The sequence below is a fragment of the Actinoplanes italicus genome (assembly GCF_003001815.1).
GTDB lineage: Bacteria > Actinomycetota > Actinomycetes > Mycobacteriales > Micromonosporaceae > Actinoplanes > Actinoplanes italicus.
Map to the genome: position 1 here is coordinate 173,015 of NZ_PVMZ01000011.1, position 115,343 is coordinate 288,357.

General features: G+C 70.2%; 94 protein-coding genes and 1 pseudogene (1 of these 95 cut by a window edge). 44 read left to right on the forward strand and 51 right to left on the reverse strand.

All coding sequences use genetic code 11. The features are described 5' to 3' along the window. The first annotated feature begins 137 nt into the window (after positions 1 to 137). Positions 138 to 995, forward strand: a complete 858-nt coding sequence (locus tag CLV67_RS26390) for a hypothetical protein (RefSeq protein WP_106322958.1) — start codon at positions 138 to 140, stop codon at positions 993 to 995. 17 nt (positions 996 to 1,012) lie between these two features. On the opposite strand, the gene CLV67_RS52060 is transcribed toward CLV67_RS26390, so the two are convergent. Together CLV67_RS52060 and CLV67_RS26395 are read right to left on the reverse strand one after the other, a co-directional pair. Then, positions 1,013 to 1,159, reverse strand: coding sequence for a hypothetical protein (locus CLV67_RS52060; protein ID WP_170154001.1), 147 nt, complete (start codon positions 1,157 to 1,159; stop codon positions 1,013 to 1,015). 77 nt (positions 1,160 to 1,236) lie between these two features. Next, a complete protein-coding gene (locus tag CLV67_RS26395; protein ID WP_106323216.1) occupies positions 1,237 to 2,127 on the reverse strand; it encodes an AurF N-oxygenase family protein in 891 nt (296 codons plus the stop codon). 72 nt (positions 2,128 to 2,199) lie between these two features. Between CLV67_RS26395 and CLV67_RS26400 the strand changes: the two genes are divergently transcribed. From CLV67_RS26400 to CLV67_RS26420, 5 genes are read left to right on the forward strand one after another with little or no spacing between them, the layout of a single operon-like run. Further along, positions 2,200 to 2,898 (forward strand): TetR/AcrR family transcriptional regulator, encoded by a 699-nt coding sequence (locus CLV67_RS26400; RefSeq protein ID WP_106322959.1) that lies wholly within the window; start codon positions 2,200 to 2,202, stop codon positions 2,896 to 2,898. After that, positions 2,885 to 3,193 (forward strand): DUF4873 domain-containing protein, encoded by a 309-nt coding sequence (locus tag CLV67_RS26405; RefSeq protein ID WP_106322960.1) that lies wholly within the window; start codon positions 2,885 to 2,887, stop codon positions 3,191 to 3,193. The genes CLV67_RS26400 and CLV67_RS26405 overlap by 14 nt, the downstream gene beginning before the upstream one ends. Next, entirely contained in the window at positions 3,186 to 4,646 is a 1,461-nt protein-coding gene (locus tag CLV67_RS26410; RefSeq protein WP_106322961.1) for a flavin-containing monooxygenase, read from the forward strand. The genes CLV67_RS26405 and CLV67_RS26410 overlap by 8 nt, the downstream gene beginning before the upstream one ends. Beyond that, positions 4,647 to 5,522 carry an SDR family NAD(P)-dependent oxidoreductase gene (locus CLV67_RS26415; RefSeq protein WP_106322962.1) on the forward strand — a complete coding sequence of 292 codons (876 nt, stop codon included), beginning with the start codon at positions 4,647 to 4,649 and terminating at the stop codon, positions 5,520 to 5,522. Then, the gene (locus tag CLV67_RS26420) at positions 5,519 to 6,358 is read left to right on the forward strand and encodes an alpha/beta fold hydrolase (protein ID WP_106322963.1); all 840 of its coding nucleotides are present in this window, start codon (positions 5,519 to 5,521) and stop codon (positions 6,356 to 6,358) included. The genes CLV67_RS26415 and CLV67_RS26420 overlap by 4 nt, the downstream gene beginning before the upstream one ends. A gap of 66 nt (positions 6,359 to 6,424) precedes the next feature. Here the strand turns inward: CLV67_RS26420 and CLV67_RS26425 are convergent, their stop codons facing one another. Together CLV67_RS26425 and CLV67_RS26430 are read right to left on the reverse strand one after the other, a co-directional pair. Then, the gene (locus tag CLV67_RS26425) at positions 6,425 to 7,504 is read right to left on the reverse strand and encodes a hypothetical protein (protein WP_106322964.1); all 1,080 of its coding nucleotides are present in this window, start codon (positions 7,502 to 7,504) and stop codon (positions 6,425 to 6,427) included. Between the two features lie 265 nt (positions 7,505 to 7,769). Beyond that, positions 7,770 to 8,954, reverse strand: coding sequence for a citrate synthase 2 (locus CLV67_RS26430; protein ID WP_106322965.1), 1,185 nt, complete (start codon positions 8,952 to 8,954; stop codon positions 7,770 to 7,772). A 67-nt stretch (positions 8,955 to 9,021) separates the two neighbouring features. On the opposite strand from CLV67_RS26430, the gene CLV67_RS26435 reads away from it, so the two are divergent. Further along, positions 9,022 to 10,239 (forward strand): citrate synthase, encoded by a 1,218-nt coding sequence (locus tag CLV67_RS26435; RefSeq protein ID WP_106322966.1) that lies wholly within the window; start codon positions 9,022 to 9,024, stop codon positions 10,237 to 10,239. A gap of 68 nt (positions 10,240 to 10,307) precedes the next feature. On the opposite strand, the gene CLV67_RS26440 is transcribed toward CLV67_RS26435, so the two are convergent. From CLV67_RS26440 to CLV67_RS26460, 5 genes are read right to left on the reverse strand one after another with little or no spacing between them, the layout of a single operon-like run. Continuing rightward, positions 10,308 to 11,432 (reverse strand): branched-chain amino acid ABC transporter permease, encoded by a 1,125-nt coding sequence (locus tag CLV67_RS26440; RefSeq protein WP_106322967.1) that lies wholly within the window; start codon positions 11,430 to 11,432, stop codon positions 10,308 to 10,310. Then, a complete protein-coding gene (locus tag CLV67_RS26445) occupies positions 11,429 to 12,295 on the reverse strand; it encodes a branched-chain amino acid ABC transporter permease (RefSeq protein ID WP_106322968.1) in 867 nt (288 codons plus the stop codon). The genes CLV67_RS26440 and CLV67_RS26445 overlap by 4 nt, the downstream gene beginning before the upstream one ends. A 1-nt stretch (position 12,296) precedes the next feature. Next, positions 12,297 to 13,001 carry an ABC transporter ATP-binding protein gene (locus CLV67_RS26450; RefSeq protein ID WP_106322969.1) on the reverse strand — a complete coding sequence of 235 codons (705 nt, stop codon included), beginning with the start codon at positions 12,999 to 13,001 and terminating at the stop codon, positions 12,297 to 12,299. After that, on the reverse strand, positions 12,998 to 13,744 hold the full coding sequence (locus tag CLV67_RS26455) for an ABC transporter ATP-binding protein (RefSeq protein WP_106322970.1): 747 nt from the start codon (positions 13,742 to 13,744) through the stop codon (positions 12,998 to 13,000). Before CLV67_RS26455 ends, CLV67_RS26450 begins: the two co-directional genes overlap by 4 nt. Positions 13,745 to 13,749: 5 nt before the next feature. Further along, positions 13,750 to 14,907 carry a substrate-binding domain-containing protein gene (locus tag CLV67_RS26460; protein WP_106322971.1) on the reverse strand — a complete coding sequence of 386 codons (1,158 nt, stop codon included), beginning with the start codon at positions 14,905 to 14,907 and terminating at the stop codon, positions 13,750 to 13,752. Between the two features lie 122 nt (positions 14,908 to 15,029). Here CLV67_RS26460 and CLV67_RS26465 point away from each other — a divergent pair, with 122 nt between their 5' ends. The 3 genes from CLV67_RS26465 to CLV67_RS26475 are packed head-to-tail and all read left to right on the forward strand — an operon-like array spanning position 15,030 to position 17,234. After that, entirely contained in the window at positions 15,030 to 15,797 is a 768-nt protein-coding gene (locus CLV67_RS26465; RefSeq protein ID WP_106322972.1) for a 3-hydroxybutyrate dehydrogenase, read from the forward strand. Between the two features lie 4 nt (positions 15,798 to 15,801). Next, the gene (locus tag CLV67_RS26470; protein ID WP_106323218.1) at positions 15,802 to 16,608 is read left to right on the forward strand and encodes an alpha/beta fold hydrolase; all 807 of its coding nucleotides are present in this window, start codon (positions 15,802 to 15,804) and stop codon (positions 16,606 to 16,608) included. Next, positions 16,605 to 17,234: a nitroreductase family protein gene (locus CLV67_RS26475; protein WP_106322973.1), complete on the forward strand. Its 630-nt coding sequence runs from the start codon at positions 16,605 to 16,607 to the stop codon at positions 17,232 to 17,234. Before CLV67_RS26470 ends, CLV67_RS26475 begins: the two co-directional genes overlap by 4 nt. A 468-nt stretch (positions 17,235 to 17,702) precedes the next feature. On the opposite strand, the pseudogene CLV67_RS54580 reads toward CLV67_RS26475, so the two are convergent. After that, a pseudogene (locus tag CLV67_RS54580) lies at positions 17,703 to 18,269 on the reverse strand (hypothetical protein); the annotation flags it as partial. 383 nt (positions 18,270 to 18,652) lie between these two features. On the opposite strand from CLV67_RS54580, the gene CLV67_RS26485 reads away from it, so the two are divergent. Continuing rightward, a complete protein-coding gene (locus tag CLV67_RS26485; protein ID WP_106322974.1) occupies positions 18,653 to 19,690 on the forward strand; it encodes a hypothetical protein in 1,038 nt (345 codons plus the stop codon). A gap of 414 nt (positions 19,691 to 20,104) precedes the next feature. Here CLV67_RS26485 and CLV67_RS26490 read toward each other — a convergent pair whose 3' ends face one another. Continuing rightward, entirely contained in the window at positions 20,105 to 21,859 is a 1,755-nt protein-coding gene (locus tag CLV67_RS26490) for an ABC transporter ATP-binding protein (protein ID WP_203737280.1), read from the reverse strand. Positions 21,860 to 22,020: 161 nt separating this feature from the next. On the opposite strand from CLV67_RS26490, the gene CLV67_RS26495 reads away from it, so the two are divergent. Beyond that, positions 22,021 to 22,431, forward strand: coding sequence for a MarR family winged helix-turn-helix transcriptional regulator (locus tag CLV67_RS26495; protein ID WP_373873168.1), 411 nt, complete (start codon positions 22,021 to 22,023; stop codon positions 22,429 to 22,431). 86 nt (positions 22,432 to 22,517) lie between these two features. Here the strand turns inward: CLV67_RS26495 and CLV67_RS26500 are convergent, their stop codons facing one another. Further along, on the reverse strand, positions 22,518 to 23,360 hold the full coding sequence (locus tag CLV67_RS26500; protein WP_106322978.1) for a tetratricopeptide repeat protein: 843 nt from the start codon (positions 23,358 to 23,360) through the stop codon (positions 22,518 to 22,520). A 76-nt stretch (positions 23,361 to 23,436) separates the two neighbouring features. After that, positions 23,437 to 23,922 (reverse strand): MarR family winged helix-turn-helix transcriptional regulator, encoded by a 486-nt coding sequence (locus CLV67_RS26505; protein ID WP_106322980.1) that lies wholly within the window; start codon positions 23,920 to 23,922, stop codon positions 23,437 to 23,439. A gap of 92 nt (positions 23,923 to 24,014) precedes the next feature. Here CLV67_RS26505 and CLV67_RS26510 point away from each other — a divergent pair, with 92 nt between their 5' ends. Beyond that, positions 24,015 to 26,081 (forward strand): MMPL family transporter, encoded by a 2,067-nt coding sequence (locus CLV67_RS26510; protein WP_106322982.1) that lies wholly within the window; start codon positions 24,015 to 24,017, stop codon positions 26,079 to 26,081. A 108-nt stretch (positions 26,082 to 26,189) separates the two neighbouring features. Here CLV67_RS26510 and CLV67_RS26515 read toward each other — a convergent pair whose 3' ends face one another. Next, positions 26,190 to 27,305, reverse strand: a complete 1,116-nt coding sequence (locus CLV67_RS26515) for an LLM class flavin-dependent oxidoreductase (RefSeq protein WP_106322984.1) — start codon at positions 27,303 to 27,305, stop codon at positions 26,190 to 26,192. A 50-nt stretch (positions 27,306 to 27,355) separates the two neighbouring features. On the opposite strand from CLV67_RS26515, the gene CLV67_RS26520 reads away from it, so the two are divergent. The 3 genes from CLV67_RS26520 (at position 27,356) to CLV67_RS26530 (ending at position 31,381) form a co-directional block, all read left to right on the forward strand. Further along, positions 27,356 to 28,564, forward strand: coding sequence for a sulfite oxidase (locus CLV67_RS26520; RefSeq protein ID WP_106322986.1), 1,209 nt, complete (start codon positions 27,356 to 27,358; stop codon positions 28,562 to 28,564). Between the two features lie 23 nt (positions 28,565 to 28,587). After that, positions 28,588 to 29,619 carry a LacI family DNA-binding transcriptional regulator gene (locus CLV67_RS26525; protein WP_106322988.1) on the forward strand — a complete coding sequence of 344 codons (1,032 nt, stop codon included), beginning with the start codon at positions 28,588 to 28,590 and terminating at the stop codon, positions 29,617 to 29,619. Between the two features lie 82 nt (positions 29,620 to 29,701). Further along, the gene (locus tag CLV67_RS26530; protein ID WP_106322990.1) at positions 29,702 to 31,381 is read left to right on the forward strand and encodes a glycoside hydrolase family 13 protein; all 1,680 of its coding nucleotides are present in this window, start codon (positions 29,702 to 29,704) and stop codon (positions 31,379 to 31,381) included. Positions 31,382 to 31,446: 65 nt separating this feature from the next. On the opposite strand, the gene CLV67_RS26535 is transcribed toward CLV67_RS26530, so the two are convergent. Both CLV67_RS26535 and CLV67_RS26540 read right to left on the reverse strand, forming a co-directional pair. Beyond that, on the reverse strand, positions 31,447 to 32,124 hold the full coding sequence (locus tag CLV67_RS26535; RefSeq protein ID WP_106322992.1) for a hypothetical protein: 678 nt from the start codon (positions 32,122 to 32,124) through the stop codon (positions 31,447 to 31,449). Positions 32,125 to 32,237: 113 nt separating this feature from the next. Continuing rightward, entirely contained in the window at positions 32,238 to 32,654 is a 417-nt protein-coding gene (locus CLV67_RS26540; protein WP_106322994.1) for a hypothetical protein, read from the reverse strand. Positions 32,655 to 32,905: 251 nt separating this feature from the next. On the opposite strand from CLV67_RS26540, the gene CLV67_RS26545 reads away from it, so the two are divergent. Beyond that, complete coding sequence (locus CLV67_RS26545; RefSeq protein ID WP_170154002.1) at positions 32,906 to 37,705, forward strand: diguanylate cyclase; 4,800 nt, start codon at positions 32,906 to 32,908, stop codon at positions 37,703 to 37,705. Further along, entirely contained in the window at positions 37,702 to 39,618 is a 1,917-nt protein-coding gene (locus CLV67_RS26550) for a putative bifunctional diguanylate cyclase/phosphodiesterase (protein ID WP_106322998.1), read from the forward strand. Before CLV67_RS26545 ends, CLV67_RS26550 begins: the two co-directional genes overlap by 4 nt. 69 nt (positions 39,619 to 39,687) lie before the next feature. Here the strand turns inward: CLV67_RS26550 and CLV67_RS26555 are convergent, their stop codons facing one another. Further along, complete coding sequence (locus CLV67_RS26555; RefSeq protein ID WP_106323000.1) at positions 39,688 to 40,491, reverse strand: SAM-dependent methyltransferase; 804 nt, start codon at positions 40,489 to 40,491, stop codon at positions 39,688 to 39,690. A 132-nt stretch (positions 40,492 to 40,623) separates the two neighbouring features. Between CLV67_RS26555 and CLV67_RS26560 the strand changes: the two genes are divergently transcribed. Both CLV67_RS26560 and CLV67_RS26565 read left to right on the forward strand, forming a co-directional pair. After that, positions 40,624 to 41,361, forward strand: a complete 738-nt coding sequence (locus CLV67_RS26560; protein ID WP_106323002.1) for a hypothetical protein — start codon at positions 40,624 to 40,626, stop codon at positions 41,359 to 41,361. 78 nt (positions 41,362 to 41,439) lie between these two features. Continuing rightward, entirely contained in the window at positions 41,440 to 42,510 is a 1,071-nt protein-coding gene (locus tag CLV67_RS26565) for a hypothetical protein (protein WP_106323003.1), read from the forward strand. Between the two features lie 240 nt (positions 42,511 to 42,750). On the opposite strand, the gene CLV67_RS26570 is transcribed toward CLV67_RS26565, so the two are convergent. From CLV67_RS26570 to CLV67_RS26580, 3 genes are read right to left on the reverse strand one after another with little or no spacing between them, the layout of a single operon-like run. Beyond that, entirely contained in the window at positions 42,751 to 43,509 is a 759-nt protein-coding gene (locus tag CLV67_RS26570; RefSeq protein ID WP_106323005.1) for an ABC transporter ATP-binding protein, read from the reverse strand. Beyond that, positions 43,496 to 44,527, reverse strand: a complete 1,032-nt coding sequence (locus CLV67_RS26575) for a taurine ABC transporter substrate-binding protein (protein WP_106323007.1) — start codon at positions 44,525 to 44,527, stop codon at positions 43,496 to 43,498. The genes CLV67_RS26570 and CLV67_RS26575 overlap by 14 nt, the downstream gene beginning before the upstream one ends. Before the next feature lie 16 nt (positions 44,528 to 44,543). Continuing rightward, on the reverse strand, positions 44,544 to 45,395 hold the full coding sequence (locus tag CLV67_RS26580; RefSeq protein ID WP_203737278.1) for an ABC transporter permease: 852 nt from the start codon (positions 45,393 to 45,395) through the stop codon (positions 44,544 to 44,546). A 124-nt stretch (positions 45,396 to 45,519) separates the two neighbouring features. Here CLV67_RS26580 and CLV67_RS26585 point away from each other — a divergent pair, with 124 nt between their 5' ends. The 4 genes from CLV67_RS26585 to CLV67_RS26600 are packed head-to-tail and all read left to right on the forward strand — an operon-like array spanning position 45,520 to position 48,913. Then, a complete protein-coding gene (locus tag CLV67_RS26585) occupies positions 45,520 to 46,431 on the forward strand; it encodes an amino acid ABC transporter permease (protein WP_106323009.1) in 912 nt (303 codons plus the stop codon). Continuing rightward, a complete protein-coding gene (locus tag CLV67_RS26590; protein WP_106323011.1) occupies positions 46,428 to 47,183 on the forward strand; it encodes an amino acid ABC transporter ATP-binding protein in 756 nt (251 codons plus the stop codon). Before CLV67_RS26585 ends, CLV67_RS26590 begins: the two co-directional genes overlap by 4 nt. 54 nt (positions 47,184 to 47,237) lie before the next feature. After that, positions 47,238 to 48,221: an ABC transporter substrate-binding protein gene (locus CLV67_RS26595; RefSeq protein ID WP_106323013.1), complete on the forward strand. Its 984-nt coding sequence runs from the start codon at positions 47,238 to 47,240 to the stop codon at positions 48,219 to 48,221. Next, a complete protein-coding gene (locus CLV67_RS26600; protein WP_106323015.1) occupies positions 48,218 to 48,913 on the forward strand; it encodes a GNAT family N-acetyltransferase in 696 nt (231 codons plus the stop codon). Before CLV67_RS26595 ends, CLV67_RS26600 begins: the two co-directional genes overlap by 4 nt. Here the strand turns inward: CLV67_RS26600 and CLV67_RS26605 are convergent. The 11 genes from CLV67_RS26605 to CLV67_RS26665 all read right to left on the reverse strand — a co-directional run bounded on the left by CLV67_RS26605 (position 48,891) and on the right by CLV67_RS26665 (position 64,264). Continuing rightward, on the reverse strand, positions 48,891 to 49,925 hold the full coding sequence (locus tag CLV67_RS26605) for a LysR family transcriptional regulator (protein ID WP_203737276.1): 1,035 nt from the start codon (positions 49,923 to 49,925) through the stop codon (positions 48,891 to 48,893). The two genes, CLV67_RS26600 and CLV67_RS26605, sit on opposite strands and share 23 nt — an antisense overlap. A gap of 2,278 nt (positions 49,926 to 52,203) precedes the next feature. Beyond that, positions 52,204 to 53,190: an SMP-30/gluconolactonase/LRE family protein gene (locus CLV67_RS26620; protein ID WP_106323020.1), complete on the reverse strand. Its 987-nt coding sequence runs from the start codon at positions 53,188 to 53,190 to the stop codon at positions 52,204 to 52,206. 515 nt (positions 53,191 to 53,705) lie between these two features. After that, a complete protein-coding gene (locus tag CLV67_RS26625) occupies positions 53,706 to 54,938 on the reverse strand; it encodes an MFS transporter (RefSeq protein ID WP_106323022.1) in 1,233 nt (410 codons plus the stop codon). Between the two features lie 57 nt (positions 54,939 to 54,995). After that, on the reverse strand, positions 54,996 to 56,111 hold the full coding sequence (locus CLV67_RS26630; RefSeq protein WP_106323024.1) for an LLM class flavin-dependent oxidoreductase: 1,116 nt from the start codon (positions 56,109 to 56,111) through the stop codon (positions 54,996 to 54,998). 2 nt (positions 56,112 to 56,113) lie between these two features. Continuing rightward, complete coding sequence (locus tag CLV67_RS26635) at positions 56,114 to 57,127, reverse strand: LLM class flavin-dependent oxidoreductase (RefSeq protein WP_106323026.1); 1,014 nt, start codon at positions 57,125 to 57,127, stop codon at positions 56,114 to 56,116. After that, a complete protein-coding gene (locus tag CLV67_RS26640; RefSeq protein ID WP_106323028.1) occupies positions 57,124 to 58,392 on the reverse strand; it encodes an LLM class flavin-dependent oxidoreductase in 1,269 nt (422 codons plus the stop codon). Before CLV67_RS26640 ends, CLV67_RS26635 begins: the two co-directional genes overlap by 4 nt. Next, positions 58,385 to 59,335, reverse strand: a complete 951-nt coding sequence (locus CLV67_RS26645; RefSeq protein WP_106323030.1) for an LLM class flavin-dependent oxidoreductase — start codon at positions 59,333 to 59,335, stop codon at positions 58,385 to 58,387. Before CLV67_RS26645 ends, CLV67_RS26640 begins: the two co-directional genes overlap by 8 nt. Next, positions 59,332 to 60,861 (reverse strand): nickel ABC transporter ATP-binding protein NikE, encoded by a 1,530-nt coding sequence (gene nikE, locus CLV67_RS26650; RefSeq protein WP_106323032.1) that lies wholly within the window; start codon positions 60,859 to 60,861, stop codon positions 59,332 to 59,334. Before nikE ends, CLV67_RS26645 begins: the two co-directional genes overlap by 4 nt. Then, on the reverse strand, positions 60,858 to 61,706 hold the full coding sequence (locus CLV67_RS26655; protein ID WP_106323034.1) for an ABC transporter permease: 849 nt from the start codon (positions 61,704 to 61,706) through the stop codon (positions 60,858 to 60,860). Before CLV67_RS26655 ends, nikE begins: the two co-directional genes overlap by 4 nt. 3 nt (positions 61,707 to 61,709) lie before the next feature. Then, positions 61,710 to 62,636, reverse strand: coding sequence for an ABC transporter permease (locus CLV67_RS26660; RefSeq protein ID WP_239166526.1), 927 nt, complete (start codon positions 62,634 to 62,636; stop codon positions 61,710 to 61,712). Continuing rightward, the gene (locus CLV67_RS26665) at positions 62,621 to 64,264 is read right to left on the reverse strand and encodes an ABC transporter substrate-binding protein (RefSeq protein ID WP_106323036.1); all 1,644 of its coding nucleotides are present in this window, start codon (positions 64,262 to 64,264) and stop codon (positions 62,621 to 62,623) included. The genes CLV67_RS26660 and CLV67_RS26665 overlap by 16 nt, the downstream gene beginning before the upstream one ends. 127 nt (positions 64,265 to 64,391) lie before the next feature. Between CLV67_RS26665 and CLV67_RS26670 the strand changes: the two genes are divergently transcribed. Beyond that, positions 64,392 to 66,194, forward strand: coding sequence for a sulfatase-like hydrolase/transferase (locus CLV67_RS26670; protein WP_239166525.1), 1,803 nt, complete (start codon positions 64,392 to 64,394; stop codon positions 66,192 to 66,194). 57 nt (positions 66,195 to 66,251) lie between these two features. On the opposite strand, the gene CLV67_RS26675 is transcribed toward CLV67_RS26670, so the two are convergent. Then, entirely contained in the window at positions 66,252 to 68,135 is a 1,884-nt protein-coding gene (locus tag CLV67_RS26675) for a propionyl-CoA synthetase (protein WP_106323226.1), read from the reverse strand. Between the two features lie 153 nt (positions 68,136 to 68,288). Then, entirely contained in the window at positions 68,289 to 68,894 is a 606-nt protein-coding gene (locus CLV67_RS26680; protein WP_106323038.1) for a TetR/AcrR family transcriptional regulator, read from the reverse strand. Between the two features lie 140 nt (positions 68,895 to 69,034). Here CLV67_RS26680 and CLV67_RS26685 point away from each other — a divergent pair, with 140 nt between their 5' ends. Continuing rightward, on the forward strand, positions 69,035 to 70,198 hold the full coding sequence (locus CLV67_RS26685; RefSeq protein WP_106323040.1) for an acyl-CoA dehydrogenase family protein: 1,164 nt from the start codon (positions 69,035 to 69,037) through the stop codon (positions 70,196 to 70,198). Then, a complete protein-coding gene (locus CLV67_RS26690) occupies positions 70,188 to 71,312 on the forward strand; it encodes a CaiB/BaiF CoA transferase family protein (RefSeq protein WP_239166524.1) in 1,125 nt (374 codons plus the stop codon). Before CLV67_RS26685 ends, CLV67_RS26690 begins: the two co-directional genes overlap by 11 nt. A 76-nt stretch (positions 71,313 to 71,388) precedes the next feature. On the opposite strand, the gene CLV67_RS26695 is transcribed toward CLV67_RS26690, so the two are convergent. The 7 genes from CLV67_RS26695 to CLV67_RS26725 form a co-directional block, all read right to left on the reverse strand. After that, the gene (locus tag CLV67_RS26695) at positions 71,389 to 74,727 is read right to left on the reverse strand and encodes an NACHT domain-containing protein (RefSeq protein ID WP_146169295.1); all 3,339 of its coding nucleotides are present in this window, start codon (positions 74,725 to 74,727) and stop codon (positions 71,389 to 71,391) included. Between the two features lie 389 nt (positions 74,728 to 75,116). Beyond that, positions 75,117 to 76,472, reverse strand: a complete 1,356-nt coding sequence (locus CLV67_RS26700; protein WP_106323044.1) for a cellulase family glycosylhydrolase — start codon at positions 76,470 to 76,472, stop codon at positions 75,117 to 75,119. A 129-nt stretch (positions 76,473 to 76,601) separates the two neighbouring features. Then, positions 76,602 to 77,654: a GGDEF domain-containing protein gene (locus tag CLV67_RS26705; RefSeq protein ID WP_106323046.1), complete on the reverse strand. Its 1,053-nt coding sequence runs from the start codon at positions 77,652 to 77,654 to the stop codon at positions 76,602 to 76,604. Continuing rightward, on the reverse strand, positions 77,638 to 78,693 hold the full coding sequence (locus tag CLV67_RS26710) for a sensor domain-containing diguanylate cyclase (protein WP_170154003.1): 1,056 nt from the start codon (positions 78,691 to 78,693) through the stop codon (positions 77,638 to 77,640). Before CLV67_RS26710 ends, CLV67_RS26705 begins: the two co-directional genes overlap by 17 nt. A 92-nt stretch (positions 78,694 to 78,785) precedes the next feature. After that, positions 78,786 to 80,345, reverse strand: coding sequence for a methyl-accepting chemotaxis protein (locus CLV67_RS26715; protein ID WP_106323050.1), 1,560 nt, complete (start codon positions 80,343 to 80,345; stop codon positions 78,786 to 78,788). A gap of 89 nt (positions 80,346 to 80,434) precedes the next feature. Beyond that, positions 80,435 to 80,785 carry a UBP-type zinc finger domain-containing protein gene (locus tag CLV67_RS26720; RefSeq protein ID WP_106323052.1) on the reverse strand — a complete coding sequence of 117 codons (351 nt, stop codon included), beginning with the start codon at positions 80,783 to 80,785 and terminating at the stop codon, positions 80,435 to 80,437. A gap of 12 nt (positions 80,786 to 80,797) precedes the next feature. After that, positions 80,798 to 81,166 (reverse strand): winged helix-turn-helix transcriptional regulator, encoded by a 369-nt coding sequence (locus CLV67_RS26725; protein ID WP_239166523.1) that lies wholly within the window; start codon positions 81,164 to 81,166, stop codon positions 80,798 to 80,800. A gap of 229 nt (positions 81,167 to 81,395) precedes the next feature. On the opposite strand from CLV67_RS26725, the gene CLV67_RS26730 reads away from it, so the two are divergent. After that, entirely contained in the window at positions 81,396 to 82,250 is an 855-nt protein-coding gene (locus CLV67_RS26730; protein ID WP_106323057.1) for an SDR family oxidoreductase, read from the forward strand. A gap of 3 nt (positions 82,251 to 82,253) precedes the next feature. Here the strand turns inward: CLV67_RS26730 and CLV67_RS26735 are convergent, their stop codons facing one another. Then, positions 82,254 to 82,685, reverse strand: a complete 432-nt coding sequence (locus CLV67_RS26735) for an aminoacyl-tRNA deacylase (protein WP_106323230.1) — start codon at positions 82,683 to 82,685, stop codon at positions 82,254 to 82,256. A 46-nt stretch (positions 82,686 to 82,731) separates the two neighbouring features. Here CLV67_RS26735 and CLV67_RS26740 point away from each other — a divergent pair, with 46 nt between their 5' ends. Further along, the gene (locus tag CLV67_RS26740) at positions 82,732 to 83,106 is read left to right on the forward strand and encodes a DUF427 domain-containing protein (protein ID WP_106323059.1); all 375 of its coding nucleotides are present in this window, start codon (positions 82,732 to 82,734) and stop codon (positions 83,104 to 83,106) included. On the opposite strand, the gene CLV67_RS26745 is transcribed toward CLV67_RS26740, so the two are convergent. Continuing rightward, entirely contained in the window at positions 83,055 to 84,074 is a 1,020-nt protein-coding gene (locus CLV67_RS26745) for a TIGR03617 family F420-dependent LLM class oxidoreductase (protein ID WP_106323061.1), read from the reverse strand. The genes CLV67_RS26740 and CLV67_RS26745 overlap by 52 nt on opposite strands. 109 nt (positions 84,075 to 84,183) lie before the next feature. Further along, positions 84,184 to 85,041, reverse strand: a complete 858-nt coding sequence (locus CLV67_RS26750; RefSeq protein ID WP_106323063.1) for a P1 family peptidase — start codon at positions 85,039 to 85,041, stop codon at positions 84,184 to 84,186. Between the two features lie 97 nt (positions 85,042 to 85,138). Between CLV67_RS26750 and CLV67_RS26755 the strand changes: the two genes are divergently transcribed. Both CLV67_RS26755 and CLV67_RS26760 read left to right on the forward strand, forming a co-directional pair. After that, positions 85,139 to 87,187, forward strand: coding sequence for a catalase (locus tag CLV67_RS26755; RefSeq protein ID WP_106323065.1), 2,049 nt, complete (start codon positions 85,139 to 85,141; stop codon positions 87,185 to 87,187). Between the two features lie 1,022 nt (positions 87,188 to 88,209). Next, positions 88,210 to 89,523, forward strand: coding sequence for a DegT/DnrJ/EryC1/StrS aminotransferase family protein (locus tag CLV67_RS26760; RefSeq protein WP_106323067.1), 1,314 nt, complete (start codon positions 88,210 to 88,212; stop codon positions 89,521 to 89,523). A gap of 270 nt (positions 89,524 to 89,793) precedes the next feature. Here CLV67_RS26760 and CLV67_RS26765 read toward each other — a convergent pair whose 3' ends face one another. Continuing rightward, complete coding sequence (locus CLV67_RS26765) at positions 89,794 to 90,780, reverse strand: ParB/RepB/Spo0J family partition protein (protein WP_203737272.1); 987 nt, start codon at positions 90,778 to 90,780, stop codon at positions 89,794 to 89,796. Positions 90,781 to 91,530: 750 nt separating this feature from the next. Here CLV67_RS26765 and CLV67_RS26775 point away from each other — a divergent pair. The 3 genes from CLV67_RS26775 to CLV67_RS26785 all read left to right on the forward strand — a co-directional run bounded on the left by CLV67_RS26775 (position 91,531) and on the right by CLV67_RS26785 (position 95,696). Beyond that, positions 91,531 to 92,934, forward strand: a complete 1,404-nt coding sequence (locus CLV67_RS26775) for an aldehyde dehydrogenase family protein (RefSeq protein ID WP_239166522.1) — start codon at positions 91,531 to 91,533, stop codon at positions 92,932 to 92,934. A gap of 146 nt (positions 92,935 to 93,080) precedes the next feature. After that, the gene (locus tag CLV67_RS26780) at positions 93,081 to 94,208 is read left to right on the forward strand and encodes a 3-dehydroquinate synthase family protein (protein ID WP_146169296.1); all 1,128 of its coding nucleotides are present in this window, start codon (positions 93,081 to 93,083) and stop codon (positions 94,206 to 94,208) included. A 36-nt stretch (positions 94,209 to 94,244) separates the two neighbouring features. Then, positions 94,245 to 95,696: a condensation domain-containing protein gene (locus tag CLV67_RS26785; RefSeq protein WP_106323073.1), complete on the forward strand. Its 1,452-nt coding sequence runs from the start codon at positions 94,245 to 94,247 to the stop codon at positions 95,694 to 95,696. A 116-nt stretch (positions 95,697 to 95,812) separates the two neighbouring features. Here CLV67_RS26785 and CLV67_RS26790 read toward each other — a convergent pair whose 3' ends face one another. Continuing rightward, positions 95,813 to 96,784, reverse strand: coding sequence for a 3-oxoacyl-[acyl-carrier-protein] synthase III C-terminal domain-containing protein (locus CLV67_RS26790; protein ID WP_106323075.1), 972 nt, complete (start codon positions 96,782 to 96,784; stop codon positions 95,813 to 95,815). Positions 96,785 to 97,024: 240 nt separating this feature from the next. Between CLV67_RS26790 and CLV67_RS26795 the strand changes: the two genes are divergently transcribed. The 10 genes from CLV67_RS26795 (at position 97,025) to CLV67_RS26840 (ending at position 107,852) form a co-directional block, all read left to right on the forward strand. Then, a complete protein-coding gene (locus CLV67_RS26795) occupies positions 97,025 to 98,314 on the forward strand; it encodes a type III PLP-dependent enzyme (protein WP_106323077.1) in 1,290 nt (429 codons plus the stop codon). Further along, entirely contained in the window at positions 98,314 to 98,574 is a 261-nt protein-coding gene (locus CLV67_RS26800) for an acyl carrier protein (RefSeq protein WP_106323079.1), read from the forward strand. The genes CLV67_RS26795 and CLV67_RS26800 overlap by 1 nt, the downstream gene beginning before the upstream one ends. A 23-nt stretch (positions 98,575 to 98,597) precedes the next feature. Further along, positions 98,598 to 98,975, forward strand: coding sequence for a holo-ACP synthase (gene acpS / locus CLV67_RS26805; RefSeq protein ID WP_106323081.1), 378 nt, complete (start codon positions 98,598 to 98,600; stop codon positions 98,973 to 98,975). A 42-nt stretch (positions 98,976 to 99,017) separates the two neighbouring features. Continuing rightward, on the forward strand, positions 99,018 to 99,851 hold the full coding sequence (locus tag CLV67_RS26810; protein ID WP_239166528.1) for a cupin-like domain-containing protein: 834 nt from the start codon (positions 99,018 to 99,020) through the stop codon (positions 99,849 to 99,851). Then, complete coding sequence (locus CLV67_RS26815) at positions 99,848 to 102,055, forward strand: beta-ketoacyl synthase N-terminal-like domain-containing protein (RefSeq protein WP_106323085.1); 2,208 nt, start codon at positions 99,848 to 99,850, stop codon at positions 102,053 to 102,055. The genes CLV67_RS26810 and CLV67_RS26815 overlap by 4 nt, the downstream gene beginning before the upstream one ends. An 11-nt stretch (positions 102,056 to 102,066) precedes the next feature. Then, on the forward strand, positions 102,067 to 103,536 hold the full coding sequence (locus CLV67_RS26820) for a class I adenylate-forming enzyme family protein (protein ID WP_146169297.1): 1,470 nt from the start codon (positions 102,067 to 102,069) through the stop codon (positions 103,534 to 103,536). Beyond that, positions 103,533 to 104,609, forward strand: coding sequence for a glycosyltransferase family 4 protein (locus tag CLV67_RS26825; RefSeq protein ID WP_106323089.1), 1,077 nt, complete (start codon positions 103,533 to 103,535; stop codon positions 104,607 to 104,609). The genes CLV67_RS26820 and CLV67_RS26825 overlap by 4 nt, the downstream gene beginning before the upstream one ends. Then, entirely contained in the window at positions 104,606 to 105,544 is a 939-nt protein-coding gene (locus CLV67_RS26830) for a 3-oxoacyl-[acyl-carrier-protein] synthase III C-terminal domain-containing protein (RefSeq protein WP_106323091.1), read from the forward strand. Before CLV67_RS26825 ends, CLV67_RS26830 begins: the two co-directional genes overlap by 4 nt. Positions 105,545 to 105,564: 20 nt before the next feature. After that, positions 105,565 to 106,413 (forward strand): hypothetical protein, encoded by an 849-nt coding sequence (locus CLV67_RS26835; RefSeq protein WP_106323093.1) that lies wholly within the window; start codon positions 105,565 to 105,567, stop codon positions 106,411 to 106,413. Between the two features lie 101 nt (positions 106,414 to 106,514). Beyond that, a complete protein-coding gene (locus CLV67_RS26840; RefSeq protein ID WP_170154004.1) occupies positions 106,515 to 107,852 on the forward strand; it encodes an MATE family efflux transporter in 1,338 nt (445 codons plus the stop codon). Positions 107,853 to 108,361: 509 nt separating this feature from the next. Here CLV67_RS26840 and CLV67_RS26845 read toward each other — a convergent pair. The 6 genes in view from CLV67_RS26845 to CLV67_RS26870 are tightly spaced (at most 5 nt apart) and all read right to left on the reverse strand, a layout consistent with a single transcriptional unit that may run on beyond the window. Further along, entirely contained in the window at positions 108,362 to 109,399 is a 1,038-nt protein-coding gene (locus CLV67_RS26845; protein ID WP_170154005.1) for an alcohol dehydrogenase catalytic domain-containing protein, read from the reverse strand. Continuing rightward, complete coding sequence (locus tag CLV67_RS26850; protein ID WP_146169299.1) at positions 109,396 to 111,240, reverse strand: cellulase family glycosylhydrolase; 1,845 nt, start codon at positions 111,238 to 111,240, stop codon at positions 109,396 to 109,398. The genes CLV67_RS26845 and CLV67_RS26850 overlap by 4 nt, the downstream gene beginning before the upstream one ends. A gap of 5 nt (positions 111,241 to 111,245) precedes the next feature. Continuing rightward, positions 111,246 to 112,421, reverse strand: a complete 1,176-nt coding sequence (locus CLV67_RS26855; protein ID WP_106323100.1) for a DegT/DnrJ/EryC1/StrS family aminotransferase — start codon at positions 112,419 to 112,421, stop codon at positions 111,246 to 111,248. Continuing rightward, positions 112,408 to 113,406, reverse strand: coding sequence for an NAD-dependent epimerase/dehydratase family protein (locus CLV67_RS26860; protein WP_106323101.1), 999 nt, complete (start codon positions 113,404 to 113,406; stop codon positions 112,408 to 112,410). The genes CLV67_RS26855 and CLV67_RS26860 overlap by 14 nt, the downstream gene beginning before the upstream one ends. Further along, positions 113,399 to 114,706, reverse strand: coding sequence for a nucleotide sugar dehydrogenase (locus CLV67_RS26865; protein ID WP_239166521.1), 1,308 nt, complete (start codon positions 114,704 to 114,706; stop codon positions 113,399 to 113,401). Before CLV67_RS26865 ends, CLV67_RS26860 begins: the two co-directional genes overlap by 8 nt. Next, positions 114,706 to 115,343 carry the 3' portion of a sugar phosphate nucleotidyltransferase gene (locus CLV67_RS26870; RefSeq protein WP_106323103.1) on the reverse strand. It continues 154 nt past the right edge of the window, so the window shows 638 of its 792 coding nt (coding positions 155–792); the start codon falls outside the window, past its right edge; its stop codon occupies positions 114,706 to 114,708. Before CLV67_RS26870 ends, CLV67_RS26865 begins: the two co-directional genes overlap by 1 nt.

Sequence of the window (115,343 nt, forward strand, 5' to 3'; positions counted from 1 at the left end):
AACCTCGCCGAAACCGTTCCGCACCCGGTGCGACATGCGTCACCGCAGCTCACCGCGGTTACAGTGCGCGTCGCGGCGATCACGCGGGGATTCCGAACGGGCCACGTCCGCGCCCTCGCGGGACCGATACTCAGCGGGTGGCCGACGACATCGACCGTCTCCGCACGGCACTGCGCGGAACCCCGCTCGCGGACCTGCCGATCCGGGCGATCCCGGACGGTCGTCTGGTGATGAGCAGGGTGAGTCCGCAGGACTACCTGACGGCATGGCGGGCCGCCCGCGCGGTCCTGCCGGTCACCGGGCGCCGGCCGGTGATCGTCGAGAGCGACTCCTCTCTGCTGGAGGACGAGCCGTGGGGCACGCCGGACGAGGACGACGGCCCCGGCCCCGCCTGGATCGCCGGCCTGGACGAGGCCGCCCGCACGATCGACCCGTGGCAGGCACGCGACACGTCCTGGCTGGATGAGGTCTGCGATGACGAAGACCTGCGGTTCCACGTCCCGGATCTGCCGGGCGTCGAACTGCGCGCCGAGATACGCCAGGACCTCGCGGCGCCGACGATCCGGAGCGTCAACCGATACGTGTACGACCGGGTCCGCGCCGATCCGCTGCTCATGGACGCCACCGAGTCCCTGGCCGATCAGGTGTTCAGCCCGCACCGATGGTGGAGACCCCGCTCGGTCGAGTTGATGCTGGTGCCGAGGCCGGAGGCGCACATGGTGGCGGCCTGGACCGAGTTCCACAGCGTGCTCGGCATGAACGACGTCCTGGCCGCCGCACTGTGGCGGTGGCATCGGGCTTGCGAGGCCGAGATGGTCGCGTGCTGGGAGACGATGCTGCTGCTCACAGCCGGCCGGCGACCCGCGCCGGGCGACGAGGCGTGGGAGCTGGCGGTGCAGCTCAAGGGCTTCGCCACCAACCTGGAACCCAACCCGTGGGAGATCGCGCTGGCGGTCACCCGCGGAGACGAGTGGTTCCTGCACGACCGCCCCTGATCACCGGCCACCCCTGATCACCGGCCACCCCTGATCACCGGCCGCGCCCCGTCCCGCGTCGCGCGCCGGCCGCCGGTGAACAGCCCGGCCAGGAAGGCCTCCAGCGACTCGGTCGGGACGGCGGTCCCTCCCCGGGCGATGCGCGGCTCGCCGCGGTCGGACATCACGCTGCCCCTGGCGCCTGGCCGGGCGGTGTGGACGAGGACCGGGCCGCCCTGCTGCTCAACGCCTGAGAGCGCGCCTATGCCGTACGCGGGAGAAGGCCCGAGGCGTGCCAGAGGGCCGTGCCCGGACCGCCGATCAGGTCGAGGTCGGTGAGGAACGTGACCACCCGCTCCCCCGCCCAGCGCATCGTCTCGCGGTGGTGCGGGTTGGCACGGGCCGCCCGGCGGCCCTCCTCCGGGTCGATGCCGACGGCCCGGTAGACGCGCGGGTCGATCAGGCGGGTTCCGGTGAGGTACGCGGCGCGGCCGATCACCACCTTGTCGAAGGCGAGCCGCCCGCGACCGGCGGCGCGGATCTGCCGGGCCAGTTCCTCGCGGGCGTAGCGGACGTGCCGGGCCTCCTCGACGACGTGGATGCGCGACACCATCCGTACCAGGGGCTGCACGTTCTCGTCGTTCATCGCCTCGCGCTGCAGGGTGTCGAGGATCTCCTCGGCGATCAGGATGGCCGCGTACATGCGCGGGCCGACTCCGGTGTGGGCGATCCACTTGCCGAGCCACTGGTTGACGCCGGTGGGCTGGTAGAGCGGGGCGCCGAGACGGGCGATCATGCGGCCGAACATGACGGAGTGGCGGCACTCGTCGGCGATCTCGGTGAGCGCGTACTGGGCGTGCGGTGCGGTCGGGTCCTGTTTGAAGTATTCGCGGATGAGCAGCTGCATGAGGATCGTCTCGAACCAGACGCCCAGACCCGCGATGCTGGCGACCTCGTGCTTGGTGAGTTCGATGCGCTGCTCCTCGGTCATCCGCTCCCACAGGGGTGTGCCGTAGAGGCTGGAGCGGTGCGGCGGCACGAAGTACTTGCCGGGGACGAACGGCGCGTCCCAGTCGATCTCCACCTCGGGGTCGTACGAGTGCTCGGCCGACGAGCGCAGAAGCCGGGTGGCGGTGCGGTCCCGATCAGTCATCAGTACCTCCAAAGACATCTGGACCTCCGGGAAGCCTTGACGTTACCGGCGGTAACAGTTACTTCTAGTACTATGAACTCCGCCACCCCACCCGTCAATCCCGGCAAGGACGGCCGCCGCGGCCGCTGGGACGGTCATCGAGAACAGCGCCGGGCGGAGTTGACCACCGCGGCGATCGAGGCGATCCGGCTGCACGGGCCGGACGTCGGCATGGAAGCCATCGCCGCGCACGCCGGCGTCAGCAAGCCGGTCCTGTACCGCTACTTCGCCGACAAGTCCGAGCTGTGGCTCGCCGTCGGCCAGCAGGCGGGCGCCACCCTGCTCGAGGCGATGGTCCCGGCGGTCGCGAACGTCCGGGAGGAACGTGCCGTCGTCGCCGCCGCCATCGACGTCTACCTGGCGCACATCGAGGCCGACCTCAACCTGTACCGGTTCGTCGTGCACCAGCCGGACATCGCCCGGCACCGCAACGTGGTCGCCGACGTGATGGACACCGTGGCCAGCGGCCTGGCCCGGATCTTCGGCGACCGGCTGCGGGCCCGCGGGCTCGACTCCGGCGCGGCACTGCCGTGGGCGTACGGCGTGGTCGGTTATGTCCAGTCGGTCGGTGACTGGTGGCTGCGCCAGCAGCAGCCGATCAGCCGGGAGGCGCTCGGCGACTACCTGACGACGTTTCTCTGGAGCGGCATCTCCGGCATGCGCCGCGCCGCCGACATCCCGGGCGGACTCGCGGCACACGAAGGGTGGGGAGAGACCAGTGAGCACCGATGAGGAGGAGTATCGGGGCCCGGCCACGTTGCAGCTCGACGACGGCCCGGTCCCGGTCGAGATCCGGATGTCCGCGCGCTTCGAGCCGATCGAGGGCCGGTTCCGCTGGGCCGGCCGCACCGGACCGCACGACATGCTGCGCGAACGCGTGGGCGCGGGCCTGCGGAAGGCGACGATCGTCGTGCCCGGCTCGCCGGAGACCACGGTCAAGCTGAGCGATCCGGACCCGTGGGGCGGCATCCGCATCTCCGGGACGGGCACCCCTCCCTGGTTCGCCGAAGGAGTCACCGGTGAGTGAGCAGCACTTCGACGTACTGATCATCGGCGCCGGACTGTCCGGGATCGGTGCCGCCTGGCGACTGCGGAAGCAGCGCCCGCGGGACACCTACGCCGTCCTCGAGGCGCGCGACGCCATCGGTGGCACCTGGGACCTGTTCCGCTACCCGGGTGTCCGCTCCGACTCGGACATGTTCACACTGAGCTACCCGTTCCGGCCGTGGCGTGAGCCCGAGGCGCTCGCCTCCGGGGACAAGATCCGCCGGTACATCGAGGAGACCGCGGCCGAGGCCGGCATCACCCGGCACATCCGCTTCGGCACCCGCGTGGTGAGCGCCGACTGGTCCTCCGAGGACGCCCGGTGGACCGTCCACACCGCCGACGGCACAACGCTGACCTGCTCCTTCCTCTACGGGTGCTCGGGCTACTACCGTTACGACGAGGGCCACCGGCCGGACTTCGCCGGGCTCGGCGACTTCACCGGGCGGCTCGTCCACCCGCAGTTCTGGCCGGACGATCTGGACTGGACCGGCAAGCGCGTCGTCGTCATCGGCAGTGGCGCCACCGCTGTCACGCTGGTCCCGGCCATGGCCGCCGGCGCGGCACACGTCACGATGCTGCAGCGCTCCCCCACGTACGTCACTCCCCTGCCGGATCGCGACCTGATCGCCGACGTCGCCCGCCGCGTCCTCCCGCCGAAGGCGGCGAACCGGGTGGCCCGGGCCAAGAACATCCTGCTCACCCAGGGCTTCTATCAGCTGGCGAAACGTCGCCCTAAGCTGGTCCGCCGGGCGCTGCGCGGCGTCGCCGTTCACTTCCTCAAGAATCCGGCGTACGTGGACGAGCACTTCAATCCACGCTACGACCCCTGGGACCAGCGGCTCTGCGTCATCCCGTCCGGGGATCTGTACAGGGTCATCACCGACGGCCGCGCCTCGGTCGTCACCGACCACATCGACACGTTCGTGCGAGAGGGCATCCGCCTGAGGTCGGGCACCGTCCTCGACGCCGACGTGGTCGTCTCGGCGACCGGCCTGTCCCTGCTGCCGCTCGGCGGCGTGCATCTGAGCGTCGACGGCGAGCGGGTCGACGTCGGCCGGTCGGCGTCCTACCGCGGCCTGATGCTCGGCGGCGTGCCGAACTTCGCGTACTGCATCGGTTACGTCAACGCGTCGTGGACGCTGCGCGCCGACCTGTCCCACCGCTACGTGCTGAGACTGCTCGACCACATGGAACGTCACGGATACGCGTCCGCGGCGCCGACGGGTCCCACCGGCACCGGGCGCCCGCTGCTCGACCTCTCGTCCGGATACGTGCAGCGCGCGCTCGACATCTTCCCGCGTCAGGGCGACCGCGACCCGTGGATCGTCCGGCAGAACTACCTGCGCGACGTGCTCACCACACCGCGCGCCGACGTCACCCGCGACATGGAGTTCACCCGCCGTCCCGCCCTTCGCAGCACAGAGGTGGTCTGAATGACCCGACTTCCCGAGTACCGGTTCGCCGGCCGCACCGCCGTCCTCACCGGCGCGGCCAGCGGCATCGGCGAGCACGTCGCCTACGGCCTGGCCCACCTCGGCAGCGACCTGGTCCTGGTCGACGTCGACTCCGAGCGCCTCGAAACGGTCGGCCGGCGCATCCGTACCGCCCATCCCGGTCTGACCGTGCAGACCCTCGTCGCCGACCTGTCCGACCGCTCCGCCGTGGAGGACGTCGCCGCACGGGTGCTGGCCGGGCACCCGGCGATCGGCCTGCTCGTCAACAACGCCGGCATCGCGCTCGGCGGGCGGTTCGACCAGGTGTCGATCGACCAGTTCGAGCGGGTCATGAACGTGAACTTCCGCGCGCCGATGCTGCTCACCCACGCCCTGCTGCCGGCGCTGACCGCCACGCCGGGCGGGCACCTGGTCAACGTGTCGAGCCTGTTCGGTCTGATCGCGCCGCCGGGGCAGAGCGCCTACTGTGCCAGCAAGTTCGCTCTGCGCGGGCTCAGCGAGTCGCTGCGCGGCGAGCTGATCGACAACGGCGTCGGCGTGACCACGGTGCACCCGGGCGGCATCAAGACCCGGATCGCCGAGTCCGCGCTGGTCGGCGTACACGTACCGGAAGAGGAGATCGAACCCAGCCGCAGACTCTTCGCCGCGCTGCTCAGCTATCCCCCGCAGAAGGCAGCGGCTCAGATCCTGCGGGCCGTCGCGAAGCGAAAGGCCCGGCTGCTCATCGCGACCAGCGCCAAGGCGCCCGACCTTCTGGCCCGGCTCCTGCCGGTGGGCCACGCCGGAATCGTCCGCGCGGCCACCGTCGCCACCACCCGCGGCGGCGCGCGTCCGGCTGAGGCGGAGATCAGATGACCTTCCTTGATGTACGGGGTACGCGCGTCCGTTTCCACGAAAGCGGCGATCCGGACGCCCCGCCGGTGCTGCTGCTGCACGGCATCGGCCGCAGCCTGGAGGACTGGGCGCTGCAGCACCCGCTGCTCGACGGCGACTACCGGGTGATCAGCGTCGACATGCCCGGCTTCGGGCTGTCCCGGCGGATGCCGGCGCCCACCACGCTGGCCGTACTCGCCGACGGGGTGTGGGCGACGCTCGACGCGATCGGCGAGACCCGGCCCGTGCACCTGATGGGCAACTCGCTCGGCGGCGCCGTGGCGATGACGATGCTCGCCGCCGCGCCCGACCGGGTGTCCACGTTGACGCTCGCCAACAGCGCGGGCTTCGGCAAGGAGGTGACGATCGCGTTGCGGCTGCTGGCCGTACCCGGTCTCGGCCGCCAGATGCTGCGCCGCGTCGACAGGATCACCGCGCCCCGGATGGAGCGGATGATCTTCGCCGACCGTGCCCTGGTCACTCCCGAGCGCATCGAGATGGCCATCAGGATCGCCCGGCAGCCCGACTTCGCGCCCGTCTACCTGGAGATCGCCAAGCAGCTCGGCGGGCTCCGCGGTGTCGCCGCCGCCTGGCGGACCGAGCTCCTGGCCGGTCTGGCCGCCTCCACCAAGCCCACCATGCTCGTCTGGGGCGACCGCGACCTCATCCTGCCCAGCAAGCACCTCGCCGCGGCGCGGGCCGCGTTCCCGCACGCGCAGTCGCACCTGTTCGCCCGTACCGGCCACATGCCACAGATCGAACGACCGGACGAGTTCGCCGGGCTGGTGCGCCCGATGCTGGCCCAGGTGTCCGTCTGAAAACGTCACCGAGGGGGCACGGTCCGGGCGGCGTCTGTCAGACACCGCCCGGACCGCTCCGCGGCCTTACGCGGCGGCCCGGCGGATGGTGACCTCGCTGCGGGCGACGTACGTGGGCAGGCTGTCCCGCGTCGCCCCGGCGTGCAGGGTCGCGGCGGTCGCGGAGTCGACGACGACGGTCGTGAACTCGAACGTGTCGTCACCCCCGCCGGCCAGGCCGGCCGAGCCGCAGACGAATGCCCGCTGGCCACGGCAGGCACCCTCGACCTGGTAGGAGCCGGTGGCGCCCTGCCGCGAGAGCAGCCACACCTGGTACCCCTCGGGCATGTCGACGGTTCCGCTGACACTGACGGGACCGCTGACGGTCGCGCCGCCGCCGGGCTCGCCGATACTGATCGACGCCGCCTTCTCCGTCAGTCCGCTCCGAGCCCGAGTCCCGGCGCCCGTCCGGGTGGCGGTGCGGGCCGTGGCACGTTTCGCGGGCCGGGCGCTCTGGCCGGGCAGTACGCGTGTGCGGCGGGCGGTCGCGGACGGTTCCGGAGCCGCCGATCCGTTCCGGCCGGCCCGCACCGGCATACGGGTGTCCGGCACCAGGCGCGGTCCGGCCACGCTCGCCCGCGCGTACGGGGCGAGGCCGCCCTGCTTCGCGGCCGCTGACGGCCCGGCGGCGGACGCCTGGGCCGGGACGGCCGGCGGCGAGCGGAACTCAGCGGACCCCGAGGACTGGCCGGTCGTCGAGACCACGACCACTCCGAGGCCGGCCGCCGCGACGGCCAGCCCCAGGAACAGCGCTTTCCGGCGTGGACGGCTGGAGCCGACCGGTGACCGGGTCGCCGTCACCACCCGGATCGCCGTGGACGCCGTGCGCAGGCCCGCGGCGGTGATCCGGTGCCGCGAGGTCGTGGCCCGGAGGTCCAGCAGGGCGGCTTTGACGTCCAGGGCCGCGGGGTCGGGAAGTCTGCCGCGCAGCCCTGACCGGCCCGGTTTACCGGGAAGCCCTGACCGGCCCGGCTTGCCGGGCAGCCGCGCCTGGTCCGGTTTGCCGGGCAGGTCCCCACGCGGCCGTGTCCCCCGCTCCGGCCGGACCGTACCGGCCGGCCTCTTGTGGGGGCTGTCGGGTTCGGATCCCCGGGTCGTGACAACCATCGAACGCCTTCCGCATGATCGACAGGCCGCGGGTCTTCCGCCGGCCGGGGCGCCGTGCTCGGCGCGCATCCGACCCGATAACCCGGCGAGCTCCGATTTGGATGCGGTTGTCCGTAGTGTCCGAATGTGGCATGCCTCTCGCCGCACCCGAGCCGATCTTGCATGGGACAGCGGATCATGTACTCCCGCGGCCGGCCGGCGTACCGGCACTACGGACGATGCGGCCCCCGGCCGGGAGGCAGCGGGTCCGTTTCGCCACCCGCGATCAGGCAGACCGCGGTGCGCGATCGCGGATCCCGGCCCAGCCGGGAACCTCGTGCGCGTCACGGGCGGGCGGGCCCACGTAGTCTGCGGACGGGCGGATGATCTTGCCGAGACGCTTCTGCTCCAGGATGTGGGCGCTCCAGCCGGCCGTCCGCGCACAGGTGAACATGGAGGCGAACATCTCCGCGGGAACACCCGCGAAGTCCAGGATCACCGCCGCCCAGAACTCGACGTTGGTCTCCAGAACCCGGTCCGGCTTACGTTCCCGCAGTTCGGCGAGGGCGGCGAGCTCCAGTTCGCGGGCCACCTCGTAGCGGGGAGCGCCCAGCTCGCGGGCGGCATCGCGCAGAATCCGGGCCCGCGGGTCCTCGGCACGGTAGACAGCGTGCCCGAAGCCCATGAGCCGCTGCCCGCTGTCGAGCACCTGCCGTACGTAACGCCGGGCCTCGATCCCGGTCTCGACCGCCTCGATCATGCCGAGCGCCCGGGCCGGCGCCCCGCCGTGCAACGGCCCCGACAGCGCCGCGATCGCCGCCGACATGCAGGCCGGAGCGTCGGCGCCGGTGCTGGCGACGACCCGGCCGGTGAACGTGGAGGCGTTCATACCGTGCTCGGCCGCGCAGATCCAGTAGCGGTCGATGGCGGCGACATGCCGGGGGTCGGGCTCACCCTGCCAGGCGATCATGAACCGCTCGGTCGCCGTCCGTCCCGCGTCGATCAACCGCTGCGGGACGGCGGCGGGCCCCGCCCCGGGTGCCGCCACGGGGGCGCCCGGCCCGATCACCAGCGAGTACCGGGATGCCGGCGGGAAGGCGCCGCGAGCAGCCGCGGCGACGTACGACAGGACCGCGGCCGACGTCCGTGCCAGGTCGTCGCGGGCCTGGGCGTCCGGGATGTCGATCAGCTGGCCGAGTCCCCAGCGCGGTGCCAGCAACGCGACCGCGGCCTGTACGTCGGCGCGGATGTCGCCGGAACCGTCCACCGGCGGCAGCGCCTCGGCCGGCGGCAGCCCACGGGTGACGTCGCCGTCGACGAGCAGCCCCCACACGTCGCCGAACGACGCCGTCCCGGCAAGCGAATCGATGTCGACGCCGCGATAGCGCAGCGCCCCGCCGTCCCGGTCGGGCTCGGCGATCTCGGTGTCGAATGCGACGACACCGGCAAGGCCTGGATTGACTGTCAACATGCTCTCAATGTGGATAGCGGACATGTTGATGTCAATGTTGATCCAGTCAACATGAGAGGATGCCGACATGCCTGGGCAACCGCTGCTGACGACCGAGGAAGTCGCTACTCTGCTGGGGGTCAAACCCGCCACCGTGTACGCCTACGTCAGCCGTGGCCTGCTCACCAGCCGGCGCAACGGCAGCGGTAAGCAGAGTCTCTTCGTCAAGGCCGACGTCGACGCGTTCCTGGCCGGCCGCAAGCGTGTCACCACGCCCGAGATCCAGACCGGCATCACGCTGATCAAGGACGGTCACCTGTACTACCGGTGGCGTCACGCTCCGACTCTGGCCCGCACCGTCTCCTTCGAGGCCGTCGCCGAACTGCTCTGGACCGGCGCACTCAGGGAGCCCGGCCGCCCGGGTGACGATGAGCGGTCCTTGAGCGGCGAGCCGGACGGGATCGGCTTCCCCGGCAACGACAAGCTGCGCAGACTCGCCGTTGCCGTCACCGCGCCGCTGCCGGACAGCGCCCGGCTCACCGACCGGCTCCGGGTGATCGTCGCGGCCGCGGCGGCCGCCGACCCGCTTCGCTTCGACACGACGGCCACCGCGGTCGTCGCCACCGGCCGGCAGTTGATCGCCACGATGGTTCAGGCGTTGCCGACGCGCTCGGGCGGACTGCCGCTGCGGCAGATGTCGCTCGCCGAGCAGCTGTGGCTCCGGCTGACCGCCGATCCGCCCACCGAGTCCGGGTTGCGTGCGCTCAACGCGGCCCTCGTGCTGCTGGCCGACCATGATCTCGCCGCTTCGACGCTGGCCGCGCGGGTCGCCGCCTCCACCCGGGCTCACCCGTACGCGGTGGTCAGCGCCGGACTGGCCGCGCTCGACGGGCCGTTGCACGGTGCGGCGAGCTCGCTGTCGTACGCCATGTTGAAGGAAGCCGTCAGCGGCTCCGATCCTCTGACCGCCGTCTCGGCAGGGCTGCGGTCCGGTGGGCCGGTCCCCGGCTTCGGTCATCCGTTGTACCCGGACGGCGACCCGCGGGCGACCGCCCTTTTCGAGCTGATCGAAGACGGTCCGGTGCGGCGGACCGCGCTGGAACTGGCCGACATCATGCAGACCCGCTCCGGCAACGCCGCCAACATCGACCTGGCACTCGCCGCACTCACTCTGAGTCACCACATGCCGCCCGACGCCGGGGAGGCGGTCTTCGCGGTGGCTCGCACGGCCGGCTGGCTGGCCCACGCGCTGGAGGAGTACAGCGAGCGTCCGAGCCGATTCCGCCCGACCGGCAACCCTCGGTGACGTGAGCACGAACACCAGGGGTTGCCCGTCGGGCGCGTGGAGGCAGGCCCTCGAGGAGGACGGAAGCGTCAGTCCCGGCGGGGACGAAGTGCCCGCCGCAGCGGCTCCAGCCGGGCGCCCAGGCCGGTGAGGCCGCCCGGCACGAAGTACACCGCCAGGATGAACAGGGTGCCGAGCACGAACAGCGGCTCCGCGAAGGGCCCCGGCAGCGTGCCGCCGAGCCGGGCCAGCCGCTGGTCGAGGTAGGCGTAGAGGATGCCGCCGAAGACGGCCCCCCACCGCGTGCCGGCGCCGCCGAGCACCGCCATCACGATCAGCGACAGGGTCAGCTCCGAGGACGCCACGTGCGGCGAGGCACCGCCGACCACCAGTGCATAGGTCACCCCTCCCAAGCCTGCCAGGCCTCCGGCCAGGACGAAGACCAGGAGCTTCAGCCGGTACGGGGAAAGCCCGAGCACCGCGATCCGGCGTTCGTCGTCACGCAGACCGGTGAGGGTCCGGCCCAGTGGTGAGCGGTCGACGGTGTGCACGACCAGGACCACGACGGTCAGGAACGCGAGCGCGAGCCAGTACAGGTTGACGGTGTTGGACACCCCGACGAGGAATCCGGGAAGTCCGGCGCTGGCCAGCGGCAGTCCCTCCTCGCCGCCGGTCAGGCCGCCCGGATCACGGCTGATCACGATGTGCCCCACCTGGGCGAAGGCGAGCGTCACCATCGAGAAGGCGATGCCGGAGGTCCGCAGCGCCACCGATCCGAGCAGGAGGGCCAGCAGCGCGGCGGCGAGCACGGTGACCAGCGCCGCCCGCCACAGCGGCCAGCCGTAGTGGCTGACGAGGATGTCGACGCCGTAGGCGCCGGCCGCGATGTAGAGGGCATGGCCGAACGAGAGCAGCCCGGACCGTCCGAACAGCAGGTCGTAGCCGAGCGCGAGCCCGCCGAACACCAGGCACAGCGCGAGCAGTTGCAGGGTGCCCGGGGAGTTGAGCGGCCCGTCGAACAGCCCGGGGATGTCGAGCGTCGACCACGGCAGGCTCGCCGCGATGACGAGCAGGAGCAGCGGTGTCAACCGCCGCCGGAGCTGACCGGCCGCGCTCGGAGAGGGAGTCGCCCTCGAGGGGACGGAGCCGGAAGCAGGGGCCTCGGGCAGGATGGCAGCGGGGGCGGCCGGAGGCACGGAGGGTTGTGTTGTCATGCGGTCGCCACCTTTCCGGCGAGGCCGGTCGGACGCAGCAGCAGGACGGCGGCGAGCAGGACGACCACGCTCACGTCCCCGGCGCCGGCCGTGCCGTAGTAGTTGACGAACTGCTGGAGCAGGCCGACCGCGACGGCGGCGCCGGCCGCCCCGGCGACCGAGCCAAGGCCGCCGATGACCACCACGATGAACGCGAAGATCAGCAGCGAGGCGCCCTGGCCGGGAGAGATGGCGCTGAAGTACATGCCGCCGAGGATCCCGGCGAGCCCGGCCAGGGCGCCGCCGATCGCGAAGACCAGCGTGAAAGCGTTGCGCACGTCGATGCCGAGCGCGCTGACCATGGCCCGGTTCTCGACGCCGGCCCGGATGATCAGGCCGTAGCGGGTGTACCGCAGGAACGCGAGCAGCCCGAGCAGGACGACCACGGCCGCACCGATCAGCAGGAACCGGTCGGCGGGCACCTGGGCTCCGGCGATGCCGATCACCTCGGACGCCCAGGCCGGCCGGGGGAAGACCCGCGCGTCGGCGCCCCAGACGGACTGCAGCAGCGCCACCCCGGCCAGCGACAGGCCGACGGTGACCAGCACCTGTTCGGTGTGCCGGGTGTACAGCGGCCGGATCAGCACCAGCTCGACGAGCGCGCCGGTGGCGGCGGCCGCGGCCACGCCGAGCAGGATCGCCGGCAGCAGGCCCCAGCTGCCGACGACCGACCAGGTGACGTAGGCGCCGATGGACAGGAACAGTCCGTGGGCGAAGTTGAGCACCCCGGCCAGGCCGAAGACCAGGGACAACCCGGAGGCGATCAGGAAGTAGAGAGCCGCCAGCCCGAGCCCGGTGAGGGTCAGCAGGACCACGGTGGACATGTCAGTGCCTCCCGGCGGTGGATCCGACACCGAGCAGCGACCTGGTCGCGCCGGCGTCTCCGAGCAGGTCCGCGGCGCGGCCCTGCCAGACGGTACGTCCGGCTTCGAGCACCACGGCGTCGGTGGCGAGCCGTCGGACGACCGCGAGGTTCTGTTCGACGAGCAGGACGGGCACGCACTCGGCGACCCGTTCCAGCACGACCGCGACGTTCGTGACGACGGCCGGAGCCAGGCCCTTGGTGGGTTCGTCGACGAGCAGCAGCCGGTTGGGGTTGAGCAGCACCCGCGCGATGGACACCATCTGCTGCTGCCCGCCGGAGAGGGTGCCGGCCCGTTGCGCGGCCCGCTGTTTCAGCTCCGGGAACAGCTCGTGCACCAGGTCGTAGTCGGGATCGGGGACGCGTTCGGCGAGGCGCAGGTTCTCGGCGACGGTCAGCCCGGCGAACACGCACCGGTCCTCGGGCACATAGGCGAGCCCGTCCCGGACGAGTTTGTGGGTGGCACGGCCCAGCACCGGCGTGCCGTCGTACTCGACCGAGCCGGTCGCCGGTACCTCGCCCAGCACGGCACGCAGGGTCGTGGTCTTGCCGACGCCGTTGCGGCCGAGCAGCGCGGTCACCCCGGTGGCGGCGACGTCGAAGCTGACGCCCTGCAGGATGTGCGACCCGCCGAGCCGCACAGAAAGGTCCTCGATACGCAGGATCACAGCTGCTCCCCCAGGTACGCCTCCTGCACGAACGCGTCGGCCATCACCGCGCCCGGTGTGTCACACGCGAGCAGTGCGCCGTGGTGCAGGACGGCGACCCGGTCGGCCACGTCCAGCACCACGTCCATGTGGTGTTCCACCATGAGCACGCTGCGTCCGCCGGCGGCGGTCAGGCCGCGGATCACCGACACGAGCGCCGGCACCTCCTCGGCGCTGACCCCGGCCATCGGCTCGTCGAGCAGCAGCACGCGCGGTTCCCCGGCCAGCAGCAACGCGATCTCCAGCTTCCGCTTCTCACCGTGCGCGAGCGAACCCGCCAGGCTCGCGGCGCGCTCGCTCAGCCGTACATCGGCAAGGATCTGATCGGCCCGGACCGCGATGTCGCGATCGCGACGGCGACGCCACGCCCTGGTCGCGCCGCCCCGGCGGGCCTGCACCGCCAGGGCGACGTTCTCGGCGACGGTCAGCGAGCCGAAGACCGCCGAGGTCTGGAAGGTACGGCCGAGGCCGAGCCGGGCGCGGCGGTGCGGGGCGAGCCCGGTGACGTCGGTGCCGTCCAGCAGGATCCGTCCCGCGCTGGGCCGGCGCAGGCCGCTGATCAGGTTGAACAGCGAGGTCTTGCCGGCGCCGTTGGGGCCGATCAGGGCCATGAACTCGCCCGGTTCGAGGTGCAGCGTGACGTCGTCGACGATCGGCACGGCACCGATCCGCCAGGTCACGCCGTCGACCGCGACGGTCGGCATGGTGCTCAACCCTTCATCGTCGCGGCCGGCGGGGTGGCGTCCTCGGCGGTGACGGTGCCGGCCGCGCTGACCGCGTCGGCGCCGGTGAGTTTCGCCTGGAACATCGGCTGCAGCAGGGCGTGGTCCTCGGGCCTGATGGTGAGCTTGCCCTTGACCGAGTCGAAGCTGTGTCCCTCGAGCGCGGCGACCATCTTGTCGACGTCGTCGGGGCTGGTCTGCAGCGCGTGCACGATCATCTGCGCGGCAGCGAACCCGTCGGGGTGGAACAGGTCGGTCTTGCCGCTCGGCACCCCGGCCTTCAGCGCCTGGTAGGCGGCGTTGTCGGCGGCCCCGTCGAAGTAGTGGGCGAGCAGGTTGAGCTTGGTGCCGCCCGCGCCGAACCCGGCCCACGAGGCGCGGATGTCGAGGCCGGTGACGACCTTCGTCGAGGAGAGCACGCCCTGCTGGTCGAGGGCCTGCCACATCGCTCCGGCCGTGGTGCCGGCCCACGCCACGAACACCAGGTCGGGCGCCGCCGACTTGATCTGGCTGGCGAACGGGGTGAAATCGGTCGCGGTGGCCGGCACGGCGATGCTGGTGACGGTCGCTCCGGCGCCGCCGAGGACGGCGGTGACCGCGTCCACGTTCGACTTGCCGAACGCCGAGTCGGGGGCGAAGACCAGGACCTTCTTACCATCACCGAGGTACGACTTCGCGGTGAGCACATCCTGGTACGACTGCCGGCCGGACCGGAACGTGTACTTGTTGGCGCCGGTGATCGCGTCGGACGCGGCCGGCCCGGACACGAACAGCACCTTGTTCTCGGCGGCGAGCGGCGCGACCTGCAGGGCGACACCCGACGAGGTCGACCCGCCGAGCACCTTGTAGCCCTTGCCGATCAGATCCTTCGCGGCGGCGACCGCCTTGACCGGGTCACCGGCGTCGTCGGCGTACGTGACCTCGACGGCCCGGTCGCCGATCTTGCCGCTGCCGCCGGTCGCGTACGACAGCCCGGCCTTGAAACCCTCCGCGTACTGGGCCCCGTACGTGGCCAGCGGGCCGGACTGGGAGTAGACGATGCCGACGCGGATCGCGCCGTCGGTGGTGGCGGCCTGCGGGCTGCCGCAGGCGGACGTCAAAAGTGCGACCGCGGCGAGAGCGGCGGGAATACGCGAGTACTTCATGCGGCCACACGCTAGAAACACTGTTGCAGCAAAACCACCGGCGTCGATCACATGGGATGCGATCCGGTTGTGTGGGCCGGACACATACCAGCAGCGGGCGAGTGGCCCGTACGTTTCCGGCCATGACGACGGCACAGGTGGTCGACCTGGATCTGACGGGCCGGACCGCGCTGGTGACGGGCGCCGGCAGCGGTATCGGGCGCGCATGCGCCGAACGGCTGGCCGCGGCCGGTGCCCACGTGGTGGTGGTGGACATCGACGAGCGGGCCGCGAAGGAGGTGGCCGACGCGACCGGCGGCCGCGCGATAGCCGCCGACCTGTCCGACCTCGACGCGGTGGACGCGTTGCCGTCCGAGGTGGACGTGCTGGTCAACAACGCGGGCCTGCAGGTGGTGGCGCCGCTGACCGAGTTCCCGGCGGACAAGTACACGCTCATCCAGAAGGTGATGGCCGAGGCGCCGTTCCGGCTCATCAGGCTGGTGCTTCCCCACATGTACGAACGGGGCTGGGGCCGGATCGTCAACATATCCTCGGTGCACGGGCTGGTCGCGTCGCCGTTCAAGGCGGCCTACGTGAGCGCCAAGCACGCCGTGCAGGGCCTGTCCAAGGTGACCGCCCTGGAGGGCGCGACCCACGGGGTCACGTCGAACTGCATCAACCCCGGTTTCGTACGGACACCGCTGGTCGACAAGCAGATCGCCGACCAGGCCGCGGTGCACGGCATCGCCGAGTCCGAGGTGATCTCCAAGATCCTGCTGGACCGGGCCGCGATCAAGGAACTCGTCGAGCCGGCCGAGGTGGCCGAGCTGCTCGCCTACCTGTGCTCGCCACCGGCACGGCTGATCACCGGGGCCTCCCTGACCATCGACTGCGGATGGACGGCACACTGACGTGATGCTGGAGATCGACATCCCGGTGGCGGGTGGATCGCTGCGGGCGCTGAGCTGGCCCGGCGACGGTCCGGTCGTGATCGCGGCGCACGGCATCACCGCGAACGCCCTGGCCTGGGCCGGCGTGGCGGCGGCGCTGCGCGGACGCGTACACCTCGTGGCACCTGATCTGCGCGGACGTGCCGGGAGCGCGCATCTGCCGGGCCCGTTCGGCATGGCCGCGCACGCCGGCGACATCCTCGCCGTCGCTCGACACTTCGCCACCGGAAGTCCGATTCTGGTCGGGCACTCGATGGGTGCCTTCGTGGTCGCCGCCACGGCCGCCAGGCACCCCGGCCAGGTCGGGCCGGTACTGATGGTCGACGGCGGTGTGGCGCTTCCGGTACCGCCCGGCTTCGACGTCGACGCGGTGCTGCACGCGGTGATCGGACCCGCGATGGCACGGCTGTCGATGACGTTCGACTCCGCCGGGGAGTACATCGCCTACTTCCGGAAGAACCCGGCGCTCGACCGTTATTGGTCACCCATGCTGGAGGCCTACATTCTGCGCGACTTCACCGGCACGGGCTCGTCCTGCAACATCGACGCGATCCGCGGCGACGCCACCGACATGCTGACCGACCCCCCTCCCGCGCTGTTTCCGCTGCTCTGGGCGCCGCGCGGCCTGATGGACGAGGAGCCCGGCCTCTACCGTGCCGAACAGCTCACCGGCGTCGACGCCGAACTGGTCCCCGACGTGAACCACTACACGATCCTGGACGGGACGGGAGCCGCCCGGGTCGCCGAACGGATCGTTAGTCTCGCTTCATGACCACCGAGCTCTCCCTGATGGAGGCGCTGCACTCCACGCCGGCGCGCCGCTACCTGTCCACCGAGCCGATCGCCGACGACGTGATCCGCGACATCCTGGACGCCGCGATCCGGGGCCCGTCCGCCGGCAACGGCCAGTTCTGGGCCTGGATCGTGGTGCGCGACCCGGACACCAAGAAGCAGATCGCCGGCTGGTACCGCGAGGGCTGGGAGCGCCACTACGGCTCCCGCCGCGAGCAGATCCTCGGCGCGCCCGACGGCGGCCCGATGAGCAAGGCCAGCTTCCTGGCCGCCGACCACCTGGCCAACCACCTCGAAGAGGCTCCCGTCTGGATCTTCCCGGTCATGCTGGGCGCCGCGAAATCGACGAACCCGCGGCTCGGCTCGTCGATCTACGGCGCGGTCCAGCAGCTGATCCTCGCGGCGCGTGCGCACGGCCTCGGCGCCACCCTCACGACCCTGCACATCGGCCACGAGGAGGACGTCCGCAAGCTGCTCGGCCTGCCCGACGACGCCCTCACCATGGCGCTGATCCCACTCGGCCATCCGGCGAAGGGCCGCTGGTCCCAGCCGAAGCGCCGCCCCCTCGACGAGGTCGTCCACTTCGAGAAATTCACCACCGACTGATCCGGTACGGCGGAAGTGCGGTCACCAGAAATCCAGGCTGTAGTCGAGCCAGTCCGGGCTCTCGTGACCGCCGCCGCCCGCACAGCGTCCGCGGCGCCCGTCCTCGTGCCCGGCGTACCAGAGTCCCTGGCATTTCCGGCACTGCATCCAGCTGCGCTGCCGCTTGCGCACCTTGTCGGCCTTCGGTAGCACGTAGTCTCCACTGCCGTCCCTGACGTGCCCGCTGCCGGCCGGGCAGCTGCCGGAGTCGACGCCGTTGTACCAGAGCCCGTCACACCGGTGGCACCAGCGCCAGGCCCTCTGGCCGACCGCCTTCGGGCCGTAGGTCAGCCCGTAGTTCCCGCTGCCGTGGCGGACGTGCGCACCGCCGGCCGGGCACTTCCCGCCGTCTCCGCTCGGCGCCCACCAGAGGCCCTGACAGCGGTTGCACCACCGCCACCCGCGCTGCGTCGCGACGCCGGTGGTCCGCAGGCTCCACTGATCCAGCGTTTCGCCGCGCAGCACGCTCAGCATCAGTTCCTTGTTGGCCCGGTCGGTGACCTTGTTGCGGGATTCGCTGAGGTGGATGTGCCACAGGTGCTTGTCGTTGTCCTTCGGAACGGCTTTGCGGTTGTGGCGGAAGTCCCAGCCGTCCGCGATCTGGTCCACGGTGTCGGCCTGGCCGTAGAACTCGCGCCAGCCGTCCAGCCGGGGATCGAACGGATCCTTCCCGGCGGCCAGCAGCCGCCGGGCGAATTTGGCGATGGTCTTGTAGTCCCTGCGCTGGGCGTCCGGGAACGTCCAGTCGTAGGCCGCCGCCTTGTCCGACGGGCCGCCCTTGTCCGGTGGCTCGACCACCGAGTAGTCGTCGGGCGGGAGTGCCTTCCGGGTGTTGTGGTAGCCCTCTTTCCGGTCGAAGATGCCGCCGTTGCGGCTTCCGGGCGAGCGAGCGAGCAGCTGTTCCATCAGCCACCAGGAAGCATCGGTGATTTGTGCCGGACTCGGATTCTTCGCCATGGTGGACATCCCCGTGGATCGTGCCCCGCCGGTCGGAGCCGGATGTCTTCAGGCTGGACGGGGACACGAGATCGAAGCCATCAAATGTCGCCTTGCGGACCTGCCGAGTATTGACCGACTCCAGTCTAAGGCAGGGACCGGCGCCCGGTCACTCGGTCGATCGACCCCTGTCGAGCTGCGGAGACGCTGCCTAATGTGGCTCCTCGCCGGTTCGTGACGACCGACCCCGGGAGGTCCCGCTGTACGACAACCATCCGGCCCGCGCCCGCATTCGTGGCCTGGCCCGCAATCCGAGGATCCCCGCCGACCTGCTGGCCCGGCTGGCCGGCGAGTGGCCGGAGGAGGCCGTACGAGTCATTCCCTATCGCAAGGAGTGGACCGGCGACCAGTTCACGGCGCTGGCCCGGCACTCCCTCACCGAGGTGCGGGCGGCGCTGGCCGAGGCGCTGTACATCACCGCCGAACAGCGGGCGGTTCTCGTCGAGGACCCCGATCTGACGGTGCTGAGGGTCCTGGCCGAGGGGCCGGACTACTTCTTCGTCTGGTCGTTCAGGCCCGAGCCGACACCGCTGCCCGACTGGGCCTACGGGCGGCTGTACGACCGGTCGCCGAAACTTGCGCGCCAGCTGACGTTCAACCCGTTCGTGCCGGTGGAACTGCAGCAACGCCTGGGTGTCGATACGTCGGCGGCCGACGAGAAGCCGCCGGTGAGCCGGGCGGAGGCCGAGGAGCAGGCCGCGAGCGACAACGAGTGGACGCGGTCCTGCGCCGCCGCCGAACCGGCGCTGTCCGCCGCGACCGTGGCCCGGCTCGCGACCGACCCGTCCCCGCAGGTCAGGCTGGCCGTGTCGATGCGCCCCGAACTCAGCGAGGAGCAGCGCGCCGCCATCGAGTACCACGTCGGCCCCGAGGACCGCATCACGCCGGCCCGGTGGGCGGTCGAGACCCGGGATCCGGGCGAGCAGAACCGCTGCGCGCGCTCGGCCCACATCGGCCTGCGCCGCAGCGTGGCCTGCAACCGGGACCTGTCCGCCGATCTGGTCGCGCTGCTGGCCGGGGACGACGACCTCGCGGTCCGCCTCCTGCTCTGCGAACGTCACCTCGACGTTCCTCCGGACACGGTGATCAACACGTTTCTGGAGGCCACGACCATGACCCGTGGCCGGCTCCTGCAGCATCCCAGCCTGCTGCGCGGCGGACTGGCCCGGCTCGCCGATCATCCGGATCCGCAGATCCGTGCCGTGGCGCTCCGGCACCCGGACGCCACGCCGGAACTCGTCGAACGGCTCAGCCACGACCCGGAGTCGCTGGTACGTGACAGGACCGCCGAGGATCCGAGGTTGTCGCTCGACCGTCTGCTGGAACTCTTCGAGGACCCCGCGACCACCGGCATCGCCGCCGCCAATCCGAACCTGCCGCTCCCCCTGATGCACCGCATCCTGGACGACGCCACCGGCTAGACACCTTTCGCACTCGGGGTTCCCGGCCCGTCAGTCGCGTCCGTCTGAGCCGTGGTGGCGCTCGGTCGGCTGATGGCGGGCTTTACCGTCGTGGGCTCCGGGCTCGCGGGGTCGGTTACCGCCGCGACCCGGTGCTGGACGATCAACTACGGCCGTTTTCGGAGCCGGGCTCCGGGATATCGCTGCCTCCGGCCCGGTAAAGGGTTCGCCGCCCACGGCTGGGCGATCAGGCGGTCTGGGGAAGGGTTCACCGGCCACGGCTGGGCGATCAACAGCCCGGGGAAGGGTTCGCCGCCCATGGCTGGGCGATCAGGCGGTCGGGGGAAGGGTTCACCGGGCACGGCTGGGCGATCAGGTGGCCCGGGACAGGACTGTCCCCACCAGCCCCAAACAGACCCTGACCGTAAAAGGTGTCTAGTGCCCAATACTGGCCAGGGCCGCGTACCGGCCCTCGGCCCGTAGCAGGGCGTCGTGCGTGCCGGACTCGAGGATGCGGCCGTGATCGATCACCGCGATCTGGTCGGCGTCGCGGACCGTCGACAGGCGGTGTGCGATGGTCACCGTGGTCCGGCCGCGCGACAGCTCGTCGAAGGCGCGCTGCACCGCGCGCTCGGTCTCGTTGTCCAGCGCGCTGGTCGCCTCGTCCAGCACCAGGATTCGCGGGTCGCGCAGCAGGGTGCGGGCGATGGCGATGCGCTGCTTCTCACCGCCGGAGAAGCGGTGGCCGCGCGAGCCGACCATGGTGTCGTAGCCGTCGGGCAGCGCCGAGATCAGGTCGTGGATCTGGGCGGCGCGGGCGGCCCGCTCGATGTCGGCGTCGGTGGCGTCCGGTTTCGCATACCGCAGGTTCTCGCGGATCGTGGTGTGCAGCAGGTAGGTCTCCTGGCTGACGACGCCGACGATGCCGGCCAGGTCGTCGAGGGCCAGGTCGCGCAGGTCGACGCCGTCGATCGTCACGCGGCCCGAGGACGGGTCGTGCAGGCGGGCGATCAGGCCGGCGATGGTGCTCTTGCCGGAGCCGGTCTCGCCGACGAGCGCGAGTGACGTTCCCGCCGGGACGTCCAGACTCACACCGGCCAGGGCGGCCGTCGTGCTTCCCCCGTACACGAAGGTGATGTCCTCGAATTTCAGATGCCCCCGCACGGAGTCGAGCCGGACCGGTGTCGCGGGTTCGCCGATCTCGATCGGCAGGTCGAGGTACTCGAAGATGCGGTGGAACAGTGCGAGCGACGCGGTGAGCGTGACGCCGACGTCGAGCAGGCTCATCAGCGGCCGGAACAGGCCCGCCTGCAGGCCGGTGAACGCCACCAGCGTGCCGATGCTCATCGCGCCGGCCGCGAACGGCAGGCCCGCGGCCAGGTAGATGGCGGCCGGGATGACCGCGAAGACGACGTTCATGGTGGCCATGCGCCAGCGGCCGGCCAGCTCGGAGCGCAGCTCCAGGTCGATGAGGCGGGCCGAGGACTCGGTGAACCGGGCGGTCAGCGCGCCGCCGGCGCCCATGGTCTTGGCGAGCTGGACGCCGCTGATCGACAGGCCCTCGTCGATGATCACGTTGAGGTCGGCGAGCTCGCGCTGCCGCTGCGCGGTGATGGCCTGGCGCATCCGGGCGACCCGCCGCGTCCAGTAGATCGCCGGGGGCAGCGCGACCAGCGACACGAGCGTCAGCTGCCAGGACAGCGCGGTCATCGCGACGAGCGTGGCGACGACGGTGGTCAGGTTGGCGGCGAGGGACGTGGCGGTCGAGGTGACGACCTGCTGCATGCCGCCGATGTCGTTGGTGATGCGCGACTGCACCTCGCCGGTGCGGGTACGGGTGAAGAACCCGACGGACTGCCGCTGCAGGTGCGCGAACACCCTCGTGCGGAGCCTGTGCATGACGCGCTGGCCGACCGTGGTGGAGATCCAGGTCTGCACGACGCCGAGCGCGGAGGTGGCCGCCGCGATGCCGACCATGCCGGCGACCAGGAGGATCAGGAGCCGCAGGTCGGACTGCGGAAGTGCGACGTCGATGATCTCGCGCAGCAGGAACGGCGAGCCCATCGAGATGACGGACGAGAGGACTATGACGGCCACGACGACGGCGAGTCGCCGCCGGTGTCCGACGAACAGCGCGCCGATCCGGCGCAGCGGGACGGCGCGGGCCTGCGCCTTCTCCGCGGGGGTCAGGGTGCGTGCCGCGCCGCGGCCTTTGCTTTCTGCCAAGAGCGATCCTTGTCTGTACGGCTACGCGCTCGCGTGTCTCGTCGGTGCGATCCACGGGCGCCCGGGATAAAGCTGAGGTTACCTCAACATGAGGTTACAACGGTAGCCGCTGTTAGATTGTTCCCGTGGAGGAGACCCTGGCCGAGGCGTTCTGGGCGGTGACCCGTCGCCTGCGCCTGCACACCCGCAACGCCCTGCAGCCGTGGAACGTCTCACCCTCACAGTCCCGCGCGCTGGGCGTGCTCTCCCGTCACGGCGAGATGCGGCTCAGCGCCGTGGCCGAGCACCTGCACATCGCACCCCGCTCGGCCACCGAGGTGATCGACGACCTGCAGCGACGCAACCTGGTCGAGCGCCGCCCGGACCCGTCCGACCGGCGGGCCACCCTGGTCGCGCTGACCGCGGACGGCGTCACGACGGCACGCGCCATCGACGAGGCCCGCGCCGCCGAGGCCGAGCGCCTGTTCGCCGCCCTCGACCCGGCCGACCGCACGGAACTGGCCCGCATCCTGCGCCGCCTCCGCGACCCGAACTGACGCGGGGTTCAGCCGGCCCGCTTCCTCGGCCGGCCGGGCGGCTCCTCAGACGACAGGCAGCTCCTGAGACGAACCAGGCCGCTTCCTCAGCCGGCCGGGCGCGCCAGGGTCGAGACGCAGCCGGCGGTTCCGGCGGCGAGCAGCAGCGTGAAGTACAGGCTGGACGGCGCGACCAGCAGCCCGGTCGCCTCGAGAACGCCGACCCCGGCGAGCGCCGCGAGGAACCACACGAGCGCCACCCGGGCCACGTGCCCGAGCGCGTCCCGACCTGCCCCGGTCCGCCGCCGGGCACTCTGACCGGGGTGGATGCGCAGCGACTCGGCGAAGTCGTCGGCTGCCAGCGCCAGTGACGCCGCGTCGATCGCCGTACTCATCGCCTTGTCGAAGGTCTTGAGCATGGCCCGAGCTCCGGCGTGACCGAAGTCGATCGCCAGCGCCCGGCCGAGAGCCTCCCGCGCGCTGAGCGGACGGCCGATCGCGAACAGCGCCTTGCCGAACGTGACCTGCAGATCCGCGTCGTACCCGGCCAGGTCGGCGACACACCGCAGCCCCTCGGCCGCGTCGGTCGGCAGCCCGGCGGCGAGCTGTGCCTCGGCGAGCCGGTTGTGCAGACGCGGGTTGCCCGGGTCCTCCCGGCAGGCGGCGGCCGCGGCCGCGATGGCCTCGGCGTGGTCGGCGAGCCGCGACCGGGCGTGGCTGAGCCAGAACAGCGACTCGGCGTCGTACGGGTCGAGGTGCCAGGCGGCCTGCGCGGCGAGCAGAGCACCGGTCAGATCGTCGAGGTCGAGCCGGGCACGGGCCATCCGGTGCCAGGCGCCGACGTTCTCGGGCTCGCGCCCGACGAAGGGCGCGAGCAGGCGCTCGGCATTGTGGGCACGGCCGCGGGCGAGCAGGGCATCGGCCTCGGCGAGTAGGGGCTCGGTTCGCACGCCGCCTCAGATCGGCAGCCACCCGCCCCGCTTGCGAGACCCTGCCGGTGCACGTCCGTTGCAACCCGGCCGCGTGTCAGTGACCTCGGAGTTCGTCGCGGTAGGAGATCAGCGCGCCGTTCATGCCCTGCAGGAACTTCTCGATCACCTGGAGCTCGTCGACGCCGAACTGGGCCATCACCTCGTCGGTGCGCGGGGCCAGCGGCGCGAAAAACGACAGGGCGAGGGCCATCCCGGCGTCGGCGTAGCGCAGGTGCACGACCCGGCGGTCGGCGCTCTCCCGGCTCCGGCGCAGGTGGCCGCCGCGTTCGAGGCGGTCGATCAGCGCCGTCGTCGCCCCGGATGTCAGGCCGATCGCCTCGCCGAGTTTGCCGGGTGTCAGCGGCGTTCCCCGGCGTTCGGCGTGCATGACGGCCAACAGTGCGTGCATGTCGGTCGCGTGCAGGCGGTGCTGACCGGCGAAGGCGTGCCCGATGTGCTGCGCCTCGCTGCTGTACGTGTTCAACAGGTCGACGAGTTCCCTGCGTAACCGCGTCCGTTCCGCAGTCTCGTTCACTTCCACGGGGGTAAGTGTTGCAGATTCAAGCCCAGTGGTGAACAATCTCGATTGTAAAGATTCTCAGTCTTGAAGACTTGCTCTAGGGGGCACCTGCAATGAGAAGGGCATGGGCGACGCTCCTCCTGGCCCTGCTGCTCGGCGGACTCGTGTTCGGCTTCGCCGGGACGACCGAGACCGACAACGACCCGACGTCCTCGCTGCCGTCCTCGGCGGAGTCGACGCGGGTCGCCGAGCTGCAGAAGCAGCTGCCGTCCGGGCGGACCAACCCGGCGCTGATCGTCGTCGCCAAGGGCGGGCAGCCACTCACGGACGCCGACCTGGTCACGGTCAAGGATCTCGGGCAGCCGATCCTCTCCGACGACCGCAAGGCCGCGCTGGTGACCGTGGTCCTGCCGGCCACCGGTGACGCCGACGCCACCATCGAGGCCGTCAAGGACCTGCGCGCCAAGGTCTCGACGGACCTGCCGCCCGGCGTGACGGCGCAGGTCACCGGCGGTGCCGGGTTCAGCGCCGACCTGTCGAACAGCTTCAGCGGCGCCAACACGAAGCTGCTGATCGTCACGGTCGTGGTCGTCACGATCCTGCTGCTGGTGACCTACCGCAGCCCGATCCTTTGGGTCGTGCCGCTGTTCGTCGTCGGGTTCGCCGACCAGCTCGCCGCCAAGGTGATCGCGCTGCTGTCGCAGCACACCGACCTGGCCGTGAACGGCTCGACCACCGGCATCGTCACGGTGCTGGTCTTCGGCGCCGGCACCGACTACGCGCTGCTGCTGATCTCCCGTTACCGCGAGGAGCTGCACAGGTACGAGAGCCGGTTCGAGGCCATGGCCAAGGCTCTGCGCGGCGCGGGTCCGGCCATCGCGGCGAGCGCCGGCACGGTCATCCTGGCCCTGCTGACGTTGATCCTGGCCAGCCTCAAGAGCAACGTGGCGCTGGGTGTCACGGCGGCTGCCGGTGTCGCCATCGCCGCCGTGTTCGCGCTGCTCGTGCTGCCGGCCGCGCTGGTGATCTGCGGCCGCGGCCTGTTCTGGCCGTTCATCCCGCGGGTCGGCCAGGCCGGTCCGGAGGACGGCAAGGGCCTCTGGGCCAAGGTCGGTCGCGGCGTGGTCCGCCGCCCGGTCGCCGTGACGCTCGTGTCGGCGATCGTCCTCGGGCTGCTCTCGCTCGGCGGGCTCGGCACCAAGGTCGGCCTGTCGCAGGCCGAGCAGTTCCGGGTCGAGGCCGAGTCGGTGCAAGGCCTGGAGACGCTGAGCAGGTACTTCCCGGCCGGCGCGGCCGGTCCGGCGGTCATCCTGACCGAGCCCGCCAAGGCCGGGCAGGTGCTGGCCACCGTCTCCGGCACCGAGGGTGTCGCCCAGGCCCGGGTCGCCGAGCAGACCGCCTCCCAGGTCAGCATCAGCGCCGTGCTGCAGGCCGCCCCGGACACCGCCGAGGCGTTCCAGACGATCCGTGACCTGCGGGCGAACCTGGACGGCGAGGCGCTGGTCGGCGGCACGGTGGCGACCGCCCTGGACACCCGGGACGCGGCCCGGCGCGACCTGGCCGTCATCGTCCCGGTGATCCTGGCCGTGGTGTTCCTGGTGCTGGTCGCGCTGCTGCGGGCGATCGTGGCGCCGGTGCTGCTGATGGTCACCGTGGTGGTGAGCTTCGTGGCGTCGCTGGGCGCGGGCTCGTGGCTGTTCCGGAACGTGTTCGACTACCCGGCGCTGGACAACTCGGTGCCGCTGTTCTCGTTCCTGTTCCTGGTGGCGCTCGGTGTCGACTACAACATCTTCCTGGTCACCCGGGCCAAGGAGGAGGCGGCGACGCGCGGCACGAAGGACGGCATGGTGCATGCGCTGGCCATGACGGGCGCGGTCATCACCAGCGCGGGCATCCTGCTCGCGGCGGTGTTCGCGGTGCTCGGCGTGCTTCCGGTGGTCACCCTGACCCAGATCGGCGTCATCGTCGGCATCGGTGTTCTTCTGGACACGCTGCTCGTACGCACCGTATTGGTCCCCGCCCTGGCCACCCTCACGGGTGACCGCTTCTGGTGGCCCGGCCGCCCGCAGGGCGTCGCGCCACCCGCCGACGGCGACGCGGACAAGGCCCGGTCACGGCCCGACTGGGACGAAGTGAACCGCGCGAAGATCGCCGAACAGGCCGGGGACACGAACCGGTAAGGCTTCACTCACCGCCAGGGATGCCGGGTGGCCCGCGGGCCACCCGGCATCGCCATGTGAGGCCGCGGAAGCCGGCAGGGGAGGCGCGAACGCGCGGCGCGGCGGGTGTCAGCGGGTCAGGGGCATGCCCGCGAACGGGATGGCGGCGGGCGCCGGGCCGGTGTCGCCGGCCGGGTGCCGCCAGACGCCGCGGCGGCGCAGCTCGGGCAGCACGCCCTCACCGAACCGGTACGCCTCCTCCAGGTGCGGGTAGCCGGAGAGGATGAACTCGTCGATGCCGAGCGCCGCGTACTCCTGAATCCGGTCGGCGACCTCGCTGTGGCTGCCGACCAGCGCGGTTCCGGCGCCGCCGCGGACCAGGCCGACCCCGGCCCACAGGTTCGGTGACACGACCAGGCCGTCGCGGTCGCCGCCGTGCAGGTCACGCATCCGCTGCTGGCCCACCGACTCGCTGCGTGCCAGGCCCGCCTGCACGGCCTCGACGTCGGCCGGCGACACGTTGCGCAGCAGCCGCCCGGTCTCGGCCCAGGCCTCCTCGGCGGTGTCGCGGGTGATCACGTGCAGGCGGATGCCGAACCGCATGTCGGGCTTGAGCGTGCGGATCCAGGCCAGCTTCTCGGCCACCTGGGCGGGCGGCTCGCCCCAGGTCAGGTAGACGTCGGCGTGCGCCGCGGCGACCGGGCCGGCCGCTTTCGACGATCCACCGAAGTAGATGGCCGGCCGGATCTGAGGGGTACGGGCCAGACGAGCCTCCTCGACGTGGATGTGCGCACCCTCGTACGACATCGTCTGTCCCCGCAGCAACCCGTTGACCACCGTGAGGAATTCGCCGGTCCGCGCGTAGCGCGAGTCCTTGTCGAGGAAGTCACCGAACTGGCGCTGCTCGTGCGACTCGCCCCCGGTGACCACGTTGAGCAGCAGCCGGTTGCCGGAGAGCCGCTGGAACGTGGAGGCCATCTGCGCCGCGAGCGTCGGCGAGATGAGGCCGGGCCGGAACGCGACCAGGAACTTGAGCCGCTCGGTGACCTCGGTGAGCATCGCGGTGGACAACCAGGCGTCCTCGCACCAGGCACCGGTGGGGGTGAGCGCGCCGACGAAGCCGAGCTGCTCGGCGCTGCGGGCGATCTGCCCGAGGTAGCCGATCGTCAGGGGCCGCACGCCCTCGGCGGTGGCCACGATGTCGCGGCTGTCGCCGTTGGTGGGGAGGAACCAGTGGAAGTCCATGCGGCCCAGACTATTCTACAACTCCTATTGAATCGATAGGATGTGTCGCCATGAACGAGGGTGAATTCGACGAACGCAGACTGCGCGACTTCATGGCTGGCCGGACCAGCGGTTTCTCCCGGCGGACGCTGCTCGCGCTGACCGCCGCCGCGGGTGTCGGCGCGGCACTGCCGGGCAGTCCCGCACAGGCTGCCGGACCGATCGTCAAGCCGCTGCCGCCCGACCTGTTCCGCAGTCTCGGCACCAACGCCGAGACGCTCTGGTCGTCGCTCAAGGGGCAGGGCTACTACGTGCCGGTGGACCGCTTCTTCGTCCGCAACCACACGGTGACCCCGACGATCGACGCGTCCACATGGAGCCTGGAGATCTCCGGATCAGGGACCCGGACCGCACACTTCACTCTCGACGACCTCAAGCGGCTGCCCAGCGTCACCCGGCCGGTGGCGATCGAATGCGCCGGCAACGGCCGCGGCTACTTCACCACCCAGCAGGGGCAGACCGTCTCCGGTACGGCGTGGCGCCTCGGCGCGATCGGCGTCGGCAAGTGGACGGGCGTCAAGCTGTCCACGGTGCTGCGAAAGGCCGGAATCAAGAAGAGTGCCGTCGACGTGCAGCCGGTCGGCCTCGACCCCAACTTCGTCAGCGGCGGCGTCGACCTCGGCCCGGTCCGGCGGCCGTTCCCGCTGCGCAAGGCGTTCGACGACGTGATCCTGGCCTACGAGCTCAACGACGAGCCGCTGCCGCCGGACCACGGCTTCCCGGTCCGCGTCGTGGTGCCGGAGTGGATCGGCATCTCGTCGATCAAGTGGGTCGGGAAGATCGAGGTGTCCGCCGAACCGCTCTTCTCCCCCTGGAACACCCAGTTCTACCGGCTGTTCGGGCCGGAGTTCCCGGCCGAGGGCGTGCCGATCAACCGGCAGGTCGTCAAGAGCGCCTTCGAGCTCGACCCGGGTACCACGTTCCCGGCCGGCGTGCGGACGCGGCTCACCGGGCGGTCCTGGTCGGCGGACGGGCCGATCCGCGAGGTCGAGGTCAGCACCGACGGCGGTACGACCTGGCGGCGTGCCCGCCCGTACGGCTCCACGCCGGGCGGGGTCTGGCAGCGCTGGGAGTACGACTGGACGCCCACGGCCGGCGAGCACGTGCTGCTGGCCCGGGCCACCGACGTGCGCGGCAACACCCAGCCGGAGGTGGCCGAGTTCAACACTCTCGGTTACCTCTTCGACGCCGTCGTCCGCGTGCCGGTGACCGCGGGGTAACGCTCTGGGATAGTGTGCCGCGCATGCCGTCGGGAAAGGCCACGTCCAGCGACGTCGCGGCGGCCGCGGGCGTCTCCCGTTCGGCGGTGTCGTTCGCGTTCAACAACCCTCAGCGGATCTCGGTGGCGACCAGGGAACGGATCCTGGCCGCCGCCGAGGAGCTGGGCTACGCGCCGAGCACGCTGGGCCGGATGCTGCAGGCCGGCACCACCGGCTCGATCGGCGTGCTGCTGCCGCAGGGGCTCGGGCGGATCCTGGAGAACCCGTACTACTCACGGTTCCTGATGGGTGCCGGTCAGGTGTGCGACCAGGAGGGTTACACCCTGCTGCTGACTCCCCCGCTGCAGGACTCGGTGCTCAAGGCCATCCCGTACGCCGCCGTCGACGGTTTCATCGTGTGCGGACTGGAGGCCGACCGCGGCGAGGTCGCCGAACTGACCCGCCGCGGCATCCCGTTCGTGCTGATCGACAGCGACCGTCTCGAAGGCGCGCCCAGTGTCGAGGTCGATGACCGCGGCGGCGCCCGCGAGGTGGCCCGCTATCTGCTCGATCTCGGACACCGCCGGCTGGCCGTGCTGTCGATGGACCCGGGCGCCGAGGTGCCGGTGCGCGGCTACCGCGGCCCGCTGGCCCGGCGGCTGGCCGGGATCGCCGACGCGCTGACCGATTTCGGCCTCACGATGGCCGACGTGCGGCTGGCCGAGGTGCCGGTGACGCGGTCCGAGGGCTACCGGGCGACGGTCGGCCTGATGTCCGGTGACGAGCCGCCGACCGCCGTGCTCGCTCTGTCGGACGTGCTCGCGTACGGGGCTGTGGATGCGCTGCAAGAACTTGCAATCAAGGTGCCCGCAGAGGTGTCCGTGACCGGGTTCGACGACCTCGCGGAGTCCTCCTGGTTCCGTCCGCGACTGACCACGGTCCGGCAGCCGATCGTGACCAAGGGACGGATGGCCGCGGACTTCCTGATCTCGGCAATCAGGGGTGAGGCACAACACCCGCACCAGACTCTGGGCACCTCCCTGATCGTCCGGGAATCCACCGCGAAACCGGCATAACACCTCGCTGCAAGAACTTGCTGCAAGAAAGCAGCGGTCAACCTATGTAACACGTGTTAGTAAGCTGCTAGCGTTCGTCGCCATGACGGATCAACTGATCGCACCGCCCACCGTGGAGGCGCCCCCGGCATCGTGGTGGCGCAACGCGGTCATCTACCAGATCTACCCGCGCAGCTTCGCCGACTCCAACGGCGACGGCATCGGCGACCTGCCCGGCATCCACAGCCGGCTGCCGTACCTGCGGGACCTGGGCGTGGACGCGGTGTGGCTCTCCCCCTTCTACGCCTCGCCCCAGGCGGACGCGGGTTACGACGTCTCCGACTACCGCACCGTCGACCCGATCTTCGGCACTGTCGCCGACGCCGAGCGGCTGATCTCCGGCGCGCACGCCCTCGGCCTGCGGGTCATCGTCGACCTGGTTCCGAACCACTCCTCCGACCAGCACGAGTGGTTCAAGCGCGCGATCACCGACGGCCCCGGCTCGACGTTCCGCGAGCGTTACCACTTCCGCCCCGGCCAGGGCGAGAACGGCGAGCTGCCGCCCAACGACTGGCCGTCGATCTTCGGCGGCCCGGCGTGGACCCGGGTCGAGGACGGCGAGTGGTACCTGCACCTTTTCGCACCCGAGCAGCCCGACTTCAACTGGGAGCACCCGGCCGTCCGCGACGAGTTCAAGACCATCCTGCGGTTCTGGCTCGACCTCGGCGTCGACGGCTTCCGGATCGACGTGGCACACGGCATGGTCAAGGAGGACGGCCTGCCCGACCTCGGCGACATCGGCGAGTGGCACCTGCTCGGCGCCGGTGAGAGCCCGTTCTTCGACCGCGACGGCGTGCACGAGATCTACCGCGACTGGCGCAGGATCCTCGACGAGTACCCCGGCGAGCGCATCGCCGTGGCCGAGGCGTGGGCGCCGACACTGGCCCGGGTCTCCAACTACGTCCGCGACGACGAGCTGCACCAGGCCTTCAACTTCAGCTATCTCGGTACGGCGTGGAACGCGCACGAGCAGCAGCAGATGATCGAGGAGTCGCTGGCCGCCATGCGCGTCGTCGGCGCCCCGACCACCTGGACGCTGTCCAACCACGACGTGGTCCGGCACACCACCCGCCTGATGCAGAAGATCGACGGCGAGGCCGCCGGGCGCAAACCCACCGAGGTCGACGACGAGGCCGGTCTGCGGCGCGGCCGTGCGGCGTCGGCGCTGATGCTGGCGCTACCCGGTTCGGCCTACGTCTACCAGGGCGAGGAGCTCGGCCTGCCCGAGGTCATCGACCTGCCGCCGGAGGCCCGCCAGGACCCGGCGTTCCACCGCGCGGCCGGCCAGGACGGCTACCGCGACGGCTGCCGGGTGCCGATCCCGTGGAGCGGCGACCAGGCTCCGTACGGCTTCGGCCCGGACGGCGGCGACAGCTGGCTGCCGCAGCCCGCCTCGTGGGCGGCGCTCAGCGTGGCCGCACAGGCCGGTGTGCCCGGCTCGACGCTGGAGCTGTACCGCTCCGCGCTCGCGATCCGCAAGACCGACCCGGCGCTGGCCCCGACCGACAACCTGCGCTGGATCGCGGCCCCGGCCGGTGTGCTCGCCTTCGAGCGTGAGGTCGAGGACGCCCCGGTCTTCCGCTGCACGGTCAACATGAGCGACGAGCCGGTCGCGGTCGGCCGCCCCGGCGAGCTCCTGCTGGCCAGCGGGCCGATCGAGGGCACCGCCGACAACATCGTGCTGCCGCCCGACACCACCGTCTGGTGGTCCATCACCCGCTGAGAACCGCCCGGCGATGAGTGAGAGACGTCCGGCCATCCCCAGGACGGTGGGGGATGGCCGGATCCTCACGTCGGGTCGTTCCAGGTGAACGCGTAGAAGGCGACCATCTGACGGTCGGCGGTGGGCAGCGTCGCGATCTGCAACCAGGCCGTACGTCCGTCGGAGCTGCGGGCGCACAGATACGTGCCTTTGGCCAGCGAAGAGTAGGGCACCCGCTCGGTCCCGCTGTCGCGCAGACCTCGGCAAGTCGGATGGTCGGGCTCGCCCTGCGCCAGGATGACGAGATTGGCGCCACCCGTCGTGAGCAGCGCGTCCTCCGTGGCAATCAGATCATTGTCAGTGCGCTGGCCGGCATGCCAGTTGTCGATGTCGGCCGAGTCGTACCCGGTCACGAACCGCAGTTCCACGTTCCCCGAGTCCTGCCGGACAAGCGTCGGATCCGGCTGCACCGGCGGCGGATCGGTCGTCGGGGTGGCCGTCGGCTCCGGCCCGGGCCCACTCGTCGTCTCGTCGGCGGCCGGTTCCGTGCTCGGCGGCGTGCTCCCCGTCGGCACGGTGATCGCGTCCCGCCCGCCGGGCGTCGGCAGCGGGCCCGGTGGAGTGCCTCCGGTGGCCGTGGTCGCGGCGACGGGCGACGCCGACGCGACCGGCTCCGGGGCCTTCGCCACGGTGACCATGGGCACGGCACTGCCATCCAGCGCCAGCTGGCCGGATTCGCTCTGCTGCCCCGTCTTCCAGGTCATCGCGGCCCCACCGCCGACGAGCGCGACGAGCCCGAGTGTGATCAGTCCGCCGCGCAGCGCTCGGCTGCGGGCGAATCGGCGTGGCGTGATGTCACCGGCGGACGCGGGCCGTCTCAGGTCGTCGCCGGGCTCGCTGGGGGGCGTACCTCCCCGGACCGGCTCCCGAAGTGCAGATCGCCGTGCACCGTCACCGGCCCGCGGAAGTGCGGCGTGCTCAGATCCCCCTGAACGGTCCCGACGCTGAACGACGTCGCCGGCCCGTGCCCGAGTTCGTCGAGCAGAGCCCGGGCCGCCGCCAGCAGCTCCCGGTCGCCGGCCGCCGCGTCGGTGTCGAGGTGCGCCTCGATGACCCGGCGGTCGGGGCGGTCGGCGTCGAGTTCCCGCAACGCCGCCTCGCTGTGCCGCAGGTACGGCCGCAGCAGCGACTTCAGCACGGCGTAGGCGTCCCGCGCGGTCTGCTCGGCCATCGCCGTGGCGACCGCTCCACCCCCGGCGGCGAGGGCGGTGAGGATGAGATCAAGATCGGCCACCGGAACGGCACCTCCAGGACGCGGGGTCTTCCCTGCCACGCAGTGCCCCGATCAACTCATGAAACCCGCGGCGGCCGCCGGACATGACCATGTCCCGCCCTCAAACACCCCGGAGAGTGAGACCCGGCTGGGCCTCACCGCTGTCTCAGACGCGCTATGACAGCGGTCCGGCACAGCCGGAGCAAGCGGGCCGTCGGTGGCAGAGCGGGAGCAAGACTCAGAGTGGGAGGGCCGGGGCCGATCGGCAGCGCGTGATCGAAGACCGCGCCGAAGTGCTGCTCCACGACAGCGACCGCACCCGGGTGACCCGTGTCCGTCTGGACGACGGGATCTCGGTCGTGCGCAAGCAGCCGCTCGGGGCCGGGGCGGCCGCCCGCCTGAGCAACGAACTGGCTGTGCTGCGGCGCCTGGAATCGGTCGGCGGGACGCCCCGCCTGGCTCCGGAGAGCCTGGACGGCATCCTGTCGTTGCGGGACGACTCCGGCCGTACGATCGCTGAAGAGGTCTGGGCGACCGGCGCATTGCTGGACCTGGCGGCCGACCTGGCCGGGATTCTCGCCGGAGTGCACCGCAGCGGTGTGGTGCACCGGGACGTCAGCCCCGCGAACGTGCTGGTCGATCCGGAGACCGGGCGGCCCACGCTGATCGACTTCGAGCTGGCGGTGCTCGACAGCCGCGACGCCGGGACCGTGCCGGGCCTGGCCGGGACGCTGCCGTACCTGGCACCGGAGCAGACCGGGCGCACCGGCCGGCCGGTCGATCACCGCAGTGACCTGTACTCGCTCGGCGCCACCCTGTACGAGCTGGCGACCGGGCAGCCGCCGTTCGGGCGTGACCGGGACCCGCTGAGCCTCGTGCACGACCACCTGGCCCGCGTGCCGGTGGCCCCTTCCGAGGTGAACCCGCGGGTCCCGGCCCTGCTGTCGGAGATCATCCTGCGGTTGCTGAGCAAGGAGCCCGAGCAGCGCTACCAGAGCGGCGAGGGCCTGGCCCACGACCTGACGCTGCTGCGGGAGGGGCGGCTGACCGTGCTCGGCGAGCGTGACTTCCCGATGCGCCTGGCCCCGCCCGCGCGACTGATCGGACGCGAGGCGCCGCTGGCCGCCCTGCATCGGCTGCTCGCCGGGACGTCCGGTGGCCGCAGCGCGTTCGCGCTGGTCACAGGCCCGCCCGGGGTGGGCAAGACGGCTCTCGTGGACCGGCTGCGCCCCGCGGTTGCCGAGGCCGGCGGCCGGTTCGTGACCGGCAAGTTCGACCAGTTCCACCACGACCTCGGCGGCGGCGCGGTCCGCGAGGCGTTCGACCAGCTCGCCGACCGGCTGCAGGCCGAGCCGGAGGACGTGGTGGCCGGGCTGCGCGAGCGGCTGCGCGCGGCGCTCGGCGCGGACTGCGGGCTGATCGCCGCGGCGATGCCGGCGTTCCGGGCGCTGCTGGACGTGGAGCCGGAGCGGTCCACCGAGGACCCGCGCGCGTTCTTCGCCCGCCTGCGCAAGGCCGGGCTGGCCCTGCTGCGCGCGGTGGCCGGCACCGGGCCGCTGGTGATGTTCCTCGACGACCTGCAGTGGGCGAGCCGGTCGGCGTTCAGCTTCCTCGACGACGTGCTCGACAACCCGGACGTGCCGGGCCTGCTCGTGCTCGGCGCCTACCGAGAGGAGGAGGTCGACGAGGCCCACCCGCTGACCGCCGTGCTGGCCCGCCTGCACCGGGAACGCGGCGACGCCGGCGAGGTGCGCCTGGACAACCTCAGCGGCGGCGACCTGGGAGTGCTGATCGCCGGGATGCTGCGGCTGCCGGAGGCCGGGCGGCTGGCCGAGGTGCTGGCCGAGCGGACCCGCGGCAACCCGTTCGACACCGTCGAACTGCTCAACGCGCTGCGCCGGGAGGGTGTGCTGGTGCCCGACGGCGGCGGCTGGCGCTGGGACGCGGCCTCGGTGCGCGACTTCGTCGGGCACGGTGACGTGGTGGCGCTGATCGGTGCGCGGATCGACGCGCTGCCGGACGGCACCCGCGAGGCTGTCGACCTGATGGCCTGCCTCGGCGGCGAGGTGCCCCTGGAGCTGCTCGGCGCGCCGCTGACCGCGGCCGTCGACGACGGGCTCGTGACGGTCGGCGACGGCACCGCGCGGTTCCGGCACGACCGGGTGCAGCAGGCGGCGTACGGCCGGCTCGACACGACACGGCGGGCCAGGCTGAGCCTGTCGCTGGCCCGCGACCTGGCGCCGGCCCCGGAGGCGGCGCCGCTGTACCTGGCCGCGATCGACGAGCTGCTCGTCCCGGGCACGGCCGGCCCGGGCGAGACCGAGGCCGCGGCGAAACTGCTGCGCCGGTCCGCCACGGCCGCCCGGCGCGTCGCCAACCATGCGACGGCCGAGGTTCATCTCGCGGGTGCGCTGCGACTGCTCGATCAGACCCATGAGATGTACGCGACGCTGCGCGCCGAATGGCACGCGGCGCTGTGCGCGCTGAGCCGTTTCGACGAGGCGGACCGGGTCTTCGCCGAACTGAACACGCCCGCCCACGACCCGGTGTGGCGGTCCGGCCCGGTCGCCGAGCACCTCGGCACGCTCACCAACCGCCGGATGCTCGGCGAGGCACTGTCGCTGGGTCTGGACCTGCTCGCCGAGCTGGGCATCGACGTGCCCGCCGACCCGGAGGCCATGGCGCCGAGGATCGGTGCCGCGCTGGCCGCGTTCCACGGCTGGCTGGCCACCGGCGGCGACAGCGCCGACCGGCCGGAGATGACCGATCCGCGGCTGCTCGCGGCGGCGCACGTGATCAACCGGCTGACCGGGGCGGCGTTCTTCGCCGACCGGATGCGGATGGCGTGGCTGGTGGCGCAGGCGTCCGAGTTGTGGACGGAACACGGTGTCTGCGCGGCACTGACCGGCGTCCTGGGCAACATCGGCATGGTCACGCTCGGTGGCGGCGGTGACCCGCGGGCCGCGTACCGGGCGGTCACGCACGTGCTCGCAACCGGGGAGAGCCGCGGCTACGAACCGGAGACCTCGCAGGTGCGGTTCCTGCACGTGGTCGCGACCCAGCCGTGGTTCGAGCCGCTGGAGAACGGGATCCGCCTGGCACACGAGGCCCGCGACGGCCTGCTGCGCGGCGGCGACCTGCGCAACGCCCTCTACACCTACCACGCCTCGGTGCCGCACATGCTCGACAGCATTCCGGACCTCGAGTCGTTCCGCCGTGAGGCGCAGGCCGCCGTGGCGTTCGGCGAGCGGATCGGCGCGGGTGACGACGCGGCCATGTTCGAGTCGTACCTGCGTCTGGTCCGTGCGCTGCGCGGTGAGACAGCCGGCGGGTCGTTCGGCGACGACGAGGACGAGCACCTGGCCGGCCTCGCCGGCAGCCCGGCGGCGGCCTCCGTCTTCACGAACCTGCGTTCGCTGTCGGCGGTGATCTTCCAGGACGACGAGACCCTGGTCCGCACCAGCGCGGAGTCGATGCGGGTGGTGACACAGATGCCGGAGGCCTACACGCTGGCCGGCGCGCACGTCTTCGCCGCGCTGGCCGCAGCGGTCACCGCGCGGGAGGCGACCGGCAGGCGGCGGGCGGAGGCGCTGGCCGCCCTCGACCGCAGCCACGACTTCCTGGCCACCCGTGCGGGCTGGCAGCCGGGCAACTTCCGGCACCTGTACCGGCTGGTCGAGGCGACCCGGGCCGCGGTGAACGGTGAGTTCGCGGCGGCGGCGGCCGCCTACGACGCGGCGATGTCCGACGCGGAGACCGCCGGCCGTGCGTGGCACTTCCCGCTGATCACCGAGCTGGCGGCCCGGTTCTACCTGGACCACGGCCTGGAGCACGTCGGGGCGCGGCTGCTGTCCGAGGCGTTGCCGGGGTACGCCCGATGGGGCGCCACCGGCAAGGTCCACGCGCTCAAGCGGTCCTACCCGGCGCTCGGCTCGGCGCTGGGCGGCACCGCCACCACGCGGCCCGCCACGGTAGGCGGCTCCCACAGCATCAACCTGTCCACCGAGGTCATCGACCTGATGGCGGTTCTCGAGGCGGCGCGGGCGCTGAGCTCGGAGACCGATGTGGACCGGCTGCGGGTCCGGGTGCAGCAGGTGCTCGGCGCGATGACCGGTGCCACCGCGGTGCACGTGGTGCTGCGCGACGACCGGGACACCCGCTGGGTGCTGCCGGCCGACGGCGACCGGCCGGAACTCGACGTCGAGGAGGCGGCCCGGCAGGGGCTGCTGCCGCTGAGCGCGATCCGGTACGCCGAGCGCACCCGCGAACCGCTGCTGGTCGACGACGTGTCGCTGGACGACCGGGTCGGGCGGGACCCGTACCTGGCCGGGCTGGATCACTGCTCGCTGCTGGTGGCGCCGGTGATCGCGCACGGCGAGCCGCGGGCCGTGCTGGTGCTGGAGAACCGGCTCAGCAGGCGCGCGTTCTCGGCCGGCCGGCTCGACGGCGTACTGCTGATCGCCGGGCAGCTGACCGTGTCGCTGGAGAACGCGCAGATCTACGCGTCGCTGGAACGGGCGGTCGCGGAGCGTACCGAGGAATTGGCCCGGGCGAACCACCGTCTCGAGCTGCTCACCGTCACGGATCCGCTGACCGGGCTGCCGAACCGGCGCAAGCTTGCCGCGTTCCTGGACGACACGTGGATGCGCTCGCAGCGGTCGGGTGAGCCGATCGGCGTCGCCATGATCGACATCGATCATTTCAAGAAGTACAACGACCACTACGGTCACCAGGGCGGTGACGAGTGCCTGCGGCAGGTCGCCGACGCGCTGGTGGCCAGTGTGCGCAACACCGACCTGGTGGCCCGCTACGGGGGCGAGGAGTTCTGCATCGTGATGCCGGGCGCCGCCGCCGAGAACGCGATCGTCGTCGCAGAACGGGCCTGCCGTGCCGTGGCACGCCTGGCGCAGCCGCACGCGCTCGCCGGCGGCGGCATCGTCACCGTCAGCGTCGGGGTCACCTCCGGCACCCCGCTCACCCACCCGGGCGGGCCGGACCAGCTGCAGAAGCTCGCCGACGAGGCGCTGTACGAGGCCAAGCGCACCGGACGCAACCGGGTCGTGGGCGGATGAGGCGCCGGGGACGCGACGGCCTGCGCCGTACCCGCCGGTGGGTCATCGCCTCGTTCATCGTGTCGCTGACCCTGCTGTCCGGCTTCTCCCTGATCGACGACCGGCGGCACGCCGCCATCGTGGAGGACGTCGTTCTCGACGGCGAACGGGTGACCGCCTACCAGCACGCTGCCTACCTCTCGGCGTACGAGATGTCACTGATCCAGGCGACCGCCGACAACCCGGACGGCCCCGAGCGGCAGCGGCTGCTCGCCGTCGACGACGAGACGTACCGGGCCACCCTGGCGATCGCCCAGGTCGCCCCGGACGGCAGGGACGTGACCGAGGCCGGCACCATCGCCCGGCGGCAGGCCAACCTGCGTCAGGTGATCATCTGGTACCTGTCGCTGCTGGACCGCGGCGAGACGGCGAAGGCGCTGAGCACGCTGGAGACCGTCATCGAGCCGACCTACCAGCGCAACACCGACCGGTTGCTGAGCCTGCGCGACCGCTACCAGCAGCGGTACACCCAGAACCAGGCGGCCGCCCGGCAGGACTCGCACCGGCTGGTCCGCGACGGCGTGATCGCGTTCGCGCTGAGCCTGCTCGTGCTCGCCCTGTTCGCCTGGCACACCCGCGCCCACCGCCGGCAGGTCGAGGCGCTGGCCGCCACCGACATGCTGACCGGGCTGCCGAACCGGGCCGCCTTCACGTCCGGCCTGCAGAAGGCGCTGTCCGCGGCCCGGCCGGACCCGTCCGACCCCGGCATCACCGTGCTGACCGTCAACATCGACGGGTTCCGGCACGTCAACGACCAGCTCGGCCCGCACATCGGTGACCGGCTGCTGGCCGAGGCCGGGTGGCGGCTGTCCGAGGTGGTCCGTGACAGCGACCTGGTCGCGCGGACCGGCGGCGACGAGTTCGCGATCCTGCTGCGCGACCTGGACCCGGCCCGCACCGACGTGGTCGCGGCCCGGCTGCGGGAGGCGTTCGACCAGTCGTTCCACCTCGGCGACATCACCGTCGACCTGGAGATCAGCATCGGGGCGGCGACCGCCGCGCCGGACGACGACGTCACCACCCTGCTCGGGCACGCCGACAGCGCCATGCACGACGCCAAACAGCAGCACGACAGCTTCCGCCGGTTCAACGGCGGCACCGGGCAGGACAGCGCCGACCGGCTCACCCTGCTCGGCGACCTGCGGCGCGGGCTGACCGACGACTCGCAGTTCACCCTGCACTACCAGCCGAAGGTGTCACTCACCGACGGTTCGCTGTCCGGGGTGGAAGCGCTGGCCCGCTGGCACCACCCGACGCGTGGACCGGTGCCGCCGGGACAGTTCGTGCCGGTGCTGGAGACCACGAGCCTGATCCACCCGTTCACCGAGCGGGTCCTCACCATCGCCCTGCAGCAGGCCCGCACCTGGATGGACGCCGGCCACCGGATCCCGGTCGCGGTGAACGTCTCGACGCGCAGCCTGCTCGAGGAGTCGTTCCCGGGGCGGGTCGCCGCGCTGCTGGAGTCGAGCGGGGTGCCCGGCGAGCTGCTGTGCATCGAGATCACCGAGCACACCGTGCTGTCCGATCCGACGACCACGATCGAGGCTCTGCGCCGGGTCCGGGAGCTGGGCGTGAAGACGTCGATCGACGACTTCGGCACCGGGTACTCGTCGCTGACGTACCTCAAGCTGCTGCCCGTCGACGAGCTGAAGATCGACCGCTCGTTCGTGTCCGACATGGTCGCCGACGCCTCCAGCCACGCGCTCGTGGCCTCGGCCGTCGACCTGGCCCACAACCTGGGCCTGACCGTGGTGGCCGAGGGCGTCGAGGACGACCCGACCGCGAAGGCGCTGGGTGGCCTGGGCTGCGACACCGCACAGGGTTACCACTTCGCCCGCCCGGTCCCGGCCGGCGACCTCCTCCTGGAGGTGTGACACGACGCGGCTGTGTCTCACCGTTGTCTCGGCGCCGCTGAGACAACGGTGAGACACAGCCGGTCGGTCTTACGGCTTGCGGGCCACCGCTCCGTACTCGTCGACCTCGCGCAGGTCCTCGCCGTCGGCGTCCGGCGACGGGCGCCACTTCGAGCACGGCACCAGGCCGGGCTCGAGCACCTCGAGGCCGTCGAGGAAGCGGGCAATCTGGTCGGGGTGGCGCAGGTGATAGCTGAGCGGGGCGTTCGCGTTCCACACGCCGATCGCCTCCTCGAACGCCGGCCCGTCGATCACGTTGGTGCCGTCGGCGGTGATGAAGTAGCTGCCCGAGGGCAGCTCGGCGAGCAGCGCGCGGACGATGCCGACCGCCTGCTCGATGTCGGGCACGTGACCGAGAATGTTCATCAGGATCAGGCCGACCGGCTGGTCCAGGTCGAGCGTGTTGCGCGCCGCCGCGATGATCGCCGCGGGCTCGTGCAGGTTGGCGTCGATGTACTCGGTCCTGCCCTCGGGCGTGCTGGTGAGCAGCGCCCGCGCGTGCGCCAGCACCAGCGGGTCGTTGTCGACGTAGACGATCCGCGCCTCGGCGGCCGCGGCCTGCGCCACCTGGTGGGTGTTCTCGGCCGTCGGCATGCCGGTTCCGATGTCCAGGAACTGCCGGATGCCCGCGTCTTTCACCAGGAAGGTGACGGCCCGCTTGAGGAACGCCCGCGAGTGCCGCGCCACCACCTCGATGTCCGGGTAGAGGTTCGCGAAGTCGTCGCCGACCGCCCGGTCCACCGGGAAATTGTCCTTGCCGCCCAGCCAGTAGTTCCACACTCGTGCCGAATGCGGCACGCTGGTGTCCAGTTTGGCGGCGTCGCTGTCGGTCATGGCGGCTCCCGTCGGGCGGCGTCACTGTCGGCGACGAGCATACGCCGTCCAGCATGAAGGTCCACACCGGACGATGGGTGTCCGGCCGGTAAAGTCTGACCGCTCCGGATCGCCGGCCGACACGAGGACGAGATGACGACGAGATCGCGTACGGCCGCACTGACCCTGACCGTCCTGCTGCTCACCGCGTGCCGGCCGGCGGACCCCGCGCCGGCGGGCCCCACACCACCGGCGCCGTCCGGCAACGGCATCGAGACACTCGGGGCCGCGGAGATCCTCAGCCGCACGCGGGCCGCGTTCGCGAGCGCCGGCTCGTACCGCTTCGACGGCTGCCGCGGCACCGAGGGACCCCGGGCCTGCGCCGAGTACCAGGCCACCGGCGACGACTTCATCGGACGGCTCCGGGCGCTGGACGGCACCGCGGAGATCCTCGCCGTGGACGGCCGGCACTACATGCGCCCCGATGAGAAGATGTGGGACCAGCTGCTCGAGTCCGTCACGGCCGAGCAGAAGTCGAACATGCTCGAGCGCGCGGGCGACAACTGGATCGAGACGCAGGCCGGTGGTGACTCCTTCGGCGCCAGGTTCGACCGGGCCGATCTCGTCGCGGACCTCGACGCGATCGAGGAGGTCACCATGGGGGCCCAGACCGAGGTCGACGGCCGGCCGGCGTTCACCCTGGGCACCGCCGACGGCAGCCTCATCGTCGCGACGACGGGCGAGCCGTATCCCCTCCGATGGGGTCTGGACGCGAGTTCGGTCACGCTGTCCGGCTTCGGCGCCACGTTCCCACCGGTGCAGGCGCCACCCGCGGACCAGGTGGTCAGCCTGGCCGACGTGATCGCGGCGGTCGACGGCCCGGGAGCCTGACCGGCCCGAAGACCTTATGCGGCGGGACCGGCGACCGATCTGTGCGGCGCCACTTCCCCGCGATCTCCGAGGTCCCGCATGCCAGTTCTGTCCCGCCCCGCGATCCTGCTCGCCGCCGCCACGGTCGCGGCCGGACTCCTCGTCGCGCCGGGCGCCGCCCTCGCCACACCGTCCACCCCGGCCGCCACCCTCGCCTCACCGGCCGCCACTCTCGCCTCACCGGGCACCGCCCTCGCCGCCGAGACGACGACCGAGCTCACCGCCGCCGAGATGAAGGCCGCGATCGCGACCGTCACCGAGGCGACCGTCGCGGCGGGCGCCAAGGGCTGGGCCGCGCAGGGCGGCTTCAGCATCTCGGCCGGCGGCAGCAGCCTCACCGGCTGGCAGCGACTGCGGATGGACCGGGTCCGCTGGGTGGCGGACTCGACGTTCGCGATCACCGGGAGCCCCGAGTCCCGGTCGGTCCTCAAGCAGGGCGCCGGCATCTACGACCCGGTCGGGGACGGCATGAGCCGGTCCGCGCTGAAGATGATGGGACGGCCCGCGGTCCAGTACGTCTTCGAGGCTGACAAGTCGGTCACGCTCGACAAGGCTGCGCCCGGCCCGGTGGAGCTGGCCGCGCCGACGATCGCCGCCGGGACGAGGACGGTGCACGAGGACGGCACGACCGACTACCGGTTCAGTGACCCGACGGTGGGCGACGTGACGCTGCACGCCGACGGTTCGGCGGTGCTGACCGCGGCCGAGTCGTCCCTGACCGACGACGGCCTGACCGTGTCGATGGAGATCGACTACAACTACGGCGAGCAGGACGTCCCGGTGCCCGTGGCCGGTGAGACGATCGACGCGAAGACGCTGACGACCGGTATCGCGTACCTCAACATGGCCTCGAGCGTGAAGTACGCCGCGACCGACGGTGCCGCCGCCACCCGCAAGGCCGCCAAGGGCGGCAAGATCAAGGTCGCGACGCTGCGCAAGCTGGTCGGCAAGGAGGCCGCGGCGGCCAACAAGTCCGCCGGGGCGGCGGTGGTCAAGGTCAAGAACATCACTTCGGGCGTACGGGTACACGCGACCAACCCGTGGACGAAGCAGTCGGTCGCCTACACGGTGAAGGCGTCCGGCAAGAAGGTCGTCGTGAAGAAGGCCTGACCCCGCGTGGTGACCTGCACCCTCCGCGAGCCGCAGGTCACCACGCAACCGCCGCCACCCAACTGCGTGGTGACCTGCACCCACCCGCGAGCCGTAAGTCACCACGCAACCGCCGCCACCCAACTGCGTGGTGACTTACGCCCACCAGCGAGCCACACATCACCACGCAACCGCCCCCGCCCTCCCGCGTGGTGAACTGCGCCCACTGGCGAGCCATACATCACCACGCGGGATCGGGGGTCAGGTGGTCACGCGGTCTCGGATGGCGTGGCCGATCTCGGCCCGCAGAGCGGCGAACTCCGGCAGGCCCCGCAGCTCGTCGGCGGCGATACCGGTGCGCGGCAGGTCGATCCGCAGGTCCAGGGCGATCCGCCCCGGCCGTGGTGTCAGGACCACCACCCGGCTGCCGAGGAACACCGCCTCGTCGACGCTGTGCGTGACGAAGACGCTGGTGCGTCCGGTCTCGACACTGACCCGCCGCAGATCGTCCTGCAGTTTCTCGCGCGTGAGCGCGTCCAGGGCGGCGAACGGCTCGTCGAGCAGCAGCAGGGGGTTCTCGACGGCCAGCGCCCGGGCGATGGCCACCCGCTGCTGCTGACCGCCGGAGATCTGCCACGTGCGCCGCTTGGCGACGTCGTGCAGACCCACCTTCGCGAGCAGCTCGTCGACCCGCTCGGCCCCGGCGGGCTGGCCCGCGTACTTCAGCGCCAGCGCCACGTTGCCGCCGACGGTCTTCCACGGGAACAGCCGCGGCTGCTGGAAGACCAGCCCGGCCCCGCGTCCCGGAACGGGAGCCGTGCCGTCGGTCAGCACGGTCCCGTTCGTGGGCTGCTCGAACCCGGCGATCAGGCGCAGCAGCGTGCTCTTGCCGCAGCCGGACGCGCCGACCAGGACCAGGAACTCCCCCGCCGGGACGGTCAGGTCGATCGGCCCGACCGCGGTGACGTCCCCGTAGGAGTGCGAGACGCCGTCGACGACGATCGCGTCAGCCGAGGACACCCGGGAGCCCCTTCACGTAGATCGCCTTCTGCACGTCGGCCAGCGAGGGCACGGCGTCGATCTTCTGCTGCGACTTGAGGAACTCGGCGGCGCTGACCAGGTTGTCGGCCAGCTTGCCGGGCGCGCCCTCGGTGCCCAGCCACTCCGGCGACGACAGGTCGGCCGGCTTGAGGAACACGCCCTGGGACAGCTGCGCCTTGGCCTCGTCGGCGGACAGGTTCAGCTCGGCGCCGACGGCCTTGGCGGCCGCGTCCGGGTCGCTGGCGATGATGTCGAGAGCCTGGGCCTCGGCCTTGCGCCACGCGTCGACGGCCTCCGGGTGCGCGGTGACGAACGCGGTGGAGACGACACCCAGATCGAGGGTCGGCTTGCCACCGGCGGCCAGCTCGCGGCTGGTGATCAGGACCTTGCCGGTCTTCTTCAGCTCGTCGAGCGACGGCAGCCAGCTGTACGCGGCGTCGATGTCACCGCGGGTCCAGGCGGCCAGGATGTCCTGCGGCTCGAGGTCCACGATGGTCAGCTCGGACTCCTTGACCCCGGCTTTGTCCAGCGCCGCGAGCAGGCTGTAGTGGGCGGTGGAGGCGAACGGGGTGGCGACCTTCTTGCCGCGCAGCGAGGCCACGTCGGTGACGTTGCTGCCGTTGCGGGCGACCAGCGCCTCGTTGTCACCGGCCACGTCGAGAACGAACGCGACCTGGTAGGGGATGTTCAGCGGGGCGGACAGGCCACGGGCCACCGGGCTGGAGCCGATCGCCGCGATGTCGAGGCTCTTGGCGACGAACGCGGTGTTGATGCTGGCGCCGGAGTCGAACTTCGTCCACGTGATCTTGTAGTCGGGCAGCGCCTTCTCGAGCAGCCCCTGGTTCTTGACGATCAGGTCACCGGACGGGAACGCCTGGTACGCGATCCGGATCGACTTCTCCTCCGGGTCGCCTCCGCCGCTGGCGGCCCCGTTGCCGCACGCGGCCAGCAGCAGAGCGGCGGTCGCGCCGGACAAAACAGCGAGGAACTTCTTCACTGGAACGATTCCCTATCTATGCGCGGCCCCGCCACGGGATCAGGCGTTCTTCGCTGATCCGCAGCAGAGCATCGATGAGCAGGCCGGAGAGGCCGATGGCGAAGAGGCCGAGGACGACCACGTCGGTCTGTGAGTAGCGCTGGGCGTCGCGGATCATGCCGCCGATGCCGGGGACGCCGTTGATGGTCTCGGCGGCGACCACCGAGGAGTACGCGACGCCGACCGCCAGCCGGATGCCGGTCATGATCTCCGGCAGGGCGTTGGGCAGCACCACGTCGCGGATGGTCTGCCAGCGTCCTGCGCCGAGCGCGCGGGCCGCCTCGACCAGGCCGGTCGGTGCGCCGTGGACGGCGGCGGCGGTGGCCACCGCGACCGGGGGCAGGGCGGCGATCGACAGCAGCCACAGCTTCGGGGTCTCGTCGATGCCGAACCAGATGATGAACAGGCTGAAGTACGCGAGCGGCGGCAGCGCGCGGACGAACGTGACGACCGGCTCGGCGACGACCCGCAGCCAGCCGACGGTGCCGAGGAGCACACCGATCAGCAGACCGCCGGCCACGCCGATGGCCGAGCCGATGACGATCCGCCGCAGCGAGACGCCCAGGTGCTCGATGAGCAGGTGGCCGCTGTATCCCCGTACGCCGTCATGGGTCGTCGAAGTGGTGATCAGCTGATCCCAGACCGCGCCGGGCGAGGGGATGAAGGTCGGGTTGTTCATGACCCGCGCCGTCACCTCCCACAGAAGGTAGAGCGCGACCAGGGCGAGGAGACGCAGCGTCAGCCGGCGACGGAGGCCGCCGGCGGGCGCGAGCGCCGCCCTCTCCACCGGCGATGCAGGTGGGGCGGGAGCAAGGGTGGTGGTGGTCACGGGATATTTCCTACCTCATCTATGGAGTTAGAGGCAATATCCGTCCCACGTGCAACAACTTCGTAAAACATATATTTCTGATAGGACTTGAGGGAGATGGGTGCTGCTGCCTAGCGTCATCGGCATGAGCGTCCTCACCCCGCCGCGGCAGCGGACCGCCGCCGGCGACGAACTCGTCGTCGTTCCCGCCCGACACCCGTGGCGGTGGGCCGCGACCGCGCTCGTGCTGGTGCTGCTCGCGCAGTTCACGCATGGACTGGTCACCAACCCCGGCTGGGACTGGGAGACGTTCTTCGGCTACTTCCTGGAGAAGACCGTCGTCGAGTCGCTGCTGCTCACCCTCGAGCTGACTTTCGCCGGCGCGGTCCTCGGCTTCCTCGGTGGCATCCCGCTCGCCGCGATGCGGCTGTCGTCCAACCCGGTGCTGTCCGTGGTGAGCTGGGCCTACATCTGGGTGTTCCGGTCCGTGCCACTGCTGGTGCAGCTGCTGTTCTGGGCCAACCTGGGATACCTCTACGAGACGCTGCAGGTCGGCATCCCGTTCGGGCCGGGCTTCTCGTTCCCGACCGTCAACCTGATCAGCTCGTTCGGCGCGGCGGTCCTCGGCCTCGCGCTGCACGAGGCCGCCTACGCCGGCGAGATCATCCGGGCCGGCCTGCTCTCGGTCGACTCCGGCCAGCACGAGGCCGCGGCCGCGCTCGGCATCCCGAAGTGGCGGCAGTTCTATCGGATCGTGCTGCCCCAGGCGATGCGCGCGATCCTGCCGAACGCCGCGAACCTGCTGGTCAACCTACTCAAGAGCACGTCCATCGTGTACATCCTGGCGATCGGTGAGCTGTTCTACCAGGTGCAGGTGATCTACGGCCGCAACGGGCGGGTCGTGCCGCTGCTGATGGTCGCGACCGTCTGGTACGTGATCCTCACCGCCCTGCTCTCGGTCCTGCAGTACTACACCGAGCGGCACTTCGCCCGCGGCGCGGTCCGCAACCTGCCGCCCACCCCGTTCCAGAAGCTGAAGGCGGCGATCAAGCGATGATCGAACTGACCGGTGTGCACAAGTCGTTCGGCAGCATCGAGGTACTGCGCGGCGTCGACCTGTCGGCGAAGGCCGGCACGGTCACCGTGATCCTCGGCCCGTCCGGCTCGGGCAAGTCGACCCTGCTGCGCTGCATCAACCACCTGGAGAAGGTCGACCGCGGCACGGTACGGGTCGATGGCGAGCTGATCGGCTACCGGCAGAACGGCAACCGGCTGCATGAACTCAGCGAGCGGCAGATCCTCAAGCAGCGCGCCAGGATCGGCTTCGTCTTCCAGAACTTCAACCTGTTCCCACACCTCACGGCCCTGCAAAACGTGGCCGAGGCGCAGATCTCGGCGCTGCGCAGAACCACGAGCCAGGCGTACGAGAAGGCCCATGAGCTGCTGGAGCTGGTGGACCTCTGGGACCGCGCCGGGGCGTACCCGCGTCAGCTCTCCGGGGGCCAGCAGCAGCGGGTGGCCATCGCCCGGGCACTGGCACTGGACCCGAAACTGATCCTCTTCGACGAGCCCACCTCCGCGCTCGACCCGGAACTCGTCGGCGAGGTCCTGGACGTGCTGCGCGATCTGGCCGCCCGCGGCACCACGATGATCGTGGTCACGCACGAGATCGGTTTCGCGCGGGAGGCCGCCGACACGGTCGTGTTCATGGACGACGGCCGCATCGTCGAGCGGGGCCGCCCCGACCAGGTGCTCGACAACCCCCAGCACGAGCGGACCCGCGCCTTCCTCTCCAAAGTCCTCGTCTAGGCGTTCCGGCACCCGGATTCTTCATCTCCCACTTTCCGAGAAACAGGAGCATTCATGCGTACGAAATGGATAGTCGGTCTTGCGGCGGTGGCCCTGAGCCTGACCGCCTGCGCCGCACCGGAGGAGAAAGCGCCGGTGCCGGCCGCGGCGGCCGGAAACGCCTCCGCCGCGGCCGCGCCCAGCCTCAACACCGGGCCGGAGCAGAACCGGATCAAGCCGCCGAAGGACGAGGCCGCCGCCGCGCTGCTGCCGGCCGACGTCAAGGCGTCCGGCAAGCTGATCATCGGCGTCGGCGCGGCCGGGTCCGGCTTCCCGCCGCTCGCCTTCGCCGCCACCGACAACAAGACGCTGATCGGCAACGAGCCCGACATCGCCGTCGCGATCGCCAGCACCCTGGGCCTCGAACCGGTCCTGGAGAACACCTCCTGGGAGAACCTGTTCATCGGCCTGGACAGCGGCAAGTTCCAGCTCGGCGCGTCGAACATCACCGTCACCGAGGAGCGCAAGCTCAAGTACGACTTCGTCACCTACCGCCTGGACAACCTGGCGTGGCTGGCGAAGAAGGGCTCCGGCCTCAAGATCACCGAGCCGAAGGACATCGCCGGCAAGAAGGTCTCGGTGAGCTCCGGCACCAACCAGGAGAAGATCCTGGTCGAGTGGGCCGAAGAGGTGAAGAAGGCGGGCCTGCCCGCGGTCGACATCAAGTACTACCAGACCAACCAGGCCGTCTATCTGGCGCTCGGCTCCGGTCAGATCGACATCCACCTCGGCCCGAACCCGTCGGCCGCCTACCACGTCGCGACCACCGGCCAGACCGAGATCGTCGGCACCTACTCCGGCGCCGGCAAGGACCTCCAGGGCCTTATCGCACTGACCACCAAGAAGGACAACGGCCTGGTCAAGGCGTACGCCGCGGCGCTCGACAAGCTCATCGCCTCCGGTGACTACGCTCGCATCCTCGAGCGCTGGAACCTCAAGAACGAAGGCGTCACGAAGGCCGAGGTCAACCCGCCGGGCCTGCCGATCGAGGGCAAGTGACCCGCGCGCTCGCCCCGGCCGCGGTCCTGGACAACCCGGCGTGGAGCTCCCTCATCGGTGCGCACTCAGGTTTCGCGGTGGTGCACGGGCAGGCGGCACGGTACGACCACGAGGTCGCCCCGTTCCACGCCCTGGCCGACCCGTCCGATCCGCGGGCCTGGGCCGATCTGACCGCACTGGTCGCGCCCGGGACCGCGGTGACGATCGCCGGGGCGGGCGCGGCCGCCCATCCGGGCTGGCAGGTCGACGGCAGCGTCGCCGGTGTCCAGCTGGTCGACGTCTCACTGCGGCCGGCCCCGGCTCCGGACGCCGTCCGGCTCGGCGCCGCCGACGTACCGGAGATCCTCGACCTGATCGACCGCACCCAGCCCGGCCCGTTCCGCCGGCGGACCGTCGAGCTCGGCACCTACCTGGGACTGCGCTCGGCGGACGGCCGGTTGGTCGCGATGGCCGGCGAGCGGCTGCACCCGGCCGGGTGGACCGAGATCAGCGCGGTCTGCACCGACCCGGCACATCGGAAGAAGGGCCTGGCCACGTACCTGATCAGGGCGGTCGCGGCCGGAATCCGGGAGCGCGGGGAGACCCCGTTCCTGCACACGTCGGCCGGCAACGTGACCGCCATCCGGCTGTACGAGTCGATCGGGTTCCTGCTGCGGAAACGGACCGACTTCACAGCCTATCGGCGGCTCTGACCGGATTCTCCCCGCCGGGGCTCTCCTCGCCGGGGCTCTCCTCGGCGGCGGCGACCGGGATCTCCTCGTTCGCCGCGGCGAGCGCCTCCATCTCGTCGCGGGCCTCGCGCTCCGCCGATCCGGGCAGGTCCCGGCCCGCGACCTCGACCAGATGGTGCCGCAGCGACTGGGCGGCCACACTCAACGGCCGGTTCCGCTGGTGCATCACCCCGATCGGCGGGTGCGCCGGCGGAGGATGCAACTGACGTACCGCGATCACCGGTCCGGCCTCCGCGGCCACCGTCCGGGACAGCAGGCCCACCCCCAGACCGGCTCCGACCAGCTCGCGGACCCCGGCAAGGCTGTGCGTCTCGAAATACACGCGCGGCAGGAATCCGGCGGACCGGGCCGCGTCCTCCAGGATCCAGCGCAGCCCACTCCCGGGCGGCATGCTGACGAACGGCTCATCGCGTACCTCTCCCAGTGTCAGCCGGCCGCCGTGGGCCAGCGCGTGCCCCGGCGGCAGGGCCAGCAGCAGCCGCTCGTCGGCGAGCGGCACCGCGTCGAAACGGGGCGGCAGATCGGCGTACATCGGCCCGACCACCAGGTCGAGCTCACCGTTGTCGCAGGCGCCGAGCAGCCCGGTGATCCGCCCGGAACGCAGCCGTACCGCGATCTGCGGATGCCGGTCACGGAACTTCGCCAGCGCACCGGCCAGGTCGTACGGCCCCAGCGCGGCCGTGGCACCGATCAGCACCCGCCCGCTGACCACCGCGGTGATCTCGGTCATCTCACCGCGGGCCCCGTCGAGCTCGGCCAGGATCCGCCGCGCCCGGGCCACGAACATCTCCCCCGCCGGGGTGAGCGCGACCTTGCGGGTGGTCCGCGCGAACAGCGTCACCCCGAGCTCCACCTCGAGAGCCCGCACTTGCGACGACACCGCCGACTGCGCCACATGCAGCCGCTCGGCCGCGCGGGTGAACCCGCCGTAGCGAGCCACCGCCTCGACATAGCTGAGCTGCCGGATCTCCACCTCCCGATGGTGATCAGCAAGCCACCCCACCACACCAACAAAGATCAAATTCACCCGGATCGGGTACGGCCGGAGCGTCCCGACACGACGTCTCCCCGGGTCCCGCGGCCGGCGCCACGGTCAACGACCCGCCACGCGGGACCGGCGGCCTGCTCACTCGCGGCGTGAGGTCATCGACATCGGCCCGGGGTACGTCGCCGGGGCCATGAGATGTTCCACCGACACGGTTCACTCTTCGCTTTCTCTGACGCTTGCCCACTGTGTTCATCGTCTCGGTCCGGGGATTTGGCATGATCAAGTGCTTACAGTTCTTGATCGGGGTCCGGAACAATTTATGTATGGGGCAGGCTTCATTGTTCAGTCGCGCGGAAACAGCCGCGATGCGCGATCGGACCGCGTCGCGGAATTACTCTGCGAGCCGGGATGAATTCCGCCGTGAGCACGAGCGGCGCCGGTTCTGGGGATTGCGCCGGCGGCATGCCGAGAAACTGCGCCGGAACCGCGAGGCCGGGTGTGGCTCCGCCCCGTCCCCGTCCGATCCGGCTCCCGCGGCCCTGCTGATCGTTCCGCTCTCTCCCTCGCGCCCCGCGGGGACATCCTCCGCTGTGGAGCCGTCGACTCCATCGGTGTCGGCCGCCGCCTCAGCCACGTCCTCGACCCGCACCTCAGCCCCGCCTTCGGCCTCCGCCATTCCCTCGGCCTCCGCTTCGACCACGGCTTCACCCACGCCCTCGGCCCTCGCCTCCGCCACACCCTCCGCCTCCCCTTCACCCACGCCCTCGACCCCCACCTCCGCCACACCCTCGGCCCCCACCTCCGCCACACCCTCGGCCCCCACCTCCGCCACACCCTCGGCCCCCACCTCCGCCACGCCCTCGGCCCTCGCCTCCGCCACGCCCTCGGCCCTCGCCTCCGCCACGCCCTCGGCCCTCGCCTCCGCCACGCCCTCGGCCCTCGCCTCCGCCAGGCCCTCGGCTCTCGCTTCGGCCTCGTCTTCGCCGGATCGATACTCGGCGGCACGACCCGCTGCCTCGGCAACGTTGGCAGCACCTTGTGCAGTGCAAGCAGTCAGCTCGGCGGAGGTAGCACCGGGTGGACTATTCCGGCGGCCACGGATCGCGGTACGACCGGTTGATCCGGTGGCACCGAGTTCGATCACGCGGGGTGCACCATTTCGCTGGGCGCAGCGGTCGCTGCTTGCGATTCGGCGACCTGAGCGTTGCGCCGGGCCAGCGATGCCGTCCGCGTCTCGCCCGGTGCACTGTGGAATATTGTTGAATGGGGGTGGTCTTCGCAGGACGGAGGTCACGGTAATGGATTTCGGTGCTTTCCTTCCCGCCCGCGCCGATTGCGGTCACCCGGCGATGGTCACCGAAAACACAACCGACTTCTGTTTAATACTTTCCGCTTTCCGGTTCGAACGGGACCAGTCCAACCAGAAAGGCGTTCCTGGCCTGGTCGGGGCTGCGCGGAAGAATTCAGAATCAGCATTTGCTGGGAGCTGCCGTTTCGATACGGCTGGCGGAAAAGCGAGCACCTTCCCGCCAGTGCCGGGCGACACTCACCGGGCCGGCGCCTTCCACAAGCCCGTCGACGTCTCACCAAGCCAGGCGACATCCCGGCAAGCCGGCGACGTCTCACCAAGCCAGGCGACATCCCGGCGACGTCTCACCAAGCCAGGCGACATCCCAGCAAGCCAGGCGATGTCTCACCAAGCCAGGCGACGTCTCACCAAGCCAGGCGACATCCCAGCAAGCCGGGCGATGTCTCACCAAGCCAGGCGACGTCTCACCAAGCCGGGCGACATCCCGGCAAGCTCGACCACTCCCCAGCAAGCCCGACAGCATCCCGCCAACCCGCGACGCCCGCCACTGGGCTGTCCGCCACGCCAGACCTCCACCGGACCAAGGCTGAGAGACGTCCGCCAAGCCGGTCGCCCTCCGCCAACCAATACCTTCGCCGACCCGGGCGAGAAGCCAGACCTTGCCGAGCGACACCCGCGACACCGGGCGACATGCACTGCCTCGAATTTCTCCACCGGGCCCGCCAATTGCGGAACCACCCGTCCGCCTCCTCGGTCAGCCCGACGTGCGAGGCGACGAGGTACACCGGTATCCCCAGGCCGGGGGATCCCTGTTTTCGGGCGCGTCGGGTTCCCGCCCTTCAGGGGACCGGGTTGGACGACCGGCGCGGCAGGAGGTGCGTCGTCCCGGCGGTCAGGCTGGGCGGTATGGCGTGGAATCGCGTCGGCCGGCACGGGTCGGCCGCCGGTCAGCGGTTACGGGGTGGCGAGGATGGCGATGTCGTCGCGGGTGAGGCTTCCGGCTACGAGGGTTCCGTTGTGTTCGGCGGCCGATGTCACGAAGCCGTAGGAGCCGTCCGAAGAACGTAGGTCGTGCACGATCCGACCTGTGGGGTCGAAGGCCATCACCCAGGCTATCGGCACTGCTCCGGGGCGGAACGCCACGGGCAGGTTCCACACCAGGAGCCGTAGGAAGCCCGGTAGTGGGAGCAGACGGTCCAGCAGCCGGTCCCGGGGTGCCGCGATTCCGGCCCAGATCAAGCCGTCGCTGCCCAGCCACAGGTTGTCGGGGAAGCCTGGCAGGTTCTCGACCAGCATTTCTGTCGTGCCGGCGCGGGGGCCGTCCAGCAGGTACCTCTGGATCCGGTATCCGGCCGTCTCCGCCACCAGCAGGCTCAATCCGTCCGCTGCCAGGACCAGGCCGTTGGCGAACTTCAACCCGTCCAGCAACACGGTCACGGCGCCGGACGGGTCTCGTTGCAGCAGGCGGCCGGTGCAGGAGTGCTCGAACACGTCGCCCAGGTGGTCGTCGAGGTTCCAGCGGGTGGTCGACGACGTGAAATAGATCGTACCGTCGGGGGCCTCGACCACGTTGCTGGCGAAGGTGAGCGGCTCGCCGTCCACGGTGTCCACCAACACCTCCACGGTGCCGTCAGTGGCGACCCTCAGCAGTCCGCGATCGTGGTCGCAGACCAGCACGCCGCCGTCGGCGCCGGGGTGCAGGCCGAGAGGGCGTCCGCCGGTTTCGGCCAGCACCGTCCGGTCGCCGTTCGCCGGGTCGATTCGCACGATCCGGCCGTCGGCGAGGCCGGTGATCATCCGGCCGTCCGCGTCGAACACGACGTCCTCGGGTCCGTGCCCGCCGGTCGGCAGGGTGTACAGCACGCGCAGGGGCGCGGCCGGCTCGCCGGGAGCGAGTGCCGGCGGCGACCAGCGGCGCGGCCGGATCCATCGACGGGCCATCGGAACCTCCGAACACTGCGGTCGGGAACGGTGTGGCGATCAGAAGGAGACAAGGCTACGGAGACAAGGCTGCGATCAGAACGGCGCGGCGATCAGACGGAGACAAGGCTGCGGTCAGAACGGCGCGGCGATCGCATGGGGACAAGGCTGCGGTCAGGAAGGCCGATGCGGTGGCCAAGGCTGCGGTGGTCGAAAGGTTGCGGTGGTCAGAGGGCTGCGGAGGTCAGAAGGCTGCGGAGGTCGAAAGGTTGCGGTGGTCAGAGGGCTGCGGAGGTCAGAAGGCTGCGGAGGTCAGAGGGCTGCGGCGATTGACAACCGGTGCGGTGATCAAGAGCGACTTGGCGGTGGAGGGTGAAGCGACGCCCGGAAAGGACGAGGCGGCGGTCAGAAAACCATGCGCGGGCCGGAAGGGCAATATCAAGGCCGGAGAGACAGGACGATCGCCGAACGGACGGGGCGGTAGCCGGAAGGACCGGAGGGGCGAAGCGGAGCCAGGCGGCGGCCGGAAGAGCGGCTCAAGGGACGCTGTGGCGGGATGGGGCATGGTCGCTGGTCAGGGCGCGCACATCAGGCAATGCGATCACGGCGGTGCTTGCGGTGACCGCCACGGCCGCTCCGATCATCAGGAATGTCTCGGCGCCGAGTATCGGGGCCGCGAATCCGACCAGAACGTAGCCGAGCGGCAGGGTGATGAGGGAGCCGAACCAGTCGTAGGCGCTGACCCGGGACAGCATTTCGCGGGGGATGCGGCTCTGCAGGGTGGTCTCCCACAGGGTGCTGTAGACGCCCAGGCCGGAGCCTGCGATGAACGCGCCCGCCACGACGACCGCCAGTGGGGCCGACAGGGCCAGGGGCAGCAGCGCCGCCGCGAAGGCGAGCGATCCGATCATGGCGAGTACCAGGGGCCGCCGGGGGGTGAATCGCACCATCAGCAGGCCGCCGACGGCCGCGCCGGCTCCGAAGCCTGCGAGGGTGAAGCCCCAGCCGCGGGCGCCGCCGAGGCTGTCGGCGGCTATCTGTGGCCCGAGCACCAGGTAGGCCGACAGGCCGGCCAGGTGGACCACGCTGCTCTCCAGGACGCCGGCCCACAGCCAGCGGCGGGATCGGAACTCGCTCCAGCCCTCACGCAGGTCGGCGAGCACCCGGGTCGGTTCGGCACGGAACGCGGCGGTGTCGCGGGGTACGGCGAGCAGGAACAGGACGCTGATGAGGTACGACGCGGCGTCGATGACGAACACGATGCCGGGGTTGAACGCGGCCACCAGCAGACCACCGGCGGCCGGCCCGGCGAGACTGCCGATCGACCGGCCGAAGGAGATCAGCGCGTTGGCCCGCTGCAGGCTGGCGGGCTCGTTCAGCGACGGGATGAAGCCGCTGAGGGCGGGCCGGAAGAAGGCGGTGCCGAGGCCCTCGACGGCGGCGAAGAACATCAGCGCTACCAGCGGCACGTGCCCGGTGAACCACCAGATCGCCAGTGCCGCCTGGCTGACGGCCCGGATGCCGTCGCTCATCAGCATCAGGCTCCGGCGTGACAGCCGGTCGGCCAGCACGCCGCCGACGAGGATGAACACGACGGTCGGCAGGCGGCTCGCGCCGAGGACCAGGCCGAGACCGGAGACACCATGGCCGCTGGCGAGGACGGCGAAGGCCAGCGCGACCGGCACCATCTGGGAGCCGAGCAACGACGTGTAGAACCCCGCGAGGAGGTTACGCATCGGACGGCTGATCGACGGTGGCCGGCTATCCATGCCAGAAGTCTGCCATAGATGATCGCCGATGGAAGCCGACCCCGTCGGTCACGTGCCCTAGGGGGACCACTCCTTGGCGAGCAGCTCGTACGACCGTACCCGATCGGTGTGATCATGAGCGATCGTGGTGACCAGCAGTTCGTCGGCGCCGGTGACCCGCTGCAGTGTCCGCAGCTTCTCGGCGACCGTCTGCGGCGATCCGACGAACTGGGTGGCGACCCGGTCGGCGACCAGCGCGTGGCGCTCGTCGGTCCACTCGAACGCGGCGGCCTCCTCGATGCTCGGGAACGGGACGGCACCGAGGCCCGTGCGGATGCTGTGGACCCAGACGGCGAACGGCCCGGCGAGCCGGTGGGCGGTCGCGTCGTCCTCGGCGACCAGCACGTCGGCCGACACCATCAGATGCGGCCGGCTGCGGGTCGCGGAGGGGACGAACGATTCGCGATACGCCTCGGCGGCCTCCAGAACCTTCGCGGGGGCGACGTGGTAGTTGGCCGCGAACGGCAGGCCGCGGGCGCCGGCGGTACGTGCGCTCTCGCCGCCGGAGCTGCCGAGCAGCCACACCTCGAGGTCGGCGCCGGCGCCGGGGGTGGCGGTCACCTCGTTGCCCTCGTCGTCGACGACCGGACCAGCGAGCAGGGCGGAGATCTGGTCGAGGACCTCGTTGAGGCCGAGCGGCTCCGCGCCGGGCTGGGTCAGGAAGCTGCCGGCCAGGGCGGTCCGCTGGGAGGCGAAGATCGGCGCCCACGAGAACGGCTTCGGGATGAGCAGGCCGTCGACGACCCGTTCCTCCTGCGGCTTCTCCTCGGCGATCAGCCGCTGAGCCTCCTTCTTGGCTTGCCCGGAACGGCCCAGGCCGAGGTCGAACCGGCCCGGGTAGAGGGCGTCGAGCAGCCCGAACTGCTCCACGATGGACAGCCCGGTCTGGAAGCCGGTCTGCACGGCGCCGGACCCGAGCCGGATGTGGTCGGTGACGGCGGCGATCTGCCCGAGCAGCAGCGCCGGCTGGGAGCTGGCGACGCCGGGGGTGAAGTGGTGCTCGGCCACCCAGTAGCGGTGATAGCCGAACTGCTCGGCCCTCCGGGCCAGATCGAGGGTGCGGCGCAGGGCGTCCGCCACGTCACCGCCGGAGACGAGAGGGGCGAGATCGAGGATGGAGAGGGGTACGGGCATGACTACCGCCCTTTCAGCCGGCGTAACACGGGTGCGATCTCGGCGGCGAACAGTTCCAGGCTGCGCCGGTTCTCCTTCTCGCCGAGTCCTTCGGTGTCGGCGCTGAGGTGGGTGACCTCGTGGCCGAAGCGTTCGTGGTAGCGGTGCACCTTGTCGATGATCTGCTGGGGGCTGCCGACCAGGATCGAGCTGCGTTCCACGGCGTCCTCGAGCGTCGGGAAGACCGGTTCCACGCCGACCCTGCGGAACGCCTCGAGACGAGCCTCATAGACGGGCCGATAAACCGAGAGAGCCTCCTGAGTCGTACGGGCGGCGTAGAACCCGGCACTGCCGGCGCCGATCCGGATCTCCGCCGGATCATGGCCGTGGTGGGCCCAGCGTTCGCGGTAGTAGTCGATGAGCTCGGCGTACGGCTGAATGGGGTTGGTGACGTTGGCGGAGAACAGCGGATCGCCGTAGGAGGCGGCCAGGTCTACCGAGGCCTTGCTGGTGGCGCTGCCGTGCCAGACGGTGATCGGGTTCTGCAGCGGCCGCGGCCAGGTCTCGGCGTCGGTGAGCGACGGCCGGTACTTGCCCTCCCAGGTGACCTTCTCCTCGCGCCACAGCCGCCGGAACAGGTCGTAGCTCTCCCGCAGCCGGTCCCACTGGTCGTCGACGGTCACGTGGAACAGCTGGGCCTGGGCGGAGCCGTTGCCCTTGCCGATGATCAGTTGCAGTCGCCCGCCGGACAGGTTGTCGAGGGTGGCGTAGTCCTCGAACGCGCGGACCGGGTCGAGCAGGCTGAGCGTCGTCACGCCGGTCCACAGCTCGATGCGCGAGGTCTTGGCCGCGATGTGGCTGAGCACGACCGGCGGCGACGACGACAGGAACGGCCGCTCGTGCCGCTCCCCCACCGCGAAACCGTCGAACCCGAGTTCCTCGCCGAGCACGGCCGCGTCGACGACCTCACGCAGCCGCTGTTCGGGGGTCTTCGACCGGTCGATGTACGTGATCAGGCTGAGCAGCAGGAACTTCATGCCAGCCCCAGGTGCCCGCGCAGGGTGGTGCCGGAATACTCGGTCCGGAACACGCCGCGTTCCTGCAGCAGCGGGACCACCTGGTCCACGAAGTCGTCCAGCCCGGACGGGGTCAGGTGCGAGACGAGGATGAACCCGTCACAGGCGTCCGTCTGGACGTACTCGTTGAGCTGCTCGGCAATCCTCGATGCGGTGCCGATGAAGTTCTGCCGCCCGGTCACCTCGATGATCAGGTCCCGGATCGACAGGTTCTTCGCCTCGGCCCGGGCCCTCCACTCGGCGGCTGTCGCCAGCCGGTCCGGGTACATCCCGGCACGGCCCTTGATGATCGTGTCGTCCTCGTCGAGCACCGGGTCGATGTCCGGCAGCGGGCCCTCGGCGTCGTAGCCGGACAGGTCGGTGTTCCACAGCTGTTCCAGCAGCAGGATCGCGGTCTGCGGGCTGACCTGCTGACGCCGGATGTGGTGCGCCTTCTCCTGCGCGTCGGCGTCACTGTCACCGAGCACGTAGGACACCCCAGGGATGATCTTGAGGCTGTCCTCGGTCCGCCCGTACGCCGGAAGCCGGTCCTTGATGTTGCGGTAGAACTGCCGTGCGTCGTCGAGCTGGTGATGCCGCGAGAAGATCGCGTCGGAGTGCTTCGCCGCCAGCTCGCGACCGCCGTCGGAGTCGCCGGCCTGGAGGATGACCGGGTGGCCCTGCGGGCTGCGCGGCACCCCGAAGCGGCCCCTGATGTCGAACTGGCTGTTCCTGATCGCGAACTCGCCGCCGTCGGTGTCCCACAGTTTCCGGGCCGTCTCGATGAACTCACCGGCGCGGACGTAGCGGTCCGCATGGTCGAGGAACCCGCCGCGCCGGAAGTTCTCGCCGAAGAACGCGCCGGGTGAGGTGACCACGTTCCACGCCGCGCGGCCGCCGGACAGGTGGTCGAGGGTGGCGAGCTGCCGGGCCAGTTCGTAGGGCTCGTGGTAGGTGGCGTTGAGCGTCCCGGCCAGGCCGAGGTGGGTGGTGACGGCGGCCAGGGCGGTCAGCACCGTCAGCGTGTCGGGCCGGCCGACGACGTCCAGGTCGTGGATGAGCCCGCGCTGCTCGCGCAGCCGCAGCCCTTCGGCCAGGAAGAAGAAGTCGAACTTCCCGCGTTCGGCGGTCTTCGCCAGGTACTCGAAGGAGTCGAACTCGATCTGGCTGCCGGCGCGCGGGTCGCTCCAGACGGTCGTGTTGTTCACGCCGGGAAAGTGCGCGGCGAGGATGATCTGTTTAGGCACGGCCGGCCTCCTGGTAACGGTTGACCGCGACCGGCAGGCCCAGCCGGTCGCGGAGCGTGCGGTGGCGGGATGTCTGGAACAGGCCACGCCGGCGCAGCTCGGTCACGAGGTCCGAGACATCGGAGATGTCGGATACGCGGAGCCGGAAACCGTCGAGGCCGGAGACGGACCACCAGTTCTGGATCAGGTCGGCGAGCTGGAGCGTGGTGCCGTTGAAGGTCGCCGCGTCGGTGGGGATGTGACCGCCGACCCTGATGTCCGCGAAGATCTTCTTCTCCGGCAGGATCGTGCGGACCTTGCGGGCCGCGTCGTCAGCGTCGGCCGGGGTCACGAAGAAGACGTCGGCGTCGAGGGCGTCCCACACCTGCGGGCCGTGCGCGAGGGCCGCCACCACGGGCTGGCCCTGCGGCGGCCGCGGCACGATCGACGGGCCCTTGACCGAGAAGTGCTCGCCGGCGAAGTCGATGTAGTGCAGTTTCTCCCGGTCGATGTACCGGCCGGTCGCCACGTCGGAGATGATCGCGTCGTCCTCCCAGCTGTCCCAGAGCCGCCGCACCACCTCGATCGCGTCGCTCGCCTCGGCGATCAGCGCGTCGACCTGCAGCGGCGCGCGCCGGCCGAGCAGCGCCGCCTCGGCCGGGTCGCCCGAGACGCGGACCTGCCAGCCGGCCCGCCCGCGGCTCACCCAGTCGAGGGTCGCCAGGGCGGTGGAGAGGTGGAACGGCTCGGTGTGGGTGGTGGTGGCGACCGGGATCAGTCCGATGTGCCGGGTCAGCGGCGCGACCCGGGCGGCGACCTGGACGGCGTCCGGCCCGTGCCGGCCGAAGGTGTCGTCGAAGGTGACGAAGTCGAGTCCGGCCTCGTCGGCCTCCCGGACCTGGCGGATCCAGTCGTCGGCGGCGAACGAGTCCCCGGACAGGGCGACGCCGAGGTGCAGTGTCATCGGGAAACCTCCAATGTGGGCACCGCGTCGAGCAGTGCCCGGGTGTACTCGTGGCCGGCGTGGTCGAACACGGCCTTGACCGGTCCCTGCTCCACGACCCGGCCGTCGTGCATGACCAGCACCCGGTCGGCCAGGTCACGGATCACGCCGAGGTCGTGGGAGATGAACAGCAGCGCGGTCCCGTCGTCCTCGCGGATCTGCGCGAGCAGGTCGAGGACCTGCGCCTGCACCGACACGTCGAGCGCGGACACCGGCTCGTCGCAGATGATCAGACTCGGTCGCGGCGCGATGGCCCGGGCCACGGCGACGCGCTGCCGCTGCCCGCCGGACAACTGCCGCGGGTAGCGGTCGAGCACGTCGGCGCCGAGACCGACGCGTTCCAGGACCGGTTCGGGGTTCCCGCCGCGCGGCAGGGCCTCGCCGACGATGCGGCGCACGGTCCAGCGCGGGTCGAACGCCGACAGCGGGTCCTGCGCGATCAGCTGCAGGCGGCGCCGGATGGGGCGGCGGGCCCGTTCGGGTACCCCGCTGAAGTCGGCGCCCTCGAACCGGACCCGGCCGGAGGTCGGCTCGGTCAGCCCGAACAGCAGCTGCGCCACTGTCGTCTTGCCGGAGCCGGACTCGCCGACGAGCCCGACGATCTCGCCGCGGCGGATGGTGAGGTCGAAGTCGCGTACCACGGTCCGGTCGCCGTAGACCTTGCGCAGCGCGGTCGCCTCGGCCACGACGCCGCCCGGTTCGGCGGTGGTCCCGCGCCGCCTTCCACTCGCGGCTTCCACCAGTTCCTTCGTGTACGGGTGAGCCGCGCCCACGAGGATGGTGCGGGTGTCGCCGCTCTCGACGATCCGGCCGTCCTTCATGACGAGCACCCGGTCGGCGAGTTTCGACACCACGGCCAGGTCGTGGCTGATCAGCAGCAGCGTCTCGCCGGTGGCGCGGCGCTCGGCGAGCAGGGTGAGGATCTGCGCCTGCACGGTCGCGTCGAGGGCGGTGGTCGGCTCGTCGGCGATCAGCAGCCGTGGCCCGCCGGCGATGGCCGACGCGATCAGGGCCCGCTGCCGCAGCCCGCCGGAGAGCTGGTGCGGATACTGGCGGACCCGCCGTTCCGGTTCGGGCACGTGCACGTCGGTGAGCAGCCGCTGGATGCGCTGCGGCCGGTCGCGGCGGTCGCCGATGCCGTGGGTCTGCAGTACCTCGCCGATCTCGGCGCCGACGGTGCGCAGCGGGTCCAGCGAGACGAGGGCGTCCTGCAGGATCAGCCCGGCGAACCGGCCGCGCAGCCGCCGCCAGTCGCGGGCGGCGAACCCGCGCACGTCCCGGCCGTCGACGGTGAACGTCCCGGCTTCGACGTGCGCGTGCGGACCGGCCAGTCCGACGAGGCTGCGGGCGGTCACGCTCTTGCCGGACCCGCTCTCGCCGACGATGGCGACGCACTCGCCCTCGCCGATCGTGAAGCTGACCCCGCGTACCGCCTCCACCCGATGCCGCCCGGTGAAGGTGACCCGCAGGTTCTCGACCTCGATCACTGGATCCGCCCTTCGAACCGGTTCTGCAGATGCCGACCGATCACGGTGAGAGAGATGACGGTGGCGGTGACGGCGCAGCCCGGCAGCACCGACGCCCACCAGGCGATGTGCAGGTAGCCGCGGCCCTCGGAGAGCATCGCGCCCCACTCCGGCGACGGCGGCTGCGGTCCGAGGCCGAGGAAGCTGAGACCGGCCGCGATGAGGATCGCCTCGCCGAGCCCGATCATCGCCAGGACCGGGATCGGGCCGAGCACGTTGGGCAGCACGTGCCGCAGCACCAGGCGGGTGCGCGACGCTCCGAACGCGACGGCGTGGGTGACGTACGGCGCCCGCCGCACGACGAGGGTCTGCGCCCGCACCACCCGGGCGTAGTGCGGTGTGGTGGCGATGCCGATCGCCACGATCAGGCTGGTCGTCCCGGTGCCGGCGATCGCGATGAACAGCAGCGCGAGCAGCACCAGCGGGAACGCCGACAGGGCGTCGAAGGTGCGGCTGAGCGCCTCGTCGGCGAACCGGTGGGTGAGCCCGGCGAGCAGGCCGAGCAGGAGCCCGGCGCCGACCGCGATGAGGGTGGCGGCCACACCGATGCTCAGGGAGTGCCGGGCGCCGTGCACCACCCGGTCGAGGACGTCCCGGCCGAGCTGGTCGGTGCCGAACCAGTGCGCCGCCGACGGGCCCTCCAGCACGCGCAGCGGATCGGCGGCGAGCGGGTCACCGGCGAACGCCGACGGCCAGAGCACCGCGGCGGCCGCGAGGCCGAGGACGATGCCGGCGAGGGCCAGGCCGGGTCGTGGGATTCGCAGGGACAACCGGCGGGTCGCCGGGCGGGGCAGCGCCAGGGACATCGCTCAGCTCCTTCGCAGCCGCGGATCGATGAGCAGGTACGCGAGATCGGCCGCCGTGTTGATCAGGACGAACGCGGCGGCCGCGAACACGACGACGGCGAGCACCACGGGCATGTCGCCGTTGCCGACGGCCTGGAGCGTGACCTGGCCGAGCCCGGGCCGGCCGAAGACCTGCTCGATGATCACCACGCCGCCGATGAGCACGCCGGACAGCCAGCCCAGCAGGGTGACGGCCGGCATGAGGGCGTGACGCAGCGCGTGGCGGACCAGGACCGCTCGTTCCCTCAGACCACGGGCCCGGGCGGTGACCGCGAACGGCTCGTCCAGCGCCCGGTCCAGACCGTCGCGCAGCACCTGCGCCAGGACTCCGGCGATCGGCAGGCCGAGCGTGATGGCGGGCAGCACCAGCCCCGCCCAGCCGCGGTCACCGGAGACCGGGAACAGGCCGAACCGGAACGAGAACACGCTGAGCAGCACGATCCCGATCAGGAACGGCGGGGTGGACACGATGATCAGCTCGGCCGTGGAGCTGACCCGGCGTACCCACCGGTGCCGGGTGGTGACGGCCAGGATCAGGGCCAGCACCACCCCGAAGACGGCGGCGGCGACGGCCAGTTTCAGCGTCGGCAGGATCTGCTCGCCGATGACGTCGCGGACCGGGCGCTGCAGCAGGTAGGAGCGGCCCAGGTCACCCTGGGCCGCGCGCAGCAGGTAGTCGAGGTACTGCACGATCGCGGGACGGTCCAGGTTCCACTCGGCGATGATCTGGGAGCGGATCTGCGGAGTGTCGGCACCGTCGCCGATGATGGCGTCGACGATGTCGCCGGGGGCGGCCAGCAGCGCGAGGTACGCCGCCGTGGCAGCGGCCCAGAGCACGATCGCCCCACTGGCGACCCGCCGCGCGATCGCCGTGATCACTTGCTCAGCCACACGTTGTATGCGCTGCCCGGGACCCCGGCCGTCGGTTCGAAGCTCAGGCCGCCGACCGTGGTGGCGGACGCGACCTGGTCGGCCGGGGCGTACAGCGGAAGGATCAGCGCCTGATCGGTGATGACCAGCTTCTGCACCTGCTGGTACGCGGCGAGGCGTTTCGCCTGATCGCCACTGGCCTGGCCCTCCTCGAGGAGTTTGTCGAGGGCCGGATCCTTCAGCCCGGTACGGTTGATCGCCCCACCGGAGTGCAGCAGCAGGTTGAGGGCCGCTCCGGCGTCGGTGTCGGCGCGGGAGTTGTCGAACACCTCGTACTCACCGTCGGCGAGCGCCTTGGTGGCGGTGCCCTGGTCGACCAGTGCCACGTTCAGGTCGATGCCGGCGCTCTGCTTGACCGCGGCCTGCACGGCCTGGGCCAGCACGTCGCGGCGGTCCCGGACGAACGGCGCGGACTGCACGAGTCGTACCGTCAGGCGTTTTCCGTCCTTGGTCCGGAAGCCCTCGGCGTCGCGTGCCGTCCAGCCGGCCTCGTCGAGCAGACGGTTGGCCTTCGCCGTGTCACCGCTGTAGGTCTTCTCGAGCGTGGAGTCGTAGAACGGGCTGGTCGGCCCGATGACGCTCCACGCCCGGGTGGCGCTGCCCCGGTAGACACCGGTGAGCACCGCCTCGACGTCGACGGCCTCGCGGAACGCCTGACGCACCCTGAGGTCGTCGAACGGGGCGTGCGCGGTGTTGAGGTAGTACGAGTACGCCGAACCGGAGTTGAGCCCGCGCTGCAGGGAGAGCTGCCTGTTCGCGGTGATCAGCGCCTCGTCGGTGGCCGGCACGCCCTCGATCACCTGGACCTGGCCGGAGGTCAGCGCCCCGACGCGTACCGAAGACTCCTTGAGGAACCGATAGGTGATCTCGTCGAGGTAGGCCGGACCGGTGTGCCCCGCGTTCGCCGGTGCCCAGTTGTACGCCGGGTTCCTGGTGAAGTGCACCTCCTGCCCGGCCGTGTACCGGTCCAGGATGAACGGCCCGGTTCCGGCCAGTTCCGGGCCGCCGGCCTTGAGGTTCTTCGCCTCCTTCAGCGACTTCGGCGACACCTGCGCGCCCTGCGGCGAGGACAGGAAGTCGAGCAGCAGCACGTCGGGCTGCTTGAGGTGGAAGGCGACCGTGGCCGGATCGACCACCTCGACGCGATCGAGGTTGCGCAGCTGGACGGCGAGCACGGTCGGGTTGTAGCCCTCGACGAGGAACTGGTCGACGTTCGCCTTGACGGCTGCCGCGTCGAACTTCGTGCCGTCGGAGAAGCTCACGTCCGTACGCAGCTTGAAGGTGTAGATCTTGCCGTCGGCCGAGACCTCGTGGCCGGTGGACAGCCACGGCAGGTGACCGCCCCGGCTGTCGTGGGTGAGCAGGGCCTCGAAGGTGTTCCAGACCAGCAGCCGGGCCTTGGCCTGGGCGTACTGGTGCGGGTTGAAGGTGATCGGTTCCGTCTCGACGGCCCAGGTCAGCGATCCGCCGCTGACCGGCTGACCGGCCTCGGCTCCCGCCGTGGACCCGGACGACCCGGACGAACAGGCGGCAGTGGTGAGGATGAGGGTGAGTGCGATGACGGCGGCTGCGGGCCGGATGCGGCGCATGGGCGGTTCCTCCTCTCCACCATTCCTATAGTTCCGATAGGAAATTGGCAAGAGCCTATGACCTCGGACACCTCAACTTCTCGACCATCGGCTGAACCATCCCGGCGCGCCCTGCGTTCACCATGACGTGCAGCCGACAGACCTCGCCGACCCGCCGCAGAACCCGGACTCGGAGGAACCCTCCGAGTCCACTTCCGAAGCCGCACCGCCGGTGGCGGAAGACGCGACAGAGAAAGCCGAGGACACTGCCGAGGCCGTCGCCGATTCCCCGGACGAAAAGACCCCCGGGCGGGTACGCCGATTCGTGCGCTCCCCCTGGACGGCGCGGGGACTCAACGTCCTGGCCGGCGTGGTCATCTTCGCCGCGCTGCTCTACCCCAACGTGATCCGCCGGCTCACCCTCGGCAACTTCGCCCGTATCCCGATCGAGGCCGCCGTCGGCATCCTGGTGCTGATCCTGCTGCCCCGCCGACCCCGCATCGTGCTCGGCAGCATCCTCGGCGCCGGACTCGGCTGGCTGCTCATCCAGAAGAGCCTCGACATGGGCTGGTTCAAGACCCTGGCCCGCCCGTTCGACGTCGTCCTCGACTGGGAGCTGTTCGACGACACGTTCAGCTTCATCCGCGACAGCTACGGAGCCGCCGGAGCCTACGGAGCCGCCATCGGCGGCATCGTCGCCGCGCTCGGCGCCGTCGCCCTGGTGATCTGGGCGACCCTGCGGCTCGCCGCCCTGATGGCCCGCCACCGCCGCCGCTCCGCCCTCACGGCCACCGGCATCGCCTCGGTCTGGATGCTCACCCTGGCCCTCGGCGTCCAGCTCGTCCCCGGCGTCCCGGTCGCGGCCCGCACCTCGGTCACCTACGCCTGGGACCGCGCCAAGCAGGCCCGCACCGGCATCGCCAACGAGGCCGCCTTCGCCGACGAGGTCAAGGCCGACCCGTACGCCGACGTCCCCGCCGACCAGCTGCTCACCGCCCTGCGCGGCAAGGACGTCATCTTCACCTTCGTGGAGAGTTACGGCCGCAACGCCGTCGAGGCGCCCAGCCTCACGGCCGGCACCACCGCCGTCCTGACCGACGGCGACGCCAAGCTCAAGGAAGCCGGATTCGCCGCCCGCAGCGGCTGGCTCACCTCACCGACGTTCGGCGGCAACAGCTGGCTGGCCCACTCGACCCTGCTGTCCGGCCTGTGGATCAACAACCAGTCCCGCTACCGCAACCTGACCGCCAGCGACCGCCTCACCGTCACCAGCGCCATGCGCAAGGCCGGCTGGGACACCGTCAGCGTCATGCCGGGCGCCACCCGCGCCTGGCCGGAGGGCGCCTTCTACGGATACAACCGCGTCTGGGACTCCCGTAACCTCGAGTACCAGGGCCCCAAGTTCAGCTGGGCACAGATGCCCGACCAGTACACCCTCAAGAAGTTCAACGAGTTCGAGTACTCCAAGCCCGGACGGCAGCCGCTCATGGTCGAGATGCCGCTGATCTCCAGCCACACCCCGTGGGCCCCCATCCCCGAGTTCATGGACTGGGACCAGGTCGGCGACGGCTCGGTCTACAACTCGATCGCCGCCGGCGGCGCCGACAAGGCCGACATCTGGACCAGCGCCGGCAAGGTGCGCCGCGAGTACGGCAAGTCGATCCGCTACACCCTGACCACCCTGATCGACTGGATCGCCAAGTACGGCGACGACAACCTGGTTCTCGTCTACCTCGGCGACCACCAGCCGTCCAGCGTGGTCACCGGCGACAACGCCAGCCACGACGTGCCGGTCACCATCGTCGCCAAGGACCCGGCCGTCCTCGACCGCATCACCAGCTGGAACTGGACCGACAGCCTCAAGCCGGCCACCGACGCACCGGTCTGGCCGATGAACGCCTTCCGCGACCGCTTCTTCACCGCGTTCGGCCCGAACGGCACCAACCACTGAGAGCGTGGTGTGCGGCGCCGGTCCCGGTCACTCCAGGCGCCGCACACCACCCGCCGGTCACGAGCCGGCAACGCCGCCGGGACGCAGCACCGGGCGCAACGCGTCCAAGACGGCCGGATTCTCGATGGTCGCGGGAACCGGCTCGTCACGGCCGTCGGCGATGCCCCGCATCGTGCCGCGAAGGATCTTGCCGGACCGGGTCTTCGGCAGGGCCGCCACCACGTCGATGCGCCGCAGCGCCGCCACCGGGCCCAGACGCTCCCGCACCCACCCCACCAGTTCCGCGGGATGCACCGCGGCACCGTCACGCACCACCACGAGACCGCGCGGCACCTGGCCCTTCAGCTCGTCGGCAACCCCGATCACAGCGCACTCGGCGACCGCCGGATGAGCGGACAGCGCCTCCTCCATCGAACCCGTCGACAGCCGGTGACCGGCCACATTGATCACATCATCGGTGCGGCCCAGCACGTACAGATAGCCGTCGGGGTCGAAGGTCCCTCCGTCGCCCGTCAGGTAGCCGCCCTGGAAAGTGGACAGGTAGGACCGCACGTAACGCTCGTCGTCGCGCCACAGGGTCGGCAGACAGCCGGGCGGCAACGGCAGCCCCAGGACGATCGACCCCTCCCCACCGGGCGCCACGTCCACGCCGCTCGCGTCGACGATCCGGACCCGGTAGCCGGGCATCGGCACCGACGGTGAACCCGGCCGGGTCGGCAGCTCCTCCAGGCCACGCGGGCTCGCCGCGATCGGCCAGCCCGTCTCGGTCTGCCACCAGTTGTCGATCACCGGGATGCCGAGCAGCTCACGGGCCCAGTCGTAGGTACGGGTGTCGAGCCGCTCCCCCGCCAGGAACAGCAGCCGCAGAGCGCTCACGTCCCGCCCGGCCAGCAGTTTGCCCTCCGGGTCCTCCTTGCGCACGGCCCGGATCGCGGTGGGCGCCGTGAACATCGCCGCCACCCGGTGCTGCTCGACGACCCGCCAGAACGCGCCCGCGTCAGGGGTGCCGACCGGTTTGCCCTCGTACAGGATCGTGGTCGCCCCGAGCAGCAGCGGACCGTACACGATGTACGAGTGTCCGACGACCCATCCGACGTCCGACGCGGCCCAGAAGACCTCGCCCGCCCGTACGCCGAAGATCTTCTCCATCGACCACCGCAGAGCCACCGCATGCCCGCCGTTGTCCCGGACCACGCCTTTGGGTTTCCCGGTCGTCCCCGAGGTGTAGAGGATGTAGAGCGGATCGGTGGCCCGCACCGGCACGCAGTCCGCCGGTTCCGCACCATCGACCGCGTCCGCCCATGTCAGATCGCGGCCCGGCGTCAGTGTGAAGGCCGCCTCGGGCCGCTGCAGGATCACGCAGTGCGCCGGCGCATGATCGGATTCGGCAAGCGCCGCCTCGAGCATCGGCTGATACGGCACGACCCGGCCCGCCTCGATCCCGCACGACGTGGCCACGACGACGCGGGGCTGCGCGTCGTCGATGCGGGCCGCGAGTTCATGCGCGCCGAACCCGCCGAAGACGACGGAGTGGACGGCGCCGAGCCGGGCGCAGGCGAGCATCGCGACGACCGCCTCCGGCACCATCGCCATGTAGATGATCACCCGGTCGCCGCGCTCCACACCGAGCCGTCGCAGCGCCCCCGCGAACAGCGCGACCTCGTCCCGCAGCTCGCGGTAGGTGCGGGCTCGCACCGATCCGGTCACCGGGCTGTCGTGGATCAGCGCGGCCTGGTCACCGCGTCCATCCCGGACATGCCGGTCGAGCGCGTTGTGGCAGGTGTTCAGCTCGGCGTCGGGGAACCACCGGAAGATCGGGGCCTCGGTGTCGTCGAGGATCCGCCCGGGCGGCCGTACCCAGTCGATCGCCTCGGCCGCGGACCGCCAGAAGCCGTCCGGGTCGGTGATGCTGCGCTCGTACGCCTCGCGATAGGCACCCATGCCCTGACGCTGCGCCGCCCGCCAGGGCTTGTCCAGCACCCTGACGATCCGACGTCACACCTTCTCCGGCATCCTAGGAGGCTAGCTCAAAGCGGGACCGGGTGGTCCGTCGGCGGGACCGGACCGTCCGATCGCCGGACGGTCCGGTCCGCATCAACGAGCTTGGGGGAAGACCCGCTTCACCATGGTCACCAGGTTGGTCGCCAGCAGCAGGTGCACCTGCTCACGGGTCAGGACACCGCGCTGCAGCCACTCCCGTGCCGTCCAGATCGCCAGCCCCACGTATGAACGGGCCATGCCACGCAGCGCGGGAGTGGGCTCCTCCCCCATCCCCACCGCGCGCAGAATCCCGTCCGCCGCGACATCGACCGCCTCAGCGATCACTTCGTCCACATCCGCATCACCGGCCATCCCGCCGGCACCGGTGGCGGCCAGCCAGGAGGTGCTGTGCCGGGAGACCACGTCGAGGAACCAGCTGACGATGGAATCGGCCCGTTCGGGAAGTTCGCCCTCGGGAAGTTGCTCCAGCGCCGTTTCGGGCACGGTGAGCATGACTCGGACGACTTCGAGGTAGAGGTCCTTTTTCGTACCGAAATAGTGGTTGACCAGCCCTCGCGCCACGCCGGCGTCCCGGGCGACGTCGGTGGTGGAGACCTCGGCGTAGGGTTTCGCCCCGAAAAGGCGGATCGCCACCGACAGGATCTGTTCGCGCCGGGCGTCCGGTTCCAGCCGGCGGCGGCGCATGGCCTCGACACTCACCCGCCCGACCTTACGGCACGTCGATCCATCGCGTTCCGAGATGCCCGTTTCATCTATGTTTCCATCGGCGGGACAGATGAATCGCGGCAATTCATATCCGCCTTGTTGACACATCGCCAATAGTGCTCGATGGTAGGTCGATGCCGACCCCCGGAATGGACGGTTACGTCGAACCGTGGCGCAAGCCGGAACACGACGACCTGGCCGAGCTCGCCCGCGCCTTCTTCACCAAGGAGGTGCTGCCGCACGCCGAACGCCTGGAGCAGCAGGGCCATCCCGACCGCGAGCACTACCGCCGGGCCGGCGAGCTGGGACTGCTCGGCCTCTCGATACCGGAGGAGTACGGCGGCGGTGGCGGCGACTTCACCCACGAAGCGGTGCTGTTGCACGAACAGACGCTGGCCGGCGAGGGTAGCCTGGGCATCGCCGTGCACAGCGGCATCGTCACCGGCTACATCAACGAGTACGGCTCCGAGGAGCAGAAGCAGCGCTGGCTGCCCGGCCTGGTCAGCGGCGAGCTGATCGGCGCGATCGCGATAACCGAGCCCGACGGCGGTTCCGACGTGCAGGCCATCCGCACCAAGGCGATCCGCGACGGCGACGACTATGTGGTGAACGGTTCGAAGACGTTCATCACCAACGGAATTCTTGCGGACCTGTTGGTCCTCGCCGTGAAGACCGACACGTCCGCACGCGCGCACGGGATCTCGCTGCTGATCTGTGAGCTGACGGGCGATCCCGAAGGGTTCCGCCGCGGCCGCAAGATCGAGAAGATCGGCCTGCACTCCAACGACACGGCCGAGCTGTTCTTCGACGACTTCCGTGTTCCCGCCGCGAACCTCTTGGGGACCGAGGGGTCCGGATTCATCCAGATGATGCAGCAGCTCCCGCAGGAGCGCCTGGTCATCGGGGTGGGCGCGGTCGCCGCCATGCAGCGGGCCGTCGAGATGGCGACCGCGTACGCCAAGGAGCGCACCGCGTTCGGCAAGCCGCTGCTCGGCCACCAGAACACCCGGATGGTGCTCGCCGACGTCGCCACCCGGACACGCGTGTCGCGTACGTTCCTGGACGACTGCATCCAGCGGCACGCCCGCGGTGAGCTCGACGTGGCGACCGCGGCGATGGCCAAGCTCTATCTCACCGAGGGCCAGTGCGAGGTCGTCGACCGCTGCCTGCAGATCTTCGGCGGATACGGGTACACCACCGAGTACCCGATCTCGAAGATGTACGCGGACGCCCGGGTCCAGAAGATCTACGGCGGCACCAACGAGATCATGAAGGAGCTGATCTCCCGTGTCCTCTGACCGGGGCGGCCCCCTGGACGACGGCGGCGCCGCCTCCTCCCGCCGGGGCCCGCTGCACGGTGTCCGTGTCGTCGAGCTGGCCGGCCTCGCGCCGGCCCCGTTCGGCTGCATGATCCTGGCCGACCTGGGCGCCGACGTGGTCCTCGTCGACCGTCCCGGCGGCACCGGACCGATCGGTCCGATGCAGCGCGGCCGCCGGATGGTCACCCTCGATCTGAAGTCCGAGGAGGGCAGGTCCGGGCTGCTCGCCCTGATCACGAAGGCTGACGTCCTGGTCGAGGGCTACCGTCCCGGCGTCGCCGAACGTCTCGGTTTCGGCCCCGGCGAGTGCGAGAAGATCAACCCCAGATTGGTGTACGCCCGGATGACCGGCTGGGGTCAGGAAGGTCCGCTGGCCCGAGCCGCAGGACACGACATCGACTACATCGCGATCGCCGGCGCCCTCGAACCGCTGGGCCGCCCCGGCGAACGCCCGCACGCCCCGATCAACCTGCTCGGCGACTTCGCCGGCGGCGGCATGCTGCTGGCCGTCGGCGTCCTCTCCGCCCTGCTGGAACGGGCCACCTCCGGCCGCGGCCAGGTCGTCGACGCCGCGATGGTCGACGGGTCATCGCTGCTCATGACGTTCCTGCACGGTTTCCTGGCCGACGGCAAGTGGCCCGGCGGCCGCGGCCAGAACCTGCTCGACGGCGGAGCACCGTTCTACGACACCTACGAGGCGTCCGACGGCGGTTACCTGGCGGTCGGCTCCCTGGAACCGCAGTTCTACGCCGCCCTGCTCAAGGGCCTGGAACTCGACGACGACCCTGACCTGCCCGGCCAGTTCGACTTCAAGGCCTGGCCGGAACTGCGGCGCCGCTTCACTTCACGCTTCCTGACGAAGACCCGCGACGAGTGGGCCGCGATCTTCGAGCCGCTCGACGCCTGCGTGAGCCCTGTGCTGTCGCTGACGGAGGCCCCTTCGCACCCGCACAACCAGGCGCGGAACGCGTTCATCTCGGTGGACGGCGTGACCCAGCCGGCGCCCGCGCCGCGTTTCGGCCGGACGCCGCCGCCGGTTCCGGCCGCCCTGCAATCCGCAACGGTCCCCGAGATCCTGTCCTCCTGGACCTGACCTCTCTTCTTGTACGGGGCCGGCGGCGCTCAACCGCACCGGCCCCGTCCCCTTTCAGCGCCGGCATGCCGCGGGCTCAAACATTCGGCCGTTGAACCAGCTGTTTGATCCGTTCAAAGGCCTCGAGGTCTTCACCGTCGAATAGGCTGTCACCCCGCGTTTCGATATAGTCCGTGAGGGCTTGTTGCACTTTTTGGAGACCGACGTCAACATTCCCGACAGCCGCCATGAGATCTTTTGGATTCACTTGCGGCCAGCTTGTCGGGCCGGTTATCATGAGCGCCTCAAGGAGTGAAGGAATCAATGCAGGAATCGACTTCAAGCCCACAACCATCGAAGCAGTGACCCTTCCTGCAGAGATATCGCCAGATTTCATCAGACTTTTTCGATAGCTATCGACGATCTCATCCAGCATTTCCGGATCCCGCGCTTGCCGCTCTCTCGCAATCTCGTACATCATCACCGATGATCCGAAACTCATGAGATCTTCCTTCAAGCTCGGCATTAGCCGCAAGAGTTCCGGATAATGTAGGACGAGCAGCGCAACCGAGTAGTTGATCCCACCTGCACCGTCAGGAAGGAGCGCAAGCCGGAATATCTTGTAGAACGTTTCCGCAGCAATTCCACCACCGTCCATGACGAGATAGTTGGCAAGCAGAGTAACCGTTTCAGGATGCGGCTTCTTTCGTTCAGACTTCTCGAGCCACCGAGCAAATCGAGCATAAAGGCGTTCATCCCAGGGGGTGAGCCGGTTTCCTATCATGATCGGCCGCCGGAATACACAAATCCGCACGACTTGAATATGACACTCTCGCTGAAACGGCGTCATCTCATATCTGTGCACAGATCCTCGGGTATCCATCTGCAGAGTCCCGACCCCGGCCCCCAATACAGCTTCCATGAAGGAGTCACCAACCAGCTGGGCCTCTCTCAGCTCAGGCAGAGTCGATGTTGTTCCAGGGTTGATCCGCAACGAATCATCGACTCTGATGAGGGTGTTGAAGAATGCCTTCTGCACCTCGGGGTGCAGGCCGCTGCGCCACAGCGACACTGTTGTCGCGATCCCAGAGCCGTCGTCGCCGCCGCACAGCTCCGCAACGCTGATTCCGCCCCGTCGGCACAGGGCCCCGAGCAGCACCAGATTGGCGGTGTAGGCGGCCAGCCGGTTCACCGCGTCGAACGGGGTAGGCCGGTACTCACCGTCGGCCACATACCTGCGGGCGGTCCGGAAAAGCTCCACGACGACGTCTCCGAGAGCGGCTCGTTCGCCCTCCTCCATCGACATGATCATCGCCTCCACGAACGGCAAAATCTGCTCGCCGTTGGTCAGAGGCTGATGTGACAGCAGTGCTCGCAGCACACGGTCGTCCAACGTCGCGCCGTAGGCCCGCCGCCGGGCCCGCTGCCAGTCCTCCGCAAGATCCCCGAGCACCTCCAGGGTGTGCTCGGCCACCAGATACTCGGCGAACGTCGCGTGCAGGAACTCGTACGACCGCCGCCCCGGTGTGCGGACCACGTCGTCGGTCTGCGCGACGTGCACGAAGAAGAACGCCGCGATCGTCCGCCGGGCGCGACTCACCGGCTCACCCGGCCCGCGTTCCGCATCGGCGCTCTCCGGGTGCAGCGCCTCCAGATCCCGGCCGAGGTCCGCCTCGTCCACCCACTGCCGGCGCCGGTTGAACATCGCGAAGGCGACAGCGGCCAGATCGCGCCGGCTCGCCGCCTCCAGCTCGGTGAACCGGCCGTCCCCGAGTTCGTGTTTCGCCTTCTCGCGTACCTGGCGGCGGATGAAGGTGTCCAGCAACCGTTGATACAGCTGATGCGTGGTGAGTTCGTCGGCATCGAACCCGCGATCGCCCGCTTCGGCCGCGTAGACGGCCAGCATCAGCAGCAACAGCGGTTGCCCGGCCAGGTCCCGGTGCCGCCACAACTCGGCGGCGGTGAGCGGCCGGAACCCCGTCCGCGACCCGTTGGCGGCGTTCCAGGCCCTGGTCCAGCGTTCGACCTGCGGTTCGTCGAAGGGCTCGAGTTTGAGCACGATGGTGCTCTCGCGGACGACCGTGCGGTCCATGACCAGCGTTCGCGAGGTGATCACGACGACGACGGGCCGGCCCAGCACCCACTCCTCCTGCTGGAAGGCCGCGACCGCCTCGACATAGTTGGACTGGGTGACCCCGGTCGCCTGGACCAGCTCGTCGAACCCGTCCAGGAGCACAACTTTCGTGGTGGGCGCCGACACCCGGCAGAACTCGCCCCAGGAGATCCGGTCCTTGGTGACGAGTTCGACGGCCGCCTCGATCTGACGGTGGACCGGCAGGTCCGGATCGACCCGGCGCAGCGGGACCCGCACGGTGGTGAACGCCTCGGCCGGGATCCGTGCCGCCAGAACCTCGGTCAGCAGTGACTTCCCGGCGCCAGGGTGCCCGAGAATGATCAGCGGGCGCTGTGTGCTGGGAGACGCGGCGAGATAGCTGGCGAGGAACCCTTCCAGGTCCTCCCGCAGGTCGAGCCGTGACCACCAGTCCTCGCTGCTGAGCCGGGAGTCCTTCGCCGAGACCGCCAGCCGGAACCGCGGGCTGATGAACCCCTGCTCGACGAGCGGAAAGGTCAGCCCGTCCGGCGCGGGGGCGTCGGAGCGCCACAGCGGCCGCCGCAACGCCTCCGCGTGGTGCCGGGCCAGGCCTTCCACGGCGGCGGGCGCTGCTCCGTCGACGGTGCGCCGCAGCACTTCGGCGATCCCGGTCAGCGTCTCCGTCTGCCGCCGCACCTCGGCACGGGTGGCGGCGTGCTCGTCCAGGCGAGTCCAGATCTCGAACTCCGGCACGTCGGCGGCGAGCCGCACGTACCCCTCGCGATAGATCTGCAGCGCGAGTTCGACCGCTCCGTCCGCGGGCGGCATCGTCATCCCCCGGGCTGCGGCGAGCCCACCCGCGAACTCACGGAAGGCGTGGTGCATGCCGTGCAGCGCCCGCTCGACGGCCGGCAGGTTCTCGGTGAAGCCGGTCAGCGCGTCGGGCATGGCGACCGCCGCTGGGCTCCCGAGTGGCCGCAGCTCGCCGGTGCCGATGCGGCGTTTCTCGTCGTCGGTGAGCTCCAGCGCGGCGAGCCGATCGCCGATGTACCCGCCGAGGGCGTCGAAGAAGGCCGACAGCACCAGCACGGTGTGCGCCGCCTCGATCAGCTCGTAGTGGCGCCGTCCCCGCTCGGCCCGGATCCGGGCGGGCGCCCGCCCGACCAGGTCGCGCAGCAGGTTGTTCGCCTCGCCCTTGGCGTCGAAGAGTGACAATGCGGTCTCGCTGAACGGCGTGGCGAGAAGCAGCGCTCCCCCGGCCAGGCGTCCGAGGACCGTGACGGGATCGGTGCCGCCGACGAGCAGCTTGACGGCTTCCGCATAGGACAGTCGGGTACGCGCCACGCGCGCAGAGTATCCGCCGCCCACGCGGACCGGTATCCATCGATGGAGTACCACCGTCCGGCGCGGACCGCTGTCTCGCGAGAGTTGAGTCAGCGGTCCGCGCCGGACGGCAACGGACCGGCCGTCTCACCCCACGTGAGGCGGCACGGTGAGCCGCACCGAGACGGTCCGGCGAGCCGCACGGGGCAGGCCCGGTGAGCCACACGGGGCGGCCTGGTGAGCCACACCGAGACGGCCCGGCGAGTCGCACCGAGACGGTCCGGCGAGCCGCCCTCTCTCACCCCACGTGAGAGAGGGCGCACTTCGTCGACAGGGGCGGGGATCTGCGCCGGGGCGGGCGCGCGTCACCGCCCATGTTGCCATGGGAGCGCTCCCATGGCAACAGAGCCTCAGCTAGCCGTACAGCTGAGGGTCGGTGGGGTGTTGCTACCGTTCCACGAACCCAGGAAACCGAAGTTGGTGCTCGCTCCGGCGGAAAGGCTACCGTTCCAGGCCGCGTTGCGAGCCGTCACCGTGGAGCCGCTGCTGGTCACGGTCGCTCCCCAGGCGTTCGAGACGGTCTGGCCGCTGGCGTACGTCCACGTCACCGTCCAGCCCTTGATCGCCGCGCTGCCGGCGGTCACCTTGACGTCGCCCTGGAAACCGCCGGGCCACTGGCCGGTGACCGCGTAGGTGGCGGTGCAGGCGCCGGCCGGCGTCGACGGTGAGGGAGACGGCGAGCTGGGCGACGGCGAGCTCGGCGACGGACCCGGCGAGCTGGGCTGGACACCGCCGTAGATGGTGGCCTCCTTACTGGTGGCCCGGATTCCGTTGGCGCCGTCGATGACGCGCTGGCCCCACGTGGTGAGCGACGCCGCGTCGAAGTTGTTCGTCATGTCCAGGATCGGGTCGGTGTTGCCGGCCCAGGACCAGCCGAGGTAGCCGATGCCGCGGGCCTGCGCCTCGGCGATCAGCGTCTGGTCGTCGACCTGGCCGGAGTCGAACTGCCAGCCGAACTCGCCGATGACCAGGGGCCAGTTGTTGTTCTGGAAGACGTCGAGGTAGTTGCGGATCGACGCGGCGGTGTTGAACACGGCGTACATGTGGATCGACAGCACCGTGTTGTCGCGGGTGTCGGCGTCCAGGACCGTCTGCGCGTTGTCGCGCATGGTGTACTGCCAGTCCTGACCCCAGTTCGGGGCGTCGATCATGAGCAGGTGCTCGAACCCGTTGGTGCGCATCTTCTGGATCGCGGCGACGGTCGCGGCGGTCCACTGGCCCGGGTTCGTGTTGCCGATCGGCTCGTTGCCTATGTTGATGACGACGTGGTTCTCCTGGCCGACGAGCACGCTCTTCAGCCCGATCCAGTAGTTGACGGCCTGGTCGAGGGAGTAGGCGGCGGCGTCCTCGCCGTACCCCGTGGTGTCGTGGTTCTCCAGCACGCAGATCAGCCTGTTGGCTTTGCACAGGTTGATCACGTTGGTGACGTCGGCGGCGGTGTTGGCCGTCCAGCGGCCGCCACTGAGCACGACGCGGACCGTGTTGGCGCCGGTCGCCTTGATGTCGGCGAACGAGCCGGTCTGTCCGGCGTACCAGGTGTGCATGTGGTTGATGCCGCGCATCACGAACGTGGAGCCGTTGGCCTCGACGATGTTCCGGCCGCTGATGTGCAGGCCGGTGGCGGCGTGGGCGGGCTGGACGAACATGAGCACGGATGCGGTGAGGGTGGCGAGGACGGCGGCGATCGTGGCCAGTCTTCTCTTCATGACCTGCCTCTTGGGAGGGTATGGACAGCGTTCTCTGACGCGTTCCACCCGCCCCGGGCAGTCCCCTGTCGTTACCGACGTGTGAACGGCACGCTACCCGCCCCCGGCAGGCATCGCAATGGATCGATCTCAGGCGGCCCTGCGGTCGTGCTTCTCGCGGTACATGGCGGCGTCCGCCTCGGCCGTCAGGCAGTCGAGGGTCGTCTCGCCGCCGGCCGGGCGCAACGCCACCCCGATGCTGACACCGACCGTGACCTCGACGCCGTCGCCCAGGCCGACCGGGCGGCGGACCGCGTCGCGGACCCGCTCACAGGTGGCGGTCGCCCCGGCGCGACCGGCGCCGGGCAGCAGGATCAGGAACTCGTCGCCGCCGAGCCGCCCGGCCACGGCGCTCGGGCCGGCGGCAGTGGTGAGGCGGCCGCCGATCTCGTGCAGGAGACGGTCGCCGGCCGCGTGGCCGTGCGTGTCGTTGACCTGCTTGAAACCATTGAGATCGAGCAGCAGTACGCCCAGCGCGCCACCCTTCAGCCGGGCGGCGTACTCCTCGAGGTGGGCCCGGTTCGGCAGTCCGGTGAGCCCGTCGTGGGTGGCCTGGTGCTGCAGTGCCCGGCGGGTCTCCTGCAGAGCGGTGAGCTGACGGGCGAAGGCGGTCGACTGGGAACCCGCGATGATCGCGGTCATCGCCCCGATGCCGAGCACGAAGGCGGCGTCGGTCAGGTCCGGGACCAGCAGCAGGTACGCCACCGACGTCGCCAGGTAGGCGAGGATCGCGCCGGTCAGCTGGTGCCGGATCGCGGCGATGGAGATGCTCAGGCCCAGCAGCGGCCACGTGGTCTGTGCGAAGTCGCGCTCCGAGACGGTGACGAACGCGATGATCGTGACGGTGTCGAACACGGCCTGCACCGCGCTGGACGGCTGGTACCAGCGGGACCCGGGCCGCAGCGCGTTACGGAGGCCGAGCAGGTTCGCCGCGGTCATCAGGACGAGGCCGAGCTCGCAGGCACGCGTCATGTCTCCGCTGAGACGGTCCGGGCCGTACCCGGTCACGCCGCTCATGTAGAGGACCGTGCAGAGCAGCCCCACGGTCCGGGAGACCAGCTGGGCGATCTCGACGGCACGCCGCCGCGACCGCAGCGACGCGTCGGCCCGCCGGTCTCGCGGGTGGTCAGGCGGCGACGGCACGGCCGCGCTTGTCCCGGTACATGGCGGCGTCGGCCTCGGCACAGAGCGCGTCGAGGGTCGCGTCACCGCCGGAGGGCCGCAGCGCGACCCCGGCGCTGACCCCGACGGTCGCGGTACGGCCGTCGCCGATGGCGATCGGCTGCCGGACCGACTCGCGGATCCGGACCAGCGCCCGCGCCACCACGGCCGGGTCCGCCTCGGGCAGCAGCACCAGGAACTCGTCGCCACCGAGCCGGCCGGCCATCCCGCCGGGGCCGAGCGCCGCCGTCAGCCGGGTGCCGACCTCGTGCAGCAGCAGGTCACCGGCGGCGTGGCCGTACGTATCGTTGATCTGTTTGAACCCGTTGAGGTCGAGCAGCAGTACGGCCAGTGGCCGGCCGGCCCGCTCGTCGGCGTAGGCGGCCAGGCGCCCCCGGTTCGGCAGTCCGGTGAGCGGGTCGTGGGTGGCCTGGTGCTGCAGCTCGCGCCGGGTCTCGTTCAGCGCGGTCAGGTGCCGGTTCAGCGCGGAGGCCTGGGTGCCGGTGATCACCGCGATCATGAAGCCGACGACCGCCAGGAAGAACAGCTCGGGGGAACCGGGCACCAGCAGCGCGAAGCCGAGTGTGGTGGCCGCGAAGACGAGCAACGCGCCGCGGAGCTGGTGCCGGGTCGCCGCGACGGCGATGGCCGGAGCGAGCAGCGGCCAGGTGGCCATGTCGCTCTGGCGTGACACGAGGACCACGATACCGACGATCGTCGCGGTGTCGAGCACCGACTGCATCGCACTGAGTCGCGGGTACCAGGCCGAGGCGGGCCTGCGCCGGCCCAGATAGGAGAGGGTGTTCGTGACCGCCATCGCGGCGACGCCTGCCCAGCAGGCGGCCCGCACGTCGCCGGTGACGACCGCGGCCGACGCCATATGGGTTCCGGCCGCCGCGAGAGCGGTGGAGACCATCCCGAAGCTTCGCGCCACCAGCGCCGCGGTCTCGATGGTGCGCCGCCGCTTGAGCAGCGCGTCGTCGTCGACGGGCGCTGCCGAGCGTCGGTTCAGCTTAGGCATGAGCATCCCATCGGCAGACCCTTCCAGGCCTTGAGGGAACAGACGGACGCAGGGCCGGTCGCCATCAGGCGGCCGGCCCTGCGGGGAACCACTCAGAACTTGAACGCGCCGACCAGGGTGCGCAGTTCCTCGGCGGTACGTGACACCTCGGTGCTGGCCTCCAGCGTCTGGTTGACGCCGCCGACCGTGGCGGCGCTCGCGGAGGAGACGTCGCTGATGTTGGTGGCGATGCGCTGGGAACCGGCGGCGACCTCGGCGATGCTGCGGCTCATCTCGCCGGTGGTGGCGGTCTGCTCCTCCACCGCCGAGGCGATGGTGGTCTGGAAGTCGTTGATCTGCGCGATGACCTCGGAGATGCGGTTGATTACCTCGACCGCGCCGCCGGTGTCCTGCTGGATGGCGTTGACCCGGGTGTGGATGTCCTCGGTGGCCCGCGCGGTCTCCTGGGCGAGGTCCTTGACCTCACTGGCGACGACCGCGAAGCCCTTGCCCGCGTCGCCGGCCCGCGCCGCCTCGATGGTGGCGTTGAGGGCGAGCAGGTTGGTCTGCTCGGCGATCGAGGTGATCAGCTTGATGACGTTGCCGATCTCGGCGGACGACTCGCCGAGCTGGCGGATGGTGTCGGTGGCGCGGGCGGCCTCGGTGACCGCGACAGCGGCGATCTGGACGGCCTCGCTGGTGTTGCGGGAGATCTCGCGGATCGACAGGCCCATCTCCTCGGAGCCGGCGGCGACGGTCTGCACGTTGCGGGAGATCTCGTCGGCCTCGGAGGAGGCGGAGGAGCTCTGCCGGTCGGTGTTGTCGACGGCGGCGGCGATCTCGCCGGAGACGGCGGCCAGCTCGGTCGAGGCGGCGGCCAGGCTGTCGGCGTCCTGGGCGATGGTCTGCATCGAGTGGCGCAGCTTGTCGAGCGAGCGGTCCAGGCCGGCGGCCATCACACCGAACTCGTCGCGGCTGGTGATGCCGCTGCGGACGGTGAGGTCGCCCTTGTCGAGGGCGTCGATGACGATGCCGAGCTTGCGGATCGGGCCGAGGATCGAGCGCACCATCGGGACGGCCATGCCGATCGTCAGGACCAGGCCGATACCGGCCACGATGATCGCGACGTTCCGGGTGCTCGCGACGGCCTCGGCCATCTCGGCCTTCTGCTCGGCGACCGCGGCCTCGACCTTCTCGGTGAGAGCGTCGAGCTGGTCGTCGGTCTTGTTGTTCGCCTCGGGAATCTCGTCGATGCGGCCGAGGACCGATTTCGGGTTGGCGACCCCGTCGTTGACGAACTTGGTGATGAAGACGTTGAAGGCGTCGAAGTCCGGCCGGTAGCTCTTGAACTCCTGGAGCATCGCCGTGGGCAGACCACAGGCCTCGACCTTGTCGGCGGCGCTCTTCGACGAGTCCACGTCGTCGGCCACGTCCTGGTTGACGTCCTGACCGAGGGCCGCCCGGTACGCGTCCACCTTCAATTCGCTCTGCCGGTTGTTCAGGTGGTTGATCGCGGCGAGACACGCCTCCAGGCGGCGCATCTCCTCAGCCTGGGTCGACAGGGTCTGCTGACTCGTCAGCGTGATCGCCGCCATGCCGCCGAGTGCCACCGCGCCGGTCGCTACGATGGCACCCAGCCGTTTGGCCGTACCGATGTTCTGGATCCCGCGCATCTGCCCTCCTTAGCATCCGACGCTCCCACCATCGGACGTGTGGGGCATCACCTGAGGAAGGCCTTCAGGGGAAGCTGCGGTCGGACGTTTCAGCGGTTCAGGTGGCGGGTCCAGTCGGACGGGACGGCGCCGGCGGGGCCCGGTGCGGGCTGGTCGGCCGGGTGGCTGTCGGGCTGCGCGAGCTGCGGGCCGGAGAGGCCCTGCTCCGTATCGTAGTTCCAGAACCAGTCCTCACCGGGCTCATAGCTCTGGATCACCGGATGGCCGGTCGCCTTCCAGTGCGCGGTCGCGTGCTGCGAGGGCGAGCTGTCGCAGCAGCCCACGTGCCCGCACTGGGCGCACCGGCGCAGGTGGAACCACCAGCCCGAGCTGTCGAGGCACTCGGCACAGCCGGGGCCGGAAGGCGGAACTTCGGTCTGAATGACGTCGTCGCTGCTCACGCCGGAAAACTATCAATGCGCACGGTCGTACGCCTCCTGCGCCTCGCGGGCCGTGCCGATCTCGCCCTCGACGAGCTCGATCAGCTCGACGAATTTGGCCGCGACCCGGGTGCCGAACTCGGTGAGGCTGTACTCCACCCGCGGCGGGATGGTGGCCTGCACCTCCCGGCGGACCAGGCCGTCGCGCTCCAGCGCCTGCAACGTCTGGGCCAGCATCTTCTCGCTCACTCCGTCGACCCGGCGGCGCAGGGCGTTGAACCGGAACGACCCCTCGTGCAGCGCGGCCAGCGCCAGACCGCCCCAGCGGCCGGTGACATTCGCGAGAACACCGCGCGAGGCGCAGTCCCTCGCGAACACGCTGGGGATCAGGTCGTCGTCCACACCGGCGACAATACCAGCACTTACCGATGGTTTGCACTTTCGAAAAGTTAGTGCCATTGTTCTGGTCACCGCCCAAGCGGACCGGCTGTCGCGCACCGCTCTCTCGGGCCTCCTGAGACAGCGGTGCGCGACAGCCGGGATTTCGGCGGCTGTGCGCTACCGCTGTCTCCCGGACGGGGAGGCAGCGGTGCGCGACAGCCGGAAGACGATCCACCTACAGGGAGCTGACATGACCATCGCCGTCACCGGGGCCACCGGACAGCTGGGCCGCCTCGTCGTCGAGTCGCTGATCGCCCGCGGCACCGAGCCCGGCGAGATCGTCGCCGTCGTCCGGGACACCGCGAAGGCCGACGGACTGCGGGCACTCGGCGTCGAGGTACGCGAGGGCGACTACGACCGCCCGGAGACCCTGACCGCCGCGCTGACCGGCGTCCACCGGCTGCTGCTGATCTCCGGCAACGCGGTCGGCCAGCGCGTCGCCCAGCACACCGCGGTGATCGAGGCGGCGCGCGCGGCCGGGGTGGGCTTCCTGGCTTACACCAGCATCCTGCGCGCCGACACCACCCCGATCGGCCTCGCGCCCGAACACCAGGCCACCGAGGAGAAGATCAAGAACTCCGGGATTCCGTACGCGTTCCTGCGCAACGGCTGGTACGTCGAGAACTACGCGGGCGCCCTGGCCGGCGCGGTGGCCCAGGGCACGCTGTACGGCAGCGCCGGGGACGGCAAGATCGCCGCGGCCACCCGCGCGGACTTCGCCGAGGCGGCCGCCGTCGTGCTGATCAACGGCGAGCCGGGCGTCTACGAGCTGGCCGGCGACCACGGGTTCACGCTCGCCGAGCTTGCCGCCGAGACGGCCCGCCAGTCCGGCAGTCCAATCGCGTACCAGAACCTGCCGGTCGCCGACTACACGCAGGCGCTCGTCGGGGCAGGCCTGCCGGAGGGCTATGCCGGGCTGCTCGCCGACACCGACACCAAGATCGCCGAGGGGCACCTGGACGACTCGACCGGCACCCTCTCCCGCCTGATCGGCCGCCCGACCACCCCGCTCGCCGACGCGCTGGCGGCAATTCTCAAGGGCTGAGCGTCAAGAGCTGAGGTCAGTGACGTCGGCGAACGAGCCGCCCAGCGCCTTGACCGCGGCGTCGGCGCCCACCCGGAGCCCGACGCCGCGCTCACCGGCGCCCAGGCTGATGGTCCGCCCGCGGGTGGTCTCGTCGGCGATCACCGGCCACGGCCGCCGCGACCCGAAGGGGGTGATGGTGCCCCGCTCGTACCCCGTGGCCTCCTTGGCGGTCGCCGCGTCGGGCATGGACAGGCGGCTGACTCCGAGCAGGGCCCGCAGCTTCGGCCAGGAGATGGCCCGATCGCCGGGGACGAGCACGAACAGGTACTCGCCCTCGGCGCGCCGGACCACCAGCGTCTTGACCAGGTCACGCACCTCGACGCCCTGCGCCACGGCGGCCTCGGCCACGCTGTTCACCGGCCCGTGCCGGACCACGTCGAACTCGATACCCATGGCCGTCACGGCCTCGATCGCACTCACGAACGTTAGGCTCCCTCATATGTCCAAGCCCCGTCTGCAGCCCGGACCCGATCATCCGATCACGATCACCCCGACCGGCTCAAGGGTGACCGTCACCGCCGGCGGCAAGGTCGTCGCCGACACCACGAACGCGCTCACCCTCCAGGAGGCGAGCTACCCACCGGTGCAGTACGTGCCGCTCGCCGATGTCGACCCGGCCCTGATCACGGCGACCGATCACCAGACCTACTGCCCGTACAAGGGCGAGGCCAGTTACTGGTCGCTGCCGGACGCCCCGAACTCGGTCTGGGGCTATCAGGAGCCCTACGACGCGGTCGCCGAGATCAAGGGTTACATCGCCTTCTACCCTGACAAGGCCGAGGTACGGATCGCCGACCGCACCGCCGCGAGCTGATAGCGGTCCGCCTCGTACGGCGTGTACAGCGAGATCCGATCGATCGCGGAACCGAATCGATCGCGCAGGCCGGCGGCCACCGAGGCGGGGTCGCCGGCCACCGCGAACGCGTCCAGCACGTCGTCGGGGATCTCGGCGGCCATCTCGTCCCACGATCCCCGGCGGGACAGCACGTTGAGCCGGTCGCCGAGTTCAGCCCAGCCGTGCAGCTCCAGAACCGGACGGTAGGCGGGTGTCGACGCGTAGAAGGCGATCTGCCCGCGCACCGCCCGCTCGGCCTTCGCCCGCTCCGCCTCGTCGGTGCCGAGCACCACCATCGGACTCATCTCGAGACGAAATCCGTCCAGCGTCCCACCGCGCGCCGCCCGTACCGCCGGAATCATTCGCTCTTCCAGATAGGTGGCGGTGGTCAGCGGGTGCACCAGCAGCCCGTCGGCGACCCGGCCGGCGGTGGCCACCATCCGCTCCCCCACGGCGGCGAGCTGCACCGCCGGATTACCGAAGGGGTTGGGTCCCGGATCGAAGAACGGCGTCATCAGCGTGTGCTTGTAGAACGTCCCGCGGAACGCCAGCCGCTCGCCGGACGCCCAGGAGTGCCAGATCGCCCTCAGCGCGGCGACGAACTCCTCCATCCGGGCCGCCGGGCTGCTCCACGGCATCGCGAACCGCCGCTCGATGTGCGGCTTGATCTGCGAGCCGAGCCCTAGCCGGAACCGGCCCTCGCTGATGAGCTGGAGGTCGTTGGCGAGCACCGCGACGTTCATCGGATTGCGGGCGAAGGCCACCGCGATCGCCGACTGCAGCGAGATGTTCGTGGTGGCGCGGGCCACCAGGGTCAGCGTGGTGAACACGTCGTGCCTGGCCTCGGCGGCGTTGAACCCGTCGTAACCGACCTGTTCGGCGGAGACCGCCGCGGTCTCGGCCTCGGACGGGGACGCCGTGACCGGCGCGGCATAGTCGACCAACATCCCACAGGGATACCAGATCTTGACTCGCACACCGCGTCCGGCCGAGAAACTGACGGACGCCCGTGGTGCCCACCGTGCAGGCGCTCGCCGGGTGGATCGACGTGAACCGTTACCGGGCCGGCGGCTGCGAGGGGCTGACCGCGGCGCGGATGGCGCCGGCCGTGACCTCGGCGGTGACCGCCCGCAGCAGGTCCAGGTCGGCGCCGTCGGTCTCGCCGGTGGCCAGCGCCACCACGGCGTCGCCGTCGTAGCGCGAGTGGGCCGGGTGAAGGGCGCGGGCGAAGCCGGTGTGGCCGCTCTGGGCGAGCAGGTGGCAGTCCAGCTTGCTGAGCCGGGCGTCGGTCAGCACCACGGCGATCGTGGTGTTCTCGACCGGGAACGCGGCCACCACGTCCGGGGCGGGAGCGGTGGCGCGGTCACCGCCGATGACGTCGCCCCAGGCGTTGACGACGGCGACGACCTCGACCGTGGCGGCGCCGGCCCGGCCGCTCGCCCGGCCGAGCCCGCCCGGTGACACGGTGCCGCGCCACCTGCCCGTCGTGGCCCCGGCGCCGGCTCCGACCGTACCGATGGCGAAGGGTTCTCCGCCGAAGGCGGCGAGTGCGGCGGCACGTCCCTGCTCGGCTCCGGGCGGATCGGCGGCGACCGAGGCGTCGAAGATCGACATGCCGACGACGATCGGGACCGGCCCGAAGCCGGTGGGGAAGCCCTGGCCGCGCTCGCGCAGCAGCCGCATCACGCCGTCCCCGGCGGCCAGTCCGAACGCCGAGCCGCCGGAGAGCACCACGGCGTCCACCCGTTCGACCAGGCGGCCCGGCTCGAGGAGGGCGAACTCGCGGGTGGCCGGTGCTCCGCCGCGCACCTCGCCGGAACCGACCGTGCCGGCCGGCGGAAGGATCACGGTGACGCCGGTGCCGTCGCCGGTCCAGTGGCCCGCATGGGCCGAAAGCAGCTGTGGGGCGCTCATGTACGCGAACCGTAGCCGCTGGGACGTTCCGCCGCGGATTGCCGGGGTATGCAGTCGGCTGTTCGGCTGAAACTGCGCACAGAAACGGAAATCCGACATGGAGCCCACTGTTCCCAGTCCCAAAGCCAAGGAAGAGGCGGAGACCAGCCCGGTCAAGGAGTCGCTGGCTCCGGCCCGGGGCCTGCAGACCGGCGACTATCTGACCACCGCTCAGGGTCTGCGGCTGCCGGACACCGATCACTCCCTCAAGGCCGGACCACGCGGGCCGTCGCTGCTGGAGGACTTCCACCTCCGCGAGAAGATCACGCACTTCGACCACGAGCGGATCCCGGAACGGGTGGTCCACGCCCGCGGATCCGGCGCCTACGGCACGTTCACGGCGTACGGGAACGCGGCGTCCGTGACGAAGGCCGGCTTCCTCGCCGAGAAGGGCCTCGAGACGGACGTGTTCGTCCGCTTCTCCACCGTGCTCGGCTCGCGCGGCTCCGCCGACACGGTCCGTGACACCCGCGGTTTCGCCGTCAAGTTCTACACCGCCGAGGGCAACTTCGACCTGGTCGGCAACAACATGCCGGTCTTCTTCATCCAGGACGCGATCAAGTTCCCGGACGTCATCCACGCCGCGAAGTGGCACCCGGACCGCGAGATCCCGCAGGCCCAGACCGCGCACGACACGTTCTGGGACTTCGTGTCACTGCACACCGAGGCCACCCATCACGTGTTCTGGGCCATGTCCGACCGGGCCGTGCCGCGGTCGTACCGGACCATGGAGGGTTTCGGGGTCCACACGTTCCGGCTGGTCAACGCCGAGGGCGAGACGGCGCTGGTGAAGTTCCACTGGAAGCCGGTCGCCGGGGTGCACTCGCTGGCGTGGGAGGAGGCCCAGATCACCGCCGGTGTCGATCCCGACTTCCACCGCCGCGACCTGGCCGACTCGATCGACGCGGGGCTGTTCTACGAGTTCGAGCTGGGCATTCAGGTGATGCCGGACAGCGACGACGAGACGTTCCACGGCATCGACCTGCTCGACCCCACGAAGATCGTGCCGGAGGAGCTGGCACCCGTGCAGCCGGTCGGCAAGCTGGTGCTCAACCGGAACCCGGACAACTTCCACGCCGAGACCGAGCAGATCGCGTTCCACCTGGGCCACCTGGTGCCCGGCATCGAGGTCACCAACGACCCGCTGCTGCAGGGCCGGCTCTTCTCCTACCTGGACACGCAGCTCAGCCGGCTCGGCGGGCCGAACTTCGCCCAGCTGCCGATCAACCGGTCGCAGGCGCCGGTGAACGACAACCACCGTGACGGGCTGCACCAGAGCGTCGTGCACCGGGGCATCGTGGCCTACCTGCCGAACAGCCTGGCTGGTCCGGAGGGGCCGGTGCCGGCCGGGCCGGAGGTCGGTGGGTACGTGAACGTGCCCAAGATGGTGCACGGTGAGAAGGTCCGGGCCAACCCGGTGTCGTTCGCCGACCACTACTCGCAGGCGGCCCTCTTCTACGCCAGCCTCAGCCCCATCGAGCAGGACCACATGGTCGAGGCGTTCACGTTCGAGCTGAGCAAGTGTTACGAGCAGGCGATTCGCGAACGCATGCTCGGCGTCCTGGCCAACGTGAACACCGAGCTGACCGCCAAGGTAGCGGCCGGCCTGGGCCTGCCGGCGCCCGAGGGCAAGCCGCCGCTGGAGGTCACGCCGTCGCCGGCGCTCAGGCAGATCACCGACCGGGTCTGGCCGATCGCCGGGCGGGTCGTCGGCATCATCGGCGCACCGGACAAGCAGGCCGCGGCGCTGCAGAAGGCGCTCAAGGCGCAGGGCGTCGTGGTCCGGGTGATCGCCCCGGTCGGCGGTCCCGGAGTGGAACGGACGTTCCAGACCGCCCGGTCCGTGGAGTTCGACGCGGTGATCGCCGCGACCGCCACCACCGACCTGCAGATGATGGTGCTGCTGCAGGAGGCGTACCGGCACGCCAAGCCGATCGGCGTGTGGGGCAAGGGTGAGCAGACGCTGGCCAATGCCGGGATCGACCTCAAGGCGCCGGGCATCCTGCTCGACCCGGACGCCGACACCCTGGCGGCCGCGCTCGGCGCACACCGGGTCTGGGCCCGCGTGCCGCTGCTGAAGCCGGCCGCGTCCTCCCCCGGTTCCTGACCGTCGCTCTTCCTGGCTGGTGCATATCGCTGTCGCGGCCACGCTGCGACAGCGATATGCACAGCCGGGTCCTTCAGCCCGGCTACCGTGGCCGCGGCGACCAGCGCGAGTACCACAGCGGCCGGATGATCACGGCCATGGATGGGCCGGCCACCGGAGACAGCGATCAGCAACTCCAGCGGGCCGTGACACGAAGGCATCAACGCGACGTCCCCCGGACGACGGCACGGGGGACGGATGGGCGATGTGGCCGGCAGACTGCGGCACGACGAAGACCCGTTCGAACCAGATCTGTGGAGAGACCTCGTCTCCATGGCGATTGATGCGGCACAGGGATATTTCCGCCGCGGGAAACCGATCGGGGAGCCGCCCTCGTCATTGCGCGCCAATAGCTCATTGACGCTTTGATGGCAGCAAATGAGTGGCTCAGCGAGCAAGGGCACTCATCCACCGATATGGCGGCGACAACTGTTCAACTGCGAACGGGCAGCAGTTGAACAGTTGCACGCTTGAGCGGCTGGTCTGGCCTGGGCCGGGATCAGGCCGGGCGCTGCCGCCGGTGGCCGCGTCGGCGAAAACCTCTGGCGCCAGCTGGACAATTAGATCAACGCCGGGTAGACAACACAACAACTCGTCAAGGCTGTTGATCATCCGCTCTTGAATCCGAGGAACCGCGTGTCGAATGACATGACCTTGCCGGACAGCTTCGATTCGGCCGTGATCACGGTGACCCTGAACCGGTCCGAGAAACGTCGGCGTGTGCGGGAAGCCGTTGATGACGAGCCGGATTGCTCCGCGCCGGCGTGGTTTCGCCGACCGATTCGCCGCGACCTGACGCGAGGAGATCGAGGTGTTCCTCACCTGGACGGCCGGCGAGCAGTAGTCCCTCCGCGGAGCTGACGACCCGGCGACGGGCAGCGGATCGCAGCTGCGGCCGGTGAGCCGGCCCGTACCGGTATCTGTGTCGAACTCTTCTCGGAGCCGGTGCGGGCCACGTCCTCCACACCCGGAAAGGTGAACCGATGACCGCGTCACAATCCGTCACCACCGTCCATCGGCGATCGGGCCGGCTCGCCATCCACGGTGGCACACCGGTCCGACCGGCTGAACGCGGCTGGCCGCAGTGGCCCCAGCCCACGGCACAGTCCAGTAGCAATGTGGAAGCGGTACTGCGCAGTGGACGGTGGGCGATCACCAGTCCCGGTACGTCGCCGCTGTTCGAGCGGCGATTCGCTTCGGACTTCGCCGGTTACCTGAACGCCCGGCACTGCGTGCCGGTGGACCATGGGTCGAGTGCTCTGCTCATCGCTCTCGAGTCGCTGCGCCTGGACCACGGCGACGTGGTGCTCGTACCCGCGCTCACGTGGGTGGCGAGTGCCTCCGCGGTGCTGCGCGCCGGGCTGGTGCCGGTGCTCGTCGACGTCCGTGCCGACACCGGCTGCATCGATCCGGCGTCGATCGACCTCGACGTCAGCTTCCGCGCGGTCATCGCGGTCCATTGGGCCGCAGCGATGGCAAACATCCCGGCAATGGAGAAGGTCCTCGAGCCGCGTGGCATTCCGATCATCGAAGACGCCGCCCAGGCCCACGGCGCTCAGTGGCTGGGCCGCTCGGCCGGCACACTGGGCCGGCTCGGCTGCTTCAGCATGCAGCACTCCAAGGTGCTGACCGGGGGCGAGGGCGGAGCGGTCGTCACCGACGATGACGAACTCGCTCCGGTTCTGGAGGAGTTGCGCGCCGACTCGCGCCGCTACGCCCGTGCCGGCGAGACCAGCAAGCTCGGCCTGGTCACCTCCGCTTCGATCATGGGTGCCAACCTCTGCATGAGCGAGTGGAGCGCCGCGGTGCTGTGCGCTCAGCTCGAGCTGCTCGACGCGCAGCACGAGACTCGCCGCCGCAACTATGCGCTGCTGAACGAACTGCTCGCAGACGTGCCAGGAATGAGGCTACTGCGCCCGCCGGCGGAACAGAATCGAATGTCCGTCTACGAACTTCCCTTCATCTTCGACTCGCTCCCGGAGGGTGTCACCACCGACCGTGTCGCTGAGGCAATGACCGCCGAGCTCGGCACACACTTCTACGTACCGCGTGAGCCCCTCGGCCGTAGCCCGTTCCTGCAGCCGTGGACGAAGCCCACGATCAAGCCGTTGGCGGAGCGCTTCATGGAGCTGAACCGGGACAGGAGCCACCCGAACGCCGAGAAGCTCGCGCGCAGCGCCGTGCTGACTCACCACAGCACCTTGCTCGGTGGCGAGGAGGACATGGCGGACGTAGCCGATGCGGTCGTCAAGGTCGTCAACGGGCTGAGCGACGAACGCTGGGACCGGCGGCGGTAGCGGCGAGCTGCCAGAACGCCCCGCACGGTCCGTATCGTCGGCGAGCCGCCGGTTGGAGCGACTGCGGGCACCCGCGGGCTGCCCGGAGGCATGGGACGGCTGGCCGGACGCCGGATCTTCTCCGGGCAGTGCTCGAACCGACGACCCCGACAGCTCGAGCTCGGCCAGCGCGGTACCTTCGCGGCAGGCTCGGCAACGTGCCGGTGCGCATGGTGCTGCGAACCCCGAACGCGCTTCAGGGCGTTGATCGCTTCCGCATCCTGAACTACTTCAGGACAGTTCCCCCAGACGATCCATGTCGTCCGCGAACGAGTTCCACCACTGTGCGCACTCGCGCGCTATCTGAGCGATGGTGACACCGCAGTGGGGCGGCACACGATCGATCAGGTCAGCAAGGCTCGACGTTCGAGGGATCCCCGCACTCAGCCAGATGAGCATGCTGCGCCCCACCTCGGTGTAGCGCAGCGAGGGATCACGACGCAGACCGTCCATCAACATTTCCACGTAGGTGTCACTCGGCTGCTCACGATCGGCGCGCTCGGGGCTCGGCATCTGCCTGGTCGCTCTCCGGCTTTCCGCATGCTCGTCATCGAGCTGGCGGGAGGGAACGGGATCGACCCCGGCCAGCAGGCGAGCCCGGACATCACGGACCGTGCCGACAGAGACGCCCGCCTGCCGTGCGACCTGACGGAGAGAGGCATCAGGATTGGACTGAAGAGTCTCACTGGCGATGCGTCGTCCTACCGCGGCGTTCAGCGGACGGGCACGCCCGTCGCGGCCGACGCGGTGATGCGGGGATTCTGCGCCGGCCGTCCGCCGCCGGATGTCGGCTATTGTTCTGGTCGACAGTCCGGTGGTTGCGGCTATCGCTCGATCGGATTGCTGCGGACGGAATTTCAAGATGCGAGCCGCAGCGGCGTGGCGATCATTCCTTGACAGGGGAAGTCCATGCTGCACATTCAGCTTGACCGCGAGCTGGAAGGCATCATCCTCACTACCGCGGAAGAACTTCACATCGATTTCCTTGAGACCTTTCACCCGCGCCGCATCAACTCGATGCATGCCGTCGATGACAGCCATGGTCTCGCGGTGAACTATTACGGGCGGCAAACTCTCCCCCAGCGTGGCGAGCATCCTGGAGTGACTCTCGTCCAGGCCCCGCAGACGCGGGGAATCCGCTACCACGAGATCGTCTATCGACACCCTGGCCGTTTCTTCACCAAGTCCCAAAAAGCCGTCAACCATGAAGTTTTGCATTCACTCACCCCCGCGGACCACTACCTGCAGACCTCGATGTTGATCGATGTTCATCACGCCGCGAGAAGGATCCAAGGCCTCACCTGCAGGGCTGTTGCAAAAGCAATTCTCTGCCGCTCAAGGCCATTCCTGGCGGCCAGGACGGGGCTGAGTTCACCGAGCCGGCCTCTCGGGCGGCTTCCGCGATGCCCGTAACCACCGACCACCACGAGTGATCGGGAAACGACGCCGCTTCGGGACGGTCGCGAAAACGGCTCCGGCGCGGAAACGGTGGGCTGGTTCTTGCGGGCGGGATTCGTCGGCGCAGGAGGGCGAGGCCAGCGCGCCGTACATTCGGCGCTGCATCCGGTTGACCGTGACACCGGCGATGGCGATGTCGGCGCCGGGCAGCTCGGGTTCACCGACGGACCACCCGTGCTCCGCCTCGGAGTTGTTCGGACAGACGAAACGCGCCTCGGCATGGCCGACCAGGTCTCGCTCGAGCCGTTCCGCGAAATCCATCCTGCCCCTCTTCTGGTCCTGGCCGACGGCGCCCGCAGAGCATGGGCAACGATGCCGCCGGGAGCCCTGGCCCGCCAAGACGCGGATGGGCGCCCAGGAGGCTGTACGAACGGCCATACCGCAAAGTGGGGCTGCTCGCCCGACCGGACTTGACCAAGACTCGAAACCGGCCGCCCGGCTGTGCACCGGTCTCCCGGCGGTGCACCGGTCCAGGCACGACCGGTACCGAGGCGAAGCAGGGAGGTAGTCGTGGACGTCGGCATGACCATCGGTGGCCGGGTCACCCTCGGGGCGGCGACACTGCCCGTCGAGAATCCGGCCCGCGCGGAGGAGTTCGCGCGCGCGCCGGCTGCCTCGCCCCAGGAGGTCGATCGTGCGGTGGCCGACGCCGTCGCCGCCTTTCCCGGCTGGTCGGCCCTGTCGTTCGCCGAGCGGGCCCAGCTGCTGCGGGACTGCGGCACACTGCTGCACCGGCATGTCGACGAGCTCGCCCGGCTGCTGACGCTCGAACAGGGCAAGCCGCTCGCCGACGCGCGCGGCGAGGCCGCCCTGGCCGCCGACTGGTTCGGACACACCGCTGCCCTCTCCTTGCCCCGCGAGGACCTGGTCGACGAGCCTGGAGCCCAGGTATCCATGGAACGCCTCCCCCACGGGGTGGTAGCAGCGGTGGCCCCGTCGAATTTCCCGCTGATCCTGGCGGTCACCAAGGTCGCTCCGGCTCTGCTGGCCGGCAACACCGTCGTCCTGAAGCCCTCCGAGGTCACGCCGCTGGCCAGCCTGCGGATGACGGAGCTGCTCGGCGAGGTGCTCCCCGCCGGGGTCTGCAACTCGGTCTGCGGCGGTCCTGCCATCGGGGCGGCGCTGACCGAACATCCGGAGATCGGCCTGGTCTCCTTCACCGGGTCGGTGCCGGCCGGCCGGGCGATCGCACGTTCCGCCGCGGAGGGCTTCAAACGCGTCGTCCTCGAGCTCGGTGGCAATGACGCCTGTATCGTTCTGCCGGGCGCCGACGTCACCGCGCTCGCGCCCCGCATCTTCGCCGCCGCCATGGTGAACAACGGCCAGTTCTGCGCCGCGATCAAACGCATCTACGTTCCCGCGCCGGATGCCGCACGGCTCACCTCGGCCCTCGCCGATCTCGCGGCCGCCGCCCGGCTGGGCGACGGGCTGCTGACGGGTACCGAGTACGGCCCGCTGGTCAGCCGGGCCCAGCTCGACCGGGCGACGGCCCTGGTCGCGCAAGCCCGTACCGCCGGGGCTCGGATCCTCCCGGGCGCCCGGACACCGGACCTGCCCGGCCACTTCCTCACGCCGACGGTGGTGACCGATCTGCCCCGCGGCACCCGGCTGGAAGCGGAGGAACAGTTCGCCCCCGTTCTGCCGGTGTTCGCCTACGACACGGTGGAGGAGGCCGTGGCCCGGGCCAACGGCACCGAGTTCGGCCTCGGCGGCTCCGTCTGGGGCGACGAGGAGCACGCTGTGTCGGTGGCCACAGGGCTCGACTGCGGGACTGTCTGGATCAACACCCATGGCGCGCTGCGAGCCGAGGCGCCGTTCGGTGGCCGCCGGTCCTCCGGCATGGGCACGGAGTACGGCTATTGGGGGCTCCTCGAATACACCCGCATCAAGGTCTGCAACATCGCCAGGCCGTAGTGTGCCGCCCACCGTCCGGCGATCCCGGACTCCCGGAACGCCCGGCTGTCGTGCATCGAGCCAGGGCCGAGGTCGCCGGCCTCGGCCAGGCGGCTCCTCAGCGGACGAGCCGAAATACGTGATCATGGAAGGAATCGGGACGGCCCGTGTTCGAGCGTAGTGTCGTTGTGGGTGACGAACCCATTCCCTATTATTACGGTTTCGGCTGTGCGGATGATCTCGTCAACGCACTCGCCGCCGAGTTGAAGAACGCCGACGCGGGCCTGTTGATAGCCGACCGGGCGGTGGCGCCGTTCGCCGAGGACATCCTCGGCCGCCTTGCCGAGTCGATGACCATGCACGTGTACTTCCTCGACGCCGAGGAGCGCAACAAGACACTCGGTGCCGTGCAATCCGTGATCGATTTCGCCGTCGACCGGCGACTGACGCGGGATTCCTTCTTCCTCGCGATGGGTGGCGGACTGACCGGGAACATCGCCGGCCTCGCCGCCTCCCTCATCTACCGGGGAGTCCGCTTCGCGCACCTGCCCACGACATCCGTGGCCGCCTTCGACTCGGTGCTGTCGCTCAAGCAAGCGGTCAACCTGCCCCGGGGAAAGAACCTCTGCGGCTGCTATGCACGCCCGACCGCCATCGCATGCGATCTCGGATGGCTGACGACAGCACCACGGAGCGGCCTGGTCAACGGGCTGGCCGAAATGGTGAAGAACGTCCTGATCGCCACCCCTGAGCACGAGACCTTGCTGCTGCGCTCCCTCAGCCAGCTCGGCGAAGAAGCCGCGCCGGACGCGCTGCTGAGCCTCATGCACATCGGGATCGACGCCAAGGAGCCGCTGCTGCGCGCCGATCCGAAGGAACGCAGGGAAGCGCTCATCTTCGAGTACGGGCATACAGCGGGCCACTCGATCGAATTCGTCTCCCAGGGAGTCATCTGCCACGGCGAAGCGGTGGCCTGGGGAATGCTCGTCGCGGCGGAGGTCAGCAGATCGCTCGGGTACCTGGACGAGGCCGAGGTGGCTCATCACCGCGAGATCGTGGCCCACCTGGGGCTGCCGGATCCCCGCTCGCGGCTGGGCGGCCTGGACTTCGCGCGACTGCGGCAGGTGCTCGCGGCGGACAACAAACGCGGCTATGTCCAGTGTGCCCCGGACGAGGTACCGATGGTACTGCTGAAAGGAGTCGCCGAACCTGTCCTGGCCGTCAGCGGTCATCCCCTGGTGGCCGTTCCCCTGGACACCGTGATGACAGCCCTGAGCACGGTGGCCGCACTCTGATCCTGTGGGCTCAGGGATCCGACCGGAGGAAAGACGATGCAGGAAGAGTCTGTGCGCTGCGACACGGAGTTGCATCCACTGGCTCCGAGCCAGGAAGCGATCTGGGAATTCATCCACTACTTCTCGCCTGACGATCCCGGTGCCGAGCGGTTCAACGTCTGCGACTTCAGGTTGCTGGAAGGGCCGGTCCACCTGGAATCGTTGTACGACGCCATCGACGATGTCGCGAGACGACACGATGCTCTCCGGATCGAATTCGCCGAACTGGGCCGGGACCCGCTGCTGCGGATCTTGCACGATGTGCGGCCGGTGGTGTCGTTCGTCGACCTGTCGGAACTTCCCGAGGAGAAGCAACCGGGACAGGTCGCGCGGTTGATCCAGGAATCATCCGCGCAGTCCTTCGATTTCCGCAAGGCGCCACTGTGGTCCGTGCGTCTCGTACGCATCGCGCCCGAACGACACCTTGTCGTGGCCGGCTTCTCCCACCTCGTCTGCGACGGACGGTCCCTCAGCGTCTTCTTCAACGATCTGATGAGGAATTACAGCATCCGGCGAGGCGACCTTCCCCGGACGGCCGGGACGGGACCGACGACTCCGGGGGCTCCCCGGGAAGTCGCGTTCCGCGAGATCGCGGAGCTTCAACGCGTCGCGCAGGATTCCACCACCGGAGACTGCCAGACGGCTGGCCTCGGCCCGGCTCGCCCCGTAATTCTGTTTCCGGTCAGGGCACAGCGCGGCGAACTTTCCGGCGCCGACATGGTCGCGGAGTCCTCGTACGCCTTTTCCTTCGAGGACGGCATTGCCAGCGGAGTACGGCGCCTGGCCTGGCAGTTGAGAACCACCCCGTTCGTCGTGCTTCTCGCCGCTTACCAGGTTTGTCTGCGGCTGCGCACGGGCCTCGACGACCTGCGCATCGGTACCGTCACCCTGGCCAGGGGAAAGATGGACGGATCCGCCCAGTCCATGGGTCAGTTCACCACCAATGTGTACCTTCTGTCAGCAGCGCGGGCGGACGTTTCTCTGCGCGACGTCGTGACGCGAACCCATGCGCGCCTCAAATGCGAGACAACCAGGGGGTGGTCTTTCAAACGTATCGCGCGCGCGGTCCACCCGGATTTCGAGAAGGAGCGGCCCTGGCCGTTCGTCCACCTCTTCCACTCCTGGTTCCAGGCGGACCCGCCGAGGTTCCACGAGGACGAGCGGGTCGGCAATCTCTCCATCAGCCGTCCGGACATGTTCTGGCCCACCGGCGTCACAGCGAACGGTCCTCTCATGCCGCCGGCCGGCGACCTGGAGCTGTGGATGAAGCGTGGGGCGCCCTCCATCTCCGTGAACCGCGCACGGACCGGCGGTACGGTCACCTACAACCCCTGCTTCTTCGAGGCGGACGTGGCTGCCGGTCTCGCCCGGGACTATCGGCGGACCGTGGGGGAATTTGTGGAGCGCCCGGACCTGCCCGTCGGCCGGGTACAGCTCGGCCAGGACTGACTCGGCACGACACGGTCCACTGATCGCCCAGCGGCCGCCGGCGAACGCGGAGGCCGTGCGCGACATCGGCCCGCCACACCTCGCAGGTAGGCGTGCCGCATGTCGCCTTACCTTCGTCAGTGTGCGAACACCATGGCTGAATAGGTGCCGCCGAGGCCGGCGGCGGCCATGACGTACCGGTCGCCGTCCTTCAGGCGTCCGCCGTCACGAGCGTCCAGATAATTCAGGAAGGCATCCGCGCAGAAGCTGTGCCCCATGGTCGGCACATTGTCCAGGAATACTCGGTCGAGCGGTATTCCGAGCAACGCGCAGACCTTTTTCCAGGTGAACCGGTTGACATTGTGCGGCAATATCATGGCGATGTCTTCCAATGTCAGTTTCGCCGAATCGACCGCATCCAGGATGATCTGCGACAGTGCGGGAACGTAGTCGCTGTGTCCTCCGTAGATCTTGGTGGCGGACCCGATCAGCGTGTCGTGGTCGGCGGAGGACGCGATCAGTGCCGCCGCCGTACCCTCACTGTTGATGGTGATGTCCGACAGGAGCTGAACTGTCGGTGAGAACGCCTTCTCGCCCGTGAGAACCAGCGCGAGCGCCCGGGGATCCGGGTCGGCGGCCAGCAGCCGTCCGGCGAGTGACACGGCGAGCAGGCCGGTCGCACAGGAATGCTGCGTCACCGTGAACGCCGTCGCGTGTTCCAGGGACAGCGACCGCACGACCTCTTGCACAGGCATCACCGGGTACGGGGAGGCGAACTCGATCGCACGCCCCAGGACGACATAGTGAATGTCCTTCTCCCGCTCGCGGAGCTGGGTCAGACCCGACGCCGACGCCAGCATGAGGTCCGTCGCGGTGGAGCCATTTTCGTAGGGGAACCACTTGAGTCCGAACAGGCGTTCATAGAGGCGTACGCGCGACGGCGTCAGGCCGAGCCGCGCCCCCAGCTCCTCGATTCCGATCCGCTGCCGGGGAACATGTCTCGACACCTCGACGATGGCGGTCAGGACGACCCCCTCGCAGTGGCCGCGGCATGCCCGGGATCCGTTCCGGGCTGTTCCCGGTGGCTCGCGCGGGCCGGCGCGGACCACCAGGAGGGATCGTCATCGGTCGTCACCTGTTGTCCCTCCACTCCTGCCGCCGGCGTGCCGGCCGGCGGGCCCGATTTTTCAGCCGCCTGGGCGCTGTTGGGAATCTGGCATTCACCCCTGACCCTTCGGGCAGGTCCGTGGACCGCCCGCCCAAGCCTTGCCCCGGAGGGCGGAGCGGACCGAGCATGACCGAAGTCGCAGCCCCAGCCGGGCAGCATGAATCCACCGACCAGAGAGCCTATGAACATCCAGGGAATCGAATACACGGAGTTGGCCGAGCGCTTCGGCACGCCGCTCTACGTCTACGACGGCGATGTCCTGCTGCGCACCCTGTCCGCCCTGTCCGAGGCGCTGCACCCCGCTCTGGAAGCCTTCTTCTCGCTCAAATCGAACCCGAACGTCAGCGTGTTCGCCACACTCCGCGAGGGCGGCGCGCGGGCCGAGGTGTCGTCCCTGGTCGAACTGCGCACCGCGCTGCTAGCCGGCGCCGAAGCGCGGAACATCATCTTCCTCGGCCCCGGCAAGAGCGACGACGAGCTGGCCGCCTGCCTGCTGGCCGGCGTCTACGCCATCGTCGCCGAGTCCTTCGACGAAGTGGATCGGATCGACCGGCTCGCCGCCGGGCGCGGAGTCCGTCAGCGCGTCCTGCTGCGGATCAATCCGTCCTTCACGGTACGCGGATCGCGCCTGACCATGGGCGGGCGGGCGCTGCAGTTCGGGATCGACGAAGCGCTGGTGCTCGCGGCCGGAGACCTGTCGTCGCGCTGGCGGAACGCCGAACCGGCGGGCATCCACGTGTACATGGGCACCCGGATCCTCGACGCCGACATCATCCGGAGGAACACCAGCTACATCCTGAATCTGGCGGACCGGGTGGCAGCCGCCACAGGGATCCCGCTGGAGGCCGTGGACATCGGCGGCGGAATGGGCGTCGCCTACTTCGACGGCGAGGAGGACCTGGACGAAAAGCGGGTGGCCGACTGCATCAACCCCCTGATCGACGAGTTCGCGCGCACCCACCCCGGTACGCGCCTGCTGATGGAATCGGGGCGGTTCCTGACCGCGCGCGCCGGTGTGTACGTGGTGTCGGTGCGTTATGTGAAGGAGTCCATGGGCAAATGGTTCGCCGTCGCGGACGGCGGCACCAACCATCACATGGCCGCGGTGGGCATCGGCTCGTACACCAAGCGGAACTTCCCCGTGGTCCTGCTCAACCGTCCGCACGACGACAGCGAGCCTGGGCCCTGGACCATCACCGGGCCGCTCTGCACGCCTAACGACACCCTGCTCAAGGGTGCCGTCCTGCCGCGACTCCGGGAGGGTGACCTGCTGGGCATCACCAGATCCGGCGCCTACGGCCCGTCGGCTTCGCCCGGCTGGTTCCTGAGCCACGGCTTCCCCGCGGAGGTACTCGTCCGGGACGGCGAGGCTCATCTCGTGCGCAGCCGCGATCTGCCGGATGACCTGTTGCGCCAGCAGCACCTTTACGCCCGGACCCCGGCACCGACGAGCACGAGAGATGAGGGCTGATGAACCGCGAACAGATCGTCGAGCACATCCGCGTCGCACTCGCCACCGTACTCGACCGGAAGATCCCCCAACTCGACGCGGACGCCCGCCTCGTGGAGGACCTCGGTCTGGATTCCACCACTGTCGTCGAGCTGATGATGGCCCTGGAGGACAGCATCGGCCTGGAAGTCGACCTGGACGAACTGGAACCCGAGGTCTTCAGCACCGTCGCCACCCTGGCCGACTTCATGAGGGCCGAGGCTCTGGGTCCGGTGTCCTGAAGGCGTCCTAGAAGGGATCCAGTGTGCGGACAGGTGTCGATCTGCTGGCCATCCATCGATTTTCCCGAATAGTGCAGCGTGCCCGCTACTGCTCCCTGCTCTTCACCGAGGACGAGCTCGCCCAGACCGCGGGGCTCCGGCCGGAACGCCGGGTGGAGCGCCTCGCGGGGCGCTTCTGCGCCAAGGAGGCGACGTGCAAGGTCCTCGGCCGGGGGTTCGGGCAGGGCATTCACTGGCGGGACATCGAAGTGCTCGGTGACCCCTGGGGAAGACCCGTCGTCACGTTGCACCGAGGCGCCCGGGCGATCGCCGACGCGCTGAAGTTGGACGAGGTGGTGGTGACCCTCACCCATCAGGCGGATCTCGTGGTGGCCTTCGCGGCCGCCGAAACGCGGAAATGAACGGAGGGCCATCGGATGGCCGGTAACACGTCGCCCGCCGGTATGAGCAGTGCGGAATTCGTAGCGGTCCATCTCGCCGGGAATCAGCCTCTCGTCAGCAGGGGCTGGTGCCGGCAGTGGTGGTCTCAGCCCCCGCCGTGGGACCTGGGCGATCTGGCCCGGCGCTTCGGGGACCACCGTGTTCCGGTGTTCGACTCCCTGTTCGAGATTCAGCAGGTCGTGCGCTTCGAGGAGTACATCTCCGCGATGGCGGACGGCGTGGCCGACGGCGAGCCGGTGCCGTACATGCGCTGGTACGCGAGGCAGCGCAACTTCCAGATGATCTGCGCGGACGAAGCGTTCGCGGAACTGGAGGGTGACTGGGCGGCACCTTCCTGGCTGCCGTCGGACGACTACCTGTTCCCGGCCATCAAGGAGAACGCCGATCCGACGAAGGACAGCTTCCCGGCCAAGGGACTCTTCATCTGCGCGGCCGGCGGGCGGACCCGCCTGCACGCGGACCCATGGGCCAGCGACGCCTGCCTCTGCCAGATCACCGGCGAGAAACGCTTCGTGCTCTACCCCCCGGCAGCGGGGAAGGTGCTGAGCGACGGCGCGGGCGTCGTTGACCTCGACCAGCCAGACACCGCCCGCTTCCCGCAGTGGAACTCCGTCGAACCCGCGCTGGACGTGACACTTCAGCCGGGCGACGCGATCTTCATTCCCGCCGGCTGGTACCACGCGGCCGTCGCCCTCTCCGCCAGCGTCTCGGTGACCTGGAATTTCGTGCACGCGGTGAACGCCGACCGGTTCGAGGAGTATCTGGCCTCCGGCGGTTCGACGGATCCGACCGTCAAGTACTTCCGCGGGCGGCGTCGTTCGAAGGGGTACGCATGACACCTCGTCCAGAACCGGAGCGTGTCGAAAGCCCCTTGGACATCGCTGTGGTCGGTGTCGGCGGTTACTACCCCGGCTCGACCGACATGGCCAGCCTGTGGGAGACGCTGCGCACGGGGGCCGATCGCGTGGCCGAGATACCGAAGGAACGATGGGACTGGCGCGCCCACCATGACGAGCGCCGTGGACGCGACCAGAAGAGCTATGGCAAGTGGGGTGCTTTCCTGGACGATGTCGCCGGATTCGACGCCTCGTTCTTCGACGTCCTGCCGAGCGATGCCGAGATCATGGACCCTCAGGAACGCCTCTTCCTCGAGGTCGTCTGGAGCCTGCTCGAGGAGACCGGCTATCTGGGAACAGCCACCCACGAGAAGTCGACCGGGGTGTTTGTCGGCCTCATGTACGAGACGTACGGCCGGATCGCTGCCACGGGCTGGAACTCAGGGCAGTTGACCAGCGCCGATTCGACAGCGTGGCGACTGGCCAACATGGTCTCCTACCAATGCGACTTCCAGGGGCCGAGTTACGCGGTCGGCTCCGCCTGCTCCTCCTCGCTCACCGCCGTACACCTCGCCTGTCAGAGCATCCGCAGCGGTGAATGCCGGATGGCCGTCGCGGGCGGGGCCAACCTCATCCTGCACCCCGCTCACTTGGCCGGACTGGCCTCCAGGGGCATGCTCTCGCCCGAGGGCCGGTGCAGGACGTTCGACGCCGGGGCCAACGGCTTCGTGCCCGGTGAAGGAGTGGGCGCCGTTCTCCTGAAGTCACTCGCGGACGCCGAGGCCGACAACGATGAGATATGGGGCGTGATCAAGGCCAGCTTCGTCAACTCCGCGGGCCGCCGCTCCGGTTTCACCGTCCCGAATCCCACGGCACAGGCCGATCTGATCACCGAGGCGATACGCCGGGCGGGCGTGACGCCGCAGTCGATCGGCTACATCGAGGCGCACGGCACGGGCACCAAGCTGGGTGACCCCCTCGAAACAGCAGCGCTCAACGCCGCGCTCACCCCTCGCGCAGACGGCGCGCAGAACGCCACCGCGGGACCCCCGCGATGCGCCGTCGGCTCGGTGAAGGCGAACATCGGGCACCTCGAAGGAGCCGCCGGGATCGCCGGCCTCACCAAACTACTGCTCCAGCTCCGGCACCGTCAGATCGCCCCCTGCGTCCACCTCGACAAGGTCAACCCGATGATCGACACCGAATCGGGTCGTTTCTACTTCCCCACCGAGCTGACCGACTGGGTCAGCGAGCCGGGGACACCCCGGCGCGGGGGTGTCAGCTCGTTCGGATCCGGCGGAGCCGGTGCCCACGTCATCGTCGAGGAGTACCCGGACGAACGCCGCCGCTCCAGAGCGACCACGGACGCCGACGGCGAGGAGGACGTGCTTCTGCTCTCGGCCCGGACCCTCCCGCAACTGCGCATCATCGCCGAGCGCACCGCGGAGCTGCTGGCCGGCGCCGACGCGCCCGGACTACGCGCGCTCACGTACATGGCCGCGCTGCGCCGCAAGGAGATGCCGGTGCGCCTGGCGGTGCTGGGGAGGAACATCGAGGAGGTGCTGGCCGGACTGCGTTCCTTCCAGCACGGCGATGATGTGCCCCGAGTCTGCCACGGTACAGCCGTGCCGCAGCATGCCGGTGGCGGGAACTCCGAGCCGGTCGTCGCCCAGACCCGCGAGTACCGGGAGCTGGCGCGTTTGGCGCGGCTGTGGACACAGGGCTCGGTCGTCGACTGGAGCCCTGTGTGGCCAGGCCCGCGACCTTTCCCGGTGACGCTGCCGCGCTATCCCTTCGCGAAGAAGCCGTACTGGATCCCGCTCGCGCAGGACCCGGAGCCGGTACCTTCGCCGTCCGTGACGGTGGCATCGGACGCCGCTTCGTCCGACCGCGCGCCGACGGAGAAGCCGGTGCCGTCACGGCTCTCGATCGAGCAAGAACTGCGCAGCCTCGCCACCCGCTTCCTGCGGGTCCCGGAGTCGGAGATCGACGTCGACTTGGACCTGGTCATGCTCGGCTTCGACTCGATCGCCCTGATTCAGCTCGTCGGCGACCTGCAGGACACGTACGAGATCGACCTCGACGAGGCCGTGGACGCCGTCCTGTCCGACCATCTGTCGCTGGCGGGGCTGGCCGACCACGTCGAGCGGGCGACGGCCGCCGGACACGTTCCGGCGACGATGCCGGAGCTGGGTGAACGGTGACGGACCGGGCCATGCTGGAGGTTGCCGCGCTGCTGGGCTGGGAGAACGCACGGGCCGCGGAGCGTCCTGTGCTGGGTGAGCTGACCACGGAGGGGACAGCGACGATGTCGGGCGCCGAACTGCGCACCGATGTCATTCGGGTAGCGCGTCACGCGGAGCGCCTGCGGCCGACCGTGATCGCCGTCCTGGACGGCAGCCGCAGCAGCATCGCCGTACTGCTCGGCCTCCTCGCTGCGGCGGTCGACGTCGTCGTGGTCGAGGCGGGCAATTCGCATCTGCGCGACGAGCGGTCGGTGATCTGGTCCACCGGTGCGCGGACCCTGATCAAACCGGAGTCGTCGGCGGTGCCCGCGCCGACGGGACCGACGGAACTGACCTATGACGACCTGCTCGCACCCGACCCAGGGAGGGCGTGGACGCCACCCTCCGGATCCGGCTCGGCGAGCCCCGATCTCCTGCTGCTGACGTCCGGTTCGACCTCCGAGCCGCGGCTCGCACGGCAGCCGATGCGGGCCGCGATCAGGGGAGGCGAGCTCTACCGGAGCATCCATGGGTACGGCCCGGCGGACCGGATCCTGCTGCCCGTCCCCGTCGCGCACTCGTTCGGGCTCGTCGGGGGTCTCTTCGCCGGGCTGAGCGCTGGCGCGCAAGTCCTGACCATGCCGAAGTTCTCGGTCGGCCGGCTCGTGGGAGCCCTGGCCGACGGTGTGTCCGCGGTGCTCGGCACGCCCCTGCTGTACTCGATGCTGGTCCGCGCCTGGGGAACCGAGGCGCACACGCCGGGGCTGCGGCTCCTGCTGTCGTCGGGCGGCCCACTGCCGCAGGAGACGGCAGACGGCGTGCGGCGGCTGTGCGGAGTGCCGGTGTACCAGGTCTACGGAAGCACCGAGACCGGGCTCGTCGCCTGCCAGGACAGCAGCAGAGAGGCCTGGCACCCGGGATCGGTCGGGGCGTTCGCGCCGGACGTGCAATGGGAGTTGCTGCCGGACATGCCCGGGGAGGACTCAGTCGGATCCGGTCGTCGGCTCGCGGTCCGAACCTCGACGATGTTCACTGGATACTCCGACGGGGGCCCGGGACCCGGCCCCGGCCTCTACGAAACCGGCGACCTGGTGCGTATCTCGGACACGTCCGAGTTGTTCCTGCTGGGCCGTAAGCAGACCTTCATCAACGTGGGTGGCAAGAAGGTCAATCCCCAGCGGGTCGCACGCGTTGTCGGCTACCACCCCGACGTGGCCGAGGTGCACGTCTTCGGCGTCGAGAAGCATGGCGAGCAGACGGTCCACGCCGCAGTCGTAGCCGGGCCCCGCGGCGGTGCCGGACTGCCCGCCGGGGTGACCGCGCTGTGCCGCGAGCGGCTTGCCGCCCACGAGGTGCCGCACCACGTTCACCTCCTGCGAACTCTCCCCCGCTCCGCGCTGGGAAAGGTCGACATCTCCGCTCTCCTGGCCGCCGTCGGCGTAGAGGAGGACGAAGCATGAGCCGGGTCGTCACCGTCTTCGGCGGCTATCCGGACAGTGAGACCACCGGTGGCCTGCGGATGGCATGGCGCACCGCCGCCGCACTCATCCGGCGCGGGCACGAAGTCGCGGTGCTCACCGATTCCGCGCGCCCGCCCGGACCGCCGGACGATCTGCCGGTCCGGTTCCTGACCCGTGAGCAGCTCGGCGCGAGCCCGGACTGGCGGCGACCCGATGTGGTGCACGTATACGACCTCGCGTCGGCGGAGTACGCCGGGCTCGGGTACGAGCTGGCCCGCGAGAGCGGGGCGGAGTTCTTGCTGACACCCGCCTCCGACCCGGGTACCTGGCCGGATCACCGGCTGGGGCGCCGATTGTGCGGTGCGGCCGGTGCCGTGTTCACTCTGACCCCGTCGGAGGCGGCACTCCTGGCCGACTTCGGCGTGCCCGCCTCGCGTATCCGCCACATCCCGCAGGCTCCGGATCTGATCGGGACCGGTGACGGCGCGGCGTTCCGGGACCGGCATTCGGTGAGCGGGCCGCTGGTGCTGTTCCTGGGGCGCAAGGTTCCGTCAAAGGGGTATCACCTCCTGCTCGAAGCAGCCCCACTTATCTGGCGAGCGCTGCCGGAGACGGTTCTCGCGTTCGGTGGGCCGTCGGGCGGGAGGGCGGACCAGAGCGTCTTCGCCCGCCACCGGGACGAGCAGATTCTCGACCTCGGCCTGCTCGACGAGAGCACCAAACACGACGCACTGGCCGCCTGCGATCTGCTCTGCCTGCCCTCCTGCGCGGATGTCTTCCCGCTGGTGTTCGCCGAGGCATGGTCCTGCGGCAAGCCGGTGGTGTCCGGGCGCTTCGCCGGAGTGGAGGACGTGGTGCGAGCCGACGTCGACGGGCTGGTGTGCGACCTGACGGCCGGCCACGTCGCCGCCGCGGTCCTGCGGTTGCTGCGGAACAAGGACTTGCGTACGAGCCTCGGTGCGGCCGGCCTGACCCGGATACGGGACGGAATGAACTGGCCGCACGTGGCAGCCGTGGTCGAAACCGCGTTTCCCGGGGCCCGCGACGGCCGGACACAGCGAGGCGAACGGTGACATCCCTCGAAGCCGTCGCGGTCCATCTGCCCCGACACAGCGAACCGGTCGCCGGACGCCTGCGCGCGTTCGGGCACAGCGATCAGGAAATCAAGAACTATCGCCAATTCTACGGGTTCTCCGAGATCCGGGTGGATCACGACCGGAGCATGGCGGAGCAACTCATTGCCGCTGGACGGGGGTTGACGGAGCTGCGCGGCCAGGAGCACCGGGTGCGCTACGTGCTGCAGGCAAGGACCATGCCGGTGTCCGCACCGTACCCGATCAATCCGCTGCACGAGGCCCGCGCGGCCCTAGGCCTCACGCACGCGCCGGCGTTCTCCGTCAGCCAGCAGGCGTGCGCCTCCGTACTGGTCTGCGTCGAACTGGCGGGGCGGATGCTCGCGCAGGACGGTGATCCGGACGCTCTCGCCCTGATCTTCGCCGGGGAGAAGACCTTCACCGACGACGCGCGCGTCCTCGGGGTGACGGCCGTGATGGGTGAGGGCGTGGTGGCGCTCCTGGTCCGCGCGGGCGACGTCGGCAGGGACCGGATGCTCGGTTACGCCTCCCGCATCTGCGGCGAGTTCTACCGCGGCTCCCGGATGACGGACGAGGATCACGAGAGATGGGCGGTGCGTTACCCCGACGTGCTCGTCGACGTCATCACCTCTGCCCTCGACCGTGCGGGCCTGACGATCGACGACATCAGCCTCATCCTGCCGCACCACGTCAATCAGCTGTCCTGGCGCAAGGTGATCAAGGGCCTGGGACTCAAGAACCTGGACCGTCTCTACCTCGACAACCTCTCCAGGATCGGGCACTGCTTCGGTGCTGACGCCTTCATCAACTACTGCTCGGCCCGCGCGGACGGCAGGCTCGTGCCCGGCGACCGCTACCTGATGACCGCGGTCGGCCTGGGCGCCACGTTCTCGGCCATGGTCTTCGAGCACTGAACCGGAAGAAGGGCCACGCGGTGTACATCGGACCGAAGCCGGGCGGCATCGGGGCGGACCTGCGCCTCGCCCACATCGACCACTGCGCCTTCGACGGGCTGAGTGCCTTCAACGATCGGGACCGAACCTATTTCAGCCACCTGTGGGAGCTGTTCGGGCTTCCGTGGGAGGACGCGTATCTCGCGGGTCGCCGGACCACCTTCCACGACATGATCGGGCCGATGCTCGGCCGGCTCGGGCCGCTTGCCGGAGGGTTCGACGCGGCGGTGCTCGCCAGCTCCACTCCTGACGCGGAGCCCGGCTTCCCCCTGCCGTTCCTGGACCTCCCGCTCGGCGGTATCGACACGGTGTTCGCCGTCTCCGACCAAGGTGCCGCCGGCGCGTTCACCGCGCTCCGGCTCACCGCGACCACCCTGCCCGCGGGTTCCCACGGACGTGCGCTCGTCCTCGTCATGGACCAGGCGACCGTGTGGCAGGGGCCGCCGGTCCCCGAGGACATGCGTCCGACCCGCGACATGGCCGTGGCGCTCGTACTCGACCGCGACGGCGCACTCGGCGCCCCGAGGGTCCGTCAGCACACCCGTGTGTCGACATCCGACATCATCACCCTGCTGCGGGCCGAGGCGGAGGAGGCCGGGGCGGTCACCGCGATCTGCCGGCCGGCCCTCGCACCGTACTGGGCGAAGGCCGGTGTCAGCGCGGACGTTCTGCCCGTCCCCGCCGGGCTGCCGTGCGCCGGGCCGTGGGTCACGCTCTCGCAGCACTGCGCCAACCTCCCGGAAACCTCGGACCGCAGGATCGTCCTGGCCGACTACGACCCTCGCCTCGGATACCTGAGCCTGTGCCGGCTCGATACGGCCGCGGTCTGAATCAGGCGCTTCGCATGGCCATTCCTCGGTAAATGTTGCTAGCGTCCCGTGAGTCCTTTTTCCCACCAGCCGTCGCACTCCCGGAGGTCTGTATGTTCGCCATGACCACGCATGAGAGAAGGGGCGTGTGGCGCACCATTTCGGGCCTCGCAATCCCGCTCTTCGTGGCCGAGTCCCTCAATTTCGCCGTCCAGCTCGGCATCGTGGCCATCCTGGGGCGTATGGGGGGCGACGCCATCTATATTCGCTCCCTGTATCAGCCCGTCAGCCTCATCCTGCTCGCCGTGACCGTGGGCTTTGCGGTCGCCAACCAGGTGGCCGCCGCGATCAGCAAGGGGGCCGGGCGTCCCCGGGACGTCATGGCGAACGCCGCCAGCCTGGCCCGAGTCTGGCTAGGGCTCGGCGCGGCCCTGTATCTGATTCTCCTGATCGCCGCTCCCCTGCTGGCCGGATTCTTCCACGTGGACGCCGGGCAGCGGGACGCTTTCGTCTCCTTCCTGCGCTGGACCAGCGCCGCCGGGCTGCTGACCATCGGGCCGGAACTCTGCGCGTCGAGCCTGCGCGGCTACGGGTACGTGCGGCACGCCACCCTGCTGGTCGTCGGTACGGCGAGCGTCCGGATCAGCCTCGTGGCCGGTCTCGGGCTCGGCACCGACATCGGGATCGCGGCGATCCCGATCGCTGACGCGACAGCGGGTGTGGCCGGCCTGGCCATGGGGTTGGTCCTGCTGCGCCGCACCGAGCTGTGGCATCCGCCGGCGGCCCTGGTGTGGCGGCGCGAAGTCCTCACCGACCTGCGCCGCATCGGCGTGCCCATCGCGATGTCGTTCTTCGTGATCTCCGCGTACAACCTCGCGGTCATCGGCGTCCTCGGGAATTACGGGCCGGACGCCGTGGCCGGTTTCACCGTCGTGTCCACCATGCAGAACCTCGTGCTGCTGCCGGGAATGGTCCTGGGCACGGCCACCGCGATCACCATCAACCAGCAGCGCGGGTCGGGCGACTGGCAGCGCATACGTGCGTCGATGCGCGGCGGCATCGAGGTCACCGTCATGGCGTACGTGGTGGTCGCTTTGCTGGTGTGGGCGGTACATGACCCATTGGCACGACTGATCAGCGGCGACGCCGGCGTTGCCGCGGCCGCCGGCAGCTACCTGGGTGCCGTGGCGCTCACCTACGCCGTCCAAGGCCCGGTACTCATGTCGCTGACCGTCATGGAGGAAACCGGCGGCGGCTTCCGGGCCATCGTTCTCAACATCATCTACTTCGGCCTGATCGTCGCGGTCAGCACCGCCGCGACCCGCGCCACCGGAAGCGTGGACAGCTTCTATGCCGCGGTGGCGTACTGCAATCTGATCGGTGTGAGCGTGCCGGTCGTCGCCATAAGGCACATTCGGAAATTGTCAGCCGAAGCAAGCGCACGAACGGCTGCCACTTGATCCGCGGGTGGCAGGTTCAAGTCCTACGCGGCGCATCGTTGTGATGGGGACTTCCCCCGTTTCGACGGGGCGGTGATTGCCCACCGCAGGCCGGGACAATTACTTGAACTTCGGCCTTCTGGTAGTTCAGCTATTCCGGCAGGCGATGGTTGTCTCATAGGCGACGTCGGGTATGTTTCCTTGGCGCTGAACAGGTATGCGGTGCCGGTCGTAGCGGTGCCGGCAACCGGAACCGGACGGCCAACCCTGTCGTAGCCGGTGGCGACGCCGCGGTGGGCCTTCGAGCCGGGCGATGCCGATCTCGACGGCGTGCTTGTGCGATGCCCTTGCCCGCCGGGAGCAGGTCGGGACGTGTGCGGGGCCGGCCTGCGCCGAGGCGGGTCACCCGAAGCTGACCCTTCAGGCGCGTGACCGGCGCACCATCCAGCTGCCGAGAGCAATCCACCACACTGGAACGTCGAGTGCGAGTGGGAGCCGGCTCTCCGAACCTCGGCGAGACCTCGCCCGGGTCACACCTCGGACGGATCGAGGACGACCTTGAAGGCCTCGCGGCGGTCGAACAGGTCGTAGGCGTCGGCGGCCGCGGACAGCGGCAGCCGATGACTGATCAGCTCGGACGGATCCAGGCGCTTGTGGCGCAGCAGCGCGAGCACCGGCTCGCGAACGGCGATGGGGTCGCCTACGACGAAGCGCACCGTCAGCTCCCGGGCGAAGGCGAGGCCCGCGGGGAAGGAGGCGTCGGTATGGTGCACGCCGACCGCGGCGATGGTGGCCCGGGGGGCCGCGGCCCCGACGGCGGTGGACAGGGCAGCCGGTGTCCCCACGGCCTCGATCACGGCATGCGCTCCCCAGCCTCCGGTCAGCTCAGCCGTCATGTGGGCGAGCCGCGTGGGGGCGACGATCCGTCCGGGACCGGTGAAGCCCGCGCGCCGCCCGGCGTCGCTGTCGGCCAGGACGACTTCGGCGGCCCCGGCGAGCCGGGCACATGCCGCCGCGAGGACACCGACCGGTCCCGCCCCGACCACCGCCACGACGTCGCCCGGCCGTACCCGCGCTCCCCTCACCGCCGCGTACGCCGTGCTCAGGACGTCGCCGACGAACAGTGCCTGCTCATCGGAGACACCGTCAGGCGTGGCGCACAGAACGACGTCCGCGTACGGAACGCGGACGTATTCGGCCTGGCCGCCCGCGATCGCGGGACCCACCAGGGTGGAGGAGCCGAACAGGCCGACCGACACGCATTGGTAATGCATGCCGTGCGCGCAGGACGCACACGAGCCGCAGGCGACGATGTCGGAGGCGAACACCCGCTGTCCGGGCGCGAACGGTACCTGTGGGCCCGCCTCGACGACCACGCCGGCGAACTCGTGCCCGAGCACCGTGCCGGACTCGAACGAGGGTGTCTCGCCCCGGTAGGGGTGCAGGTCGGTGCCACACAGAGCGGTGCGGTGCACTTCGACGATCGCGTCCCGGGGCCCGGCGAGCCGGGGTTGTGGCAGCTCTTCGACTGCGACCTTCCCGGGCCCGTGGTAGACGACTGCCTTCATGACGCAGACTCCCTTCCGTTGCTGGGGAGCCGTCGGCCCAGGACCGTCCATTCCTTGGCTCCGAGCGAGACGGCGTGACTGGTGTCGGCGCTCGACAGCTGGGCCGAGATGGGGTGTTCGCCGTGGTTGACGACGACCAGCCCGCCGTCGCGGCCGCGCACGATCTCCAGATCGGGCTCATCGCACTGCACCGCGGGCCGCACATGGGCGATCTCGGCGATGCGTGCGTAGAAGAGGTGCCATCCGCTCGACGCAAGCAGCCCGGGTACGCCGAATTGGCACTCCAGCGGTGCGTTGGTGAACAGCACACGGCCTCGGCCGACGGTCTGCTCGACGAGAGCGGGCGACCCGTCGGGGTAACTCGCGAGGACCCGGCCGGTGGTGGCGACCATGGTGGTGGGTTTCATCGCCGCGGGATCCCATCGGAGCGGCCATCTCGCGTCGCCCCAGCAGAGCGCGCTCTTACCGTCGTCCCCGAGCCGGAAGTCGACGATCTCCGCCCCGACGAGGTCGGCGCCGGGCAGCCCGTGCAGATGGTCGCCGAGGGAGAGGTAGACGGTGGCGCCGCGCTCGGCGTGGGCCCGCAGCGCGTCGAGGTCGTCGAGGGTGAGCCGGTCCGCGGCCGGGCACATGACGAGGTCGTGCCGGTAGTGGTCGAGGCCCGCGGAGGTGACCACGTCGGCGTCCACATGGGCCCGCTTGAGCAGGAGATAGGAGTGGAAGGCGGCGACCGCGCTGCCCCCGCCGTCCAGGTACGACGTGCCCTGGCCGCGCAGACTGTGCGGCAGCATGAGGGCGGCGGAGGCGGGCTCACGCGCGGCCGTGAGAACGGTGGCGTGGTCGATGACCCGCCGGTAGGCGCCCATGGTGGGTTTCGGGGTGCCCTCCAGGTTGTGCAGCCCGACATATCGTTCGGCCGGGCGTTCCCGGTACGGCTCCGCCGCCGACGCGATGTCCTGCCAGCACCAGACGAACACTCCGGCGACGCCGTTGGCGAGGACCGACGCGGTGGCCGCCGAGAGGAAGGACGTGGCCGTGCCGGTGTGCACGCCGTAGCTGCCCAGTTCGTCGATGAGAACCGGGCCGTAGGCCGAGCCGACGGCGGCCAGGAACGACGGCAGGTTTGTCGCCTTGTACGACAGCGTCGATTCGATCCCGCCGGGCGCCCACGGCGGGAACCCGTGCAGGGCGATCAGATCGAGCTCCCGCTGGTTGTCGCAGCCGTACGGCCCGCCGCCGAACACCGCCGACGGGTCGTTGGCCTGCATCACGAGTGCGCCGGGCGCCTCCGCGCGAAGGGCGTCGGCGAGCCGCCGGTACCAGCCGGCGACCTCCTCCTCGGTCAGGGAGAGCGCGTCGGCCTCGTCGATGTTCCACAGCTCGTCGCCGAGGTCGTAAGCGAGAACATTGCCGTGGGCGTGCGCGGTCTTGGCCACGGCTCGCGCGTACGCCTCCTCGGCGACGAGCAAATCCGGATCGCGCCACACACTGCGCCCCCGCCGCCAGGGCAGGTCGAGGCGCTGGCCGTTCATCCATATGGTCAGAAGCGACAGAACGCAGGACAGACCCGCTTCTCCGGCCGCGCGGACGGCGGCGTCCAGACGGGCGAGCACCTCGGAGTCCACCGCGTGTTCCGTGGGCATGAAGTCGCGCCAGAAGAGGAAGAGCCGCACGGAGTTCAGACCCGCTCCGGCCATGCGCCCGAAGTCGGCCCGAAGGGCGTCCTCGTCCCAGTCCACCCACCACCGGCAGCCGGCGGCCGAGGGGTGATGGTTCACGCCGAGCGCCACGACGGGAAGTCCGGCGCGGTGAAGACGGCGGTCGGTCGTGGTGATCTCCACCTGGCTCACTCCCCCGCGAGAATGTCGGCCAACTGGTCCACGACGTACGCCACGTCGTCATCGCCGAGACGAGCGTGCAGCGGCAGCGACAGCAACCTGGGTGCGACCGACTCGGTGCGTACGAGCCGTTCGCGCGGGATGGCGCCGGCACGCAGACCGTCCGGGTCGTCCTGGTAGTACGTCATCAGATGCGTCGGCGGATAGTGCACGGAAGTGGGTACTCCCGCCGCGCGCAGCCGCTGCCTGATCCGTTCCCGGTCGCTGCCCTCGGGCAGGAGCACGGGCAGCAGATGGTGGGCCGAGGCGCCCTGGTACCCGGCGAACGGCACGTCCAGCCCGCTGATCCCGGCCAGACCGCCGTGGTAGAGGGAGACCAGGTCGCTGCGGCGGGACCGGTCGTCGTCGAGCCTTCCGAGCTGTACCGAGCCGAGGGCGGCGGCCATCTCGGTGGGCCGGTAGTTGAGGCCGATGCCGGTCACGTCGTATCCGGCGGAACCGCTCGCCGTACGGCTCCGGGAGGAGCCGTCGATGCAGTGCGAGCGCAACGACCGTACGCGGGCCAGCAGTTCGGCGTCCCGGGCGAGGATCATGCCGCCCTCGCCGGTGGTCAGGTTCTTGGTGGCGAAGAAGCTGAAGCAGCCGATGTCGCCGATGGTGCCGAGCACGCCGTCGGGCGTGGAGACGACCGGGCTGTGCGCCGCATCCTCGACGAGGGGGAGCCCGTACCGGTCGGCGAGGGCCCTGACCTGTGCGACGGAGGCCGGGTATCCCCCGTAGTGCATGACCACGATGGCCCGGGTGCGCTCGGTGATCAGCCGCTCGATGTCGGCGGGGTCCACCGTGAGGTCCCGCGCGCCGTGGATGTCGGCCAGGACCGGTACGACTCCGTGGAGGGCGCAGCACGCCGCTCCCGCCACGAAGGTCAGCGACGGCATGATGACCTCGTCCCCCGGCCGAAGGCCGAGCGCGAGGACCGCCAGGTGCAGCGCCGCAGTGCCGCTGCTGACGAAGACTGCGTCCCGCACCCCGGCAGCGGCCGCGAACTCCTCCTCGAAGACGCGGGTCCGCCGGTCGGCGGAGAGCCAACCGGAGGTGAGCACGTCCGTCACGGCGTCGATCTCGGGCCGGCCGATCGTGTTGTCGGCGAAGGCGATCTCGTGCCGCGTCTCACTGACTGCCATGCGGGACTCCTTCGGCGGACTGGCTGCGGCGCTCCTCCTCGTACCAGGCGAGCATCTGGCGCAGGCCGCTCTCCAGGGGCACGGGTGTGTGCCCGGGCAGTAGCCGGCGCAGCCTGGACAGGTCGGGCAGTCGACGGCCCGGCGAGTTGGCGGGAGCGCCGAGGAACTCGAGACGCGGAGAGACCCCGGAGATCTCCAGCAACAGCCGGGCCAGGTCCGCGATCCGGATCTCCTGTGTGTCGTCGCCGATGTTGGCGATCACCGGCCCCGGGTCCGGCAGCCGGGTCAGGGCGACGGTGGCCGCCACCGCGTCGTCGACATGGCAGAAGGCACGGCTCGGCTCGCCTCCGTAGACCCGGAAGGGGTCCTCGCCGTCCAGGACGCGGCCAACGAACTGCGGGATGACGTGCGAGTGGCCCATGCGCGGTCCGTAGACATTGAAGTAGCGCCCGATACGTACGCGCAGCCGGTCGGCGCGGTACAGCAACATGTTCTCGGCGACAGCCTTGCTCAGCGCGTAGCTGGCCCGCGGCGCGTGCGGCTCGGTCAGCACGAACGGCACTTCCTCGGACGTCGGGAAGGTGGCCGCCCCCAGGTGGGCGGCGCCGTCCGCGAATTCGCTGGTGGAGCTGAGGAACACGGTGTCGGGGCGGGTCAGGTCGCACCAATCGAACAGGTGGGTCGCGGCCAGCACATTGGTGCGCAGGACCCGCCCGGGAGCGTCTTGGGTACGCTGGACGCCGACGACGGCGGCCAGGTGGTAGACGGTGTCCACACGTGCCGGGAGCGTCTCGGCGGGGATCGGCCGGGTCAGGTCGTGGCAGACGAGCCGGGCATGGCTTTCAAGATCGGCCAAGGTGGCATCGCGCTGTCCTCGGGAGAAGTCGTCGATCAGGGTGACCTCGACACCCTCGTCGAGCAGCCTGCGCGCCAGATGAGCACCGATGAACCCCGCGCCGCCGGTGATGAGTGCGTGTTCAGCCACGGCCCAGCCTCAGGTAGGCGATGCCGGCCGCATCGGCGAGCGGCTCCTGCCAGAGCCCCCACATGTCGAAGACCACCGGGGCCGAGGCCAACGATGCCGCGATGTCGTCGCGAACGTACCGCGGGTGGTCACTCAGGAGCAGCACCACGTCCGCCGTGCGGAGTCCGTCGGAAAGGCTGGTGGGATGCAGGCCCATGGCGGCGATGCGCTCGGGCGCGACGACGAAGTCGTGGCCGAGCAGCCGCGCCACCCGGCCGGCCAGCTGGGCCTGGACGACAGCGGCGGCCGATCCGCGTACGTCGTCGGTCTCCGGTCGTCCTTTGTAGGCGATGCCACACACCAGGACCGTGGCGTCGGCGAGAGAGCGCCCGCGGCGCTCGAGCTCGGTGACGGCCCTGGCGACCACGTGCCGCGGCACCAGTTCGTTGATCTCCCGGGCAGCGGCCACCATCGGGGCGTGGTGGCCGGCCTGCCGGGCCGCCTGCATCAGCATGAACGGATCCTTGACCAGGCAGCTTCCGCCGACGAAGCCGGGCCGCGAGATGTCCGGGCGGGGATAGCGCAGATTGGCGGCGCCGATCACCTCGTTGGCGTCGAGCGCGTGGCCCTCCGCGATCAGGGCGATCTCGTTGCCGAACCCGTAGATGAGGTCGGTGTGCGCGTTGCACACCAGCTTCACCAGCTCGGCGGCCTCCAGGCTGGAGACGGTGACCCGGTCCGGCATGACGGGAGCGAGCAACTCGCTCGCCGCTGCGGCGGAACGCTCGTCGAGGCCGCCGACGATCTGCGGCAGCGAGTGCAGTTCCGCGAGCGAGGTTCCCTGGATGGTGCGCTCGGGGCAGAACGCGAGCAGTGGCCTCGGTGTGAGCGCCCGCAGCCGGGGCAGCACGACCTTGCGGCAGGTGCCGACCGGCACGGTGCTGCGGACGATCACGACGCAGTCGTCGGTGACCGACGGCGCGATCATGTCGATGGCCGCCTCCACATGCCGCAGGTTGGGCTGGTCGCTGCCGGTGTCCGGCGAGGTGCCGACACACACGATGACGGCTCGCGGTGGCTCGTCCGGCAGCTTGTCGCTGAAGGTGAGTCGCCTCTCGTCCAAGCCGGCGAGCAGCTGGGGTATGCCCGGCTCCCGCAGGAGGGGCCGGCCGGCTCGGGCAGCGTCGCGTACGCGGGCGTCGGTGTCGATCCCGACCACCCGGGTACCAGCTGCGGCGAGCGACGCGGCGAGCGGCAGGCCCACGTATCCCAGGCCGATCACCGCCACATACGCGGAGTCCTTGTCAGGTCCGACGACCACTATGTCCTCGCCTTCATGTTCTCGGGGCTGAGTGGAGAAGAAATGAGCAGGTCATCCGCTCGTGGCTGCGGGGTCGCGAACTTCGGCATGAGGTAGGCGGTGGGGTCGGTGGCGAAGTCCCGTTGCGCGGCCTGGTATCCCGCAGGGGTGCCGATGTCGTGCCAGACATCGGTGAACGAACTCGCCTGGACGGGGTGTCCCTCTTCGAGGAGCGCACGCATCAGGGCGGGCATGTCCGTCGGCTCCTGCATCGGTATCAGGTCCTTGGCCTTCGGGTCGACGACGTAGATACCCGCCGATACGTCGAAGGACAGCGACGGCTTCTCCCTGATGGCACGCACCTCATGGCCGGTCTCGGAGAGCTCGATCACTCCGAACGGGACGACCACGTGACGGCGTTGGGTCGCGACCGTCAGCCTTGCCCCGGAGTCGACGTGCGACCTGTACAGGCGACCGAAGTCGAGACCCGTGAGGATGTCGCAGTTCATCACCAGTGCCGGCTCGTCCCAGTGCGGTACCTGCCGCAACGGACCAGCGGTGCCCAGCGGAACCGGGTCGTGGCAGTACTCGACGGCGATCCCCAGGGCGTCGCCTGAGCCGATCACCTGCCTTATCATCTCGCCCAGGTGGGAGACGC

Bases quoted from the DNA above. Each gene is read 5' to 3' on its own strand.
- CLV67_RS52060 (WP_170154001.1), bottom strand. From the start codon at position 1,159: ATGTCCGACCGCGGCGAGCCGCGCATCGCCCGGGGAGGGACCGCCGTC.
- CLV67_RS26395 (WP_106323216.1), bottom strand. From the start codon at position 2,127: ATGACTGATCGGGACCGCACCGCCACCCGGCTTCTGCGCTCGTCGGCC.
- CLV67_RS26400 (WP_106322959.1), top strand. From the start codon at position 2,200: ATGAACTCCGCCACCCCACCCGTCAATCCCGGCAAGGACGGCCGCCGC.
- CLV67_RS26415 (WP_106322962.1), top strand. From the start codon at position 4,647: ATGACCCGACTTCCCGAGTACCGGTTCGCCGGCCGCACCGCCGTCCTC.
- CLV67_RS26420 (WP_106322963.1), top strand. From the start codon at position 5,519: ATGACCTTCCTTGATGTACGGGGTACGCGCGTCCGTTTCCACGAAAGC.
- CLV67_RS26425 (WP_106322964.1), bottom strand. From the start codon at position 7,504: ATGGTTGTCACGACCCGGGGATCCGAACCCGACAGCCCCCACAAGAGG.
- CLV67_RS26430 (WP_106322965.1), bottom strand. From the start codon at position 8,954: ATGTTGACAGTCAATCCAGGCCTTGCCGGTGTCGTCGCATTCGACACC.
- CLV67_RS26435 (WP_106322966.1), top strand. From the start codon at position 9,022: ATGCCTGGGCAACCGCTGCTGACGACCGAGGAAGTCGCTACTCTGCTG.
- CLV67_RS26440 (WP_106322967.1), bottom strand. From the start codon at position 11,432: ATGACAACACAACCCTCCGTGCCTCCGGCCGCCCCCGCTGCCATCCTG.
- CLV67_RS26445 (WP_106322968.1), bottom strand. From the start codon at position 12,295: ATGTCCACCGTGGTCCTGCTGACCCTCACCGGGCTCGGGCTGGCGGCT.
- CLV67_RS26455 (WP_106322970.1), bottom strand. From the start codon at position 13,744: ATGCCGACCGTCGCGGTCGACGGCGTGACCTGGCGGATCGGTGCCGTG.
- CLV67_RS26460 (WP_106322971.1), bottom strand. From the start codon at position 14,907: ATGAAGTACTCGCGTATTCCCGCCGCTCTCGCCGCGGTCGCACTTTTG.
- CLV67_RS26465 (WP_106322972.1), top strand. From the start codon at position 15,030: ATGACGACGGCACAGGTGGTCGACCTGGATCTGACGGGCCGGACCGCG.
- CLV67_RS26470 (WP_106323218.1), top strand. From the start codon at position 15,802: ATGCTGGAGATCGACATCCCGGTGGCGGGTGGATCGCTGCGGGCGCTG.
- CLV67_RS26475 (WP_106322973.1), top strand. From the start codon at position 16,605: ATGACCACCGAGCTCTCCCTGATGGAGGCGCTGCACTCCACGCCGGCG.
- CLV67_RS26510 (WP_106322982.1), top strand. From the start codon at position 24,015: ATGAGAAGGGCATGGGCGACGCTCCTCCTGGCCCTGCTGCTCGGCGGA.
- CLV67_RS26515 (WP_106322984.1), bottom strand. From the start codon at position 27,305: ATGGACTTCCACTGGTTCCTCCCCACCAACGGCGACAGCCGCGACATC.
- CLV67_RS26520 (WP_106322986.1), top strand. From the start codon at position 27,356: ATGAACGAGGGTGAATTCGACGAACGCAGACTGCGCGACTTCATGGCT.
- CLV67_RS26525 (WP_106322988.1), top strand. From the start codon at position 28,588: ATGCCGTCGGGAAAGGCCACGTCCAGCGACGTCGCGGCGGCCGCGGGC.
- CLV67_RS26530 (WP_106322990.1), top strand. From the start codon at position 29,702: ATGACGGATCAACTGATCGCACCGCCCACCGTGGAGGCGCCCCCGGCA.
- CLV67_RS26535 (WP_106322992.1), bottom strand. From the start codon at position 32,124: ATGACCTGGAAGACGGGGCAGCAGAGCGAATCCGGCCAGCTGGCGCTG.
- CLV67_RS26550 (WP_106322998.1), top strand. From the start codon at position 37,702: ATGAGGCGCCGGGGACGCGACGGCCTGCGCCGTACCCGCCGGTGGGTC.
- CLV67_RS26555 (WP_106323000.1), bottom strand. From the start codon at position 40,491: ATGACCGACAGCGACGCCGCCAAACTGGACACCAGCGTGCCGCATTCG.
- CLV67_RS26560 (WP_106323002.1), top strand. From the start codon at position 40,624: ATGACGACGAGATCGCGTACGGCCGCACTGACCCTGACCGTCCTGCTG.
- CLV67_RS26565 (WP_106323003.1), top strand. From the start codon at position 41,440: ATGCCAGTTCTGTCCCGCCCCGCGATCCTGCTCGCCGCCGCCACGGTC.
- CLV67_RS26585 (WP_106323009.1), top strand. From the start codon at position 45,520: ATGAGCGTCCTCACCCCGCCGCGGCAGCGGACCGCCGCCGGCGACGAA.
- CLV67_RS26590 (WP_106323011.1), top strand. From the start codon at position 46,428: ATGATCGAACTGACCGGTGTGCACAAGTCGTTCGGCAGCATCGAGGTA.
- CLV67_RS26595 (WP_106323013.1), top strand. From the start codon at position 47,238: ATGCGTACGAAATGGATAGTCGGTCTTGCGGCGGTGGCCCTGAGCCTG.
- CLV67_RS26620 (WP_106323020.1), bottom strand. From the start codon at position 53,190: ATGGCCCGTCGATGGATCCGGCCGCGCCGCTGGTCGCCGCCGGCACTC.
- CLV67_RS26625 (WP_106323022.1), bottom strand. From the start codon at position 54,938: ATGGATAGCCGGCCACCGTCGATCAGCCGTCCGATGCGTAACCTCCTC.
- CLV67_RS26630 (WP_106323024.1), bottom strand. From the start codon at position 56,111: ATGCCCGTACCCCTCTCCATCCTCGATCTCGCCCCTCTCGTCTCCGGC.
- CLV67_RS26635 (WP_106323026.1), bottom strand. From the start codon at position 57,127: ATGAAGTTCCTGCTGCTCAGCCTGATCACGTACATCGACCGGTCGAAG.
- CLV67_RS26645 (WP_106323030.1), bottom strand. From the start codon at position 59,335: ATGACACTGCACCTCGGCGTCGCCCTGTCCGGGGACTCGTTCGCCGCC.
- CLV67_RS26655 (WP_106323034.1), bottom strand. From the start codon at position 61,706: ATGTCCCTGGCGCTGCCCCGCCCGGCGACCCGCCGGTTGTCCCTGCGA.
- CLV67_RS26665 (WP_106323036.1), bottom strand. From the start codon at position 64,264: ATGCGCCGCATCCGGCCCGCAGCCGCCGTCATCGCACTCACCCTCATC.
- CLV67_RS26675 (WP_106323226.1), bottom strand. From the start codon at position 68,135: ATGGGTGCCTATCGCGAGGCGTACGAGCGCAGCATCACCGACCCGGAC.
- CLV67_RS26685 (WP_106323040.1), top strand. From the start codon at position 69,035: ATGCCGACCCCCGGAATGGACGGTTACGTCGAACCGTGGCGCAAGCCG.
- CLV67_RS26700 (WP_106323044.1), bottom strand. From the start codon at position 76,472: ATGAAGAGAAGACTGGCCACGATCGCCGCCGTCCTCGCCACCCTCACC.
- CLV67_RS26710 (WP_170154003.1), bottom strand. From the start codon at position 78,693: ATGCCTAAGCTGAACCGACGCTCGGCAGCGCCCGTCGACGACGACGCG.
- CLV67_RS26715 (WP_106323050.1), bottom strand. From the start codon at position 80,345: ATGCGCGGGATCCAGAACATCGGTACGGCCAAACGGCTGGGTGCCATC.
- CLV67_RS26730 (WP_106323057.1), top strand. From the start codon at position 81,396: ATGACCATCGCCGTCACCGGGGCCACCGGACAGCTGGGCCGCCTCGTC.
- CLV67_RS26735 (WP_106323230.1), bottom strand. From the start codon at position 82,685: ATGGGTATCGAGTTCGACGTGGTCCGGCACGGGCCGGTGAACAGCGTG.
- CLV67_RS26740 (WP_106323059.1), top strand. From the start codon at position 82,732: ATGTCCAAGCCCCGTCTGCAGCCCGGACCCGATCATCCGATCACGATC.
- CLV67_RS26745 (WP_106323061.1), bottom strand. From the start codon at position 84,074: ATGTTGGTCGACTATGCCGCGCCGGTCACGGCGTCCCCGTCCGAGGCC.
- CLV67_RS26750 (WP_106323063.1), bottom strand. From the start codon at position 85,041: ATGAGCGCCCCACAGCTGCTTTCGGCCCATGCGGGCCACTGGACCGGC.
- CLV67_RS26755 (WP_106323065.1), top strand. From the start codon at position 85,139: ATGGAGCCCACTGTTCCCAGTCCCAAAGCCAAGGAAGAGGCGGAGACC.
- CLV67_RS26760 (WP_106323067.1), top strand. From the start codon at position 88,210: ATGACCGCGTCACAATCCGTCACCACCGTCCATCGGCGATCGGGCCGG.
- CLV67_RS26765 (WP_203737272.1), bottom strand. From the start codon at position 90,780: ATGCAAAACTTCATGGTTGACGGCTTTTTGGGACTTGGTGAAGAAACG.
- CLV67_RS26785 (WP_106323073.1), top strand. From the start codon at position 94,245: ATGCAGGAAGAGTCTGTGCGCTGCGACACGGAGTTGCATCCACTGGCT.
- CLV67_RS26795 (WP_106323077.1), top strand. From the start codon at position 97,025: ATGAACATCCAGGGAATCGAATACACGGAGTTGGCCGAGCGCTTCGGC.
- CLV67_RS26800 (WP_106323079.1), top strand. From the start codon at position 98,314: ATGAACCGCGAACAGATCGTCGAGCACATCCGCGTCGCACTCGCCACC.
- CLV67_RS26810 (WP_239166528.1), top strand. From the start codon at position 99,018: ATGAGCAGTGCGGAATTCGTAGCGGTCCATCTCGCCGGGAATCAGCCT.
- CLV67_RS26815 (WP_106323085.1), top strand. From the start codon at position 99,848: ATGACACCTCGTCCAGAACCGGAGCGTGTCGAAAGCCCCTTGGACATC.
- CLV67_RS26820 (WP_146169297.1), top strand. From the start codon at position 102,067: ATGCTGGAGGTTGCCGCGCTGCTGGGCTGGGAGAACGCACGGGCCGCG.
- CLV67_RS26825 (WP_106323089.1), top strand. From the start codon at position 103,533: ATGAGCCGGGTCGTCACCGTCTTCGGCGGCTATCCGGACAGTGAGACC.
- CLV67_RS26840 (WP_170154004.1), top strand. From the start codon at position 106,515: ATGACCACGCATGAGAGAAGGGGCGTGTGGCGCACCATTTCGGGCCTC.
- CLV67_RS26845 (WP_170154005.1), bottom strand. From the start codon at position 109,399: ATGAAGGCAGTCGTCTACCACGGGCCCGGGAAGGTCGCAGTCGAAGAG.
- CLV67_RS26855 (WP_106323100.1), bottom strand. From the start codon at position 112,421: ATGGCAGTCAGTGAGACGCGGCACGAGATCGCCTTCGCCGACAACACG.